Here is a 112,212-nt window from a genome sequence, read left to right as displayed (position 1 = left end):
CAACTATGTGAAGGATTGCTGGACGGCGATCGTCGACAGCGCCAAATGGGCGCAGAATGATCTGCCCCGCGTTCTCGCTGATATCAAGCCCGATGTGATCTGCGTCGACAACGTCATCCTGTTTCCGGCGATCAAGCAGTATGGCAAGCCATGGGTGCGCGTCATCTCATGCTCGGAGAACGAAATCGAGGACGAGGACATCCCGCCTCACCTCTCCGGCTGCGCCGAGGATGACTATGCCGGGCACAAGCGCTACCGCGATCATTTCAACGCGGTGATCAAGCCGATCCACGACGACTTCAACGCCTTCCTCGCCACCAACAACGAAGCGTCCTATCCAGTCGGTCAGTTCTTCGAAGCCTCGCCTTATCTCAACCTGCTGCTCTACCCAGAGGCGGCGAAGTTCAAGCGTCGCCATCCGCTCGACCCTGCGAGATTCCAATATCTCGAAGGCTGCGTCCGACAAGAGCAGCCCTATACCGTACCGGCCTTCACGAAGAACAATGACGGGCCGCTGCTCTACGTCTCTTTCGGCAGCCTGGGCGCCGGCGATGTCGATCTTCTGAAGCGCATCATCGCGATGCTCGGCAAGACGCGCTACCGGGCGCTGGTCAATGTCGGTGGCTACGAGGACCAGTACGCGGATGTACCGGGCAACGTCATCATCGAAAGCTGGTTTCCGCAGCCGTCTGTCATCCCGCAGGTTGACGCGGTGATCCACCACGGCGGCAACAACTCCTTCACCGAGTGCCTCTTTTTCGGCAAGCCGGCGATCATCATGCCCTATGTCTGGGACGGCCACGACAATGCCAGTCGAGTCGAAGAGACCGGCCACGGCTTCGGAATGCCGCGCTATGACTGGAGCGATGCCGAACTGATCGCGAAAATCGAGACCTGCCTAACCAATCCGGCCATCAAGGCGAAGCTCACGCAAACGTCGGCGCGGATGCGCTCGCAAAACGGCCCGGAAAAGGCGGCTGACCTGTTGGAGAAGCTGCTATGACTTCCTCCGCGCCACATCTTCACCAAGCCTCCACCCGCACCGATCTCGTCGACTGGGGCGCTCAGCCCGACGCGCTGGAGGGGGCGTCGCACTCCACCGGCCGGCTTGTGCACAAGGGGCCGAACAACCAACCCGAATCCGGCATTTGGGTCTGCACGCCCGGCCGCTGGCGGCTGGCGATCCCCCGGGACGAGCTGTGTCACTTCGTTGCGGGTCGTGCCACCTACAAATCGGACACTGGCGAAGTGATCGAGGTGGCAGCCGGAAGCGTGGTCATGTTCCCGGCCGGCTGGACAGGCGAATGCACCGTGCACGAGACCATGCGCAACGTCTACATGCTGGCATGACCGGGGAGTTTCGCAACATGCCGACAGCACATTGGCCGAAGGCCTCGACCGTGACACTTGACGACTGGGGTGCCGGTGCCAACGCGATATCAGGTTCGCCCCGCGCCTCGGGCAGGATCCTCTTCAAGCATGAGGACGGGTCGAGCGAATGCGGGCTCTGGTCCTGCACGCCGGGCACTCGCAGCGTCGCCTTCCAGGCCGATGAATTCTGCCATTTTCTCTCGGGCCGGGGAACTTATGTCCATGAGAATGGCGAACGGATTCCGATCGAAGCCGGCACGCTGGTGTTCTTTCCCGCCGGCTGGACCGGCACCTCCGAAATCACCGAGACGCTGACCAAGGTCTTCATGTGTCGGTGAGCTGCATAAGACATTTCCAAGGAACAGACCAATGACCACACCCGTTATGCAATCCCCGCTCGCCATCACCGACCTTGTGGACTGGGGCGTCATCCCCACCATGATCGAGGGCGAATCCCGCACATCCGGCAAGCTGCTGCACAAAGGCCCGGAAGGCCGTTCCGAATGCGGGCTGTGGGTCTGCACGCCCGGCAAGTGGCATTGCCATGTCACCCACGACGAGTTCTGTCACTTCCTCGAAGGGCGCTGTACCTATGTGCATGAATCCGGCGAGGTGATCGAAATCGAGCCAGACACGGCTGCGTTCTTTCCGCAAGACTGGAAGGGCGTGTGCACTGTCCATGAGACGATCAAGAAGGTCTACATGATCCGCTGAGCCGGTCGGAGCCATCCAATGCAGTTTTTACCTGACCAACCGGCTTTCTTCGTCAATCCGGAATATCGGCCGATGGCTGGTGGAAGGAGGCCGGTGATCGATCCGGCGACGCTGGAGAGCGTCGGCGCCATCGCTTCCGCCACCGATCACGAGATCGACGCCGTGCTTACTGCAGCCGCCAAGGCGCAGGCGACATGGAAAAAGCTCGACGCCAAGAGCCGCGCCAAACATCTGCATGCCGTCGCCAACGCGATCGAGGCGGCTGACTTCACTGGCTGCGCCGAACTGATGGTGCGCGAGATGGGCAAACCCTATCCGGAAGCGATCGGTGAGATCGCCAATTGCGCGCCGATCTTCCGCTATTATGCAGAGATCGCACGCGACGAGGCCGGCAAGGTGGCGGGCACGACGCAGACAGGCTCATTCCAGTACGCACGCTACGAGCCCTATGGCGTCTCCGTCCACATCATGCCCTTCAACTTCCCGATCCTCTTGATGTGCTGGACGGTGGCGGCCTCGCTTGCCGCCGGCAATGCTTGCGTGATCAAGCCGGCCGAGGCGACGACGCTGTCGACGCTCGACTACATGACGGTCTTCCGCTCGCTGCCCGAAGGTCTTGTCTCCTGCCTGCCCGGAGGCGCCGGTACGGCACAGGCGTTGATCGTCTCGGAGCGCACTCACGCGGTTGCTTTCACCGGGTCGGTCGCTGCCGGCAGGGCCGTCGCGGTTGCCTGCGCCGAGCGCATGAAACCCTGCGTGATCGAGGCCGGCGGTAGCGATCCTTTGATCATCAGCCAGCACGCGCCGCTGGATGTGGCTGCGGCCGGATCCGTCACCGCGGCCTTCCACCTCAGCGGCCAGGTCTGTACCTCGGCCGAGCGCTTCTTCGTCGTCGATGCCGTGCACGACAGGTTTGTCGACCTGTTCGCCGAAAAGACACGCGCGCTACGCATCGGCAATGGGCTGGACAGGAGCGAGATCGGCCCGCTGGTCAGCGAGGCAGCCCGGGCGAAGGTCATGCGGCTGGTCAACGACGCGATTTCACGTGGCGCCAGGGCGGTAACAGGCGGGCGCATTCCGCCGGCACACAACACCGGCTGGTTCTACGAGCCGACGATCCTGACCGGCGTCACGCCTGACATGGCGGTCGTCCGCGAGGAATGCTTCGGGCCGGTCGCCGCGATCTGCCGCGTCAGGGACTTCGATGAGGCGATCAGGCTCGCTAATGACAGCCCCTTCGGCCTCGGTGCTTCCATCTTCACCACCGATCTCGCCGAAGCACATGAGGCCGCCGAACGACTGGAGGCCGGCATGGTCTGGGTCAACAATCCGCTGATCGACAATGATGCCCTGCCCTTCGGCGGCTGGAAGGCCTCGGGCCTCGGCCGTGAACTCGGCCGTCAGGGGCTCGATGCCTTCCGGCGTTCGAAGATGGTGATTATAGACCACAAGCCCGAGATCCAGGGCTGGTGGTATCCCTATCCCGACAGCTGGTTTCGCGACACCGGCGGCCGCAAGCACGTCTGAGGATGCCGGTTGAATGACTTCAGTCGGAAGCCCTGACCTGTTGCGATGGAGAACGCTGCATCAAGGCGTCAAGTGCGTCCAGCACTTCAGCGGGAAAAGCAGCCAGTCGCTCGGGGTGAAAGGCAGAAATTTGCGCATCTCACCTTCCCGGCTCAGCCGTCTTCTCTGAGGGCTCTGGCCAGCGCCTCCACCCTGATGTAGCCGGCCTTGAAGAGGTCGAGCGCCTTAGAAGCAAGGCGCTCGGTCTGTGCGCCGGTTCGAGGTAGCCTACGCTGCAGACGGACACGTTCGATAGCGCGCCGCACGATGTTGAGATGTTCGGGGGTGAATACCTTGTGTTGGCTAGCCATGCGCTTCATCCACAGTCGGGCGAGAGCGTGATGGTCTCTTCCAACCGCCGGCGCCCATACAGTTGGCCGATAGTACTGCAGGCTACGCTCTTTTGGACCGGTGGCAACGCACGTTTTGACCTGGCTACGAAACGCAAGATCGTTGCGCAAAAAAGGGAAACCCGCCGGCTGCCTGGGAGGCGGCGCTGATGCTTGGCAGGGCAGCCGCCAAGCGAGCAAGATGGGAAGAAAATGATACGGCACGCTAAGGCTCAGGGGCTATTGGTGAGGTTTCCGAGGCACTTATGCGCGTGAATTTTCTGGACGCTACCGCAGGAGTTGGCGCAGAATGTGCGTATGGGCAACGGCCGCCCTCGGGGGGATGAAAAAGACCCGGGAGGTTAAAAATGCCGAGCAGCCACGAATACTTATCCCCTTCAGACCTTGGAAAGATCAAGCGGGTGCTCGCTGAGGCACGCTTCCCAATGAGTTCGTCACGAACCAGGGAGGAAGCAGCCCGCTTTTTGATGCGAAAGTTTCAGGAAGGTATGACCGAAGAAGCCCAGTTGGCCGACGCGCTTGAACACTACATCGAACAGCGCGCTGGCTGGCGGATCCTGCCAGGCGGCGATCTGGGAAAGCAGCGCGCGCCCGAGAGATAGGCAGATCGGCCCAAGTTCGGCGAGTGAACCAGGAGCGGCCAGAGGCTCGGTGGTTTCCTGGGAGGACCGTTCACCGAGCCTCGCTAGCCGACAGGTTCGACCGAAGAACTCACGGGCGGCGGCGGCATTTCAGCCTTGTTCCTGGTGGGTGCAGCCGGCATCGTGCTCGGCGTGCTTGCCCTTATCGGGCTCGCTTCGCAAACGCTCACGGCTGCAGCGGTGATCGCGTTTGGCGGCGCGTTGCTTCTGACCAGCAATTCCGTCTGGCATCTCTATAGGGCAAAGCAGGCCTCGTATCGAAACGGTGCCACCCAGACGGTCTCGGCAGCCGAATTCGTCGCTGGGGAAATGGCCGCAGGTTCGGCAGTCCTCCAGTGCCTCTCGGGGGCCGCGATCGTTCTCGGTATCCTCGCGGCAGCGGGAACCAACCCCAGCGTGCTCACACTCGTAGGGCTTCTGATCCTCGGCGCCACAATTCTTATGACCGGCAGCACGTTGAGCGGAACGGTCATGGGCTTCATGGAGCCAGCAGCGACCGGTAAGGGCACGTCTTCGGCACGGTCGCCGGGGGCGGCGAAGTAGTTGAATCCAGCTTTTGGCCGCGATCGGATTGTAGCGGCCCAATTTTTCTGGTTGGCATCATCGCGATTTTGACGGCGATCGAAGTCGGCCATTGGACTGGCGCGCGCGTTGGTGACTAGGGTGATGACCATGTCCTCACGCCGGAAGGCGCATCCACGCCGCCCTGTCGAGATCGAGACCTGCTGGTCTATAGCAAGACCACCTTCGGGAATTCGCCAACGAGATGATCAATGAAAACCCGCACCGATGGCAGTAACCCTTGCCGATAGGGCGTGAGAGCGGTGATGGTGGAGTCGCCCGCGATCCACTCCGGCAACACCCTCCGCAGTATTCCCATCTGGACTTCCTCGCGGCAGACGTAACCTGGGAGCGCGACGATGCCGAGCCCGGCGATTGCCGCTTGCTTGAGACCGATCATGTCGTCGCTGAGCAGGCGCGGGCTCAGGGACATGACCAATTCGGCTCGCGCCTGGCCGATATGGCGCAACCGCCAGACTAACGCGACGCCGGTTCGCATCATGAAAAGCGTTGCATGGTCTTTGAGATCCTGCGGTGCTTCGATCGGGCCATGACGGTCGAGATAAGCCGAGCCGGCAAAGAGGAACCAAGGCGCCGGAGCGAGCGCCCGTTGCACAAGTGTCGAATCCGGAAGCGGGTCCGTATGCGCGCGAATAGCGATGTCGTAATTGTCGCCCACGATATCGACTGTGCGGTCCGTGGCATGCGCAACGAGATTCACCTTTGGGTAGCGGATCAGGAAATCGGCGATGATGTCCTTCAGGCCGAACTGCATTGTCGCCACCGCGGCGGTGCAGCGAATTGTTCCGCTTGGCTCCTTGAGCCGCTGCCGAATGACCGTTTCTGCCTGCTCCGCCTCACGCAACATTGACACCGCGTGCCGATAGAACTCTTGGCCGGCGTCCGTCATGCTGAAGTGGCGCGACGTTCGGTTGAGAAGGTGGACGCCGAAATTGGCCTCGAGCTGCTGCATCCGATGACTCAGCGTCGATTTGGGAACGCGGAGCGCCCGGCCGGCTGCGGTGAAGCCACCGCGATCCACAACCTGCACGAAATAGAAGAAGTCATTCAGGTCAATCACGGGTCACCTCATCATCCAACTGATTGGACGCTGAGTTCGTATAGTGCCGGCTTTTCGGCCAACGGGCCAGACGATAGTTTTAAGGCGTTGGCGACAACTCAGACCTGAAAGCTCAATGTTAACTGCTTTGGCAATCCAGGGTGGTTTCATGGGACGTCCAAAGTTCGCGGCAGTCATGTTTGGCGCCGCTCGCTCGCCAGCCAGCGAAATCCAGAAGTCCGAATCCCAGGAGAAAGAAATGTCTGGTCAAAACCATCCATATGAGCCCCTTACCTCGGAAAACGCCGCGGTTGTCCTGGTCGATCATCAGGTTGGCCTCATGACGGGCGTACGCGACATCTCTACGGGCGAGCTCAAACACAACGTCGTTGCGCTGGCCAAAGCCGCCAAGGCGCTCAAGCTCCCGATCGTCGTGACGACCACGGCGCGGGACAGCATGTGGGGGCCGACCTTCCCTGAGTTGGTCGAGGCCTTGCCGGGTGTCACGATCATCGATCGGTCGTCGGTCAACGCATTCGACGATGCTCACGTGGCCCGCGCAATCGAAGCCACTGGTCGCAAGAAGCTGATTATCGCTGGCATATCGCTCGAAGTATGCGCCGCGCTGCCGGCGATCACCGCCGTCGGTAAGGGACTGGACGCCTATGTGGCTGTCGATGCTTCCGGCACCTTCAGCGAAACGAAGCGCCAGGCCGGTCTTCTTCGCATGGCCAATGCTGGTGTCGTTCTGTCGGATTACGCCACCCTCATGGTTGAGATACTCAAGGACAACGCGCGGCCGGAAGCCGTCGAAGTCTACGGCGCGATGGACATGCCGTGGGCCACGCTCGTCGGTCAGATCGCTCAAGCCTACGGCAAATGATAGCCACGCCGCCGCTTCGGCTGCCGGCATTGAGCGAGACCTTCGCTTGACCACCGATATGCTGGAGCTGTTCGCCCGCTTCAGGCTGAGGATCACGCTGCTTCTCGCCCAGAGGAACAGCCGACCGCCCAAGCCAAGGGTTTGGCTGCGGGGCTTTCCGGGCGGTGGCAGTCCGGCGCCACGGCGCTGGAATGAGAAGGAGACGCCTGGGTTCCGGATCGACGATGCGAATCACCGCCGGCACGCGTGGCAGTTCCTGCGCTACAGGATTTTTGCCAGGAAACTTTTCGTCCGGTTTCTCTGCGGGTTTGAGAAAAGCTCGCTGGGCGGTCCTTCCTCGAGGATGAGGCCATCATCCATGAAGACCACCCGATGGCCCACTTCGCGCGCGAAACCCATTTCATGGGTAACCACGACCATCGTCATTCCCTCGACGGCAAGCGCCTTCATGACCTGGAGCACCTCACCGACCATTTCTGGATCCAGCGCGGAGGTCGGCTCGTCGAAGAGCATGACGTTCGGACCCATCGCGAGTGCACGGGCGATCGCCACGCGCTGCTGCTGGCCGCCGGAAAGCTCGTCCGGGTAGTTCGCCTCCTTCCCCACGAGACCGACCTTGGCCAGAAGCTCGCGCGCGATCCTGTTGGCCTCCGCCGCCGGAATCTTCTTCACCTTGCGCGGCCCGATCGTGATGTTCTCCAGGATGGTCAGGTGCTTGAAGAGGTTGAACTGCTGGAAGACCATGCCGACATGCTGGCGCAGCTTGTGGATGTTGGTCTTGGGATCGGTCAGCGTCATTCCGGCTATTTCGATTTCGCCGCTTGTTGCCGTCTCCAGCCCGTTCAGGCAGCGCAGGAATGTGCTCTTGCCGCTTCCCGAAGGACCGATGACGACGACGACTTCCTTTTCCTCCACATGGGTGCTTATCCCTTTGAGGATTTCATTGTCGCCGAAGGACTTGTGCAGGTCTCTAACGTTTATCAACTTGAAGCCTCCTCTCCAGATAGGACGAGAACTTCGACAGCGAGAATATAAGGATAAAATAGAGCACCGCGATGAGGCCCCAGATCGCAAAGGACGCAAAAGTCTCCGCGATCACGATCTCGCCCTTGTAGACCAGTTCGGCGATGCCGACCGGAGCCAGGAGCGAAGTGTCCTTGATCGTCTGGGCGGCCTGGTTGACCAGCGGTGGGATCATCCGCTTGAACGCCTGCGGCAGGACGATATAGCGCATCGTCTGGAAGCCGTTCATGCCGATGCTCTGTGCTGCCTCCTTCTGGCCCCGGTCGACGCCGAGGATGCCCGCGCGGATGATCTCGGTGACGTAGGCGCCTTCGTTCAGGCTGAGTGTCAGCGCGGCCGCGAGGATCGGATACCACAACTGCCCGAACCATTCGTTGACCGGCAGGATGGCGGGCAGCCCCAGAACGATGAAAAAAAGCTGCACCAGAAGCGGAGTCGATCGGAAAATCTCGACATAGGCGGTGGCGATCCACCGCAGCGGCGCAAACTTTGAAAGGCGCATCAGCGCCGCGATCAAGCCGATGACCACCATCAGGATGATGGCCACGATCGAATACTGGATCGTCAAGCGCAGACCAACCAGGATTACAGGTAGGTTTTGCCAGATGACTTCCATGGACCGTCCCCCGAATTATCCTTCTCTCGCATCAATCGACGAGAAAGCACGCGGAGCCAATCTCGTGCCGCGCACTTTCCGGGCCCGATCCGGCACAGCCGTCGGTTCTCGATCGGGTGCCGGACTAATCCTCAGTCCTTGACCGCGACGGAGGCCGGCTTCTCCACGCCTTCGACCGCACCGCTCAAATCGCCGCCGAAATATTTGTCGAAGAGCTTCTTGTATTCTCCGTTCTCCTTGATCTTGGCCAGGCCGTCATTGAGCTTGGCGACGAGCTCGGGCCTTTTCTTGCTGACGGCGACGCCATAATATTCGCCCGTCAGAAGCGGACCCACAGTCTTCACGTTGGGGTGCTTGGTCTTGAAGTCGATGTTGACCGGATTGTCGAAGATGACCGCGTCGGCCCCGCCGGTCTCGAGTGCCTGATAGGCAGCGTCGATGCTCTGGAACTGCTTGATATAGTCGGACGAGAAATTGTGGTCGGTGAGATAGTCGACCGAGGAGGTGGCCTTCTTGGTGGCAACCACATGGCCCTTCAGATCGTCGAAACCTTTGATGTCGGAGTCCTTCTTGACCAGGATCGAAAGTCCGGACTTGTAGTAGGCGTCGCTGAAATCGACATTCTGCATGCGGCTGGACTTGATCGTGATCCCGGCGACGGCCGCGTCGATCGAGCCGGCCTGCAGGCTGGGGATGATCCCGTTGAACGGCAGCGTCTTCAGGGTGAGCGTCATGTTCTCGGCCTTGGCGATGGCCTTGATCATGTCGATGTCGAAGCCGGTGACCTCACCGTTCGTCTCGGTCTCGAAAGGTGGGAAGGTGGTGTCCGCGCCGACGACGATGTTAGTCGCGTCCTCTGCCGCAATTGCCGCGGACGGCGTACCGAACGTAAGCATGAGGCCGGAGGCAAGCGACGCGGCAAGCGCTATGAGCGATTTGTTCTTCACGGCTATCTCCTTTCAGCGGGCGTTGATCAGCTTTGAAACGCGCCGACAATCGAGAGTGGTATGTCGTTCAATCCACCCCTAGCCCGTGTGGGAATCTGGACCTGCAGGTATCCAGCGTCAAGTTTTGGCGTGAGAACGAACGGCATCAGTGGTGATGACGGTCTAGTCGTTGAATGCGCCTTGCGGACTGCTGTTTTCCGCATGGCTCAATTCCATGGTATATGGCCGCCATGAATTCGTTATCAGATGCATTTCCCGTCTATAATCCGCCGCTGGAGCCCTACGTCACGATCCTCCATCGCGACGCAGACCTTCTCGTGCTCGATAAGCCGAGCGGTCTTCTTTCCGTGCCCGGACGCCACCCTGCGCTCGCGGACAGCCTGGCGACGCGCGTTCAGGAAAAGTTTCCCCAAGCCCTGATCATTCATCGACTGGACAAGGACACGTCCGGCTTGGTGCTGATGTCGCTCAACCGCAAGGCTCATGCCGCTGTCGCGGCGCAGTTCGAGGCGCGCACCACCCAAAAGTCCTATGTGGCCGAGGTCTGGGGCCGCATCGAGGATGAGGAGGGGCTGGTCGACCTGCCTTTGGCTATCGACCCAAACAACAAACCCCGACATCGCGTCGACCACGAGCACGGCAAGCCCGCGCAGACGCGCTGGCGCGTTCTCGGATACGGCGAGAACACCACGCGCCTGCGCCTTTTCCCGTTGACCGGACGCACACATCAGCTACGCGTGCACATGAAGGCGTTGGGTCACGTAATCCTGGGCGACGAGTTCTATGCGGACGGCGCGGCCCTGACGGGCGCAGACCGCCTGCTTCTACACGCCGAAGAACTTAGCTTTCGTCATCCCCGCGGCGCGGTCGTCACCTTCAGCGCCCCCGTTCCCTTCTGAGAGCGACGATGACGCAGAACGTCGACACAACATCCCTGATCGTCGATTTCGTCGGCGGCGCGATCGGTCACCGTTTTCGCTCTGGCGAGGGGCGTGGGCAGGCTCTGGCGAAAGCCGCAGGGTTTTCGCCAGGCGTCATGCCGGAGATTGTGGACGCTACCGCCGGCCTCGGACGTGACGCGTTTTTCTTGGCATCGCTTGGCGCGCACGTCACCCTCGTCGAGCGCTCGATGACGATGCATGAACTCCTTGCCGAAGGGCTCGAACGCGCCCGGGCGCAGGGGGGGCGGTATGCCGAAACGGTTGCGCGGATGACGCTGATCCATGGCGACTCATGCGCCCTGCTGCCTCAATTGAACCCGCAGGTGGTATTGGTCGATCCGATGCACCCGCCACGTAACAACACGGCGCTGGTGAAGAAGGAGATGCGGCTGATCCGCGAAATCGTCGGCACCGATCCCGACGCGACGCAACTCATGCAGGTCGCCTTGGAGACCGCGCGCAACCGAGTGGTGCTCAAGTGGCCCCTGCGTGCGGAGCCGATGCCAGGGCTCCCCAAACCGTCCCATCAGATCTTGGGAAAGAGCACTCGTTACGACGTCTTCGTGAAAGCCAAGATCGTGAAAACAACCTGATCGGGTGAGAAAGCCAGCACTGCGATGCGCAATCGCCACGACCAGATCTCGCCCAGCTTGTCCGCTGAAAGAACAAGCAGGTGCCTCGGAGCTTATCTCAGTCCCTCGCAGCCCCCCTCAGCTAGTCGTTTCCGAGTCGTCCTAGGAACTCGGTGAGCATCGCGGATACCTCCGACGGCCGCTCCTGCGGCAGCCAGTGCCCCGCGCCGGGCAGGATGTGCGATCCGCGCAGGTCCGGAACAAGGCTGGGCATGGCCGCGATGATCTGGTCCATACCGGGAATGGTCAGCCCTGTGTCGCGCTCGCCGATCATGAACAGCGCCGGAATGGCGATCTTCGCCCCGGCCATGGCCTGTTGAAGTTCCCAATTGCGATCCAAGTTGCGGTAATAGTTCAGGCCGCCCTTGAAGCCCGACGTCCGGAAGGCCTCCACGACGCGATCGAAGTCCGCGGCGGGGAGCCACTCGGGAAGCGCCGCCGGATCGGGTAGGCTTACAAGCAATCCTGTGCTGCGGTTAACCATGCCGAAAGGATTGGGCGTTCCGTCTCCGGGCTTTCGCGATCCCGCCTCTCCGCTGGCGGCGAAGAGCAGCTTCCGGAGCGTGCGGCGCGGGTCGGCCTCGAACTCGGCCTCCGCGACGCCGGGTTCCTGGAAGTACAAGGTGTAGAACAGCGCCTCGTCGTTCTGGGGAAAGATTTGCGTCGGAGGTACCGGAGGCTGGCCCATCATCGGCACGCTTAGAGCCGCGACAGCCCGAAATCGGTCGGGGCGCAGAAGCGCCGCCTGCCAGGCGATCGTGGCACCCCAGTCATGCCCGACAATGACGGCCCTTTCCTCACCCAGGGCGTCCAGGAGCGCGACCATGTCGCCCACGCAGTGGTAGACAGTATATTGGTCGACATGTGCCGGGATATCCGTCTTCCCGTATCCTCTCATGTCCGGCGCCACGGCGCGGTAGCCCGCCTCCGCGAGAGCGGCGATCTGGTGTCGCCATGCATGTTTCGTCTCAGGGAAGCCATGGCAGAGCAACACGAGAGGACCAGACCCCTCGTCGAGAACGCTCATGTCGATCGTGCGCGTCTGGATGTTCTTTTCGTTCATGACGGTCTCCTGAGGGACTGCCCCGACCTGCGGGGCGGTAAGGGCCAACGCCGCCGAAGCGAATAGAAATTGGCGGCGATGCATGGATGTTCCTTTCAATCTGTAACATTTTAGGTTACAGAAAAAACGAAAGTCAAGATAGCGTAACTTGAATTGTTGCGGAAAGGCCTGCAGATGAAAAGCGACGGTCGGCTTGCCCGGATGCTGCATGTGCTCGTCCACATGGCCTTGCTCGGTGGCAAGGAAACATCAGAGCGGATCGCGCAGATGCTCAACACCAATCCGGTAGTCGTACGCCGGACGCTAGGCGCGTTGCGTGACAACGGGATCGTCGAATCCGAAGGCGGCCGCGGTGGCGGTTGGAAGATGTCCAAGACCTTGGACGACATCACCGTCCTGGATGTCCAGCGCGCCCTTCACAAGGGGACGATCCTGTCGGCGGGGGTTTCGCACGACCATCCCTCCTGCCCTGTCGAGCGGGCATCGAATGCGGTTCTCGAATCCGCCCATGCCGCCGCCGAAGCCAAGCTGCGCGAAATCTACGCCACCACGACGCTCGCGGAGATCGCCCGTATCGCAGTCGCCTCCGGAGGCGAGCAGGCGGCCAACTAGGAAAGACAGCGTCCGTGGTGAGACGAATTCACCACATCGGCTATTGGCGGTACACCGCCCCATAGCTCGGGGGCCGAAATCTGCCGATCTGTTTTCGAATCACATTTGGCAAACGATCCAAGTCGGCCGTAACAACGAAGTGCAGCCTTAGGATCGGGTCCGCTCTGGCGGTCAGGACTGCTTGAAGGATCATTGTCACCGTGCGACCTTCAGGCACCAAAAGGGAATCGGCGGCAGGGGCAATTCAGTGCGAAACGTAATCTCCCAGCTGCTGAGGGCGTTGGGCCTTGCCGCGGTGATTGCCGCTTCGGGATGCGTCGTCGTCGACACCTCTCCGATAAACTTTGTCAGCAACGAGCCGGGCGCCCCGTCGCCGGCCTACATCCCCGATGCCACCGATGACGGCTCGACGGTGTTGGCACTGTCGTTTTCAGGAGGCGGTACACGGGCGGCCGCTTTCGCCTACGGCGCGCTTTCGGAGCTCGACACGCTGACCATCGACGAATTTCCCATCAAGCGCACATTGGTCGACAATGTCCGAACCGTCGCCGGAACGTCTGGCGGCGCCGTCCTGGCCGCCTATCTCGGTTACAGGGGGAAAGATGACTACCGGGATTTCCGCGAACGGTTCCTGTATCAAAACGCCGAAGCCAGCATGGCCACCAGCGTCTTGCCCGGCACTCTGGTCAAGGTGGCACTCCGTGGCGGGGCCAATGATCGAAACAGCTTCGCCCGGTGGCTGGATGAAAACCTTTTCGATCGGGCAACCTACTCGGCATTTGGCAAGCCAGGCAGGCCGCTCGTCTGGGTAACCGCCTCGGACATATACAACAACACGCCGTTTCTCTTTACCGAAGACACGTTCGCCGCCCTGTGCAGCGACATCAGCCAGCTCAAGATAGCCGAGGCCGTTGGGGCGTCCGCCGCGATTCCAGTGGTCTTCGCGCCGATAATCCTCCAGGCGCCCAAGAACAATTGCGATTACCACCGCCCTCACTGGCTGGAGCGGGCTTTGAATACGGACAACCCATCGATCCGGCTACAGGCCTATGCCCGATCGTTGGACTCCTACCAAGCTGATCAAAATCTCAACTTCGTCCGGCTGCTCGACGGTGCACTGACAGACAACCTTGGCATTACCGGCCTCACGCTCGAACTGGCAAAAGCGGATAGGCCGTATGCGCCGCTGTCGCCGCAACAAGCTGTGAGGCTTCGCAATTTCGTCTTCATCGTTACCGACGCAGGCAGGTCTATCCCGTACAAGTGGGGTGAGACGCAGCAAGCACCTCATCTGGGAAATATCGCTCGGGCCGTATCGGACACCACGATTGCTTCGGCAAATAGGAGCGGGTTCGACGCGGTCGACCTTGCCCTGAACCAATGGCAGGAAGCACTGATCCACTACCGGTGTGGCCTTCCGCGCGGACAGGTGCTGAAGCTCCGCGGAACCCTCGTCGGATGGGACTGCCGAGACGTGTCAGTCACTACCGAGTACCTTTCGTTCCGCGACGTTGATCCGGACTCTTTCGCCCGCCTCAACAAGGTGCCCACGCGGCTCAATCTGGCCCGCGACGAAGTCGATCTCGCCATCGAGGCCGGCAGGCAGGCGGTCCGCAACAATCCCAACATCGGGAAAATAGCGCAGGAAACCCGGAAGGGCGCACTAATATTCGACGCTATCGAAGCAAGGCAGGTCCCAGGGCAGTGATTTGGTCACGATGCCGCCAACAACCCCCACGCTCAACGGGGCCATCCGTGGTTAGGCATCCCGCCGCCCCCTCGTCATGCGTGCTCGGCGATCACCGCGAGGAAGGCGGGGCCGTAGCGGTCGAGCTTGGCTTCGCCGACACCAGGCACGTTCGCCATCTCGGCGCGCGACCCGGGACGCGCCGCCGCCAGCTCGATCAGGGTCTTGTCGTGGAAAATCACATAGGGCGGCACGTTCTGCTGGCGCGCTATGTCCGTGCGCTTCCGCCGCAGTGCCTGGAACAGGTCATGATCCGCATCGGTGACGGCGGACTGTGCGGCACTGCGCGCGACCTTGCCACGCTTGGCGCGCGGTGGCGCCGGCACGCGCAGCATCAGCGTCGGCTTATCGCGCAAGAAGTCGCGGCCGCCGGGCGCAATCGACAGGCCGCCATGGCCGGTAAGATCGACGTCGACGAGGCGTAGCGCGATCAGCTGGCGCAGGATTGCCCGCCAAGTGCGGTTGTCGTGCTCGGTGCCGATGCCAAAGGTGGAGATGCGGTCATGGCCCAACTGGGCGATGCGCTCGTTTTCCACGCCAAGCAGCACATCGACAATATAGGCTTGCCCGAAACGCTCACCGGTGCGGTAGATGCACGACAGAGCCTTTTGCGCCGCAATGGCGCCTTCGAACAATTTTGGCGGCTCCGCGCAGGTGTCACAATTGCCGCACGGCTCGCAATGGTCGCCAAAATAGGACAGCAGAACCTGTCGGCGGCAGCCCGCCGTCTCAGCCAATCCCAGCAGCGCATCGAGTTTCTGCCGCTCCATGCGCTTGCGCTGGTCGGGCGCCTCCGACTCTTCGATGAAACGGCTGCGCAGCGCGATATCCTCGTAGCCGTAGAGCATCAGCGTATCGGACGGCAGGCCGTCGCGCCCGGCGCGACCGGTCTCCTGATAATAGGCCTCGATGCTGCCTGGCAGGTCGATATGGGCGACGAAGCGCACGTCGGGCTTGTCGATGCCCATGCCGAAGGCGACGGTAGCGACCATGATGACCGCCTCGCCATGCTGGAAGCGCATCTGGTTGGCCTCGCGCGCCGCCTTGTCCATGCCGGCGTGATAGGCAAGCGCATCGTAGCCAAGGCCCTGGAGCCAGGCGGCGGTTTCCTCGGTTCTGCGTTTCGACAGGCAGTAGACGATACCGCTCTCGCCCTCGTACCGCTTGAGGAATTCCCTGAGCTGCGCGCGCGGATTGTCCTTTACCTCGATGGCGTAGCGAATGTTGGGCCGGTCGAACCCGGCGATGAAGGCGTCCGTGTCGGCAATAGTGAGATGCGACAGGATTTCCACGCGCGTCGGCTCGTCCGCCGTGGCCGTCAGCGCCATGCGCGGGGTGCCGGCAAAGCGCGCCACGACCGCGTCGAGCTGACGATAGGAAGGACGGAAATCATGCCCCCATTGCGACAGGCAGTGCGCCTCGTCGATGGCGATCAGCGACAGTTTCACTCCATCCAGCAGTTCCAGCACGTCCGGCCGCAGCAGCGTTTCGGGTGCGACATATAGGAGGTCGAGCGCGCCGGCGCGGATGTCACGCCACAGGGTGCGGCGCTCGTCGGGCGAAAGGTCGGAGTTGAGCGCGGCCGCCCGCACCCCTGCCTGCCGCAACGCCGTCACCTGATCGGCCATCAGCGCCAGCAGGGGCGAAACGACGAGACCCATGCCGGGGCGAACGATCGCGGGAATCTGGTAGCAGAGCGACTTGCCGCCGCCCGTCGGCATCAGCACGAAAGCGTTATTGCCGGCGATGACATGCTCGACGATGTGCGCCTGCGGTCCCCTGAACGCATCATAGCCGTAAACGGTCTTGAGGATTTCGAGGGCGGTGGCGGTCATCGGCGGCAGCACGGAGAATCATGGAAATGTCCTTCATAGCAGCTTCGCCGCGATAGCGATCATCGATGCGCCTTTTTGTCCGTCGCCTTGCAATTGGCGCACTGCGGCTTGCTCCGTCGAGTTAACAAGACGCCTCGAGGCCGGGAATAAATCCCTGCCGAAACCAGTCTCCTCATGGCGATCCCTTTGAAATCGCAGGAGACGGTGTGCTCGCATATGTTTTCCTCTTTTGATCGCATAGGAGCGAACCGATGCAATCCCGGCTGACGAAACGCGGAAGTGGACGTGAACTGGCCATTGTGTTGCATGGTCCTCATGGCCGCCCTGAAGAAATGCAGGGAGTTTCTGCGGCGATCGGGGAGCGATCCGAGGATATCGACATCCTTGCACCTGTTTTGCCTTATGGCGGCTTTTTCGGCCTGTTCAGGACTACTCCAGTCGAGCAGATCGTTCGCGATGTCGTCGAAGAAATCGACAAGGCGCTCGCCGATCGCGAGAGGCGGGGCGACGGCGGCGTTTACGAGCGTCTCATTTTGGTCGGCTACAGTTGCGGGGCTGTGATCGCCCGCAAGATCGCCATAGTCGTGCACGGCGAGACCGCCTCGGCCCCTTTCGTAGAGGACTTGAAATGGCTCGAACGGACATGGGCCGGAAGCATTGAGCGGATCATTCTGCTGGCAGGAATGAGCCGCGGATGGGCGCCTGAAATCGCCCGCGATTGGTTGCAGTCGGCATTCTGGACGCTCGGCTCCTGGTATTGCGCGATCGTCGCGATGCTCCGGCTGCCCATCCCGACCTTGTATGCCATGCGGCAAGGCCAGCCGTTCATTGTCCAAACACGCCTTGAATGGCTGGCCCTGATGAGATCGAGCCGGCTGGTGGAAAAGCGTGCGGCCCGCGCTCGCGAACTGCGCTGTCGAGGGGGCCGATTTTCCACCTGCGAGGCTGTGCCTCCGATTTTCGTGGTTCAGTTGCTCGGCGCTATTGATGATCTGGTTTCGCCGGATGATGCGGTCGATATCGTTGTCCACAAGGGCGACAACGCGTCCTTTGTGCTGATCGAGACGCCGGACACCACGCACCATGGCGCCATAAATATGCGCAAGCCGGACAAGGACCAGCGCGAAATGCTTGAGGCCGCGCTCGGCAGTGATTTGGCGCCGGACGCCAAATCCCTCGCGGATATCTGTCGAGAATTCGCTCTGGGGGATCAGGCGCGTTTCCTGTTGCTGGCGAAAGCCGCCGGCGACAGTCATGACTGTCTCGGAAAAATCGCCGTCGCCCGCGCCCATATGGCCGATACGCTACCCGCTACGCCTGACGACATGGTCACCGACGTCGTTTTCGTGGTCCATGGCATCCGCGACAAGGGATTTTGGACCCACAAGATCGCCCGCGCCGTCAAACTGGAAGCCGAGCGCGAGCAGCGCGTGTTTCGCTCCTTCACGGGAACCTACGGCTATTTCGCGATATTTCCTTTCTTGGCGCCGTGGGTCCGCCATTGGAAGACGGGTTGGCTCATGGATCATTACGTGTTGATGCGCGCCCTCTATCCTGAAGCCAAGTTCTCCTATGTCGGACATTCGAACGGCACATATCTCCTTGGGCACGCCCTGCTGCACTATCCGGCGGCGAAATTCCATCGTGTCGTTTTTGCCGGCAGCGTCGTGCGTTGCGACTTTCCCTGGAATGCGCTCTTGCCCGACAAGTCAGCAAGCATGCCTGGGCAGGTCGACAAGGTTCTCAATTATGTCGCCACCCAGGATTGGGTCGTCGCCATTTTTGCCAAGGCGTTTCAGGCATTCCCGGCAATGTTCGACATCGGAAGCGCCGGATACGACGGTTTCGACGAATATCGGCGGGAGACGCGCCATCCGAACCTGCACGAAGCCAAATTCGTCGTCGGAACACATGAAGCCGGCATTCGCGAAACCCATTGGAACGACATTGCGCGATTCATCGTGAAGGGCGAACCGCCGACCAGCGACGCGCCTCGCGAGGCGCCGCCCGAATGGAAAGCCGTTCAGCCCAGGCTGCTGCGTTTGGCGAGTTCTGGAGCACCGGCGCTTTTGGTCGTTTGGGCGTTGCTGGGCGCTCTTTTCATATGGTCGCTCGCCACGATCGCATGGGCGGCTTGGCTCCCGGTGCTTTATTGTGCGGCCGTTTATCTCCTCATCACGCGATTCTGAAGAGCTGAAGCAACCAGGCGGACAAAAACGCGGAGGTCGGGTGCCTCGGCTGTTTTCAGAGGACGAACGACAGCATCGATCAGGCGAGCAACGACACCTTTCCGTTCGCGATGTCGTAGCGGGCAGCCACGACCTTCAGCTTCCCGTCCTTGACCGCTTCGGCAATGATCGGCGAGGCTTGACTGAGCAGCGCCGCCTGGATTTTGGCGTCGGCGTCGATGACGGCATTCAGGTCGGGACCGGCGGCGTCGACAGCCGGACGGATGGGTGCGTAAATGGCACTGATTTGGCCAGGCACGGCCTTGCCTTCGATGGCCGCCTTGACCGCACCGCAACTGCCATGCCCCAGCACCATGAGGACTTTCGTCCCCAGAACGGTGACGCCGTATTCGAGGCTTGCCGTGACCTCGGGCGTAGTGATGTTTCCGGCAATCCGTACAATGAAGAGATGCCTGATGCTCTGGTCGAAGACGAACTCCACCGGCACCCGGGAATCGGCACAGGACAGCACTGCGGCGAAGGGCTCCTGCTTCTCGGCCGTCTTGGCCTTGAGGATCGACAAATCCTCATTGGGGGACTGGAGCTGGCCGTCGAGATAGCGCTGGTTGCCGTCCATCATCGCCTTGAACGCCTCGTCGGGCGTCAAGGTGCCTGGGCCAGGGTCGGCCGGGTGGACGCGACAGTGGCGCCAGCCAAGACCGCTGCCGTGCCAGCCACTGCGCTGCACAGGAAGCCGCGCCGCGACAGATCGGTAGCCTTATCGCCACCCGTGGGCGTCGTTGAGCACCCCTCGCAACCGCAAACTGTACCGAAATGTTTGGTGGAAATGCCTTTGGTTTCCATGTCTCGCCTCCTCGCTCTGGACACTAACTAGGACAAACCACAAAGCCTTCGAGCCGCATGGGCCGAAACGCAAAAAACCCGCCGCCTCGAAAGAGACGGCGGGCCAGTGCTTGTCGGAAAAATGATCTGAACCGCAAGAGGCGGCCGACCTTACCCGACGCGCCTAATATCCAGCAGGATATCCAGGATACCAGGGGCCGTAATAGGAATTGCGGTAAGGATACCGATACTGGCCGAACCCAAAGAAGGTGTCGCCGCCACCAGCGTCAACGCCTCGGCCCCCGCCGCTACCACTCACTCCGCTGCCGCCCATACCGCCACTGCCGTGTCCTCCGCCGGTGCCACCGCCGTGTCCGCCGCCACCGCCCCCACCGCCGCCGCGGACGAGGTGCACACCGCCAGGATCATCGTTCTGCTTGTGGATGAGGACGGCTGGCTGCAGGCCACCTTGGTCGCAGCGCATGGCGGTGCTGCAGCTCAGGCGGTGTATGCCGCTGTCCGCCGGCTGTGCCGGATGAGTGCGAAAAGCCGCGCCTACTGCGTTGACCGTCGGGATGATGTCAGGAATGGAGCTCGGAATAGGCGCGGCAAACGCACCGCCGTAGAGCGCCCCAATGCCCAGCAATCCCGAACATGCGAGTGTTGAAAGATAACGTTTCATTGTCGTCTCCAAGGGTTGCTGTCCGTAGAGCCCAGTGTCTTCGATGATCGCAGGGGGATTGACCTCGATGCGATGATCATTGGCATTGGGCCTCTATCGGACCTACCGAGTAGACTCGCCGCGAACGAAAAAATTCCCTGGGACTTCACGTTCCCAAAGGACTTCATGAAAGCGCCGCTCATCCGAAGTCGCAGGCACGCGCCTGCGCAGCCCAAGCCGCAGGCTAAATCACACGACTATCGTGCTTCAAAGCAGGCTGAGTGTTGTCGCAATTGCTGCCAGTAATGCGACCACGATCCAGGGCGGTGCCTTCCAGACGGTGAGCAGCAGGAATCCGGCAAGAGCGAGCGCGAAGTCGCGTGGTAGGAGGATTGCACTGGTCCAAACTGGAGAATAGAGCGCGGCTCCGAGGATGCCGACAACCGCCGCGTTGGCCCCACGCATGGCTGCTTGCGCAGTCGGCCGTCTGCGGAAGGCATCCCAGAATGGCAATGCGCCGATCAGCAGCAGAAAGCCCGGAAGGAAGATCGAGACAAGCGCGACAGCGGCGCCGGCTATGCCGTTCGGCTGCGACTTCATCACTGCCCCAAGGTAGGCAGCGAAGGTGAAGAGCGGACCAGGAACAGCTTGTGCGGCTCCATACCCAGCCAGGAATGCGTCGTTGCTCACCCAGCCCGGCGGAACGACCTCGGCCTGCAACAGGGGCAAGACGACGTGACCACCGCCAAACACCAGCGATCCTGCCCGATAGAACGCATCGGCAAGCGCGGCCACAGGCGACTTCTCGGCAAGCAAAGGCAAGAGCAAGAGCAGAGCCAAGAACAGTGCCAGGGACGCCATGCCGACCATTTTGGGCACGCGGAAATGGAGGTGTCCGGTTGCCGTTTGCACCCCCTCGCGGCACAGCCACAGCCCAGCTAATCCTCCCGTTGCGATTGCCGCGATCTGGCCGATCGATCCCGCAGCAAAAATCACGATCAGCACGGCCGCAAGCGCAATTCCCGCGCGTTCGCGGTCTGGCGTAAGACTGCGCGCCATGCCCCAAACCGCCTGAGCAACAACTGCCACCGCGACCACTTTGAGACCGTGCAGCAGTCCGGCTCCAACGGCCCCCGAGAAGGCGGTCGCGCCAAATGCGAAGATGACAAGAAGGATAGCCGATGGCAGCGTGAAGGCCGACCAGGCCGCAAGCGCACCCAGAGCACCGCCGCGATACAATCCGAGCGCAAACCCGACCTGGCTGCTCGCGGGACCAGGAAGGAACTGACAGAGGGCGACGAGATCCGCGTATCCCTCCTCATCGATCCACTTACGCCGGATGACCAGCTCGTCGCGAAAATAGCCAAGATGAGCTATCGGTCCGCCAAAAGACGTCACCCCGAGCTTAAGGAACGCTCGAAACACCTCTGATGCCGTGCCGCGCTGCTTGGAACTCTCAGCAATCACCATCACCAGATACAACCTCGCGAACTGCCTCAGCACGCCGCCATTGACCCAATCGCAGGGCGCTGCTTCCAATCCGCCCATTGAATCGACGCTGACGCCCGAGTGTAGTGTTGTAAATGGCTGATCCATATGACAGCTCGCAGCCTTGGGCGAGACGACGAGTTTCGCCAGCCCTCCGATCTCGCCGCCGTATCCTGGCTCCGCCGCCGCGCCCGTTTCACCCGTACACGAACGGATTTATGAGTGGACTTGCCGGCGCCGAACCGCCGGTAGTCCGGATCATGTCAATGAGCGCGCGCAGGGCCGCAGGAATTTGCCGATGGCCGGGATAGTAAAGGAAGAACCCTTCGAAGGCAGGCGACCAGTCCTCCAATACGCGCACCATTTGCCCCGAGCGCAGGAATGGCGCGGCCATGGCTTCGAGTGTGATCGCGATCCCCACGCCGTCGATCGCCGCGCGAAGGGCCAAGGCGGGATCGTTGACCGTCAGATGCCCCGCTACTTTGATGTGCTGGGATTTGCCCTCATGCTCGAAAGGCCATTCGAGCACGCTTCCGTCGGACGGAATACGGAATTGAATACAGCTGTGCCGGGCGAGATCGTCAGGCGTCTGCGGTGGTGCCCGACGCGCAAAATACTTTGGTGCACCCACCACAGCCACCCGCATCGGCTCCATTACCCGGACGGCGATCATGTCGAGCGCGGCCATGTCTTGTGGGCCGATGCCCGCGTCGAAGCCCTTCGCCACGATATCGATCGGCCCCTCTTGAACGCTGATGTCGAGATAAACGTCCGGGTACATGGATAGATAGCGTTCCCAAACCGGCGCCATTACCGACATCGCCGCCATTGGATGGCTGGCACAGATCCTGAGAGTCCCGAACGGCCGCTGCCGTTCTAACTTCAGATCCTCGAGCGCCTCGGAGATCTGATCGATCGCTGGCCGCAGCCGTCCTAACAGACGCAGCCCGGCATCCGTAAGCGATACGCTGCGGGTGGTTCGGTTCAGCAGGCGCACCCCGAGGCGCTCCTCCATCTGCCGCATCGTATGGCTGAGCGCCGAGGGCGTGACGCCAAGTCGAGCCGCCGCCGCCCGGAAGTTGAGGTTGTCGGCGACAGCGATAAAGGCTGTCAAATCGGCCAGTTCGGCTCGGTGCATTCCTGAACTCTCCTCAACAGGGAATGCAAAGGGGACGGGATTATCCTTTGCGACCGGTGTCATTATCTATCTGCCAGACACAGCGAGCCTGAACAGGAGTTCGCAATGCTGGCAGACGATGAAGACAATGCAAAGGTAGGCGCACCGTTGCAGTCGGCGATGGCCGAGGCGACAACACTGGAGCGGGACGCCACCGAGATTCACTCTTTAGAGCCCGTTCCCCCTCGCGGGCCGATGCCGCAGGCGCGTACCGATGAAGAACGCCGCATCGTGGAATGGCCGCCGGTCGACGAGGATCGGCCTCTGGAGCAGGGTCGGGTCCACCCCAATAAGCCTCCAAAGGGGCTCATGCGGCGTCACCCGTTCACTTCCACGATGGCGCTGCTTTCTTTCATCGTGGCGGCGGCGGGTGGCTATCTCTACTGGGACTATGCCCGCCATTTCGAGACCACCGATGATGCCTTTATCGCGGCGCGGCAATTCTCCGTCGCCCCCAAGGTGTCGGGCTTCATCACCGCCGTGCCTGTGACCGACAATCAGCATGTGGAAGCCGGGGACGTAATCGCGCGTATCGACGCGCGCGATTACCAGGCCGCGCTTGAACAGACGGACGCCCAGGTGGGTGTCGCACAGGCCAATATCCAGAAAATCGATGCGCAGACCACAGTGCAGAAGGCGCAGGTCGCCGCCAACCAGGACCAGGTAGACCAGGCACAAGCGGCGTTGGTATTCGCGCAGCAGCAGGCAACCCGCTACCAGAAATTGGCGCAAACCGGCGCGGGCAGCGTCCAGAACGCCCAGCAGTATAGCTCGCAGTTGCATCAGCAGCAGGCAGCGCTTGCGAGCGCGCAAGCAAATCTCACCGTGGCGCAGCGACAGCTCACCTCACTGAGCGCGCAGCGCAAGAGCGCCGAGGCGAGCCTCGCGCAGGCCAAAGCCCAGCGCGATCAGGCGCAGCTCAACCTGTCCTACACTACAGTCACGGCGGCCCAGGCCGGCCGGGTCGTCAACCTTGGCGCGGCCGTCGGCCAATATGCCCAGTCTGGCACGGGCCTGGCCATGTTCGTGCCGGACAAGATCTGGATCACGGCAAATTTCAAGGAGACTCAGCTTGACGCCATGAGGCCGGAACAGCCGGTGTCGCTCGAGATCGACGCCTATCCAGAGCGCACAATCCACGGTCACATCGCCAGCGTGCAGCCTGGCTCCGGCACCGCCTTCTCGGTTCTGCCGGCCGAGAACGCTACCGGCAACTACGTCAAGATCGTCCAGCGCGTGCCGGTCAAGCTCGTGATGGACAACCCGCCGACTGACGTCGCACTCGGCCCCGGCATGTCGGTGGTGCCGACAGTGCGAGTAGACCCGACCCCGTCTCTGTACGAGCGGTTGAGGAATTGGTCATGAGTTCCCAAACAGCCCGAACGGGCGCCCCCGCTGCGCCTCATAACGCAGGCGTCAGCTCAGGTAGCAATCCCTGGCTTATCGCCGTGCTGGTGGCGCTCGCATCCTTCATGGAGGTGCTCGACACCACCATCGCCAACGTCGCCCTGCCCTACATTGCCGGCGGCGTAGGAGTGAGCGAGGACGAGGCCTCCTGGGTGGTGACCACCTATCTGGTCGCCAATGCCATCAGCCTGACGGCCAGCGGCTTTCTTGCCCGGCGACTCGGCCGCAAAGCCTTCTTCGTGGGCTGCCTGGCGCTGTTCACCATCAGCTCGGTGCTGAGCGGCCTGGCCTGGAATCTGCAGTCGCTGCTGCTCTTCCGCATCATGCAAGGGCTCGGCGGCGGTGGCATGGTGCCGGTCTCGCAGTCGATCCTGGCGGACGCCTTTCCCCCCGAGAAGCGCGGCCAGGGGTTTGCGCTGTTCGGAGTGGCCGTGGTTGTGGCGCCGGTTGTCGGACCGACGCTCGGGGGCTGGCTGAGCGACAACTGGTCCTGGCACTGGTGCTTCTTGATCAATGGCCCGGTCGGCCTGTTCGCGATGGCGATGATCGCGGCGATCCTGCGCGAACCTGCCACGGAGAAGCGCCGGCAGCTGCAGCAGAAGGGCAGGTTCGATCTTATCGGCTTCGTGTTGGCCGCGACCTTTCTCGGCGCTCTGGAACTCATGCTCGACCGCGGCCTCGAGGACGACTGGTTCTCCTCTTCCTTCATCATCATCGTCGCGACCATCTGCGCGGTGGCCTTCATGCTGATGATCCCGTGGGAGATCAGCCGCCCGAATCCGATGATCGACCTCAGGATGATTGCCACACGCCAGTTCGGCACCTCCCTTCTGGTGATGCTCGGGGCTGGCGCCATCATGTTCTCGACCACCCAGTTTCTGCCTCAGCTGGTGCAGCAGAACTTCGGTTATACTGCGACCTGGGCTGGCCTCGTGCTGTCGCCGGGCGGGGTCGTTACCATGGTGATGATGTTCATCGTTGGCCCCCTGTCGGGAAAGGTCCAGCCCAAATACCTGATCATGGCCGGGGCGTTGATCACCGCGCTTTCGATGTACGATCTGACAAACGTCTACGGCGACCTCGGTTTCTGGTTCTTCTCCCGCTCGCGGATACTGCTCGGGGTCGGTCTGCCGCTGATCTTCCTGCCGATTCTTGCCGCCGCCTATGATGGCATTCCACCCGACAAGACCGACCAGGCCTCAGCCTTGATCAACGTCGCGCGCAATACTGGCGGCTCGATCGGCGTTTCCCTCGCGTCCAACGTGCTGGCGCATCGCGAGCAGTTTCATCAGGGCCGCCTCGCCGAGCACACGATCCCGTCGAGCGTCCCATACAAGGATACGTTGCAGCAGGTGACAGACTATTTCGCCGCCCATGGCAGTTCGCTGGCCGAGGCGCATCAACAGGCCATCGCCTGGATCGGCCAGCAACTACAAGCCCAGGCCGCCTTCCTGGCCTACATGGATGTCTTCTGGGTCCTGACGCTGATCTCGCTGGCGGCGGTGCCGCTCGCATTGAGCCTGCGCAAGGTCAAGCTCGGAGGCGCCGCACCGATGGCCCATTGAGCGGGATGCATCGGTGCTTTGATTGGAAGGAGAGCATGCCATGGATGTTCGATTTCCGCCGCCGTCGCGGATAGCAGCCATACCGCTTCCGCCTTTGTGGACATTCCGCTTCTGCCGAAGCCAGCTGTCAAATTGTTGCAGCTTTATCGTCGGCTGTGGGCTATCCGGTCACTGACAGTGTTCAGCAGGGAGTTCCGACCAATTGAGCGTAGCATTTGCCAAGGAGGAAAGCGCCGAGGCAGCGTCGGAAACCATCCTCCCGGCTCGCCCTATTTCCGATCGAATCAACCTCGTCACGGAGGCGGGTCTCAGGATGCTGCAAGATGAATTGGCCCGCGCCCGGCAGGCTCTCGAGGCCGCCAACGTGCTGGAAGATGTCAACGAACGGCGGCGACAGTCGGCGGTTCCGCTTCGTGATGTGCGCTATTATGCCGAGCGGGTTCGTACGGCTCAGCTTATGCCGGTGTCCACGTCCAATGAAGTGATCGCCTTCGGTCACACCGTTACATTCGCGCGTGACGATGGCCGCACCCAGACCTTCCGCATTGTCGGTGAGGATGAGGCCAACCCGTCTCAAGCTTCCATATCGCATGGTTCACCGGTTGCCATCGCGCTGATTGGCAAAAGAGTTGGTGACGTCGTCCAGCTAGCGCAGCGCGAACTGGAGATCCTGTCCATTTCTTAGCTGGACGTCGGGGTACGACGCACGACCGAATTGCAGGCATGTTCTATGCCTCCGTCACGGCCAACCGCCACCGCATATTTGGTATACTGTTAGGTGAGGCGCAGCGGGTTACACCCATCGCCGCAACTGGAGGTTGACAGCTACCGCGAGCCCTTCATTCTGCGCCTAGTAGCGGTGGCTCAGGGCGAATAGTGACCGATCGCAGTGGGGCCGAAAGCTGCCGAACGTGAGGCGCATGCCGTTGTCCTTCATGGAAAAGAGTGCCGGGATACACTGTCACGGCAAGAAGCACGTTGACAGTTGCCGGAGTGTAAACAGGACGGTGCAAAGATCGGACTGGAGGCCCGCTTCTGACCCACCTGATTGGTTCGCTGTTTCGAGTGAAACTTGGAGCGACTTCGCATTAGACTGCAACCTGTAGCAAATGTCGGTATCGGTCGTTGCCCTCGCAACCGAGCCCTACGCCACCGCACGCTACGTTAGCCGGACCTTACCGGTATCGGGAAAGACCGGCCAAGATGACGGCGGCTATGCCGGCCTCAATGGGCGTGGCTTGAGATGGCTGAGCAGCGCATCGATGAAAACCCGTGTCTTGCGCGGCATAAGCTGCCTGCTTGGAAAGACGGCGCGCACCATCGCCGGAGGTAGGCGCCATTCAGGCAGGACGCGAACCAGTTCGCCGCTGGCGAGATAAGGCCGGGCGAACAGATCCGGCATGGCCGTTATGCCTGCGCCCGAACGCGCCAGGCGGAAGAGAAGTTCATAAGAATTCGCTGTAACCCGCCGCCCTGACATATCGACCGGAACCGAAAGAGCGTCTCTGCTGAGAAGCCAGGTCACCGGAATGCCATCGGCGAGCAGCACGAGGACGTCATGCCGTCCCAGCGCCTCCGGTGTATCGGGCTCGCCGGCGCGTTCCGTGTAGAGCGGCGACGCGTAGAGACTGATACCCAGGTCGACCAGATGCCGGGTGGTCAACTGAAGGTCCTGCGTTTCTCTGCCAATCCGTATGGCTAGGTCGAAGCCATCGGCGATCACGTCGACATAACGTGGCGAGAGGTCGAGCTCTAGCTGGATTTCACTGTACGCCTTGCTGAAATCCGCCAGCATAGGAGCGAGCGAGATCGCAGCAAGGTCGCCAGGCACGGATACGCGCAACCGCCCGGACGGCGTCACCTGGCGGTGCTCGGCGACCGCCATGACTGCATCGACCTCGTGGATAATTTGTTCGGCCGGGATGAGGATGCGTTGGCCCATCTCGGTCAGGACGTTGCGACGCGTGGTGCGCTGGAGCAGGCGCTCACCAAGCTGACTTTCAAGAACGGACACGCGTCGGGATACCGTCGACTTCGGCAGGCCAAGCCGTTCAGCCGCGGCGCTGAAGCTGCCTGTCTCGGCCACACGCGCGAAAATCATCAGGTCGAAAGGGTCGGGTGCGGTCGGCATTGCTGGACCTAAATTGTTTCAAACATGAAACAATCAAACCCATTCCCGACAATAGCGCAACAACGAGATTGCCGATTAGCTGACGCTATGAACTTCAATACTCATCGGGTGTGTACGCAGTGACAGTTTCAGCCAGGAACCTCATCGACAAGGCTGTCGTCTGGGAAAGTGCGGTAGGCTGGACTCCCGAATGTCTCGATGAGGGGCCGGATATGCTTGTCCGGTACCGCAACGCGGGTTTCTCTTTCCTTTCGCTGACCATCGGCGCCGATTGGGACCGACCGGAACCCACCCTTCGCCACCTCGCCCAGCAGAGGCGATGGTTCGAGCAGCGCGCCCACGACTACCAGCTCATCGAAACCGTGGCCGACATTCGCGCAGCCAAGCAGTCGGGCAAGACGGCGATCGGGTTCCACCTGCAGGGCGCCGGCCCGGCCGCCTATGAGCCGGCCATGATCGATAGCTGGTACCGGCTCGGCATCCGCTGGATGATTTTGGCCTACAATACCCGCAATCCACTTGGGGACGGCTGCCACGAGCCCTCGGACGCAGGTCTGTCGATGCTGGGACGGGCCTTCGTCGCCGAGGCGAACCGCGTCGGCATGATGCTCGACGCCAGCCACGCCGGCATCAACACGTCGCTCGACATTATCGAATTGTCGGAAAAGCCGGTGGTGTTTTCACATTCGAGCGTTCGTGCGCTGAAGAACCATGAGCGCAACATCGACGACGTCCAGATCAAGGCTCTTGCCCAGCGCGGTGGCGTGGTCGGCATCAACTCGATTGGCGCCTTCCTGACCGACGACAACCGCTCAGACGTTCCGGCCCTGATGCGTCACATCGATCATGTCGCCCAGCTCGTCGGACCCGAACATGTCGGCCTAGGCCTCGACACCGTCTTCTACCAGCCATTCATGACCAAGCTCTACGACTCTGGTCCGATGATGGCGTTGCGGGGGTATCCCCGCCCGCCCTGGGCCGACGTCAAACCGGAGGTCTTGCCCGAGTTGGTCGAAGCCCTGGAACGCCACGGCTATTCGGAAGCCGCCATCCTCGGCGTGCTGGGCGAGAATTTCCTGCGGGTCGCTGAACAGAACTGGCGCCCCTCTACCGTGTAAATCCAACTCAAGGAGCGTGTCGTGAAATTGATGAAGTGGCTGCTCGCTGCAGCCTTGCTCACCGCCGCAAATGGCGCAGCCTTGGCTGATCCGAAACTGGTCGAAATCGCCAGCTTCGGCGAGCACCCCGCGCTCAATCAGGTGGCCGAAGGCTTCAAGGCCCGGATGGCCGAGCTGGGCTATGTCGAAGGCAAGGACGTCACCTACGGCTTCCAGCACGCCAATTTCGACCGCAGCCTTGTTCCGCAGATCCTGCAGCAGGTTGAGGCGAAGCACCCGGCGCTGATCCTCGCCATCACAACCGGGCTCAACCAGGCGGCGGTGCGCGGCATCACCGACAAGTCGATCCCAGTCGTATTTGGCGCGGTGGTGGATCCGGTCGTGGCAGGCATCGTGCCGGATTGGCAACACGGTTCGGCATGGAGTTCGGGCGCCTCCATGCTACCCGATTTCGACGCCTCCTTCGACTATCTCAAGAAGGTGTTGCCGGGCGTGAAGAAAGTCGGAACCCTGTTCAATCCGGGCGAGGACAACGACACCTCCAATATGGAGCTGATCCACAAGGCGGCCGCCAAGGCCGGTATCGAGGTCGTCGGCGTGCCGGTCGACAATCCCAACGATCTGCCCCAGCGTGTCCAGACCTTCGCCGGGCAGGTGGACGCTATCTTCCTCATACAGTCCAACGTCGTGCAGACGTCAGTGCCGGTTGTTGCGCAGGTTGCACAGCGGATCAAGCTGCCGCTGTTCAACTCGGTCTATGCCCCCGACCTCAAGGACCAACTCGCTGGCTTCCACGCCATTTCCTATCGCAAGAACGGCGAGCACGCGGCCGATATCGCCGACCGGATCCTCAAGGGCGAGAAGCCGGCCGACATTGCGCCCTATGTGCCCAAGGCCGAGGACTTCGACGCCTATGTCAGCCCCAAGGGCCTCGCGGGCGTCGGCCTGACGGTTCCGGAAGCGCTCAAGGACAGCCCATGGCTCCTGAAGTGACATCGGTGGGCATGCCCCTGCTTGTCTGCGCAGGCTTACGCAAGACCTTCAACGCGGGTCTCGCCGGAGCGCGACCCGCACTCGACGGGGCGGACCTTGCGCTCAATCGCGGCGACTTCGTCGTCATCATCGGCTCGAACGGCGCCGGCAAGTCGACGCTGCTCAACACCATCGCAGGCGCGATCGAGCCGGACGGCGGCTCGATCACCCTTGACGGCCGCGAAATCACCCGTCTGCCCGCGCACAAAAGGGCAGGCCTGATCTCACGTGTGTTTCAAGACCCGATGGTCGGTACCGCAGCCGCGATGACCATCGAGGAAAACCTGGCTCTGGCCGAGCAGCGCGGGCAACGCAGAGGCTTTACGCCCCATCTCGACGGCGCCAAACGCGATCGCTACAGGGCGTTGCTCGCTGGCCTGTCACTCGGCATGGAAGGTCGCCTGTCGACCCCTGTGGCCCAACTCTCGGGTGGTCAACGCCAGGCGTTGTCGCTGATCATGGCGTCGCTGTCGCGCCCCTCGCTGCTTTTGCTCGACGAGCACACCGCTGCACTGGATCCCCGTACCGCCGATCTGGTTATGGAGATGACATTGCGGATCGTCGCCGAACAGTCGCTCACCACATTGATGGTCACCCACAACATGCGCCAGGCAATCGAGACCGGCAATCGGCTGGTAATGATGGACGCCGGCCGCGTCCGCGACGACATCGGCGGCATCGAAAAGGCAGCGCTCACGCCTGCCGATCTCGTCGAAAAGTTCCGAATAGACAACGACCGCATGCTGCTGGGAACCTGACAAAATGGACGTGATCCAGGCTTATCTCAATCTCGTGCCGGTGACGCTGTCGCAAAGCCTCATCTATTCGTTCCTAGTACTCGGTATCATGATCCCGTTCCGGCTGCTGAGCTTTCCTGACCTCACTAGCGAAGGTGCCTTCCCACTCGGGGGCTGCGTGTGTGCGACATTGCTGATGGCAGGGTATTCGCCACTGCTTGCAACGCTGGCGGCCATACTCGCTGGCGCTGGAGCAGGCGCGGCAACCGCACTGGTCCACCTGCGTTTTCGGATCAATTCGCTGCTGGCAGGCATCCTGGTTTTCACGGCGCTCTACAGCCTCAATATGCGCATCCTCGGCCGCTCCAACGTCGCATTGTTCGGCGCCGACAACATCTTCATGCAGATCAACCCGGCCATTCTGAGCGACGTCCGGTTGCAAGTCGTCACATTCGCCATATTGATCGTCGCGGTTCTGATCGCCTTGCGCTGGTATCTGGCCACGCAGGCTGGGGCGGCAATGCGCGTGATAGGCATCAATCCGGATCTGGCGCCGTCGCTCGGCATCAGTATCTGGACCTGCACGATCGCCGGGTTGGGCATCGCCTCGGGCCTAACGGCCCTCGGAGGCGCGTTGATTGTACAATTGCAGGGCTATGCCGATGTTGGCATGGGCACCGGCATCCTGATCAACGGTCTCGCATCCCTGGTCATCGGCGAAACAATCACCGGACGGCAGACGGTGACCCGGCAATTGCTGGCGCCAGTGGTCGGCGCGGCGATCTACTATCAACTGGTGTCGCTTGCGCTGTCGCTTGGGCTGCAACCAAGCGACTTAAAGGTCGTGACGGCCGCCTTCGTACTGGTGACGCTCGGACTTCCCATGCTGCGTGGCCGCAGCGCCTTGCGCGAAACAATGCGTGCTTAGCGACGTGCTGCAAAAGTTGAGCGGAAAATCGGAGCACTAAACGTAGCGCGACGGCGGGAGACAAGCTGCGGTTCCGATCGTGTTTTCCAACGGATGGTGTGCCGTTGGGCTGTCCTAACGATGTCGCCACCCAAGCTTCGTATTCTCTAACGCGCAATCGGTTCGCGGCGCGGGAACCAAAATCAGAGCGCCGTGACAAGCTCAGCGTGGCGAGTGAGTTCGCTTTTGCGTCAATCGACGGGGGTATCGGCGAACGAGGGCGGAAACGGATTCTTGGCTGATATCGACTTCAGTCGAGTCAGAATCGTGTCGATCGACGGTCCCAAATTCGAAGGGATCCGCTAGTTGAGCCAAGACGGACGCCCACTTTGAATTCTGTGTCTGGCCGGCCCCATGAGTTACCCGGCAAAAATGGAGAACCCCTCTTCAATGAGCAGACATTTAGCTATCGTGCTTTACGTGATAACGATGGCAGCGGTCATAGTCGGTGTGGATTTTCTGTTCTTCAGAGATCGATTCTGGGAGCGGCTGGCCGTGAATATTGGAATTGTCTTGGTGTTTGCAGCTTTTTACCTGCTATTCCTTCGGCGCAGCTGAACTAGGGCGCCCTGATCGCGGCCGGGGTCCCATCATTTTGAATGGGAGCTATCCGGAACTCCCCATGCCGATTTTCCTGTTTGCCGACATCAGCATCCGCCAACTCTTCACGCCGATGGCCGGGAACCAACTAGGCCTCACCGTTCGCTGAACACGCACTACCTTTGACGCGTCCGCCTCAACGTCTCCGATGGCGTTTCGCCGTAGCGTCTCCTGTAGGCGGCGGCTGCTCGTCCGAGATGCCCAAGCCCGGCCATATAGGCGATCTCGGTCACCGAACGACTAGTGCCAGGATCCTGAAGGGCCGCCCTGAAATGTTCCAGCCGAACGGTCTCGATCATTTGCGTAAGCGTGGTCCCCCGTTGGCGACGGACCCCTTCCTGCAGCGAACGCAAGCTCGTGCCGGCTGCCTCCGCAATATCGGCAACGGAGAACGACCGTTCGATGTTGGCCAATATCCACGCCTCGGCGCGGGCAACGACAGCGGACCCTGCAGGTGTTGCCGCAACTTCAAGAACCCGCCGCTGCGAGTGGGACAATGACATGAGCAGGAGCGTGGTCAAGCTTTCGCCAAGGCGCGCAAGATAGTCGCCGAAGATGCCGCTTTCGATCTCGGTTGCTTCCCGCATCAGCCTGACATGGCCGAGCAGCTGACGACCCGCATCGCTGGTCGTGTCGACGCCGGTGGCGAATTCGACCCTGTCGACGGGTCGCCCGACGATCTGCTCACACTGCTTCTGCATCGCCTCCCGCGCGATCAGCACGATCAGCTTTTCGCAATCGCCAGACCAGCGCATCCTGGTGGGAAGGGTCGGCGACAAGAACGAGGCCGAGCGCCCTGCCTCGACACACGCGGTGTCCTTGCCGCAGCGGACCATTGCGGAGCCGGCAACCGGAATCTGGAGCAGGAAGAAGTTGGAGAGCTCACCGGGATCGATATCCACCTCAGTGCCATAGCTCACCACATTCAGCGAATAGTCGCGTTGCCGCGAAGAACGATGGACGGCATGAAAGCCGTTTGCGTGCCGTGCGCTGGGCGCCAGGAAATGCGGACAGAATATCCGGCCAATCTCCTGCCGCGCCTCCTCAGGGGATCGCGTGTCCACCAGCGTTCGACGTATGATTGACTGTTCTGCCGTGACGGGGTCCATGCAAGCAACCCCTCCCGCGGTCGCAACTGGCCACTCGATCCTGCGCAATCTGGATAATCGCTGCGCGATCCGGATTGCCGCCTATGCTCCTCCACTCTCAACATAGTTGAAGTTTAAATGAAACGCGAGCCCCGCCGCACGTAGGGCATCGCGTTCACCCGGGAACGACATCGGAGGAGCAAGATGTCCTCAGACCTATTCCTTGCCGGCATGCGCAAGGTCGTCGGCGCCGTTAGCGTCATCACGACCACCAGCAATGATGGCGACCCTCGCGGCCTGACGGCGACATCGGTCTGCTCGCTATCGGCCGAGCCGCCCTCTCTCATCGCCTGCGTCAACCGCAAGACCTGGGTCGCCCAGTTTGTGCCGGATTCGGGCGTCTTCGCTGTCAACGTGCTGTCGCAGGGGCAGGAGGCGATCGCCCGCACCTTCGCCGGGCAGACCTCGCTTGCAGCCAGCGACCGGTTTTCGGTCGGCGAATGGGAAACAAGAACAACAGGCGTGCCCATTGCCAAGGGTGCGCTGGCATCCTTCGAGTGCAAGCTGGAGCAGATCATCGACCACACCACGCATGTCATCCTGATCGGCCAGGTCGTCGAGACCGTGCTGGGGAATGGCCACTCGCTTGTCTATCTCGACGGAAGCTTCGCTTCCTTCCCACGGCCATCTTCGGCCGCCTGACGCAACGCCTTTGCGCGCAACCATCGAAACGGGAGATTTTCATGAAGGGTTTGGACGGCAAGACCGCGATCATTTCGGGCGGCGCCACGCTGCTCGGCGAACGCTGTGCGGCGGTGCTCGCAGGCTACGGCGTCAACGTGGTGATCGCCGACATCAATGAAGCCGATGGCAAGGCGGCCGCGGGGAACATTGGCATGAAGGCGAGCTTCGTCAGAACCGATATCACCAGCGACGCCGATATCGCCGCTCTGGTCGCCGCGACGGTCGAACAGCATGGCCGCCTCGACTTCCTGGTTAACGTCGCCTGTACCTATCTCGACAATGGTGCCGACACCGCGCGCAGCGACTGGCTGAAGGCGCTCGACGTCAACATCGTCAGTTCGGTCATGCTGATGCAGGCGGCGCGTCCGCACCTCGCCAAAAACAAGGGGGCCATCGTCAATTTCGGCTCGATTTCGGCGCGCGTCGCCCAGGTCGGACGCTGGGTCTATCCGGTCTCGAAGGCAGCTATCCTGCAGCTCACCCGCAACCAGGCGCTCGACCTCGCCCCCGACGGCATCAGGGTGAACGCTGTCTCGCCCGGCTGGACCTGGAGCAACATCATGAAACAGCTGAGCGGTAACGATCGCAAGAAGACCGATGGGGTCGCCGCCCCCTTCCACCTTTTGCGCCGCACTGGCGATCCCGAGGAAATCGGCGAGACCATCGCCTTCCTGCTTTCCGACGCGGCAAGCTTCATCACCGGCACCGATGTCTGCGTCGATGGTGGCTACACCGCGATCGGTCCCGAGCGGGTCGATCCGGCGATCCCGCTGCTGATGGAATAGGCCCGGCCAGCCGCAACGGCGCAGCAAGCCAAGCGATAGAAACAAGAAGGGGAATGGAATGAGCAATCGCAAGATCACGATACTCGGCGGAGGCCAGGCCGGCCTCCAGCTCGCCTGCGGCCTCCTGCAGAAGGGTTTTGACGTAAAGGTCGTCCAGAACCGTACGGCGGACGACATCCGCACCGGCAAGGTGATGTCCAGCCAGTGCATGTTCCACACCGCCCTGCAGAACGAACGCGACATCGGTCTCGATTTCTGGGGCGAGGAGTGCCCGACCGTTGACTCGATCAACTTCGTCGTGCCCGGCTCCGGCGGCAAGGCGATCGACTGGAACGGCCTGCTCGACCGCCCGGCGCAGAGCGTCGACCAGCGCACCAAGATTCCGGTCTGGCTCAAGGAGTTCGAGCGCCGCGGCGGCAGTCTAGAAATCAAGGACGCCGGGATCGCCGATCTAGAAGCCTATGCGGCGGCATCCGACCTGACCATCGTCGCTGCCGGCAAGGGCGACATCGCCAAGATGTTCGAACGCGATACCGAAAAATCGCCGTTCGACAGGCCGCAACGCGCACTTGCCTTGACCTATGTCCACGGCATGACGCCGCGGCCCGACCACTCCGCCGTGAATTTCAACCTGATCCCGGGCGTGGGCGAATATTTCGTCTTCCCGGCACTGACCAACAGCGGCGCCTGCGAAATCATGGTGTTCGAGGGCGTCCCTGGCGGGCCGATGGATTGCTGGAAGGACGTGGCGAGCCCGCAGGAGCATCTCGCCCGTTCGAAAGAGATCCTGTCGACGTTTCTGCCGTGGGAAGCCGAGCGTTGCCGCAATGTCGAACTGACCGACGCCAACGGCATCCTCTCCGGTGCCTTTCCTCCGACTGTGCGCAAGCCCATCGGCCGGCTGCCGTCTGGAAAAGTCGTACTTGGCCTCGCCGATGCGGTCTGCCTCAACGACCCGATCACCGGGCAAGGTTCGAACAATGCTTCAAAGGCGGCTCGCGTCTACATGGATGCCATCGTCGATCATGGCGATCGGCCGTTCGATGAGGCTTTCATGCAGGCGACCTTCGACAAATATTGGGATTATGCCCAGTTCGTGGTCGGCTGGACAAACGCAATGCTGCAGCCGCCTCCCCCGCATGTCTTGAATATCATGGGCTCGGCCCAGGCTATGCCCGCATTGTCGCTCCGCATTGCCAATGCCTTCGACAATCCGCCCGATCTGTTCCCCTGGTTTGCGGTCCCCGAAGAGGCTGACCGATACCTTCAGCAGCTTGCTGCCTGACGGGCTTCACCACGCCGGCAAATGACATGTTCTTTGCCGGCATGGTTCGTGAACGTAGCCCGAGATTCCGGGCGACCAACAAGCCGGATACGGCTTCGACACGGTCGCCATGCCAAAAGATGCAGGCTGCCAGGGAAGACCATTAACGGACTTCCTGACGGACAAGAAGTGAGGGAGGTTTCCATGATATCAAGGGTTCATTGCCAAGGCGCTCGCGGTAGCAAGCCAGAAGTCGGCACCCTGCAGGAGCAAGCTCGATGAGCGCGCCCGATTACATCATCGTCGGCAGCGGCATCAATGCCCTGGTCTGCGCTGCCATCCTCGGTGGCAAAGGCGCAAAAGTGCTGGTGCTTGAGCGCAACGACCGCATCGGCGGTTGCATCCGGACAGAAGAGATCACCGAGCCGGGCTTCATCCACGATGTCATGGCCACGACCTTCGTCTTGTTCATCACTTCGCCGGCCTATGCGGCCTTGGCTGCCGATCTTGGCCGTCATGGGCTCGAATTCTGCCACACGTCCATGCCGACGGCCGTATTGAGGCCCGACGGAAGCCACGCGATCCTGCACAACGATCGCAAGGCCAATATCGAAGCCTTCAACGCCCTCGGCGTGGGCGACGGTTCGCAATACAGCGCGGATGTCATGAGCGTCGAAGCCAATGCGGGCACGCTCTTCAGCCTGCTCGGCAGCGAGCTCTGGAAATGGTCAACGCTGAAGCTGATGCTGGGCGAGGCCTGGCGCAAGGGTCCGCGCGGGCTCGCTGCCTTCCTTGGCGAAATGCTGACCCCAGCGCGGAGCTGGCTCGAGAGCAGCTATCGATCCGAGACCATGCGCGCCTTGTGGGCACCGTGGGTGCTGCATGCCGGGCTTGACCCGGAAGATGCCTTTTCGGCCCAGATCGGCAAGGTCATCGGCTTCGCTCTCGAAGCGGCCGGCGCGCCCATCGTCAAGGGCGGAGCGCGGAATGCGCTGTCCGCTTTCGAAGCCCTGATCAAGGAACGCGGGGGAACGATTCGAACAAGAGCTGATGTCGACCGGATCGTCCTGTCGTCGGGTCGGGCCACCGGTGTTCGCCTCACCTCGGGCGAAGAGATCTCGGCTGGCAAGAGCGTCATCTGCTCGGTCACCCCGACCCAGCTTCACGAGCGCCTGCTTGGCGGCGCGAAGCCTGAAGCCGATCCCGACGCGGTGAAGAAATATCGCTACGGCAAGGGCAATTTTCAGATGCACTATGCGCTCGACCGCCCGCCCGAATGGGCCAACGCCGAGCTCGGCAAGGTCGCACTGCTGCATCTGACGCCCGGCCTCGATGGCGTGTCCAAGGCCTGCAACGAGGCAGTCCGTGGCATGCTGCCGGAGGCTCCCACGATCTGCGTCGGCCAACCGCACGCGCTCGATCCGTCACGTTGTCCGCAAGGCAAAGCCATCCTGTGGCTTCAGTTGCCGGAGGCACCACGCACGCTAAAGGGCGACGCGGCAGGAAAGCTGGACGTCCCCGCGGAGGGGAACTGGACGCCGGAACTGCGGGAAGCCTATGCCGACCGCGTCGAGGCGATCCTTGCGGCGCATATCAAGGGGTTCCGCGAGACCGTCCTTGCGCGCAGGGCCTATTCGCCGGCCGATCTGGAAGCCATAAACATCAATCTTGTCGGAGGCGATCCTTATGGCGGCTCGTCGACCATCGACCAGGCGTTCCTCTGGCGTCCTTTCAAAACAAGTCGCAACCACAAAACAGACATCAAGGGGCTGTATCACATTGGAGCCTCGACCCATCCAGGCGCGGGGCTAGGCGGCGGATCGGGCTTCCTTCTTGCCAACAAGCTCTGACTGCCAGACTAACAACCGCCGACACGCGATGTCGGCATGTACGCCGTGTCGGCAATTCGTTCGATCGAGGCGCCCTTGAACCGGCGGCATAGTACCTCGGCATGATAGCGCGGCGCCTCGGAAATATCGGTGGGGGACCTAAACTGCTGCAGCGGCGAACTAGATCTCTCGTTCGCGGTTTGCGTCGTGAGAGAGTTAGCCAGAGCCTCGCCGCAATAGCATCCAGTGCTGTGATTGGCTGACCGTTGTGAAATGGCTTTTCAGGTAGTCGCCGTAGATCTCCAGCAAGACAGCGACCGTTTCCTCGCAACATCCTCCCCGCGAGAAGTTCACAGGGTATATCACGAAGTCTGCGTTGGCGAAGACAATATCTGGCTTGGGATAGACTGTACGACTGAAAGAAATCCCCACGTCCCACCAAAGCGGTGCTCCCTTCGATGGTTTGAGGTTCAGAGCAAATGAAAAGGGGTCGGTCAATGCCAGGACCAAGAGGTGGCTGTCAGGAGAGATGTACTGGCGCAATAGCCCAAGCCCCTCATCGATTCGCGCTGGTACGTCTCCGGCTCTTGAATAGGCTGTAGCCCAGTTAGAGCTGCGCGGAATTGTGAAGTCTCTCAAGCGAGTCGCTTCAAATGTATCGGCAAAGTCAGCCTCACGCCGCATCGAGCCGGCAACATAGGCATTGATGAGACTCAGGGCATCTCTTCCTGCCACATTGGCGATCAGCAGAAGGATTGTGCCAAAAGCAGCCACCGAGGAGACGGCGGTCATCCGACTTTTCCTGAACAGTGTGGGCGTCGACGAGGAACTGCGTTGAGATTGGATCAGTAAGATGATCGCGGCAATCGGTAGAAGGGGGACATTGCTTCCTTCCGAGGCATTTCCAACCGTCAAGACCATGGCGGATGCCACCAGACCCCAGAAGACTATACTGGATTGAACTGCCGCTCCAAACGGCATCTCGCCGCGCCGATATCGTACGACAACCAGAGCAAGCCAACAGCCAACCAGAAGAAGAGCAGACAGTATATTCGCCTCGAGCGAGTGCTTAAGCCACAAAAAACGCAGGGCGACCGACTGGGACTTTCCGGCGGCAGAGAGATCTCGCAAGTAGGCCATGGGATCGAGGCCGCTCACGGCCGAGGTGACCAGGCAAAAGGTAAGAAAGCTAGTGACGGTCATCCAGTGGCCACGGCGCAGGTCTTGCCTGCCTAGAGAGGCAAGAAGGACGGCAGCCCCTCCAATAACGAAGAAGCTGATCTTGCACAGGAAAAGGAGCCCTAAGAGAATTCCGGCGGAGATGGCGTCAAAAGTTGCGCGATTGGACTTGCCTGGCTGATCGTGCAGGAAGAGTTGCACCGCGAGGATGGAAATTAGAACCCATCCATAGCGGTTGTAGATCATCGCATATGTTGTGATTGATGACGAATATCCCAGCGGCCGGACTGCCAAGATGAGCAGCAGAATGAACAGTGTCGACAGGAAAGCCAAAGGAGCAGGCAGCTTGCGAAACAAGACAAGCATTGCCCAAGGCATGACAACGCCAAAGAAAAGCAAAATCCCGACTGATATGCCCTTCAGCGACGTGCCCGCGACATAAATACCTAGACCGCTGAGCCAGTAAACCAATGGCCCTATCGGCGTGTAGAAGTCACTATGCGGCACTTGGCCGTTGACTATCCGCCACCCACCATCGAGCTGGATGAAGACGTCCCAGGGTGCCATGATGACGGGCGGCGATATGGTGAACGAGACGACCCCAAGGGTAAGGACCAATAGTGCGGCAAGCGTCAGCCAAGCGATGTTGGAAAGACCGACGATCCGGTGATGTTCTCTGCCTGTTTCGGCTGCCACAAGACGATCATTTGTCATCGTTATCTTCCGCCTCAAGGAGCAGCACCCAGTCGTGGTCACCACCGGCATTGTTCCTGTTGGGGCGGAACCGCTCCGTGTCGCCGGCAATGAACGGCGACAGCTGGGCTTGGAAACTTCCGCCGCCGACCGGATCCCACCAGACGGCTCGCACTTGCCTTCCTGCAAGGGGGCCCATTTTCAGTGTGATCTGGCGATCGTCCGAAAGGTAGATCACTGCCATGGAGCCGTCGGCGCTTCGCGCAGCGACGTTGCGCAACTGACCGTCTGATTGGCCTTTTACGAGAAAGCGGTTGTTGACGTCTGGAACGAGATCTTGCCAGCGCAAACGCCGGAAGAGATCCGTTAACCGGGCCATGCTCCGGCTGCCTTCGCTGTCGAGTGCTTTTCTCCAGCCTGGCGGTGCATGGAAGAAATCCACGCCGTCGAAGTACCAGATGGGCGAATTCCCGAAGACTTGGCCGGAAGCGCCGGTGAGAAGCGCCTGGTAGGCCTGCCCCCGCAATCGTCGCGTGGTGATATCTGGCCCGTTTTCATATTGGCTCTCGATCAGGATGAACGGCATTGTCGGAGTGTGCAAATACTGGTTCCGAGCTTCGGTAGAGACCGGTCCCCAAGTATAGACGTTGTTCAGAGTCAACCAGGCTGCTTGCGGCCACAAATCCGCCCCTGCCGTTCCGGTGCTGTTGTGCGATGTTTGCAGGGCATTCGGTTCAGTCTCGTACAGTCCTTGTGCGACTGCCTGCACGAGATCGCGTTCCGGTGGATTGAGATCGCCGTTCTCGACCCAGAGGATGTTCTGGTAGTGACCGAAGCGCATTCCAAGGAAGCGGCCATATTCTCTGAGCTTTTCGACCCCGCTGGCCTGCATCTCACGATACCAGCCTTCAGCGCCATCGCCGGCGCCGGAGTAGCAGGGGGCCAGAAGGACGAGCATACCATGCTCGGCGGCTCGCTTGATGACCCATTCTGCATGCCTGAAATATGCTTCATTCGGGGTTCCGAAATTTCCCTTCCTCAGGAAGGGTTCATCCCCGTAGGCATTGGCCGGAGCGTTGCTGGCGAACTTGTTTTCGATGAGATTCATAAGGATAGCGTTGAAACCGCGCGCCTGGCGGTCTCCGAGATAGAAATCCACATCCTCGCGGGTCAACTGGGCTATCAATGACCAGGCGGCGTCGCCCGTAAGGAAAAAGGGGTTACCTGCCGAGTCAATCAAATACCTGTTGTTGGCTGACACTTTCAGAGGAAACGACACCGGTCTCGCCTGAGAGGCCTCCTGCAGAGATACCGGTCGGCTTTCAAGGACGGAATGCTCGCTGATCCCGAGGGCGGGCGGATTTCCGGCGGCCGTCAACAACGCGAAGCCCGCGACACAGAGGGCGTAGAGCGAGACGACCGCGCCTCTCGGAACCTTGCACTGCAGGAACGAGAATGCCATTTCAGCGACTGCGCCAAGTGAACAGCGCGGTAGCGCTATAGTTCCAGCCCAACCCGACGATGATTCCAGCGAGCGCAGACAGCCACCAGGAATAGTGAGACGTGAAGAAGGTGTTCGCAACGCCGACATTGGCGAGCGCGCCGACCGTGCAGACCGCGTAGAACGAGAGAAGCGCTCGCGTCATCGCCCCAAAGCCGCGCACACGTTTGTCCCTGTAAGTGAAAATGTTGTTGAGGAAGAAGTTCCAAGTCATCGCCGTCAAGGTTGCGACTGCCTGTGCCGACACGAACGAAAACTGGCCGATACGCAGAAGCATGCCGAGAGTGCCCATATGTACAACTACGCCCAGCGCGCCCACCGCAGCAAACATGAACAATCTCACGGGCACCCGGCGGCCGATGAGCTTGTCAAGAACCAGCGTGAGGAATTCCAGCGACACGAGCGTATCAAGCTTGCTTTCGCCATGCTCTCTCTGCCGAAAGACATAGGGCAACTCGACGACTTGGAGTTTCCCGGGGGACGAGGCGACGATATCGAGAAGGATCTTGTATCCTTGTGCCGTGAGATGGCGGACAGCCTCGTCAAACTTCGAGCGCCGAAGCATGAAAAAACCGCTCATCGGATCGGCGAGTTCCGTCTTCGTGACCAGCCGCGACAACACTGTCGCAAAGCGGCTGATTCTGTGCCGTGTCTTGTTCCAGGAACCGACGCCACCATCCGCGGTGTAGCGAGAGCCAACCACGAGATCGACGTTGTTGCGGCTCAGTATTGCGTACATCTTGGAGAGAAGACGCTCGTCGTGCTGCATGTCCGCGTCAATGACCGCGACGTATGGGGTCGATGTGCTCAATATTCCTTCGACGACTGCCGACGACAGTCCCCGCCGGCCAAGCCGCTGAAGAAAACGAACATGCGCATCAGTACGCGCCACCGCCGAAAGAACGTCGATCGTCCCGTCTGGAGAATCGTCATCGACGAAGATGACCTCCCAAGCAATTCCGTCGAGTGCCAGGCGAAGCTTCTCAATCAGCGGGACAACATTGTCCGCTTCCTTGAAGGTCGGAACGATAACCGCAACGTCCGCGACGCGGGTGTGCCATGGCTGCGAAGTTGGAATCGCGATGTTCAGAGCGTCCGACATTCCAGCTCTCCAAGTTTCCGCCTCGAACCGGCTTGGATAAGATGGATTTTGCGACGGAACCGTCTGCGAACAACTTGACCAATACGAGCACTTCTATCGTCCGAATTCGCGGTCCACAGTGCTTGGGTCGTCGAAAGGCTTAAGCTGGTGCACCTAAGGAGCGGCTGCCAAAGGCCGGGTTCTTGGTACTGGTCGAGGCCCAGAGCAGGCGTAGCGTCAGCGCCCCGACCGGAGCCAGGCGATGCCATCGCTCTCCGGCGAATATCGACTTGTAGCGGGCATAGGCGAGCTTCGCATTGGCGATCGCCGCCTTGCCGTGCAGGCGCTCTGCGGCCCCCTTGTCGGCCAGCCTGTCGAGCCGCTTGTCGACGGCGGTGTCGATACGGGTGACGAAGAAGCCGGCAACCGAATCGATCTTGAAAATGTCGCCGCCGACCTGCTGCAGATCCGCAAGCCCGGGAAAATAGGCCTCTGCTACCTACTCGTGGACCTTCACCGAGAACAGCAAGGTGATGTTGATGTGCAGGCGGCGGCTGACCAGGGTCCGGATGGCCGGTATGCCTGCCGGGGTTGCCGGCACCTTGATCATCAGATTGAGGCGTTCCACTGCCGCCCACAGCCGCATGGCTTCCTTTATCTCGAAAATCGTGGGGTTCGAGGTCGTGCCTCTTATCCCGTCCTTCTCAATGAACGATCGTAGCTTGCCCCTATCGATCAGACTGCGCTTCAGATAGTCCAGCCAAACCGCCTGCTTCGAGTTGCTTGAGCGGGCTATTCATGGCGTATGCCTCCTCCGCCCCACACCTGCTCTCTGGCGGCAAGCACCTCCTGGGGCGTGAAGCCGAATTTCTTGAGCAGTGCCGAGGAATTGGTGGGGGTTGTGATCCAGCGACGGTGGCCAACGGGATCGCGGTGATGCTTAGCTAAACTGGGGGACCTAGCTGGCTCGGAAAGATGCGCGATGTTCGATCACATCGTCGGGCAAAAGCGCTATAAGGCTCTGCCCAAACAAATCAGGAGAAAACATGGAAACCGTGGAAATCAGCAACCGTAGCGACTTCGCCGTGTGGGCGATTCAGCGGGCGCAGGAAATCGTGACGGCAGAAGGCGCCGCCTTTGCAATAGCCGCTCGCGATATGAACGAGGAAGCGCTGGCGGAGACCGCCGCAGCACTTGGCAAGGCGATCAGTGAGGCTATGCTCGAGGTCTTCGATGGGCTGGTCGGTGATTAGATTTCGCCTTTGGAACTTCAGACAGCGTTGGCGGCACGGTCGAGTGTTTCTTCAGCGAAAGACCGCGATCCTTTGACTGCCAAACGCTTCACTTGATCTTGGGCAAGCTGCCGATACGGAAATGCACCGACATCTTCGCCACGATGCCACCTGTCGCCGGCCGGCCACCACTCGACCACAGGCCGAGAGCCGACTGGTGGCGATGAGTTGTCTTGGCGGGCGTTGCGCGAGATAATTTCTCGATTGGCCGATTTTGGGGAATTCCATTCCTGTCAAATCCCCTCAACTTCGGGCAATGGTGCGCCTACCGGGACCCGGATTGTCGAGACCAAGGTCGATTGCATGCTACGATTAGTCACCCGTTATCGAATGTGCAGCGTCTTCGAATGACGCGGCGGCGATGCTATTTCGCCCAGATGACCTGACTGAAACGTGAGCTTGAAATGACATTCCCAACTGTAGCGGCCGGCGCCGACCGGCATGAGCGCGCACAAGCCGCGCCGCCCATGGTCACGTTTGAGGCCGTGACCAAACGCTACGGCAGCGCCGCGAAATCCTTCACCGCGCTCGACGGCGTGGACATGACCGTCGGCCGCGGCGAGATTACCGGCATCATCGGCCGCTCCGGCGCCGGCAAATCCACGCTGATCCGGCTCGTCAACGGCCTCGAGAAGGCGAGTTCGGGCAAGGTGATTGTCGACGGCACAGAAGTTGGCCGGCTGAACGACGCGGGCCTGCGCGGCCTGCGGCGCGAGGTTGGGATGATCTTCCAGCATTTCAACCTACTGTCGTCGCGCACTGCGTTCGACAATGTGGCACTGCCACTGGAGATTGCCGGCCTCAGCCGCGCCGAGATCAAGGGCAAGGTCGAGCCGCTTCTCGATCTCGTCGGCCTCGGCGACAAGGCGGCGAGCTATCCGTCGGAACTGTCAGGCGGGCAGAAGCAGCGGGTGGGCATCGCCCGAGCACTGGCCACATCGCCGAAGCTCTTGCTCTCCGACGAGGCAACCTCCGCGCTCGATCCGGAAACGACGCAGTCGATCCTGGCGCTCCTGAAGCAGATCAATGCCGAACTCGGCCTGACGGTCCTGCTGATCACGCACGAGATGGAGGTGGTCAAGACCATCGCCTCCCACGTCGCCGTCATCGACCAGGGGCGCATCGTCGAGCAAGGCTGCACCTTCGACGTCTTCACCGCCCCGAAGCACGAGACGACGCGAATTCTCTTGTCGTCCACGTTGGGCACGAGCTTGCCGGAATGGTTGCGCTCGGGCCTGAAGAACGAGCCTTCCGCGGGCGACCGCATTCTCGTGCGCCTCACTTTCTTCGGCGCGACGGCCTTCCAGCCGCTGACGGCGCGGCTGGTCACCGAGATCGGCGGCGACGTCAACATTCTTGCCGGCGCCATCGAGGAGATCGCGGGCGAGCCCTTCGGGACGCTCGTCGTCTCCTATCCGGCCGCGCCTGAAATCATCGACCGCGCCAACCGCTTCTTCGCCGCAACCGGCCTGTCCACGGAGGTGCTCGGCTATGTCGCCTGAGATGCTTTTCGGCCTGCTCTGGAAGTCGCTGCTACAGACACTGCACATGGTGGCCGTGTCGGGCCTGATCGGATCGTTGATCGGCCTGCCCATCGGGGTTTTCCTGGCCACCAGCGGGAAGGACGAGCTGTTCCCCGCGCCGAAGCTCAACTATGCGATCGGGCTTGTCGTCAATGCCGCGCGATCCACGCCGTTCATCATCATGGTCGTGGCAATCATCCCGTTCACGCGGCTTTTGACCGGCACCTCGATCGGCACCACGGCGGCCATCGTGCCCCTGACCATCGCCACCGTTCCCTTCTTCGCCCGCCTAGTCGAGGCGGCGATCCGGGAGATCGACAAGGGGCTGATCGAGGCCGCCCGCGCCATGGGCGCGACGCCGATGCAGATCGTCTTCAAGGTGCTTCTGGCCGAGGCCCGGCCGGCCATCCTACTGGCCTTCACCATGACCATCGTCAGCCTGATCGGCTATTCGGCGATGGTCGGCGCGGTCGGCGGCGGCGGCCTGGGCGACCTCGGCATCCGCTACGGCTACCAGCGCTTCATGCCGGACGTGATGCTGGCTGTGGTGATCGTGCTGATCGTTCTCGTGCAGTTGGTGCAGAGCGCGGGCGACGCGCTTGCCCGGCGCTTCGACAAGCGCAACCGCAAGAGCTGATTTCAATCCTCCCAAGTCTTGTCATCATCAAGGAGAGACACATGATGAAGTTCCTCGCCACGGCGGCGCTCGCCGCCCTCGTCAGCTTCCCGGCGCTGGCCGAAGACATCAAGGTCGGCGTCACGCCCGGCGAACACGCGCAGATCATGGAGAAGGTCAAGGAGATCGCCGCCAAGAAGGGCCTCAACATCGAGATCCTGGAATTCTCCGACTACGTGGTGCCGAACCAGGCGCTCGCCGACGGCGACCTCAACGCCAACTCCTTCCAGCACCAGCCCTATCTCGACAACCAGATCGCCGATCGTGGTTTCGATCTGGTCAGCATCGGCAAGACCATCACTACCCCGATGGGCGTCTATTCGAGGAAGGTGAAGAATCTTGGCGAACTCGCCGAAGGCGCAACCGTCGCGATCCCGAACGACCCGACCAATGGCGGCCGCGCGCTGCTGGTTCTTGCCAAGGAAGGCCTCATCAAGGTCAATCCGGAAGCTGGTCTGAAGGCTGGGCCGGCCGATGTCACCGAAAACCCGAAGAACATCAAGTTCTCCGAACTCGACGCCGCCCAGCTTCCCCGCTCGCTCGACGACGTCGATGCGGCCGTCATCAACACCAACTACGCGCTGGAAGCCGGCCTGCATCCGCAGACCGACGCTATTGCCATCGAAGGCCAGGAGTCGCCCTATGCCAACCTGATCGTCGTGCGCAGCGCCGACAAGGATGCGCCGTGGGCCAAGGCGCTTGTCGAAGCCTATCATGACGACAGCATCAAGGCGTTCATCAACGACGAGTTCAAGGGCGCGCTGATCCCGTCCTGGTAAGCCCACACGGGCAATAGCGCGTAGCAACAAAACTGCCCGAACTGCGACGCCCGGCTGAGCGCCCGCCGGGCGTCGTGCATTCGGCACGTTCCAGCGAACCGGCTGAAGAAGTTCAGCCCCCGAAGATTCCCCGTGTGATCGGCGCCGCCTGCATCACAGCGTTGCCGCAAGTGCTTCCATTTTCTTGCGTTGATCCGGATCAGGCAACGAACCGCGTAAGGCGCCCAGATTGTCAGTCATATGCGCGGGATCGGCGGTGCCGGGGATAACGGCCGTTACTCGCGGATCGCTGAGCAGAAACTTCAGAAAGAACTGGCTCCAGTCTTCGGCAAAGCCTTGCGCCCAATCCGGGATGGGCTTGCCGTGCACGGCGCGAAAGAGCCGGCCACGCCCGAGCGGCACGGCGGTCAGCACCGCGGCCTTGACGTCGGCCGCGACCGGCAGGACGCGCTTCTCCGCTTCGCGATCGTCGAGCGAGTAGTCGATCTGCACAAAGTCCGGCTTCTCACGCCGGAGCACCGCTTCGACCGCGGGAAAGTCCTCGTGGCTCGTCGACGTGATCCCGATATAGCGGCACAGGCCCTCCCCCTTCCAATCCTTGAACCGGGCAAGCGATTGTCTGGGATTGCTCACATTGTGCAATTGCAGCAGATCGAAGCGTTGCATCTGCAATCGCTTCTGCGAACGCTTGAGCTCGGCCGCGTCGGGCGCTTCGAGCTTGGTGGCCATGAATATCTTGTCCCGCAGCCCGGCTGACGCGATGGTCTCGCCGAGAACGGTCTCCGCATCGCCGTAAACCGACGAGGTGTCGACGAGGCGACCGCCCCCGGCTATCAACGCACGCAGAACCGCCGCCGCCTTTCCTCGGGTTTCCTCGTCGTCGGTGTCAAATACGCGCGCGGTACCAAGCCCAACTGCCGGCAGCTTTTCGCCGGTTCTTGGAATGGCGCGAGTGAGCAGCGTCGAAGTTTGTGCAAACGCTGGAAAAGCCACACACGCCATGGCGCTTGCGATGGTGAATTGGCGACGGGTCAGGTTGACGCTCATGCGCTTTCTCCTTTCGGCGCTTCCATCTCGATGAGTGCGGCACGGCGTTGCTGGGTTCGGCCCAGAGCGACCGAGAGAAGAAGCCATGCAGCCACCACGGGTATGGCCACCAGCGCGATGCCGCCGAACTTGAGCCCCAGCGCCTGCAGGCTGTCGAACACCCAGCCATATGCGGCATCCGAGCCACGATAGATGACGACGTCGATCAGGTTCTTCGCCTTGTATTTCTCGCCGCGCTCGAGGACGGTGAAGAAGACCTGCCGCGCCGGATTGGCAATCGCGAAATTCATCCAGCGCTGGACCACCTGGAGAGCGATCACTACCGCCAGCGTAGGCGCCAGAAACAACGCGGCAAATCCGGCGATATAGACGGCTGGCAAGGCTGCGGCCGCCGCACCGGTGCCCCAACGCCCCAGCACCTGCGCGGTGGCAAAGACCTGTGTTGCCAAGCTGAGGAGGCCGACAGCAAGATCGATGCCGGCAAAGATGCGCGTCTGCGCGTCGCGCTCATGCACCGCCGCGGCAATGATGTTGGCCTGTTCGAGGTAGACGATGGTAGCGCCAAACGACAACAGGCTAACCCACGCGGCGATGCCGAGCAGATAGGGCGAGCGGATCAGTTCCGGCAGGGCAGCGAAGGCATTGCCGCCGATGCGGGTGGGCTCGGCGCGAACGGCGGCGTGCCCGGCGGGCGGTGCGGTAGCCGCGCGCTCCAGGCGATAAGCGCAAAAAACCGCCACTTCCAAAAGCGCCGCAGCAGGAATGAGAAGGTTGACGGAGCCAAGCGGCTTCGAAAGCCCAATGGTGATGATCGGCCCCAACAGCCCACCGGCAGTGCCTCCGGCGCCGATAAAGCCGAACAGGCGCTTGCCCTGCTCGGCGGTGAACAAATCCGCCATGAAGGACCAGAACACCGCAACCGCAAACAGGCTGAACACGCTGACCCATACGAAGAAGACGCGAGCGACCTCTACAGGCGCGACATTAAGGGTCAGCAACAGCCAGAAGGCGGCAAGGTTGATGACAAAGAAGTGATAAACGATTGGAATGAAGCGCGCACGCGGCAGCCTCGCTACCAGCGCGCCATAAATCGGTTGCGTTGCAAGCAGCGCGACGAATGTCGCGGTGAGCAACCAAGGGAGATGCTGCACGCCGCCGGCGATGCCCATCTGGTCGCGCAGCGGCCTCAGCACGTAATAGCCGGCAAGCAGTGAGAAGAAATAGCCAAACGACCACAGCGCCGCGGTTCGTTCCTCCGGCGTTGCCGGGACAGCTGCCGCCAGGCCTCGTTGTCCGGCGGCGATGATGCTTCCCAGGGAACGGGTGTGGGGTCCGAAAACGTCGTTCCACTGCGTTCGCGTCATGGCAGCGACAGTTTCCGCTTCAATTCAGCTGCGCTCACCTGCTGGCCGTAGCCCGGACCGCCCTGCTGGAAGCTGCGCGCGTCGGCAAGCTTGCCGACCACAACCGGATCGAAGCCTGCATCGCGGACGAGCCCGGCCGCGGTCTGCACGGCTTCGTCGTCATCGCCGGCAATCGGTATGGCAAGCTTAGGAGGGGAACGATTGGCCTCGCTCGCAAGAACCTTGTAGTTGAGCGTATTGAACGCGCGCACGAGCCGCGTCCCGGCAAGGTATTTTTGGGAAACCAAACCGATGCCGTTGCGCTCAACCTCGGTGACGATCGCCACGCCATCGCGCCGCGCAATGGCGTTGCAGGCATCAAGAACGATCTTGCCCTTCATTGCAGCGCCATAGTCCCGACCGATCTCAGGCAGCGCACCGTAGGGGACAGCGACGAACAGCACATCGCCGAACGCGATCGCCTGTTCGACAGTGCCGGCTTTCGCCAATTCGCCGAGGCCCGCGACGAACTCTCTGAGCTCGTTGGGATGACGCGAGGAGAACAGAACCGGATGACCGGCCTTGACCCAGAGCGTACCGACTGTGCTGCCGATATGGCCCGACCCGATAACACCGATGCGAAGCTTGCCTTGAGCGCCAGCGCGCAACGGCCGTACGACCATCCCTAGGATCAGCGCGGCGCCGGCACTCAACACCGTACGACGTTTGATCCCATTCTCGCGCAGAATGCTGACGGTTTCAGTGGATTCTTGCCTGGGCATGCAAGCCTCCGTACGTCCTACTTCAGCTTCAATGCGATATCGGCCTCTCCGGCCCCAAGATCAAAGTCGCTGCCATCATTTCTCGGTGATCGACAAGGTTCGCCGTTTCGGCCGCTGGCATAAAGGATGATCCCGAAAAGCCGCTGACTTTTCGGATAAGACCATGCTCAGACACAAAAGCTTGGAGCGCGATGGCGATCAACGGAGCGGATCGTGCTAGAGCGGGTGCTGGAAGTCGGAAACGGAGAATCTCGAATGGCCCCTCATGACGCAATCGGCGCTATCGCTGAAGAAGCCATCTCCTGGCGGCGGCAGATACACCAGTTTCCGGAACTGCTGTTCGACCTGCCGAAGACATCGGCTCTGGTGGCGGAGAAGCTGAAGGAATTCGGCTGCGACGAGGTCGTGACGGGCATCGCCAAGTCCGGTGTGGTTGCCATCATCAAGGGCCGCCGCGTAGGCGGGCGCACGATTGGACTCAGGGCAGACATGGACGCCCTGCCGATGTCGGAGCAGACCAACCTGCCGCATGCGTCGAAGGTGGAAAACATGATGCATGCCTGCGGTCATGACGGCCACACGGCCATGCTGCTCGGCACCGCCAAACATCTTTCCGCCACGCGCGATTTTGCGGGCACCGTGGTGCTGATCTTCCAGCCCGCCGAAGAAGGCGGTGGCGGCGGCCGGGTGATGATCGAGGAAGGCGTTCTGGGAAGAGCGGGTGGACGGCAACTGGCCCTGCACCATGGGCTCGGAGGACTTTTCCTATATGCTGGAAAAGCGGCCGGGCGCGTTCATCTGGATCGGCAACGGCGACTCGGCCGACCTTCACCATCCCGCTTATGACTTCAACGATGGCGCGATCGTCCACGGCATCCGCTATTGGACCGAACTGGTGTCGCAGCGACTGAATGGCTGAAGGCGGTTGAGTATCCCTTCGCGGTGAATTGCGCCTAAATACCGGTAATCCATTTGCTGCCTGCAGCCGCGCACGGCGAGGATGCAGGCAATTCCGCAACGGAGGCATTACGCGCATGAAGCTGGGAAAAACCATCCTTGTCGTTTTGCTGCTGATCGGCGGTATCGGGGCAGCGCATGCCGAGACCGCTGAGCGACCGGCACCGTCGGGCGGAATCCTGTCACTGCTCCCGAAGGCGCGAACCTCCGATCATTCCATCGAAGTTGACAGGCGCACGCTCGATTACCAGGCAAAGGCCGGTACCGTGTCGCTGCTCTCGGGGAAGGGTGAGGTCACCGCCGAGGTCTTTTATGTCGCCTACGCGCTCCGCTCCGGGGCAAGCCACGAGCCTGACCCTCGCCGCCCGATAACCTTCGTGTTCAATGGGGGACCGGGCGCCGCTTCCGCCTATCTGCATCTTGGCGCCCTTGGTCCGCGTGTCATTGCAACGGCCGAGGACGGACATTTCCTGCCCTCTCCGCAGAGGCTTCTGGACAATCCGAACACCTGGCTCGACATGACCGATCTCGTCTTTGTGGACCCGGTCGGCACGGGCTACAGCCGCGAGGCACCGGGACAGGAGGCGCGGAGTTTTTGGGGCGTCAAACAGGACGCTGCATCCATGGGTGCGTTCATCCGGCTCTTTCTCCTGCAGGAGGGTCGCACGGCGTCGCCGGTCTATCTGGCGGGTGAAAGCTATGGCGGATTTCGAGTGGCGCTGCTTGCCAAGACCCTCCAGGAAGATGTCGGCATCAGCCCGAGCGGCATCGTGCTGATCTCGCCGGCGCTCGAATTCGCCCTCGCCCGTCCCGACGAGTTCCAGCCACTCCATTGGGCGCTCGAGCTGCCATCGCTGGCGGCCGTGCGGTTGAGCAGCCAAGGTGTCACCGGCCCGGCGCTTCGCGAGCGGCTCTCCGAGATCGAACGTTATGCGCTGGGCGACTATCTCACGGCGCTCACGAGCGGGCTGGAGCAAGGCGGGCGGATGGCAAGCGAACGCGTGGCCGACATCACCAGCCTGCCTCTCAATCTGGTCCAGCGGAATTTCGCGCGCATCCCCACGATGCTTTTTGCGAAGGAATTTGCACGGGCCAAGAACCACGTTCTCAGCCCCTATGACGGAACGATCGAAACGGCCGACGTCGCGCCGGAGAGTCTGGGGCTCGACGGCCCCGATCCCGTTCTGGACCGAAGCGTGCCTGTGCTCACCTCGGCCTTTGTCACCTATGCGCGTGAGGAACTGAATTTTCGCACGGAGCTGAGCTACCGACTGCTGAACCGCGAGATCAGCGGCAGTTGGGATTTCGGGATCGGCCCGACCCATCAGGGCTACGCAGGCGTGATGGGTGATCTCCAGCAGGCGCGGGGACTGAACCCAGGCATGGGCGTGCTGATCGTCAATGGCTACACAGACCTTGTGACGCCTTACATGACATCGGCCTACCTCGTCGACCAACTCGCTACTCTGCCGGGCGCGAAGCCCATTCGCACCGAGCTGCTGGAAGGCGGGCACATGATGTATCTCAGGCCCGACAGCCGCAGCGCGCTGAAGAAGGCCGCGTCGGAGCTGTATCAGACGACACAGTGAGGCCGGCATTGGGGCCTGTGACGGCGCTTCACGTGCCTGAGCCGGCCTCCCGGACGACGTGAAGTATGAGGCCGCGCGGTGCATCCCTTTGCCGCGTCGCCCACGATCAGCTTATCGAGCGCCAGATTGGCAATCTGCCATCTTTCAATTCGCGTAAGCGTCACGCGCCACCTGCAGAAAACCAATTCCAAAACGCCGAGCTAGCGAACGGCATTGGCCATCGCAGGCCCTGTTGACGCCTCGCGTCCCCCGATCGCGGCAAAGAAGCATCGCGCCGATCGCGCTCCGGCGCGGCAACAAATAGTATGAATAATATGAATATTGTCACTCACCTGTCACCCATCCCGCTTAATCCGGCCGCCATGGGAAACGGGGCAAAAAGGCAATGTCTGGGGCGGGTTTCGCGGTCGGGCCGAAAGGCGACGAAATCGACGAGCTAGCCTTCGGTGCAGCCCATTCAGCACCCGCCCACACCCTTTCGTCGCCAGCGTCCTCCGGGCGACGAGAGACAACGCGACACCAGAAAGCTAGCAGAAATGTCTTTTCAGTTCTTCGGCTTCGGCCGGCAATTCGCGGGTGAGGCCCGCCAGATGAACCGCATGGCCGTCGCCGGCCATCTTGGCACCATTCTTCCGAAAATCGCGAAGTCCGCCTTGCTTTGCTCCAGCATGCTGACCGCATTGTCCGCGCCCGCACTGGCGCAGGAGCCATGGATCATGGTCCAGCGCACGTTTTTTCCCGACGCGGACCCCGCGCGCGGGCAGGGCGTGACGACCGACGGCACCTATTGGTATTTCTCGGGCACGCATTCGCTCGAAATCGCCGATAACAACTTCAATACGGTCAAAATCGACAAGAATGCGATCGCCAATGAACTGATGATCCCGTCCGATCTGTCGTCTGTTGGGCTGAATCATATCGGCGACATCGATTACGCCAACGGTCTTCTCTACATATCGCTCGACACCAGCAATCGGGACCCGATTACCGGCAACAAATACAGCCACCCCGTTTTCGCTATCTACAATGCCAGCGATCTCAGCTACACCGGACAAGCCTACACGCTGAACCCTCCACACGGCGTTCGTGACATTGCAAGCTGGGTGGCAGTCGATGCGAAGAACGGCCTCGCCTACGGCATGGCCTATGACAACGCCACCGAACTCGCGGTCTACAACCTCTCGGATTTCAGCTTCAAGGAATACATCCCGCTGTCGGCGACCATTGACCAGGCGCAGGGCGGCAAGATTCTTGACGGCTGGATGTATTTTTCCACCGACAATGACGACAAACTGCTGATGCGGGCCAATCTCAAGACCGGACAGGTCGAGACGCTCGGCAATCTCAAGCTTGACGCCGAGCAGGAGGTGGAAGGTCTTACTTTCAGATGGACGAAAGACGGCTGGTCCCTGAACGTTCTTGACCGAGAAGAGAGCTTTCCCGGGAGCCTGGAGGAAGGCGTTGCCTTCTACAAATATCTCCGCCCCTACGGAAACGTGCTGTCAGGCGAAATCCACGCCGATATCAGCGGCGCTCTGATTGCAGACAGCCGTTTCATTCGCGAGGCGACGAACCGCCGGCTTCTCGCTGCCTTCGATGCCGCCGCCGTGCCCTCTGGTACGGTCACCGCATTTGATCAGAAAGGACCAAGCGCTGCCCCCGCCGACACTGATGGCGTGGTGCTCTGGAGCGAGGCCCTCGGCGCGAGCAGCAACGCCAGGGGCGCCGGCTATGCCGCGGATTTCGACCGCTCCTCGGCTGGCCTCATCGCCGGCATTGACGCGCCGATCGGCGATTGGCGCGTCGGTGTTGCAGGTGGCTACAGCCGCACGAGCTTCGATGTTTCGCAACGCGCCGCCTCCGCCTCGAGCAACGATTACGACATTGGTGTGTATGGCGGAACGCAACTTGGCGGCATTGGCCTCCGTATGGGCGCCTCCTATGGCTTGCACGACATTTCGACCGAGCGCAGCGTCGTCTTCCCCGCGTTCAATGAAAAATTGTCGGCTGACTACAGGGCCGCTACGACGCAGGCCTATGGCGAGATGGACTATAAGATCGAGACGGGCCGGGTCGTTCTGTCGCCCTTTGCCGGACTCGCCTATGTGCATCTGAAGACTGATGGCTTCTCGGAAAAGGGCGGCACCGTCGCCGCGCTGTCGAGCAGCGACACCACGTCGGAAAACACCTTCTCGACCATCGGCATGCGTGCATCGACGCCATTCAGCCTCGGCGCAATGAACGGCTGGCTGCATGGCCAGGTTGGTTGGCAGCACGCCTATCAGGACGTCACGACGATGACGAACCTGAGCTTGAACACCGGCGCTTCCTTCGACAGCGTCGGCGTGCCGATCGCCAAGGATGCGCTGGCCCTTGAAGCGGGCTTCGATATCGCACTTTCGAAGCAGGCAACTTTCAGGACGAGCTATTCCGGCCAGATCGCGCGCAAGGTCCAGGATCACGCCATCAAGGTGAGCTTCGATCTGAAGTTCTAAAGCCGGGGTTCCAGCACGCGGCTAAAGGGAGGGGGCAGAGCGGCCATGCTGTTGGCGCGGCCTAAACCCTCATGACCTGCCAGACCACGAGCGATTCCTTCCTCCCCCTGCGAAATCAGGGGGAGTATTTTTTGAGACGGGGCGTGAAAGGGAAGGCGCTCTGTAGCGGTTTGCATAAGCTGTACACACCAGAGACTGCCGAAGTCAGCTTAATGAGTGGCGTGGAAGTGCTGACCTTCATTTGCTTGTTACACGCCCGGAATACCTCTGCTCCCGACGCCGCATGTGCGGTCGCAAGCAGGGGATTGTTCAAATGTCAGATTTCAACCGCCGCATATTCATGAAGGGCGCAGCCGCCACCGCCGGCTTTGCTCTTGCCGCTCCATTCGTGTCGCGCGGAGCTTTTGCCCAGGGCTCCTCGGGCACCGTCAACATCTTCGCCTGGGCCGGCTACATCTCCGACGAGATGCTGGCCGCCTTCGAGAAGGACACCGGCATCAAGGCCGTCTACACGCCCTATGGCACCAATGACGAGTTGCTCAACCAGATGCGGGCCAGCAAGGGCACCGGCTATGACATCATCTGGCCGGCAGTCGACCGCGTGCCGAACTATGTCGAATTCGGCCTCGTGCAGCCGATCGACGAATCCAAGGTGAAGTGGGATCGCGTCCTGAAGAGCGCGCTGACCGGCTCCGAGACCCTCGGCGCAGTCGTCGGCGGCAAGCGCTACCAGGTTCCGACCGACTGGGGCACCGAAGCCCTCACTTTCGACAAGAGCGATTTCCCGCTCGTCTACGGCACCGCTTCCTATGGCGATCTTTGGAAGCCGGAAGCTGCCGGCAAGGCCACCGTGCGCGGACATTCGGGCCTCGTCGGCCTCGGCCTCTGGCTGGAAGCCCAGGGCAAGCTACCGCATCCGATGCGCGACAGCTTCAAGGACGAAGCCACGATGCGCGCCAACTACGACGTGATCATCGCCGAAGCCATTGCCCGCAAGGCCAATATCGCCCAGTTCTGGTCGAACGAGAACGAGGCGCAGGGCGCGTTCCGCACCAACGGCGCCAAGATCGGCCAGACCTGGGATTCCTCGGCTGCCGGCCTGATCAAGGAAGGCCTGCCGGTCGGATTCGTCGCCCCGTCCGAAGGCGCTCTTGCCTGGATGGAAGGCGTTTCGCTTCCCGTCGGTGCGGTCAATCTCGACCAGGCCTACGCGTTCCTCAACTGGATGCTGACGCCCGAGGCCGGCGCGCTTTACGCCAATCACACCTCGATCAACACCACCGCCATTGGGGCCGACCAGCACCTGTCGGAGGCCTCCAAGAACTTCTTCGCCGCCGCCTATCCGGGCGATGCGCTGGAAAAGCTCTGGTGGTGGCCGGTGCAAGACAACTGGTTCGTCGCGCTCCGCAACGAATACCAGGACAAGTTCCTCTCCGCCTGATCGGCGTCGATGAACAGGCGGCGGGGTCGCCCGGCCCCGCCGCTTTTCTTCCAGCATCAATCCGAACAGGCGCCGCATGTCGCATTCAGTCGACCTCATGGATGTCGAAATGGCCTTTGGCGGCGTGCATGCCGTGCGCAGGCTGTCCGCTCATGTCGAAGGCGGAGAGTTCTTCTCCATCCTGGGTCCGTCGGGCTGCGGCAAGACGACGATCCTCCGGTTGATTGCCGGCTTCATCAATCCGACTGCCGGCCGGGTGCTGATCGGTGGCAAGGACATGGCGGGCATCGGCGCCGATCGCCGCCCGACTTCCATGATATTCCAGTCGTTGGCTCTTTTTCCGCTCATGTCGGTCTGGGAAAACATCGCCTTCGGCCTTGAGGTGCGCAGGATGCCCAAGGCGGACCGCCGCCGTCGGGCCGAGGAGTTGCTCGAGCTGATCGCGCTGCCCGGCTATGGCGACCGGATGGTCCATGAGCTTTCAGGCGGCCAGAAACAACGCGTGGCAATTGCGCGAGCGCTGGCCGTAGAACCGCAGGTGCTTTTGCTCGACGAGCCATTGTCCGCGCTCGACCTCAAGCTACGTCAGCACATGCGCGCCGAATTGCGTGCGCTGCAGAAGCGCACGGGCGTCACCTTCATATACATCACCCACGACCAGTCCGAAGCGCTCGCCATGTCCGACCGCGTGGCGGTCATGAGCGCAGGGGTATTGCAGCAGATCGCAACCCCGCGCGAGCTCTACTCCAGCCCCGCTACGCCTTTCGTGGCCAAATTCGTCGGCGAGACCAATGAGTTCGCGGGCAAGGTGAGCAGGACGGTGGACGGCATCGCCGTCGTCGATGGTCCGCACGGGAGCTTTGCCGGCCGCGCCGGCGACGAGGTCGTCGTGGGCGGCACGGCTGCGGTTTATGTAAGGCCAGAGGCCGTGACAGTCAGCCGCGAGGCGCGCCCGGACAGCCTGGAGGCGCGCGCCGACCGGATTGAGTTCGAAGGCGCCGTCGCCATGCTCCATGCCACCTCGCGCGAGGGCCAACCGCTTCTTGCGGCCATTCCCAACCAGCTTCTGTCGCGGGCTCCCGCCGCGGGCGAAACGGTCTGGCTCAGCTTCGTGCCGGATGAAGCGCTGGTTCTTGCCCATGGGTAATCTGTTCGCTCGCTTCGGAACGGGCCTCGGCGCACTGATCGTCGGGCTGGTCGCCGCCTGGCTGGTCAGCATGGTGCTGGCGCCGAACCTGATGATGCTGGATTTCTCGCTGCGGCCCAATCTGATGCCGGCGCAGATCGGCGGTCTAGACGACCACTACACGCTCGCAAACTTCGCCGCGCTCGCCGGCGATCCGGTGCATCGCGTCATCTTCCTCAAGACCATCTGGGCCAGTGCTCTGGTCATGGTCACGACACTCGCCGTCACCTATCCGATCGCCTACTGGATGGCCAAGGTGGCCTCGCCGAGGGCTGCGGCACTGGCGGTCATGGCGCTGATCATCCCGTTTTGGATCAACGAGGTGCTGCGCACGCTGGCGTGGTACATCCTTCTCGCCTTCGGTGGGCCGCTCAATGCCGCTCTGCTCTGGCTCGGCATCATCGACCAGCCGGTGCGCTGGTTCGGCGATTTCGGCGTGCTTGCGGGCATGGTCTACGCCTACATCCTTTTCATGCTGTTCCCGATCTACAATTCGATCTCAACGCTGGACACGGTGCAGATCGAGGCGGCCCGCAACCTCGGCGCGTCGACGCCGCGCATTCACTGGCGCATCGTCATTCCGCACGCCAAGGCAGGCATCGCCACGGGCTGCGTCTTCACCTTCATGCTCGCGGCCGGCAGCTATGTGGCCCCTGCCCTGCTCGGCGCACCGGGCAGCCGCTGGTTCACCGAGATCATCTACAACTGGTTCTTCGAAGGCGGAAATTGGAACCGCGGCGCGGCCTATGCGCTGGTGCTGCTTACGCTGTACATGCTCGTGGTGCTGGCGACGCTGAAGCTGTTCCGCGTCAACCTCGCGGATGTGGCCAAATGACGGTGCGGATCGAGACCGAAGGCGTGGCGAGGTCCGCAGCCGGCCGAGACTGGACGGCCAAGGCCGCGGCGCTGCTGCCGCGCATCATTTTTGCCGGCTACATGATCCTGTTTTTCACCTATCTGTTCCTGCCGCTCGTCGTGATGGGTGCGGCAACCTTCAACACGAGCAAGTTCCCGACGGTCACGCCGTGGCTCGGCACCACGCTCGACTGGTTCTCAGCCCTTTGGTCCGATCAGGCGATGTGGCGCGCGCTTGGGCTGTCGTTCCTGATCGCGTTGGCGGTGATCGCCATCGCGTTGCCCGCCGGCACGGCCGCCGCGCTTTTTCTGACCAGCCTGCAGCCGCGCGCGCGCACCTTCCTTTATGCTTTCATGGTGTCGCCGCTATTGACCCCGGGCGTGGCCATCGGCATCGCTACGCTTGTGCTCTGGCACCAACTCGGCGTCGGCGGCGGCACATTCCTGATCGTGCTGGCGCAGGCAAGCTTTATCACTTCCTATGTGATGCTGATGGTGGTCGCCCGCTTGCAGCGCTTCGATCGCGTTCAGGAAGAGGCAGCCGCCGGTCTCGGCGCTTCGCGCTTCATGATTTTCCGTCGCATCCTGCTGCCATACCTGCGGCCGTCGTTGCTGGCTGCCGCCTTCATCGCCTTCCTGCAATCCTTTGAGAACTACAACACCACACTGTTCGTGCGCGGCACCGAGACCCCTCTGACGGTCTATATCGCCACCAAGGTGCGCACCGGCCTGACGCCGGCGGTGAACGCGCTAGGGCTCATCCTCATCGGCGTCACGATTCTCGCCGCCATCGCCATCGAGATTGTGCGCCGGCGCAGTGCAGGCCGCCCTGTAGCCTGAAACCGCGACAGCCTACGATTGCGCGGCCAGCGTCGGACGAGAGCGTCCAGGTGAATAAATCGATGCTCTTGCGAGAATGCGGGAGGACAGCATGCGGGGACTGCACTCCCGGATGCGTCAAGGCAAGGAAGGGGGATCTACCACCGCACCGAGTTTGAAACGCCTCAAGCATGCGATTTGAGAAAACTGCTGACGGCTCTAATCCAGCCCCAGCTTCTTCCTCAACTCGGCGTTCTCCTTGCGGAGACGTTCCGCAAGCAGGCTCTTCAGTCGTTTGTTTTCATCCTCGAGCGCCAGCAGGTCCTTGAGATCGTTACTCTCTGATACAGGGGCTGCGGCCTTCTTCCAGTGGTAGTAGGTCTGCTCCGATATGCCGGCCCGCTTGACTGCGCTCCTGATACTCTCGCCGCGACTGATCGACTGCTCAATTTCGCCAAGTAACTGCGCGCGTTCCTTTGCGGAATAGACCTTTCGACCGATCCGAACTGCCCCTGCCGGAGCTTCCGCCGCCTTGGCGCCGCTCGTGCGAACTGGCGCCTTGGGTTCCGCCTTTGCCTTCCGCGGTCGCCGGGTCTTCTTCTTCGTTTCAGGTGCCTCAGCTATCGTGGCGCTCTGTGCTGCTTCAACTTCCTGAGGGTCTGGCATGTGATGCTCCACTACAGGTTTGTGCCTGTCTTCAGCATCAATCGGTAGTACATTGGAGTCAATAAGCTGATGCTCTTGTCGCTCGGTAGCAGCGGCTTCTTTGTTGTCTCAGCGACAAGTGAAGCCACCAGCCCAATAAATTTCATCCCCGCGATCACTGCGCCCGCGCTCTGCAACCCTCACCAGCAACACTCCGTCCACTGGCGGTTCGATCTTCTATGCACTAACAATACCGAGCCCGATGAACTCGGGCCGTCGCTTTCGTACCGGCCGCCCTTTGCCAGAGACATCGCCGGACCGAAGATTCGTTGCCGCGAGATCGTGCTGGCCGATCGGTTGCTTGGATTACTCGCTGAAAACCGAAGGAGTTTGAATTGGACCTGATCGTGAAGCGCGTCGGCGACGGATGGCAAGCGAGCTATGGCGGCAAGGTCTGGCGCGCGGCGGTGGGCCGCAGTGGAATTCAGGCCGAAAAGACCGAGGGTGACGGCGTCAGCCCCATCGGCTGTTGGCCAATATTGCGGGTGCTCTATCGCGCCGACAAGCTGGCCGCACCACCCGTTTCGGTTTTCGAAACTGCCCGGATCGAGCCAAACGATGGTTGGTGCGACGCGCCTGACCATCCGGACTACAATCGCCCAGTGAGCCTCCCTTTCGAAGCCAGCCACGAAGAGATGTGGCGCGAGGACGACGTATACGACATTGTAGTCGTCCTCGGACACAACCACGATCCGATTGTTCCCGGCGCCGGCAGCGCGATTTTCCTGCATGTCGCCAGCGAAGGTTACGGCCCGACCGCTGGCTGCGCCGCGCTGACGCGCGAGGACTTGCTGGAGTTCCTCGCAATGGCGAGGCCTGGGACACGCTTATGCTTCCAGGGAGAGGACTGATCCTCGTTTGGGAAGGAGGAGCCAGAACAAGGGCGCCTGTCTCAAACCTTGTCAACCGTGCCAGTGCGAGCAGCGGATGACGCTGCAGAAGTTGCCGCGGTGGTAGTGCGGCTCCTTGTCGGCGATGACGTCGGCCTTCACGTTGCCGAAAGTGGTTTCCGGCTTATGCTTGATGCCGTCGTAGAAGGCCTGGATGATGTCTTCCTTGAACTTCGGCGTGCGCGGGAACGCGCTCACGACGGCTTCCCGCTCGGCATCGGAATATTGATCGTAGGTAAGCCCTAGCACGTCCATCTCGACACCAGCGGTGACGAGGGCGACGACGGGGTGCATGTGCTGCGGCACGCCCGGCGTGGTATGGAGCGCGATGGCGGTCCACACCGTGTAGGCATCTTCCTCCGAAATCCCGTGGGTCCTCAGGAAGTCGCGGGCAGCATGGGCACCGTCGACCTCGAAACGCTCGTTCCTGCTACTGTGGCTTGGCATCAGGCCGATATCGTGGAACATCGCACCGGCGTAGAGCAGTTCGCGATCGAATTTCAGGCCGCGTTGCACTCCGGCCAGCGCACCGAAATGATAGACGCGGCTCGAATGGTTGAAGAGCACTTCCGTCTCGGTGTCGCGGATATATTCGGTGATTGCTTTTGTCAGCTTGGTGTCGGGGATGGCGGCGTCTTTGGCGATGAGTGCCATGGCTTTCTCCTGCGCTTTTCACTCCACAGAAGGGTAAAAGCCGGCTAGTATGTCTGCAATCGACGTAGTACGTCATAAACGGACAGATTCAGATCGGTGCGGACTCAAATGCCTGCGAAAGCCAAAACAGTTGTGATGCTGGCACTGCCTGGGGTGCAGCTTCTCGATGTTTCAGGGCCGCTGGACGTTTTCGCCGAGGCGAATTCGCAGCTCGGCCATGAGGCCTACCGACTCGTCGTCGCGGCGAGCGAGCCAGGGCCGATCCGCAGTTCTTCGGGTGCGCGGCTGATGCCGGACCTGATCATTGGCGGCGACTTCGAGGAGGCCATCGACACGCTTCTCGTCGCCGGGTGCCCGAAAGCGGCCGAAATGCCGGTAGATCGAGTCGTCGTCGACTGGCTACAGCAGCGGGCGCCAAGGGCGCGGCGCTATGGTTCGGTGTGCAGCGGCGCCTTCTTCCTTGCGGCGGCGGGCCTACTCGATGGCCGGCGCGTGACCACGCATTGGGCTGTGGCCGAGCGGCTCGCCGAGCGGTTCCCCGAGGTGACAGTGGACGAGGACGCGATCCACGTCAGCGACGGGCCGCTGCGTACGGCAGCCGGTGTGACTGCGGGGCTTGATCTGGCGCTTGCGCTGGTCGAGGAGGATCTCGGCCACGACATCGCCATGCGCGTGGCGAGCCAGCTCGTCATGTTCTTCAAGAGGCCGGGCGGGCAGATGCAGTTCAGCCGCAAGGGCGAAGCCGTGCCCGCGGGGCGCGCCGCACTTCAGGAGCTTCAGCGTTGGGTGGCGGCTAATCCCGCACTCGATCACAGCGTGGCTAACCTCGCCAAGCGCATCGATTTGAGCCCCCGCCATTTCTCGCGCCTATTCCGCACCGAGGTCGGCATCACACCGGCGACATGGGTCGAAGAGGCGCGTGTCAACGCGGCGCGACGGCTTCTCGAGCAAGGAAATGAGGCGCCCAAACAGGTCGCGGCGCATTGCGGCTTTGCCGATGCCGACACGTTGCGCCGCGCCTTCGCGCGGCATGTCGGAATAACGCCTGCGGAATATCGAAGACGGTTTGCCGTCATCGTGATCTGACCACATTCTCCGGACTGCGTCGTAGCCAAATTCGCTATGCAGCGAGCCTCGCCTTGATCGCCCGGACGATCCCTTCGTCGGTCCGCTTTGGACGATGCGATACGAAGCCCAGTTCCAGCGCCTTTCCAGCAGTCGCATCAGCGGCGACCGAGCAGGACGAGTGGATTTCGCGGAAGGGCAGCCGCGTCCTGATGGCGTCCAGCGTTTCGAGATTGACCCCCGAGCCCGGCATGATGGTGATGCGGTCGCCCGCATGGACAAAACAGGCCGCAAGCGCGTCTAAACCCCTCAATGCCGTCGTCTCGCCACCCGAGGTCAGGATGCGCTCAAATCCAAGCTCGACGGCAAGGTCGATTGCAGCTGCAAAATCGGAACCGGCAAGGTCGAAGGCGCGGTGCAGCGTCTTGCCCAGTCCCTTTGCATGGTCAGCCAGGCGTGCAAGCACATCGCGGTCGAGGCTGCCATCGGCGCGATTGGCGCCGAGCACGACGCCTTCCAGGCCGGCGGAGCGCACCGCGTCGATGTCGGCAAGAAGTGCGGCCATATCCTCGTCGCCATAGATGAAGTCGCCGGGCCGCGAGCGGATCATCGCATAGACCGGAATCGGCGCCTTGGCTGCCAGCGCCATCAGCCCGGGCGACGGCGTCAGTCCGCCGGTCTCCAGCGCCGAGCAGAGCTCGATGCGGTCGGCGCCGCCTGAGATCGCCGCGTCAAGGCCCTCGGGGCTATCAACGCAGACTTCGAGCAGGATCTTCTCAGACATTGGTAATCTCCTGGAGGCCAAGCGCGGCGGCGCCGATCAGTCCGGGCTCGGTGGTGAGCGCTGCCTTGACCACCAACGGGTTGGCGGCGCGACGCAGCGTGCGGCCGCGTACCTCGCGGTCCAGTGCTTCGATCAGCTCAGGAACGTTAGATAGGCCGCCGCCGACCGGCACGATGGACGAACCGATGATGTTGAGCGTCAGCGCCAGCGGCACGCTGACCAGTTCGAGGTAGATACCGATGGTGCGGCTCGCCTTCACCTCGCCCACTCGCCAGCGGTCGATGACTTCGGTGCTCGACAACGCCTCGCTGCAGAGAAGCTTGTGCAGCTTTTCCATGCCGCGCGCGCCGCCGATGGTGTCGACGCAGCCGGACTGTCCGCAGCCGCAGGCAAAGTGTGGCACCTCGACGGGCGGTTGGCCGACCGTTGTCTGCAGCGCCTTGCCGTGCCCCCACTCGCCGGCATAGCCGCCGGCACCGGCGACGATGCGGCCGTCGATGACCAGTCCGCCGCCGACGCCGGTGCCGAGGATGACGCCGAAGACATTGCGGTGGCCTTTGCCGGCGCCGCTGGTGGCCTCGGCCAGCGCGAAGCAATCGGCATCGTTGGCGATCCACACCGGCAGGCCGATGAACCGCTCGAGATCGGCGGCGATAAGGCGGCCGTCGACGCAAGGGATGTTGGCGCATTTCAGGCTGCCGGAAGCGGGATCGACCACGCCGGCGATGGAAATGGACACGCCTTTGGAAGGCCGGTCGCCTGCGTTCGCGCGCGCGGCGATGACGGCTGCGAAGGCGTCGAAATCGTCGAGCGGCGTCGCCACCCGGTCGATGATCTCGATTTCACCGGCCGAGCGGGCGCGGGCGCTTTTTATCGTTGAACCGCCAATGTCGAAGCAGGTAATCATCAAATCAGTTCCCGAAAGAAATTCCGTGGCGGGACATCCTGCCGAACACGCGGGATTTCAAGACCGATACTTCGTAAAGGAAGCAATGGACAGTTCGCGCAAACGACGCACCTCGCCGACCATCGCCGATGTCGCCGAGCTTGCCGGCGTGTCGCGCGCCATCGCCTCGCGCGCGCTGTCGAGCGAAAGCCGTCCGGTTTCCGCCGACAAGCGGGCTCGCGTGCTCGAAGCAGCCGAAAAGCTCGGCTTCAAGCCCAATCTCCTGGCCCGCAGCCTGACCACCAAGACGGTCAACCTCATCGCTGTCATCGTCAACCACATCCACGACTTCTCCGACCTCGACCTGTTCGATCTGCTGATCGGCGAGATCCAGTCGATCGGCAAGCAGGTCATCTTCCTGCGCGTGGGCTCGGTCGAGCGCGTCGAAGAGTTTTTGCGCAACGGCGTTGCCTACCATGTCGATGCCGTGCTCGTGTTCTCCGACTTCGCCGACGCCGCAAAAGTGCGAAAGATGTTCCGTAACGACGACGTGCTGATGCTGAACGGCATGCATGACGGCTCCTCGCCCTCGGTCGTGCCCGACGAGGCCATCGGCATTGCCGAGGCGGTGGCGGATGCCGCCAGCAAAGGCGTCGCGACCGCCGCGCTCGTCACCGGCCGCGTGTCCTCGCCCGTGGAGCAGAGCCGTATCGCCGCCTACAAGGCCGAGATGCGGCGACATTGCATCAAGCTCGTCGCCGAACTGCGCGGCGACTATTCCTATGCCAGCGGACGGCAGGTGGCGCAGTCGGACGAATGGCCGAGCGTGGATGCGGTATTCTGCACCTCCGATGCCATGGCCATGGGCGTGATGGACGTTCATCGCGATGCGTTCCCGCAAAACCAGCCCGGGCGCTTCAAACTCTATGGCTTCGACAACCTGTCGCTGACGGATTTCGAGGCCTATCCGATCTCGTCCATCGGCTACGACAAGAAAGCCTATATCGGCGAGATCCTGCGCTTCCTTACCCGCCCCGAAGAATTCACCAACGCCGAGGCCTATGTGACGGTGCCGACCTTCTTCGTGCCGCGGACGACCTCTTGAATGCAAAACGGGCAGGCCGGATTGCTCCGCCTGCCCCCTGTTTGCTTGGCCACTTACCAGAGCGGGGTCAGGGCCGGCGGGTTGGCCTTCTCGCCCCACCACTTCTTGTAGTTCGCCTCATAGGCACCGCTCTGGATGTATTCCGACACGAACATGTCGATCCAGCGGACGAAGCCGTCATCGCCCTTGGCGACCGCGATGCCGATCGGGTCGTTGGAATAGAGGCCCGGAAGCGTCACGAGGTTGTCGTTCTTGGTGGCGAGATAGTCGAGCAGCGAGGAGTCTTCGATGGCCGCGTCGACACGCTTCTGCTGGAGCAGCAGCACGCCCTCGGGCGAGAAATTATCAGTGTAGACCAGCTCGGCCTGGGGCACTGCCTTCTGGATGAAGGTTTCGCCGGTCGAGCCGCGGCCGACGACGATCTTCTTGCCGGCGAGGTCCTCGATCTTGGAGATGCCGGCATCCTTCTGGACGATGATGCGCAGGCCGGCGCGGTTGTAGGGGATCGAGAAATCCACCGACTTGGCGCGTTCGAGCGTCGCCGATGTGTTGGCGACGGCGATGTCGATCTGGCCCGAGACCAGCATCGAAATGCGGGCGTCGCCCGACACGTCGACGAACTCGACCGGCACGCCGAGCTTCTCGGCGATCATGGTGGCGACATCGACGTCATAGCCAACCGGGTTGTTCTGGGCGTCGCGGAAGCCGATCGGCTCGCCGCCGAGCGACACGCCGATGCGGACGGTGCCGCGCTCGCGGATCTCGTCGATCTTGCCGGCTTGGGCTGCGCCCGTGGCGGCGAGGCCGATGGCAAGTGCCATGCCGGCCAGTTTCGTAATCAGGTTCTTCATGCTCCCTCTCCCTTGAGTGCTAGGATTTGAACGGTTCGGCGAAGCGGTGTTCCGGTTCTGGCAGACTTTCGTCCCAGTACCAGTAGCGGATCTGTTCTTCGCAATTGAGGCTGACGACTTTATGGTTGCCCTTTGCGTCGAGCGCGTGGATGACGACGCCGGCAAGGAAGCCCTGCTTCAGCTCGCGCAGCTCTTCGACGGCCAGGGCGACGGCCTGTTCCAGCGAATGGCCGAGGCGCATGGCGAGCACGATGGTGCGCGCAGTCCCGCAGCGCATGGTCATCTCGCCAGTGTGGGTGCAGGCGGCGGCGCCGAAGCGGCTGTCGGCATAGAAGCCGGCGCCGGGGATGGGCGAGTCACCCAGTCGGCCCGGATATTTCCAGGCCCAGCCCGACGTCGAGGTGACGACGTTGAGGCCGGCGGCACTGTCCTTGGACAGGAAGACGGTGGTGTCGCGCACGCGCTCGGGATCGGTGATGGTGCGGCTGAGCGGCGCCAGGGGGATGTCCGGAAACTTTGCCAGCTCCTCCGGCGTCAGCTCCTTCTCCAGCCGCTCCCACCAGACGCGTTTGCTATCCTCGTAGAGCGTCTCGTCGACGGCGAAGCCGATCTCGGTGGCGAAGCGGCGAGCGCCGTCGCCGGTCAGCATGACATGCGGCAGGCGCTTCATCACCTCATGCGCGAGCGCCGAAACCGGCAGCGTGTCGGGCACGGCGCCGACCGAGCCGACCTCGCGGGTAGTGCCGTCCATGACGCCGGCGTCGAACTCCATGCGGCCGAGCATGTTCGGCCAGCCGCCGAAGCCGACGGAGCGCACCTTCACCTCGCGCTCGACCTCCCCGATGCCGGCGACCATGGCGTCGAGGCCGTGGCGACCCGCCTTCAGCAGGTCGATGCTCTTGGAGAAGCCGGGCCAGGCCTCGGAATTGGCAAGCAGGATCATTTCGGTCTTTTCAGTCTTTGCGCATCTTGGAGAGGAACTGGGCCACGCGCGGCAGCGCCATGCCCTTGTCGGAGAAGAATTCTTCGGTCGGCAGGTCGGCGATCATCTGCCCCTTGTCGAGGAAGGCGATGCGCGAGGAGATGGAGCGAGCGAACTCGATCTCATGGGTGACGAACACCATGGTCGTACCGCCCTTGGCGAGGTTGGCGAGGATCGAAAGCACCTCTGCGGTCATCTCGGGGTCGAGCGCGCTGGTGACCTCGTCGAGCAGGAGGTAGCTCGGCTTCATGGCAAGCGCCCGGCAGATGCCGACACGCTGGCGCTGACCACCCGAGAGCTGGGCCGGATAGGCGTCGGCGCGCTCGGACAGGCCGACCTGCTGGAGCAGCCGGCGCGCCTCGGCCTCTGCCTCCTTGCGCGGCACCTTGAGCACCTCCACAGGGGCGAGCGCGATGTTCTGCACCGCCGTCATGTGCGGGTAGAGGTTGAAGAGCTGGAAGACGGTACCAGAGCGCTTGCGCGCCTCGGCCAGATCGCGCGGCTTGGACACGTCGAAGCCGTCGACCGTGATCCTGCCGGCGTCGATCTTCTCCAGCCCGTTGATGCATCGTATGAGCGTCGACTTGCCCGAGCCGGACGAACCCAGCACCGAGACGACCTCGCCCTGGCGGATCTCAAGGTCGATGCCGTTCAGGACAGTGGCGGCGCCGAAGGATTTGCGCAGGCCGGTGATGCCGATCATTTACAGACCCTTCCAGGCAGTATGGGCGCGAAGCCGCTTCTCGAAGCGGGCGCCGGCATGGGCGACCAGCTTGGCGGTGAGGTAGTAGAGCACCCCGACGGCAGTCCAGACGAGGAACGGCTTGAGCGTGCGCAGGTTGAGGATGTTGCCGACCTTCGTGAGGTCCATCACGCCAATCACCGAGATCAGCGAGGTGACCTGCAGCTGGTTGACCAGGAGGCCCGTCAATGGGCCGATGGCGAAGGCTGCCGCCTGCGGCGCGATCACCCGGCGCAGGATCTGCCAGCGGCTGAGGCCGAAGACGCGGGCCGCCTCGAGCTGGTCGCGGCCGACCGACTCGATCGCCGAGACGGCGATGACATAGATGAAGGCCGCGCTGTTGCCCGACAAAGTGATGACGGCGGCTGTCGTCGGCGTGACATTGATCTTGAGGAAGGCCGGCAGGCCGAAGAAGACCAGGAACAGCTGTACCAGCACCGGCGAATTCTTGAGCAGCTCGGCGACGAAGGCGACCACCTGAGAAAGCACCGGCACGCGGTAGAAGCGGATCACCGCCCAGAGCGTGCCGATGACCAGGCCGATCAGCGTGGTCGACACGAACAAGGCCACTGAAACGCCGAGCCCCTGCAGCAGGAGCACGAGGTCGTAGGGCGTGAAATCCCCGTAGCGCATCAGACCGCTCCCTCCGCCTGGTTGCGATTGAGGTAGCGATGCAGCATGCTGATCAGGATCGAGACGAACCAGGTCAGCGCCGCATAGGCGACGAGCAGGACGAAATAGACCTCGAAGGGCCTGAAGGTCTGCGACGCCACGATCTTGGCCGAACCAGTCAGCTCGTTGAGAGTGATCGTCGACAGGATCGACGAGGTCAGGATCAGGTTGATGAATACCGAGCCCAACGGCCGGACCGAAGCGCGGAGCGCAATGGGCATGACGATCTTGCGGAGGATCGTGCTCTTCCTAAGCCCGCTGACCTGCGCTGCCTCGATGATGCCCGGGTCGATTGCCAGGATGCCCGAGCGAATGACGTCGGAGGTGAAGGCGCCGCCGGCGACGGACATGGCGATGACGCCTGTCGTGAAGGCGTCGATGTAGATGCCGATTTCGGGCAGCCCGAAATAGAAGAAGAAGAGCTGCACGATGAAGGGGATGTTGCGGAAGATATCGACGTAAATCGCCGACAACCGATTGAGCAGAGGCGAGGCGGACGTCCGCGCCGCGGCCACCAACAGTCCGACCACCAGACTGCCGATGACGGCAAGCAGGCAGGCCTGAAAGGTCAGCCACGCCCCTTCCAACAGGAAGGGGATATGCTTGGCCAGGATCGACAGGTCGAACTTCAAGCAGCACGCATCCGAAAAGTGAAACCGGTTTCACTCTGGAGAACGGCAATTGGGATGTCAACGGCCACTGGGCCACACTTGAGCAGTTTTACACATAGCTATGGGCGATCCCGCCCGGCGCCACTATAGCTCCCGGGAGAGCCCCGTCCCCCGCGACTTTCTACAGCCGGGCAAGCCCCCGCTTTTGCATCGCGGAGCGAAATAGCCGTCTAAGCGGCTATTCGAAATTTGGAATGCGACCGTCAGAAGCTGTTGCGCTCGTGATACGTGCGGAGGAAGGCCTGGATGCGCGCGTCCTCGGGGTGATGCAGGATACGGTTTGGCGCATCCACGCCGACGAGCTCGCCCTTTTCCATGAAGGCCACCTGGTCTGCGACATGAGCGGCGAAGCCCATTTCGTGGGTGACGACGACCATGGTCATGCCCTCCGAAGCGAGGGTCTTCATGACGCTCAGCACCTCGCCCACCAGTTCGGGGTCGAGCGCCGAGGTCGGCTCGTCGAAAAGCATCAGGCGCGGTTCCATTGCGATGGCGCGTGCAATCGCGACGCGCTGCTGCTGGCCGCCCGACAGGCGCGATGGGTGGTTGGCCATCTTGTCGGCCAGACCGACCTTTTTCAGCGCCTCGGCGGCGCGGGCCTCGGCCTCAGGCTTCCGGAGACCGCGCACGCGGATCAGGCCCTCGGCCACGTTCTGCAGCGCAGTCATATGCGGCCAGAGATTGAACTGCTGGAACACCATGCCGATGGAGCGGCGCATTTCGCGCAGCTTGCGGCCCGACATCTTGCGGCCGCCGGGGCTGACATAGCCGATCAACTGTCCGTCGATCGAGATCTCGCCGGAATCGTATTCCTCCAGGAAGTTGATGCAGCGCAGAAGCGTGGACTTGCCGGAGCCCGAAGGTCCGATCAGGCAGGTCACCTTGCCCGGCAGGATCGTCAGATCCACATTCCTGAGCGCCTGGAAGGGGCCGTAATATTTGTTGACCTTGCGGATCTCGACGGATGACGCTGCAAGCATCTTACGTCCTTTCGATCAGATGTTTCGTGATGCGCGTTTCCAGCCGGCGACCGACGCGCGAGATGATTTCGACCAGCGCCCAGAAGAACAGCGCCAGCACCAGGTTCGCTTCCAGATAGCGGAAGGTTTCGGTGGACATGCGCTGCACCGAGTACATCAACTCGGGCACGGTGATGATCGACAGGATCACCGTCTCCTTGGTCAGGATGATGGAGAAGTTGACCAGCGCCGGAAGCGCCGAGACGAGGCTCAGAGGCAAAAGGATGCGCCGAACAATCGTCACCTCCGACATGCCGATGGCACGGGCCGCCTCCAGCTGGCCCCGCGGCACCGCAAGGAAGCCGGAGCGGAAAATCTCGGCGAAATACGGGCTGCCATAGATGGTGAGGCCGACGAGCCCGGCGGGCAGCGCATCCAGCCGAAGCCCGAGCAGCGGGCCGCCGTAATAGAGCACGAAGAGTTGCACGAGAAAGGGCGTGCCGCGGATGACTTCGATATAGGCCTGGATCAGCCAGCCGAGCGGGCGCGGCCCGTAGCGCTGCGCCAGTGCGATGACCAGCCCCAGCGCCATGCCGAAGATCGTGCCCAGCACCCAGCACAGGATTGTGAGGCTGAAGCCGCTCAGCAGGATCGGCCAATATTGCAGCAGGATGCTCAGGTCCATTACACGGTCATCCTGTGCTCAAGATAGCGCCCCAGCGCGGCGAGGCAGAGGTTGATGAGCAGGTAGATGCAGGCCGCCGCGAGATAGACCTCGAGCGGACGGAAGGTCGTCGCGGCCTGCGCCTGGCTGGCGCGCGTCACCTCGAGGATGCCGACTACGGACACCAGCGACGAGGCCTTGACCAGCAGGATCATCTCGTTGATCAGCGCCGGCAGCGAGATCTTGGCCGCCTGCGGCAGGATGATCCGGGTCCAGATGTCGCGCGGTCCCATCCCGATGGCGGTGGCCGCCTCGGCCTGTCCCGGGGGCAGCGCGTTGATGGCGCCGCGCCAGATTTCAGAAACATAGGCGCTGGAACAGATGCCGACCGTGACCACGGCCGCGACCAGCGCCGGCACGTTGATGCCGATGACGGGCAGAAGGTAATAGCAGAGCAGAAGCTGCACGAGCAGCGGAACGCCGCGCAGGAAGCTAACCCAGACCGCCGCGAAGCGACGCAGCCAGCCTATGCGCGACAGGGCGGCAGCGCAGATCAACGCGCCGATCACCAGTCCGAGCCCGATGCCCAGAACCGAGATCAGCAGCGTATAGCGTGCCGCCCAGAAAAGTGGTCCGAAGCTGTCTAGGAAGGTCGAGAATGAGAACATTGCGTTTCCGCTTGGGGAGGGCACGCGGGCGGAAGCACTCCCGCCCGCGCTGTGTCATTACTTGGTCGGAACCTCGCGGGGCAGTTCGGTGTATTTGCCCAGCCACTTCTCCTGAATGGCCTTGACGCGGCCATCATCCGTCATCTTCAGCAGCGCGTCGTTGACGGCCTTGATGAAGCTTTCGCTATCGGCGTCCTTGCGCGCCACCCAGGCGAAGTAGGTTGGCTTGCCGAAAGTGGCCGGCTCGAACATGGCGAAGGTCTCGGGGCGGTTCTTGACCAGATAGGTCAGGTTCGGCAGCGAGCCCGCAACCGCATCCAGACGGCCGGCGGCGAGGTCCGCATAGGCCTCGTCGGTGGTGCCGTATTCCTTGACGTTCACGCCACCCAGTTCCTTGCCGTAGGCCTCGAGCTGGCGGAACTGCGCGGTGCCCTGCTGGACGCCAACGGTCTTGCCCTTGATGTCCTCGGGCTTCTTCATGTCGGCATTATTGGCGGCATGCACGAGCGCGACGGTGGCGTCGGCGATCGGCAGGCTGAAGCCATAGCGCTCGAGACGCTCCGGCGTGATCGTCACCGGCGCGATCACGATGTCGAACTTCTTGACCTCGAGGCCGGGCAGTTCCGCAGTCCAGGGAATGTCCTGATAGACCGGCTCGACGCCGATTTCCTTAGCCACGCCGTCGAAGAGGTCCTTCGTCATGCCTTCATAGGTGCCGTTCACCAGCATGTCGAAGGGCGCGTAGTGCATGTCGGTGGCCGTTTCAATCTTGCCCTTGGCCTTGATGTCGGAAAGCTGGTCGGCCATGGCGGGCACGGTCAGGCCCAGTGCGGCAAGGCCGAACAGGGCGGATTTCAGCGTTCTGGAAAATTTCATGTCGTTCTCTCTCCCTACTGCACCGTCTAGCGACTATCGCTGGACAGATAGCTATTAAGCATTTTCTCGCGCGCCGCCAGTGACGACGACGCGCGAGGAACATCAAAGAATGGCGGGCAGGTTCAGCCCGTGTTCGCGAGCGCAGTCGATCGCGATCTGGTAGCCCGCATCTGCATGGCGCATGACGCCGGTCGCCGGGTCGTTCCACAACACGCGGGCAAGGCGTGCGTCGGCATCCTCGGTGCCGTCGCAGCAAATGACCATGCCCGAATGCTGGGAGAAGCCCATGCCAACGCCGCCGCCGTGGTGCAGCGACACCCAAGTGGCGCCGGAAGCGGTGTTGAGCAGCGCATTGAGCAGCGGCCAGTCGGAAACAGCGTCCGAACCGTCCTTCATCGCCTCGGTCTCGCGGTTGGGCGAGGCGACGGAGCCGGAATCGAGATGGTCGCGGCCGATCACGATCGGGGCCTTCAGCTCACCATTCCGCACCATCTCGTTGAAGGCGAGGCCCAACTTGTGGCGCTGGCCGAGGCCGACCCAGCAGATGCGCGCCGGCAGGCCCTGGAAGCTGATGCGCTCGCGCGCCATGTCCAGCCAGTTGTGCAGATGCGGATCGTCGATCAGCTCCTTCACCTTCTGATCGGTCTTGTAGATGTCCTCCGGATCGCCGGACAACGCGGCCCAGCGGAAGGGACCGACGCCGCGGCAGAACAGCGGGCGGATATAGGCCGGCACGAAACCCGGGAAGGCGAAGGCGTTTTCCAGCCCTTCCTCCAGCGCCATCTGGCGGATGTTGTTGCCGTAGTCGACGGTCGGAACGCCCTTCTCGTGGAAGGCGACCATGGCCTCGACCTGCACCTTCATCGAGGCGCGGGCTGCCTTTTCAACGGCCTTCGGATCGCTCTCCTGTTTCGCACGCCATTCGGCGACGGTCCAGCCGAGCGGCAGGTAGCCGTGCACCGGGTCGTGCGCCGAGGTCTGGTCGGTGACGATGTCAGGGCGGACGCCGCGCTTGACCAGTTCGGGGAAGACGTCGGCCGCGTTACCGATCAGCGCCACGGACTTTGCCTCACCGGCCCTCGTCCAACGGTCGATCATCTCCAGCGCCTCGTCGAGCGAGTGGGTCTTTTCGTCGACATAGCGGGTACGCAGGCGGAAATCGGCGCGGGTCTCGTCGCATTCCACTGCAAGGCAGGAGGCGCCGGCCATCACCGCGGCGAGCGGCTGGGCGCCGCCCATGCCGCCGAGGCCGCCGGTCAGGATCCATTTGCCCTTGAGATTGCCGCCATAGTGCTGGCGCCCGGCCTCGACGAAGGTCTCGTAGGTGCCCTGGACGATGCCCTGCGAGCCGATATAGATCCACGACCCGGCGGTCATCTGGCCGTACATGGCCAGGCCCTTCTTGTCGAGTTCGTTGAAATGATCCCAGGTTGCCCAATGCGGCACGAGGTTCGAGTTCGCGATCAGCACGCGCGGTGCGTCCTTGTGGGTCTTGAAGACACCGACCGGCTTGCCCGACTGCACCAGGAGCGTCTCGTCAGCTTCGAGCTTCTTCAAGCTGTCGACGATCAGGTCGAAGTCCCTCCAGGTGCGGGTCGCGCGGCCGATGCCGCCATACACCACCAGCTCGTGCGGGTTCTCGGCAACGTCAGGATGCAGATTGTTCATCAGCATCCGCATGGGCGCCTCGGTCAGCCAGCTCTTGGCAGTGATTTCGGCACCGGTGGGGGGGAAAATGTCACGTGCGTTGTGTCTTGGATTGTTCACGGTTCGGCTCCCATGTCAGGCCAGCATATTGCCGGAAATGATGATGCGTTGGATTTCGCTGGATCCCTCGTAGATGCGCATGATGCGCAGATCCCGGTTGATCCGCTCGATAGGAAAGTCGCGGGTGTAGCCATAGCCGCCATGCAGTTGCAGCGCGGTATCGGCGATCTTCCCTGCAGCCTCGGATGCGCCGAGCTTGGCCATGGAGGCGGCCAGCGAGAAGCGCCCACCACGATGATGAGCCAGATCGCGCTGGCGCGCGGCCTCCTGCGATAACAGCAGCGCCGAGCGGTAGGAGAGGCCCATGTCCGCGATCATCCAGCGGATGCCCTGACGCTCGGACAGCGGTATGCCGCCGATGATGCGCTCCTTGGCATAGGCGATCGCGGCATTCATTGCAGCGCCGGCAAGGCCAAGGCATTGCGCGGCGACCTCGATACGGCCATTGTCGAGCACCTGCATCGCGGTGCGGAAGCCTTTGCCTTCCTCGCCCAGCAGCGCGCTTTCGGGAACCTCGCAGTCCAGATTCAGCGTGAAGACATGGCCGCCCTTCAGACCCATGGTCTTTTCCGGCGGACCGGCTTCGAAGCCGGGCGTGCCCTTCGGCAGGATGAAGGCCGAAATGCCGCGATGCGCCTTTTCGGGGTCCGTCACCGCATAGACCACAATGAAGTCCGCGACGCCGCCATTGGAAATGAAGCACTTCGTCCCCTTGAGGTGCCAGCCGCCTTGCGTGCGTCGTGCCCGCGTCTTCATGTCGGCGGGATCGGAACCGGCGGTGGGCTCGGTGAGCGCGAAGGCGGCGAGCGCCTCGCCGGTGGCGGCCTTCGGCAGCCATTCGTGCTTCTGCGCCTCGGTGCCGCCGATCAGGATGGAATCGGTCGCCAGATAGTGCGCCGTCAGCGCGGAGGCGGTGGAGCCGCAGGCCCCGGCCACGATCGAGACCGCGCGCAGCAGCGCGGACGCGGAAATGCCGCTGCCGCCATAGGCTTCCGGCAGGTTGGCGCCCATCATGCCGGCTTCGCCCAGGGTCGCGAGCTGCGCATGCACGAAGCGCGAGGTCTCGTCAGCCTCGGCCGCCAGCGGGGCGATCTTATCTGCGCAGAGCCGCTCCAGCACCTCGCAGAACATGCGTTCCTCGTCGGAAAGCATGTGCCAGGGATCGTCAATCTGCGTCATGCGCGGTTCTCCAGTCCAAATTCCTTCAGCACCGCCTCGATGTCGCCGCCAAGGCGCGGTGCCGCCGTCGCCGCCACCGGCTTGGCGCCGTCGAAGCGCACGGGCTGGCCGACGACCGGCGCCAGGCCGAGAACGGGATGTGCAAGCATGCTGACCAAACCGCGCGCGGCGGCGTGCTCATTGTCGGCGGCCTGCGCGATGTTCCAGATCGGCGCGGTCGGAAGACCCTGCGCGGCCAGGCCGGCCACGGCCTCCTCGGTCGTCAGTCGACCGGACCAATCCTCGATCAGCGCCCGCAGCGCGGGCTCATGCTCGGTGCGGCTGCTGTCGGTGGCAAAACGCGGATCGTCTGCGATCTCCGGCTTGCCGACAAGGGCCGCCAGGCGCTGGAACTGTCCGCCGTTCAGCACGGCAATCACCACCTGTCCGTCGCTCGTTTTGAAACAGCCGAAGGGAGTGGAAAGGGGATGGCGGTTGCCCACACGTCCCGGCAACACACCGTCATAGAAGTGCTGGGCGTGGCTGGTGGTCAGCATTGAGAACAATGCGTCATACATGGAGATATCGAGCGTTGCACCCTGCCCTGTGGCGTTGCGCTGGACCAGCGCGGCCATGATCGACCAGCTTGCAAACAGGCCCGCGATCAGGTCGGCGATGCTCTCGCCGGTCTTGAGCGGCGCGCCGCCTTCCTCGCCGGTCGCAGCCATGAGTCCCGACATGGCCTGTACCACCAGATCATACGCCGGCAGGTCCTTGAACGGGCCTTCCTGCCCGAAGCCGGAGATGGAGCAGTAGATCAGCCGGGGGTTGGCCTTGCGCAGAGCCTCGGCGCCGAGGCCCAGTCGAGCGGCGACGCCCGGGCGGAAATTCTCCACAACCACGTCCACGCGGGCGGCGAGCGCCTGGGCCAGCTCAAGGTCCGCCGGCTTCTTCAGGTCCAGCGCTATGCTCTTCTTGCCGCGGTTGTTCAGCGTGAACAGCGCGCTCTCGCCATCCTTGAACGGGCCGACATGGCGATAGTCGTCCCCTGCCGGCGGCTCCAGCTTGATGATCTCGGCACCCAGATCGGCGAGCAGCGCAGTGCAATAGGGCCCCGCGAGAACACGCGACAGGTCGAGAACCTTGATGCCGGAAAGCGGTCCGTTCACGGCTTCAACTCCGGTGCGAGAGAGACAAGCCGCTCCAGGACCGCGGTAAGCGTGGTGCGGAGCGCCGCGGCCTTGGCCTCATCGTAGGCGAAGGGCGGGGTTTCGCTCGCCAGATGGGTGGATTGCGCCAGTTCCATCTGGATCGCATGGACGCCATCCTGCGGCCGGCCGTAGTGGCGCGTGGTCCAGCCGCCCTTGAAGCGGCCGTTCAGCACATGGGTGCGGCCGGTAGCGGCACAGGTGTCGAAGGTCGCCGCCTCGATGCGAGGATCGCAAGTCGTGCCGTTGTTCGTGCCTATGTTGAAGTCAGGCAGGACGCCCTCGAACAGAAACGGGATGACGGAACGGATCGAGTGGCAATCATAGAGGATCGCCACCCCGTGCTTGGCCTTCACCCGCTCGATTTCGGCGGCAAGCGCTTCGTGATAGGGCGCGTGGAAATTCGCCATGCGCTCTGCGATCTCGGCGGCCGTCGGCTCCTCGATCCAGATCGGCTCGCCGTCGAAATCGGTCACCGGAACGAGACCGGTGGTGTTCTGGCCAGGATAAAGGCTGGCGTCGTCCGGACCGCGATTGGCATCGATCACATAGCGGTGGAACGTCGCCCTCACCGTCGTCACATTCGGCAGCAGTCCGTCATAGAGGCGTTCGATGTGCCAGTCCGTGTCGGCAAGGATGCCGCCACGCGCATTGAGCTTCGCCCGGATCGCCTCGGGCAGATGTGTGCCGGTGTGCGGCAGACCCAGGATCAGCGGCCCGTCGCCGCGGACGACTTCAACCGACTTCACGGCCGGACCTCCTCGAGCATGTTGTCCGGCAGGACCTCGAGCAGCGCGCCGGAGCGCACGAGGGAAGCGACTTCTGCCAGGTCAGGCGCCATGTAGCGGTCCTGATCCAGCGCCGTGACCGACTTGCGCAACCGTGCGATCACCGCCTGAAGCGGGGTCGAAGTCTTCAGCGGCCCGCGGAACTCGACGCCGGCTGCGGCGCACAGCACTTCGATGCCGACGATGTGAGCGAGGTTGGCGTTCATCCGCTTCAGGCGGCGCGCGCCGTGGGCGGCCATGGAGACGTGGTCTTCCTGGTTCGCCGAAGTCGGGGTGGAATCGGTCGAGCAGGGCGTGGCGAGATGCTTGTTCTCGCTCATCAGCGCCGCCGAGGTGACCTCGGCGATCATCAGGCCGCTGTTGAGGCCGGGGTCGGGCGTCAGGAAGGGCGGCAGGTCGTGGCTCAGCGCCGGGTCGACCATCAGCGCGATGCGGCGCTGCGAGATGGCGCCGATCTCGGCGATCGCCAGCGCGATCTGGTCGGCGGCGAAGGCCACCGGCTCGGCATGGAAGTTGCCACCCGACACGATCTGGCCGCTCTCGATCAGCACCAGAGGATTGTCGGTCGCGGCGTTGGCCTCGATTTCCAGCGTGCGGCCCGCCTGCGTCAGAAGGTCGATGCAGGCGCCGGTGACCTGCGGCTGGCAGCGAATGCAGTACGGGTCCTGGACGCGGGGATCGCCCACGCGATGACTTTCGCGGATCTCCGAACCGTCCATCAGTTCGCGGATGACGCGGGCGGCGAGGATCTGGCCGCGATGACCGCGCAGCTGGTGGATTTCATCCAGGAAGGGCGCGGTCGAGCCCATGATGGCGTCGGTCGAAAGCGAAGACGACACCAGCGCATTGCGCGCGGCGCGGAAGGCCTCGAAGAGACCGGCCAGCGCGAAGGCGGTCGAGACCTGCGTGCCGTTGATAAGGGCAAGGCCTTCCTTGGCGGCCAGCACCACCGGCTTCAGGCCCGCCGCGGCAAGCGCCTCGGCGCTCGCCATCTCGCGGCCCTGATAGGTGGCGCGGCCCTCGCCCAGCATCGTCGCGGCCATATGCGCCAGCGGGGCGAGGTCGCCGGACGCACCGACGGAGCCCTGCGAGGGGATAACCGGTAGAACGCCCTTGGCCAGCATGTCCTCGATCAGCTTGACCACCTCGGGGCGGGTGCCGGAGGCGCCGCGGCCGAGCGACAAGAGCTTTAGCGCCATGATCAGGCGCACGGTCTCTTCCTCGACGTTCTCGCCCACGCCGCAGCAATGCGACAGGATCAGGTTACGCTGGAGGGTGGCCGTATCCTCGGACTTGATCTTGATCGAGGCGAGCTTGCCGAAACCGGTATTGACGCCATAGACCGGCTCGTTGCCATTGGCGGCTGCCTCGATCCTGGCGGCGGAATTGGCAATGCCCGCACGCGCGCTTTCGGCCAGCCGCACGGCAAGCCCCTCGCGCCACACGCGCTCCAGCTGTGCCAGGGTGACCTCGCCGGGTGTCAGGATCAGTTCAGTCATATTTGCCTCCGAAGATGCGGGCGTAGAGCGGATTGAAGCCAATGCGGTAGGAAAGCTCGGCCGGGTGTCGGATGTCCCAGATCGCCAGATCGGCGCGGGCGCCGGGCGCGATGATCCCGCGATCCGCCAGACCAAGCGCGCGCGCCGCGTTGCGGGTCACGCCCCGCAGGCATTCGGCCGGCGTCATGCGGAACAGCGTCGCGCCCATGTTCATGGTCAGCAGGATGGAGGTGAGCGGCGAGGTGCCGGGATTGGAATCAGTCGCCAGCGCGATCGCCACACCTGCGTCGCGCAGCGCCTGGATAGGCGGATATTTCGTTTCCCTCAGCGTATAGAAGGCGCCGGGCAGCAGCACGGCGACCGTGCCCGCCTTCGCCATGGCCGCAATACCGTCCGCGCCCAGATATTCGAGATGGTCGGCAGAAAGCGCGCCGTGCTCGGCCGCCATGGCGGCGCCATGCAGGTCCGAAAGCTGCTCGGCATGCAGCTTGACCGGCAGGCCAAGGCCCTTCGCATGGGCGAAGATGCGCGCCATTTCCTCGACCGAGAAGGCGATGCCCTCGCAGAAGCCGTCCACCGCGTCGATCAGCCCTTCGGCGTGACCTTGGTCCATGCCGGCGATCACGACCTGGTCGATATAGCCGGCGCGGTTATCCTTGAATTCAGGCGGCAGGGCATGGGCGGCGAGCCAGGTGGTGACGACATGCACCGGGCGAAGCTCGCCGATGCGGCGCGCGACGCGCAGCATCTTCAATTCGGAAGCAATATCGAGCCCGTAGCCTGACTTGATCTCCAGTGTGGTGACGCCTTCGTCAAGCAGGGTATCGACGCGCGGCAGCGCCAACTCCAGAAGCTCTTCCTCGCTCGCCTCGCGGGTGTTGCGGACGCTGGAAAGGATGCCGCCTCCGGCCCGGGCGATTTCCTCGTAGCTGGCGCCCTCCAGGCGCATCTCGAATTCGCGGGCGCGGTCGCCGCCATAGACGACGTGGGTGTGACAGTCGATCAGGCCCGGCGTGACCAGCAGACCCTCCAGGTCTTCCGCGTGGGCGCTGCGATAGGCCGTCGGCAGGTCCGCATCGGCGCCGACCCAGGCGATCCTGTCGCCTTCGATCACGATCGAGGCGCGTTCGACGAGGCGATAACCCGTCGATTCCTCATCCATGATCGCGACTGTGGCATTGCTGAGAATCTGCATTGGCGCGCACTCCGGAATGACCCGCTGGTTTCTAGGTCTAATCATAATTCCCGGTCTATGTCTAAACTTATTTTCGTGCTATGTCTAAACTTAAGTGGGCAAGGCAGCCCGGCGCCGAACCGGCAAGATGGAGAATGCGATGACTACACTTTGGGCGGAACATGCGCTGCTGCCGCACGGTTGGGCGGAAGACGTACGTGTCGAGCTGGGCGCGGACGGTCGAATCGCGAAAGTCGAGGCCGGTGCGGCGCCGACCGGCGAGAGGGTCGGCCTCCTGCTACCGGCCATGGCAAATCTCCACTCCCACGCCTTCCAGCGCGCCATGGCGGGCCTCTCGGAAGCGCGCGGGCCGCAGCCGCGCGACACGTTCTGGACCTGGCGCCAGATCATGTATCGTTTCCTCGATCACCTGACGCCCGAGGACGTCGAGGCCATAGCAGCGCTGGTGCAGATGGAGATGCTGGAGGCCGGCTACGCTACCAATGTCGAGTTCCACTATCTGCACCACCGGCCCGGCGGCACATTCTACGACAACATCGCCGAGATGTCCGAACGTATCGCGGCAGCCGCTGCGCGCACCGGCATTGGGCTGACGCTGCTGCCGGTGCATTACCAATTCGGCGGCGTAGACCGTCGCCCGCTGGGTCCGGGCCAGCAGCGCTTTGGCACGACCCCGGACGAGTTCGCCTCCCTGCTGGACGCCGCCGAGGCGGCGCTCACGCATCTGCCGGCCGATGCCGGCATCGGCGTCGCGCCGCATTCGCTGCGCGCAGTGAGCGCCGAGGCCCTGACGTTCTGCGCGCGCCTGCGCCCCGGCCGGCCGCTGCACATGCACCTGGCCGAGCAGATCCCGGAGATCGAGGAAGTGCAGGCCGCGCGCGGCCGCCGCCCCGTCGAATGGCTACTGGACAATCACCAGCCCGACCGGCGCTGGACGCTGATCCATCTCACCCACATGACCGAAGACGAGACCCGCCGCCTAGCGGCGACCGGCGCCGTCGCGGGTCTGTGCCCGATCACGGAATCGAGCCTTGGCGACGGCATCTTCAACGGCACGATCTGGAAGGAAGCGGGCGGGCGGCTCGGCTTCGGTTCCGACAGCAACGTCCGCATCTCGCTGGTGGAGGAACTGCGCACGCTGGAATACAGCCAGCGCCTGCGCGACACCGCGCGCGCCGTGCTGGCCGAACCGGGACGCTCCACCGGCCGGGTTCTCTACGAGGCCGGACTCGACGGCGGGGCTACGGCGGCAGGACGCGAAACCGGCGCCATCGCCGCAGGCCTGTGGGCCGATCTATGCGCGGTTTCGCTGAACAATCCGGTGCTGTTCGGCCGCAAGGGCGACGAGCTCCTCGACAGCCTGATCTTCGCCGGCAGCGACAAGTTGGTGCGCGACGTCTGGTCGGCAGGCCGCCATGTCGTGCGCGACGGCCGGCATCTGGACCACGAGCGGATCACGGCTGATTATCTGGCCTGCATCGGAAGACTGCAGGAGCGGATGTGACCGACAAGCAAGCCGGCCCGACCTCGCCCAAGGCGCAGAACATCGCCAACGAAGTGCGCCGCCGCATTGTCGAGCGCGAATGGCGCCAGGGCGACCGCATTCCGGACGAGGCCGACCTTGCGATCGAGTTCGACGTGGCGCGGGCGACCGTAAACAAGGCGCTGCAGCTTCTGGCCGACGAAGGGCTGCTGGACCGCCGCCGCCGGGCCGGCACACGTGTCGCTGTCGACCCGGTGCGCAAGGCGACCTTCACCATCTCCATCGTGCGCGAGCAGGTCGAGCAGGCCGGCATGGTCTACACCCATCGCGTGGTGGCGCAGCGCCGCAGCCCGATCCCGGCGGAGATCGCCGCGCGGCTCGAGCTTCCGGAAGGTGAGGTCCTGGTCCACATGCGGGCCGTGCATTACGGTGACGGCCAGCCCTTTCAGCTCGAGGACCGCTGGATCAATCCGCGTGCCGCACCGGGACTGGAAAAGGCGGATTTCTGGCAACTGAACGCCAATGAATGGCTGGTGCGCAATGCCCCCTATTTGCGCGCCGACCTGACCTTCTCGGCCGAGAATGCCAATCGGCGCGACGCGCGATTGCTGCAGACCCGCCAGGAGCAGGCGCTGCTGATCATGCATCGCACCACATGGAACGATCTTGGCCCGATCACCACGGTCAGGGTGGCGTTCCAGCCCGGCCATCTCGTCGGCACCGAAAGCAGCCAGAGCCGGGGCTACTGGCCCGTTCGGCGAGGCGTGGGTGCTTGAGGCCGGACTGACGCGCGCAGAAAAGCACCCGCTGCCACCTTTACAAGTATATACATAATATCTACGCTGCGAGCATATCATCCTGCCCGAGGAGGAGGCCCCGCAGCATGACCACATCGATCCTACGCCCGGAACTGGCGACCCTTGCACCGTACAATGCGGGCCTCACCGTCGAGGACGTCGCGCGGCGGCCGGGCGTGACGCGCGTGGCCAAGCTTGGCTCGAACGAAAATCCGCTGGGGCCTAGCCCTGCGGTGCAGCAGGCACTGGAAGCTGCCCTTCAGCGCGTTGCCATCTATCCCGATCCCTCGGGACGGGCGCTCCTGGCGAAACTGGCTTCGCGGCACGGCGTTTCGGCCAACCAGCTGGTGCTCGGCAACGGCTCGGAGGATCTTTTGGCCGTGCTCGCCCGCGCCGTGCTGCGGCCGGGCGACAGGGTGGTCACGCTCTATCCGTCCTTTCCGCTGCATGAGGACTATGCGCGACTGATGGGTGCCGAGGTCACGCGCATCGGCCTGACACCGGAAGGCCACATCGACGTCGAGGCACTGGTGCAGGCAGTGGCACAGCCGGTGCGGCTGGTGCTTTTCGCCAACCCCATGAACCCGGCCGGCGTGTGGCTGTCGCCTGAGGAACTTGGTCGGGTGCTGGACGCCGTCCACCCCGAGGCGGTGACCTGCCTCGACGAGGCCTATCACGAATATGCCGAAGGTGAGGGCTACGCCTCGGCCGAGCCACTGCTGGCGACGCATCGCGGGCCGCTGCTGATCCTGCGCACCTTCTCGAAGGCCTGGGGACTTGCCGGCCTACGCGTCGGCTACGGGCTGACCAACAATGCTGAACTGAAGCGCGGGCTCGACCTTGCCCGCACCCCCTTCAACGTGAACCTCATGGCGCAGGCCGCGGCCGAGGCAGCACTCGACCATCCGCAATCGGTGACCGACGCGGTCGCGCTGGTGCAGCGGGAGCGGCTACGCGTGCAGGCCGCGATCGGGGCGCTGGGCCTGCGCGTGCTTCCGTCGAAAGGGAATTTCCTGTTCTTCGATGCGGCCCGCCCGGCGACCGAACTTGCCGAGGCGCTTCTGGACAAGGGTGTGATCGTCAAGCCGTGGAAGCAGTCGGGCTACGAAACTTGGTTGCGCGTTTCGATCGGCACCGAAGCCGACAACGATCAGTTTCTCGCGGCCCTTTCCGGCGCGCTCTGAGCCTTGCATGCAGGCCTTTGCCTGCCGCAAGATGGCTGCGTCGGCACAAACGGGCGTGCCGGCCCAATTCCGAGGGATTTGAAGAGATGACTGAAACGGGAATCTTCCGGCTTTCGGACCGGGTGTTCCGCCCCTGGAAAAATGGCGGCGGCGAGACGGCCGAAATCGCGGTTTCCCCGACCGGTGCGGATTTCGAGAATTTCGACTGGCGCATCAGCACGGCCATCGTCGCCGCTTCCGGACCGTTTTCCGCCTTTCCCGGCGTGGATCGGGTGCTGACTGTGCTGGAGGGTGGCGCGATGGTCCTGACTGTCGGGGGGCATGAGCGCCGGCTCGACGCGAGCTGCGAGCCCTTCTCCTTCCCCGGCGATGTCCCCGCCGGCGCGCAGTTGGAGGGCAAGGCCTTGCTCGATTTCAACGTGATGGTGCGTCGCCCGCTGCGGGCGCAAGTGACGCGCGGTCCGCTCATTCCCGGCAGCCGGGATGCGAGCGAGCGGGCGCGGCTTGTCTTGCTGCTGGAGGATCGGGCCGGGCTCGCGCGGCTCGACCTCGTCGATCTCGAATCCGCGGCCCCTTCGCTCGTCGCCGCCCTTGCCGGTGCCCAAGTGCTCGACGTGCGCATATCCGCCTAAGCTTCGGGGTGGATCAGACGGCTTCGGGGCGTGGCTCGAACCGAGCCAACAGCTCGTGGCGATCGCCGGGATAAGTCTGGTGCGCCAGCGTGACCCATCTGCCGGAAATCTCCGTCCGGCGGGTGACCTCCAGGCAGGGCTCCCCAGGTTGCAGGCCCAGATCGCGCGCCACAGCGGCGTCGGCGCCGACCGCGCGGATGCGGTGCTCGGCCGAACTCCAGGGGATCTCCTGCAACAGCCATTGGCCCGGCGCGACGGCCGAAAAATCCTGTTCGAGCGCCCCGGGAGCTGCCTCGGGATTGATGATGCGCTCCTCACGGCAAAAGGGTTGTGCATCGGCGAAATGCACGCCCAGAAGATGGAGGACCGGCTGCTGGCAGTCCTGAACGATGCGCGCTTCCGCAATCTCCCCGGGTTCCGGCAGGCGCAGCCTGCGCTCGAGGAGGTCGAAGCGATACGCCTGCCCCAGCGCCTGCACCTCAGCCGCGATATCGGCGATCTCCATCACCGCCGCCTGCGCATGCGGGCGGGCAACAAAAGTGCCCAGCTTGCGGCGGCGCAGGAGGAACCCCTCCCGCGTCAACTGTGACAGCGCCTTGTTCATCGTCATGCGTGAAACGCCATGGGCGTCGGCAAGGTCGGTCTCGAACGGGAGTTGATATCCCGGCGGCCATTGTTGCGAGATAATGAAATTGCGGAATTTGCTCACAAGCTGATCGTGCAGCGAGCGATTTGCGCCAGGTTTCGTTTCCGCCATCCGGTCCCCCCATTCCCGCGTCCGACATGGGCAAAGACGCCAGCGCCCGACAAGCATATGAAGTCAGGCTCATCGGCATTGCCGGTTTCTGACGATCCAGACCGGTATAGGCATTCACTGCGGGCATGTCCAAGCCGTTCGGGATGGACATACTTCTACGATCGGTTCCGTTGGAGGTGAGGCTACGCCCAAAGCCCAACCCAAGGGCTTCCGGATCAGGCCGAAAATCGCCACCTTTCACCATGAATATTGGAGCACATCCGGGGAAAATCCCGGCTTCGGGATGACATCCGGCAGCAGCGGAGCATCACGGCCATGCGCACCATCACGCTTGAAGAGCATTTCGCCACGCCGGGCTTTCTCGATGGCCCGGGCCGAGACCTCAAGGAACAGGCGAGCCAGATCGGTAGCCGCGCCGAGCAGCTGATGCGCGACTTGTGCGACATCGGCGAAGGGCGGATCGCCCAGATGGACGCCGCCGGCATCGACATGCAGGTTCTTTCACTGACCGCGCCGGGTGTCGAGCAATTGGAAGCCGCCGAGGCGTTCGCGCTTGCGCGCGACACCAATGACGTGCTGGCCGAAGCGATTGCCAAGCAACCGGCAAGACTGTCCGGTTTCGCCGCACTGCCGATTGCGGCACCGGACCAGGCGGCCAAAGAACTCGAACGCCGCTTCAGCGATCAAGCCTTCGTCGGTGCGGTGATCAACGGCCACCAACGTGGTCGCTATCTCGACGACAGATTTTTCTGGCCGGTGCTGGAAGCCGCCGAATCCCTCGGCGCGCCGATCTACCTGCATCCGACCAAGCCGCCCAAACCGGTGATCGAAGCTTCGTTCGGCGGCTTTGCGCCGCTCGTCACCGAGATGTTGGCCGGGCCGGGTTTCGGTTGGCATGTCGAGACCGCGGTGCATGTGCTGCGCATGGTGCTGGGCGGGGTATTCGACCGCTTCCCCAAGCTACAGGTCGTGATCGGTCACATGGGAGAAGGCCTGCCTTTCTTCATGCAACGGGTCGATGTGATGCCCGTCGAGCTGACAAAGCTCAAGCGGTCGATCAGCGCCTATCTGCGCGATAATCTGCACTACACGTTCGCCGGTTTTAATTTTCCGCCGACATTTCTCGATCTGCTGCTTGAGATCGGGGTCAGCCGGATCATGTTCTCGGCCGACTATCCTTATGCCTCGATGGCCAAGGCGCGCGCGTTTCTGGAACAGATTCCGGTTTCCGCAGCCGACCGCGCCAGGATCGCGCACGGCAACGCGGAGAAGTTGTTCGGACTTTGAGTGTGCGCCGGTTGCCGGCGTGCATTCTGCCTTGACCGTTACGTCGGGAAACGGTCGCCGAACATCGGCAGCCCGCTGAGGGAATCCGCCTTTGTTGCCTCGTCCTGAAGAACATCCCAGTGCTCAGCGAGCTTGCCGTCTTCGAAGCGCACGATGTCGGCGGCGACCCAGGCCGCGGGGCGACCGTGGCCTGAGAAGCGCCCGTGGACGATGACGTAGTCTCCTTCGGCAAGTAATACGTGATGTTCGTAGCGGAGCGTGTCGGGAAGGCCGCGAACAAGATTGAACAAGCCATCGCGGCCAGGCGGAATATGGGCGCTGTGCTGGATGTAGCGGTCCGACCAGTAGCGCTCGGCGGCGGCATAGTCGCGTTTGTTGAACAGCGTGTCGAAGGCTTCGAGTACGAGCGCCTTGTTCTCTTCCGGCGAGGTGGCTGTCATGTCGTTTTCCTCCATCACAACCGAGTTGAGGTTTCGCGTTGGTTCGACGCCAAGGCGGCATGCAGGGCCGCCACGACCTGCGCGCCTTCGCCAACTGCCGCGGCGACGCGCTTGACGGAAGTCGATCGTACATCACCGATCGCATAGACGCGGTGACGACTTGTCTCCAAGGAGTGCCGTCCCGCACCAGACTCGGCGCCGGTCAGGATAAAGCCCTTGGCATCCAGTTCTATTCCGGCGCCCGACAGCCAATCCGTGTTCGGGTCTGCTCCGATAAACAGAAACAGGTGGCGAAGAGGTCGGCGAACCTCCTCCGCCAGCCCTCGCTGACGCCATCGGACCGCCTCCAGCATGCCGTCGTGGCCTTCGAGGCCCGAAACAGTGGTACTGGTCAAAACCTCGATATTTGGAAGACCGCCAATTCGGTCCACGAGATAGCTGGACATGCTCTCTGACAGGCCTGTCCCACGCACCAAAAGCCACACTTTGGAGGCGTGACTTGCCAGATATACCGCCGCCTGTCCCGCCGAATTGCCCGCGCCCACCAAGGCGACTTCCTCGCCGGCACACAACCTCGCCTCGATCGGTGAGGCCCAATAATGCACACTCGTCCCCTCGAATGTTTCCAGACGGTCGAGATTAAGACGCCGGTAGCGGGCTCCGGTCGCAATCACGATCGAGCGGGCACTGACATATTCGCTGCTTGACAGTCTGATACTCAAGGCTTCGTCACCGGCATGCGCGGCCGCCTCGAGGCTGATCACCTCGTCCGGGATCGCCATCTCGACGCCGAACTTCTGGGCTTGGTTGTATGCGCGGGCCATAAGCGCCATGCCGCTGATGCCAGTCGGGAAACCCAGATAGTTCTCGATCCTTGCGGACGCCCCTGCCTGGCCACCGAATGCACGGCAGTCGAGCACGAGGACGGACAGCCCCTCCGAACCCGCGTAGACGGCGGCGGCAAGACCAGCTGGCCCGGCACCAACGATGGCAACGTCATAGAGGCGGCTCGGATCGATAGGCCCGACCAGACCGATGCAACGGGCAAGCTCCACTTCGCTCGGATTGCGCAGCAGTTGCCCAGTCGGGCAAAGCACGATCGGCAGTTCCCCCACATCGACATGGAAGCGTTCAATCAGGGCCTTGGCCCCCGGATCGGTCTCGGGGTCGATCCGTTGGCTTGGGTGTCCATTGCGGCGGAGAAAGCCCTCCAGCCGCAGCACATCGCCATTTTCGGCCCTGCCGACGAGTATGGGCCCACCGGCGCCTGTCTCCAGCAGACCAACACGACGCAGAATGAGTGCGCGCATGATGCGCTCGCCCAATTCCGCTTCCGCAATCAGCAGAGCACGAAGCCTGTCTGGCCCAATAACCAGGGCCTCGAGCAGATCTTGCGCATGGGCGTCCACGAGCGCGGGTCGACCCGCCAGCTGCGCCAATTCGCCCAAGAAAGCGCCTGGCCCATGCGTGACGATTGCCGCGCGATTGCCGGATTGGTCGTTCCGAGTGACCTCGACATGCCCGGAAAGGACAATAATGACGCCTGGACTAACCCGGCCAACCGTCGCAACCGCTTCTCCCGCTGCATAGCTGCGAATTTCGCCGAAGCGCCGGACCCGCTCGATCTCGCTTGGCTCCAGAACAGGGAACATCTGGTACCGTCGGGTTTCGATGATCGGTTCGGTCGGAGCAGCCATGATTTCATGATCTCCACTTAGGCTTTAGGGGCACTAGACCAGCACCAGCCCCTGCCGCATCGCCGTGGCGATGGCATCGGTGCGATTGGCCGCGCCGAGCTTCGTAAGGATCGCCGCAACGTGAAATTTGGCGGTGTGTACGGAAATGTCGAGATGCCGCGCGATCACCTTGTTCGACGCACCCTCGGCAAGCAGCGCCAGGACCTCTGCCTCGCGCGGCGACAACCGGATCGCGGATGCCTCGTGATCTGCCTCGCCACCGGTCAACAAACCGCCACCCAGGCGGTCGTCGGCCGTGCCGAAACTCGCGCCGCGCCCATCCATTTCCGCTGATGCTTGAGTGATACGATAGCCCGCAGCGGCAAGGCGTGCGGCAGCCGCGATCAGCGCCGTGTCGGCGTCACGCGGCAGCACCGCCGCAACGGCTGCCGGCCGGCGCGTTGCTCGCGAGGAGAGGACCAGCAATGGTGCACCCTGAATCCGCGCGCCGCCTGCCGTTTCGTCACCGACGATCGCCACGTCGGCGTGGTCGCCATCGGCCAGGTCCTCGGCCGTCACCAGCAAAAGTCCGTCGTGCTCCGAGAGGCGAAGAGCAAGCTGCTCGCTCGATGCTGCGTCATCGAGCGCCACCAGAACGAACAGCCTGCGTTGCGTCTCCGGCATAACAGCACTTGCTCTCAGTTCAGGGGTTTCTCGCCAATCGTGATCGCCACGTCACGCGCCTCTCCGCCGCGCAGGATCCTCAGCGTCACCGCGGCACCCGCGCTGTCCGGCCCCAGCCGAAGGATCAGTTCGCGCGGCCCGCGCACGGGTTCCCCGTTCCAGGCAGTGACGATATCGCCCAGCGCGATGCCGACGGCTTTCGCCGGCCCGTCGTCGTCAAGCCCCATGACCATGGCGCCCTGTACCTGGCCGTGGCGGATGGGATGCAGGCTGGCGCCGAGATAGCCGCGCAGGACGTGGCCTTTCTCGCGCAGCGTCGCAACGGTCCGCTCGATCGTCTCGTAAGGGATGACCAGCGCCCGGCGGCGCGGCCCGAAGAGCAGCATCCCGACCAGCCCGCCACTGGCGTCGAGCACCGGTCCTCCTTCGAAACGACCGCCTGCCATGACCGCAAGGTTGATGCGGCGATCGATGGAGCCGCCACGCCGTGAGCGCCACATCGGTCCGACCTCGCCCACAGTGCCGAGCACCGCAAGAGGCGAAGCGCCGTCACGCCCGGCCGCGACGACGACGTCGCCGAGGCGCACCGGCCCGGCCTTTTTGAAGCTTGTACCGCGGGTGGCTGTCGAAGGCTTCAGCAGGGCTATGCCGGTAGAAGGATCGCGACCGATCAGCTCGGTCTTCACAGTCTCGCCGCTGGGCAGGGCAAGCTGCAATTCCTCGTCCGGCTCGACAGACTCCTCGGCGGCGACGTAAAGGCCCTCGCCCCAGTGGAAGGCCGTCGCGGTCCGGCCATGATGGGTTAAAAAGCTCGCGGTCACCGGGGCCGCCTGCCCGGCGATGTCGGCGACTGCATTGGAAAAGGCGGCAAGGTCGAACCTGGTCATCACGCACTCCTGGGTTAGGCCGTTCATGGCTTCCTGAACCCAGATATTGCCGCGCCGCATGGCGCTTCCAACTCGCCGAACGGCTAGGAACCGCAGTTACTAGCCATCAGGTCAGGTCGCGGCGCGCCGGCGCGCACAGCACATATAGGCATCGATTGTTCGACTGACATGGAGGCCCCTAATGGCCCTGCCCGCGACTGACTTGCAAACCCATGACGCCGGCCTGCTCGACGCCTACTCTTCGACCGTGGCCGATGCGGTCGACCGCATCGGTCCGGCCGTGTGCCGTATCGAACCTGTTGTCGAAGGCCGCCGCGCGGCCGGGCAGGGTTCGGGCTTCGTCATCGCGCCGGACGGGCTGATCGTCACGAATTTCCACGTCGTCGGCGAGGAACGTACCGTACGTGTCGCCATGCCCGACGGTACGTCTGCTGAAGGGCGCGTGCTTGGCGGCGACGCCGATACCGACATTGCTCTGGTGCGTGCCGACGGACATTATCCCGACATCGCCCCGCTCGGTGACTCGAAGCGCCTGCGCCGCGGCCAAATCGCCATCGCCATCGGCAATCCGCTCGGCTTCGAATGGACAGTGACGACCGGCGTCATCTCGGCCCTGGGCCGGTCGATGCGCGCCTCGAGCGGCCGGCTCATCGATGACGTGATCCAGACCGACGCCGCGCTCAACCCGGGCAATTCCGGCGGACCGCTGGTGTCGTCGGCCGGCGAGGTGATCGGCATCAACACCGCCATGATCCGAGGCGCCCAAGGCATCGCCTTCGCCGTCGCCTCGAATACGGCCAGTTTCGTCATTGCGGAAATCATCCGCTTTGGTCGCGTGCGCCGCGCCTTTATCGGCGTCTCGGCCGACACGGTCGCCCTGCCACGGCGCGCGGCGCTGCTTTCCCAGGTGACCAGCCGCACGGCCGTGCGGTTGCGCTCGATCGAGGCGGGCGGACCGGCGGCGAAAGCCGGCTTGAAGGAAGGCGACATTATCGTCGCCATCGACGGTCACGCCGTCGGCGGCGTGGACGATCTGGTGCGGATGCTGGACGCCGAAAGGATCGACAGGGAAACGGTGTTTGCGGTGATCAACCGCTCCGGAGTCAGCCAGGTAACTGTCACGCCGGCTGCACGCCCCTGAGCCAGCGGAAAGCCCGCCGAACGGAGTCGCCGGCGAGACAAGTCCCTATGCGCGCCGCCCTGGCCTCATGCCGCGTGCTGGGGCGGCTTGGCTGCGGCGATAGCAACGTTGATCTTAGCAATCAGGGCCCGACAAAAGCGACAAAACCCCGTCTGTCGAGCCCAATCGCCCCAATTTTAAGGCTAAGGGCGCTTCCGAATCTTGCCGTAAACGATGTTGCGGTTGGCCCCGTAATACACTTCCGCATCGACGTGATTCATGTCGACGGAGGATTTGATGATGTCCCACATATCGTCAGCCGAACGCAGGATCAGCGGCCAATCCATGAAGGTCTCCATGTAGCCGTCGGTTGTTATCTCGTCGCTGAAATTGGCAAAGAGAAACTCGCCGCCGGGCTTAACCAGTTCCATGACCCTTTGCAGAAGGCGCACACCAACTGCGCGTGGCAAATAGTCGTAAAGTCCCGATGCATAGACGAGATCGAACGTGCCAAGATCATATGCGCGGCGAAGGAGACCGCGTACGGAACCCTCCACGGCCTCTACGCAGCCGGCGCTCACGTCGCGGTTCACGATGGCGACGCTGACAGGGTCCTGGTCCAAGCCGATCCAGCGCTTCAACCCACCTGTGGCGAGAGCATCCGACAGCTCGGCTTCGCGAAGATGGCCGCAAGCAATCGCAAGCACTTCCGCTTCCGGCTTCCGGCGCGCGGTCTCGTCTACTGTCTTGGCAAGGATGGTCCGCCGCTCCCGCCCTGCCTCGGAACTCGCGGCGTCGCTTGTATAGGCGTAAATCTCGCGCCCAAGCGGCGTCGATGAACTGACGATCTCGTCGGCACTCGAATGCTTGTAATAGATATCCAGCAAGCTTGCGTCGCCCGAATAGCCGCGCGGCTTTTCGAAGGACCACCGCGTGAACGGATCTTGCATCAAATGTTCCGAGACACGGTGCTGTTGCGCGAGGGGAATGAGCTGTTGCCAGACCTCCGGGCGGGCCTGCTTTCGAAGCTCGTGAAGTCGCAGTGCCAAACGATCGACTATCGTTGCCGCGGGCTGGCGCTTCTCGAAAGCTTGGTACGCAAGGTCCAGAATAAGCGCGAGTTTTGCAGCGTGCTCTGTTAGTTCCTCGGCACCAACCGTGCTGCCGACTTCCGCATTATGCTGACTAATCAGCTGCGACGTTATCAGGCTATGCCCATCAAGTTCCAATATCGCATTTTGCAATTGCACGTCCCCTTAGCTTCCACGTCAACGACTATAGGGACTTCGACACATATCCGAAAGAATTGAATAGAGTCTTATTCATTTTGTTTTCTACGGCTTAATCCCTTCACGGCCAGCCGTGTTGATCGGCGCGTTATAATCACATTCTGCTTATAAACTGGCTTTTCATCGCCAAGAATTAACAGAATATCCTCTTCTGCAGGGTAGAAGAATGGGGCTGGCAAAGGAGAGCTGTAATGCAGCTGACCGAATCTATCGCTCAAAGGGTGGGTGAAGCGATTGCACGCTCAACCTGGAAATCGGTTGATCCATTTCTTCTGAAGATGATGCAAGAAGCCAATGGGAACGAGAGGCGCATGACTGTGCGATGGGGCATGTGGGCCGCCGTGGCGTGTTATGTTCTATATGGCGCATTCGATGTGTTGCTCCTGCCAGACGTCGCCCATCGACTTGTTGCCGTACGCATTTCTGTCGGCGTGGTCTCTATTGCCCTGATAGAGTTCGGGGTCCGGAGGAATTTTTCGCTGGCCACGTTAAACGTTCTGGCCGCATTGGCTCTCGTGACAGGCGCAACCGCATGGCTGCTATTTGCCCTGGAGACAAATCACCAGGCCGCCTTATCGGATTTCATGGTGTTCGGGACCGTATTCGTCCTGGGAGCAAATTTGTTCTTCAATTTTCGCTTCATGGTTTCAGCGATTTCGTCCGCAACGGTGACGATGACGTTTGTCGCGGCCGCTCTTTTTTCACTGCAAACCGAACTCACCAATCGCCTGGTACTGGCGGCTTATTTCATCAATAGCCTGGTGTTTTCCCTCTATCTGTCGTGGCGGCTCGGTTCGGAGCGATACAAAACCTTCCTTCACGCCCTTCAAGCGCGAATTCAGGAGCAGGCCGCTGTTGAGAGAGGCCAAATGTTGGATGAGATCGCCAATACCGATGCGCTGACGGGACTTCGAAATCGCCGGGCGATCACGCGAGATTTCGTGGACCTCTGCGAAGAATGGGCCAGTGACGATAGCGAAATCGGCGTCGTTCTTATCGACGTCGACTATTTCAAGAGGTTCAACGACCGGCTTGGCCATCAGGCAGGCGACGATTGCCTCGTCGCCCTCGCGAACGCGCTGTCTGCAACGGCGGTGGCTAACAACGCCATCGCCGGACGCTATGGTGGCGAGGAATTCGTCGTGCTGTGCAAGGTCGCAACTTCGGACGACCTGCGTGAACTGTCGGGAAAGCTCTGCCAGGCTATCGAGGATCTGCGTATTCCGCATCCCAACACAGGCATCGCGTCAGGCATCGTAACAATCAGTGCCGGCGCATCGCTCACTCGTGCTGACAAGAGTGTCGATTTCTATTCTCTGCTTCAGGAAGCTGATCGCGCTCTTTACAGGTCGAAATTCGCCGGTCGCGCTACATTCCATATATACGACCGCGAAACGATGGACGAGGACGAGTCCCGTCAGGACATTCCAGAGCTTCTGCGCCTGGCTCTTGAGAAGCAACTCGTGTCGGTTGTCTATCAGCCCATATACGACGTGGAATCTGGGTCCGTGCTCGGTTACGAGACCCTGATGCGCCTTCGGAATCTCCGCGGAGAGCTTATCAGTCCGGCCGTCTTCATCCCCGTTGCGGAACATACAGGGGCGATCGTCGAACTCGGCATCTGGGTCATCGACCAGGCCTGTCGCGACATGGTCGAGTACGGCTTGGGTGCGGTCGTCTCGGCCAATGTGTCGCCCATCCAACTCAAGGCCCCGAGCTTTCCGTTGCGAATTGCCGAGATCCTCCAACGCCACGGTCTTGCACCGCACAAGCTTGCGCTCGAAGTCACCGAAGGCATCGACATCGTTCCGGAGGCGCAAGCAGAGTGGAACATCCAGCAGCTTCGTAGCTTAGGAGTCCAAATATGGCTGGATGATTTCGGAACCGGGTTTGCGGGGCTCGCATCGATCCGACGTTTTGAGTTCGACGTCGTCAAGATCGATCGCAGTTTCCTGCACGACTGCCAGACAGCCGAGGGCCGGAGGATGCTGAACGACATGGTGAGACTGTTGCGCAATCTCGGCCATAGGGTGCTGGTCGAGGGTGTTGAGACAGCCGATCAGCAAGCATTGCTGCGGCGCCTGGGCGTTCATGCGATGCAAGGCTTCCTGGTGGGGCGTCCATTGCCCATCGAAACAATGGATCGACCAAAGGTAGATCGCGTCGCTTAGATTGGGTCATCTGAACCTCATCGCGCAATTATAACGAGACACTTTGGGGTATTTCGCAAAAGATGCTCACGCAGCATCTGTGAAAGCTGGCTTCTACCCGTCACAGGCATGTCACCTTAAGGCAGGATGGTCAGGTGTATTCACCCTTTGACAGGATGTACTCCCATGAAAAAACTGTCCCTATTTGCGGGGCTCCTGCTCCTTCTCGTCGTAGGCACTGCGGCGCACGCTGAGGATGCCAGGCCATTCCTGACCGCCAAGGACGTCGATTTGACGATGATACTGCCGCCTCCGCCTGCCGATGATTCGGCCCAGACCAAAGCCGAGATCGGCGAAGTGTTGACGCTTCAGGTAACGCGCACGCCCGAGATGGAGGCGCGGGCCAAAGCGGACGCCGAAGAGAATGTCTGGCGCTTCGCCGACGTAATGGGGCCGAAGTTCACCAAGGAGGCTCTGCCGAAGCTCAACGCATTCTTCGAGCGCGTCGTGGCGACTGAGGGCGCGGTAGTTGATCCGGCCAAGGATTTCTGGAAGCGGCCACGTCCCCACATGCTCAGCGATCTGGTCAAGCCCATCGTCAAGCCATCCACTTCGGGTGCCTGGCCTTCCGGCCACACGACCGTGGGCACGATGATGGGCATAATCTTGGCGGACATGGTGCCGGAGAAGCGTGCCGAGATCATGACGCGCGCTTGGGAGTATGGCCACAACCGGGTTGTTGCAGGCATTCATTATCCTTCGGATATCGAAATGGGGCGGATCGCCGGGGCGGTGATCGCGAGCAATCTGCAGCACGATTCCGATTTCGAGAAGGAGTACGAGGAAGCAAAGGCTGAACTCAGGTCTGTCCTCGGCCTCTGATGTTCCCCGCTTTGTTTCCAGCCGGCATCGGGAGCGCCTTCCCGCCGGTGGGCGCGCTCGAGAGGTCGTCAGCAGCAAAGCGAGCCCGGAACCCTAATACTCCCAACGTGGCCGTACGGCCCCCTGTCGATACGCTGCCGGTAATCACCGGCAGCAATCGCGGGATCGGCAGACCCGATTTGGCTCAGCCCCACTGAAAGCACGCGGGGCTGGGCAGTTCCTGGTGGAAATACCGCGCCACGCCAGGTTAGTTCTCAGTGAAAATCGCCACGCAACGTTTCACGCGTTCCCGCAACGCCAGAATATTGCCCGAAGCAATACTGTCGGCATACTGCATGCCCGTTCGCGACGAGACCAAACCCTTAAGTATTTGATTACGCATATGTATGTCCTTTCGGCATGCGTAAATGCAGAAATCGCATTTGCAATAATGCATGCGGTCGGAAAACTGCGCGCGGTCGGAAATATAAGCCAACCAACAAACATATCGTCATGGGGACCCGAAACATGAAGAAACTGGTGTGCGCCAAGAGCTTTCTTGGCGTGACGACTGCACTGCTGCTCGGCGCGAGCGCTTTCAGCCCGACTTGCGTCCTGGCGGACGATACGCCTCAGGCGGGTGGCGATCTCGTGATGGTGCGCTCGGCGCCGATCCAGTCCTTCATGCCGACGCTGGTGGCGGAAAATGGCTCGATCTGGGCTCTTGAAGAAGTTTTTGACACGCTGCTGCTTCCGACCGAAGACGGCAAAGGTGTTCAGCCTGGCCTCGCGACCGAATGGAAACAGTCCGATGACGGCCTCGAATGGACCTTCAAGCTGCGCTCAGATGTGAAGTTCTCGGACGGCACGCCGATGACGTCGAAGGACGTAAAGTTCTCGCTCGACCAGGCGTCAAACGAAGCTAACCCCTTCGGCTTCATCAATGCGGCAATCGCGGAAGTGAAGACGCCCGATGCCGAGACCGTTGTGGTGCGCACCAAGGCACCTTTCGCGCCTCTGCCTTCGGTCATGGCGATCTTCTCGAACTCGATCGTTCCCGACAACTACGGCGGCAAGAGCGCTGAGGAATTCGCTAAGGCCCCGGTTGGTACGGGCCCGTTCAAGCTCGCGGAGCGGACAATAGGTGTCGGCGCCCGCCTGGTGCGCAACACGGAATATTGGCAGAAGGGCAAGCCCTATCTGGATTCTATCAGCATCAACGAGGTCGCGGACGGCAATACGCGCGCCAATCAGCTGATGGGCGGACAGGCGCAGATCAACGAATTCCCCGCATATTCGAGCACCCAGGCGCTAAGGGCGGCGGGCGGCGATGTGACCTTGGGCGTTTTCCCGTCGAGCCGTGTGGACTTCCTGGCATTCAACACGACGAAAGCTCCATTCGACGATGCCCATGTGCGCCGGGCCATCGCTTCGCTGATCGACAGGCAGGCCCTTATCAAGGTGATCCTGTTCGGCAATGGCGAACCTGCGGGCGCATATATGTCGCCGAGCTCATGGTCCCACAATGCCGATATCAAGGGGCTGCCTTTCGACCTCGATGCGGCGAAAAAGGAACTCGCGCAGTCGAATGTGCCGGACGGCTTCAGCGCGACGATCTCGGTCGAGAGCGGCGACTCCGACCAGGCGACGATGGCGCAGATCATCCTTGCCCAGGCCGCGAAGATCGGGATCAAGCTTGCGATCCAAGTGCTCGACCCTGCGGCATTGGACGAGGCACGTCAGGCTGCGAATTTTGACATGGCCTTCACGTACAACACGACTGACATCGTGGATCCGGACGAAATCATCCGCTTTGCCGGGGTCTATGACGGCGGCTCGCACGTCCAGTATTCGTTCTACAACAACAAGGAAATCGCCGAGAAGGCAGAGCAGGCTGCCACGCTCGGCGAACAGGACGCGCGCAAGAAGCTCTACGACGAGATCCAGGCCCTGTGGGACAAGGACCAGCCGATGGTGCCTTTGTATTATTCGCCTGAGATCTATTCCTTCTCGACGAACGTCCATGGCTTCCATCCTTATGTGACGGGCAACTACAACCTCTCCAATGTCTGGCTTTCGCATTGACGCTTTGACCTGACGGTCATTCGCGGTGGGTCGCTCGCTTTCCGGTTTCCCCGGAAAAACGGGCGACCCTTTTCTGCCCCTTTCAGACTGATTTTCCATGTTGAGATTCTTGTTGCGAAGGCTTGTGTTGCTGGTGCCTGTGGTGCTGGGGACGGCAACCCTTACCTTCTTGTTGATGCACCTCTCGCCCGGCGATCCAGCCCGGACCTATCTGGGCGAGCATGCGACGCCGGAGGCGATCGCCGCATTGCGACAGCAATGGGGGCTCGATCAGCCTTTGCTGATCCAGTATCTGCATTTTCTGCGCGACCTTGTTACCGGCGAGCTTGGTCAGTCGATGTTCTTCCATGAACCGATCGCGGATCTACTGGCGACGCGCCTGCCGCCGACGCTGCTGTTGATGCTGATGAGCGCGCTCTTGAGCCTCATCATTGCCGTTCCACTTGCCGCCTGGAGTGCGGTAAGGAACAGCGGGCTGTCCGATACGCTGGTCCGGACCTTTACGGCCGTGTTTCAGGGCACGCCGATCTTCTTCGTCGCTACTGTTTTCATTGTGCTGTTCGGCATAAGGCTGAAGATCTTCCCCGTCGCCGGATATGGCAACACGCCGTGGGAGCATGTCGTCTCACTGTTCCTGCCCTCCCTGGCCCTTGCGCTCGGAATCGTGCCCGTACTGATGCGCAGCCTGCGCACTGCGCTGATTGACGCATTGAACAGTGAGTATGTCAGCTTCGCGCGCGCGAAGGGGCTGCTTCACCGTACGGTCTGGCTGCACTATGCGCTGCGCAACGCCAGCATCTCCGGGCTGAGCGTCCTCAGCATCCAGGTCAGCTACCTTGCCGGCGGCACGCTGGTGGTTGAGAACGTCTTTGCCATCCCCGGCATGGGCACCTTCCTGATGAAGGGCATTCTCAATCGCGATTTCCCCATCGTGCAGGCCAGCGCGCTGGTCTTCGCTCTTCTGGTGATCCTCGTCTATCTGCTGACGGACGTCGCCTATAAGCTGCTCGATCCGAGAGTGAGGCTGAAATGACTGCACTTAGCCCCTTTGAGAGCCGCACCTCGTCATCCGGCGTTCTTAGGAAAATGCTGCGCAACAATCCGCAGCTGCTGTTCGGCTTATTGATCGTCGGGGTAATCTTGTTGATGGCGATCTGCGCGCCGCTGCTGACCAGTTATGATCCGACCGAGCAGGATTTCCTTTCGACCCTGCAGGGACCGAGCGCCGACCATCTGCTCGGCACCGACAATCTGGGGCGTGATCTCTGGGCTCGACTGCTTTACGGCGCGCGAGTCGATCTGTTCCTCGCTTCGGTGGCCGTCGTGCTTCCCTTTATCATTGGCTCGACGATCGGCGCGCTCTGCGGCTATTTCGGCGGATGGTTCGACACGATCGTGATGCGGATCGCCGATATCGTCGTGGCCTTCCCGTTCTACGTCCTCGTCATCAGCCTGGTGTTCATTCTCGGCAACGGCGTATCGAGCATCATCGTTGCGATCTCCATCATCAGCTGGGTCGCCTATGCCCGGATCATCCGCGCCGAGGCCATGGTGCTGAGCGCTACGAATTTCATGGATGCGCTGCATGTCGGCGGACTTGGGGTTCCTCGCATCATTTTTCGTCATCTGATGCCGAACGTTCTGAGCCAGGCAATCGTGTACGCCATGAGCGACATCGTGGCGAATATCGGGGTGATCGTCACTCTCAGCTATTTCGGTCTGGGTATCGTGCCGCCAACGCCGGACTGGGGCAACATGATGTCGGAGGGGCAGCCCTTCTTTGCGGGAGGCATCTACACCCTGATGCTGATCCCCGCAGTGGCTGTGATTGTGACGAGCTATGGGTTGTCGCTGATTGGCGACGGACTGGCGACCGCGCTGAGGGTCAAAAGATGATGGAACAGACGGCGACCGCTGCCGCCCTCCAGATTGACGGGCTCTGTGTCTCAGCTCGCATCGGCGACCGCTCCTACAAGGCGCTTGATTCAGTGGCGCTTTCCGTCGAACGGGGCGAAGCTCGCGGATTGGTAGGCGAATCGGGTTCGGGCAAGAGCTTGACCTTGCGGGCGGTGATGGGGCTTCTGCCACCGAACCTGGAGGTGACGGGTGGGGCAATCCGTTTCCGCGGGCAGGATCTTCTGGCGGATGGTGGCAAGCTGCTTCATTCGATCAGGGGCACCGGTATCTCAATGGTGTTCCAGGAACCAGCCGTCGCGCTCAATCCGGTGATGAAGGTGGGCCAGCAAATCGTCGACGGCGTGGCCTGGCGGCGCGGGCTTGGGCGCCGGCAGGCAAAGGAGTTGGCTGCCGAGCTCCTGACCCAGGTCGGCATCAAGGATCCTGAACACTGGGCCAATGCCTATCCACACCAGCTTTCGGGAGGGATGCGGCAGCGTGTGATGATCGCTTCGGCGATCGCCAGCCAACCCGAGATCATCCTGTGCGACGAGCCGACAACCGCGCTCGACGTCACGATCCAGGCTCAGATCCTGAAGCTTTTCAAGGCGCTCAAGACCGATCTGGGCGCGGGGCTTCTCTACGTGACTCACGACCTTAGCGTGGTCGCGGAATTCTGCGATTCACTCACGGTGATGTATGCCGGCCGGACGGTCGAGCAATCGGACGACCTCGCGGCGCTGATCGCGGCACCTGCGCATCCCTATACGCGGGCGCTGTTGGCGGCGGTGCCGCGGATCCGGGGCCCGGTGCGGCGGCTGCGCGGGTTGGCGAGCTCCGCGCCGCCCTTGACGGAGCGCGAGCAGACGGTGGCGCCACCGATGGTACCCATCGGGCCGGGACGGCAAGTCGCGCCCTTCACACATGAGGATGAACGCTTCTTTTCAAGGGATGACGAGGCATGACCCGTAGTGAGCTCGTCGCAGAGGGCCTTTCGGTCACCTTTCCCGGCGGGATGCGAGCCCTGCGTGATGTGAACCTGCGAGTCGGCGAACGCGAGATCGTCGGCCTCGTCGGCGAGTCTGGATCGGGAAAATCGACGCTTGGGCGGGTGATCGTCGGGCTGCAGCACAGCTATTCCGGCACATTGACGTTTGCCGGTGAAGCGCTCGACCCGCGTCGCACAACGAAACAGCGGGGCGCGATCCAGATGGTGTTCCAGGACCCCTATGCCTCGCTCGACCCCCGTATGACGGTATGGCAGCTTCTCGATGAACTTCTGTCCGTGCATCGGATCGGCTCAGGTCGCGAAGACCGCCGCCACCGCTGCGAGGACCTGATGCGCCGCGTCCATCTGCCGGTGGCGATGCTGGACAGCCGGCCCGTGGGCATGTCGGGCGGCCAACGGCAGCGCGTTGCCATCGCCCGTGCCCTCGCCGTCGAGCCGCGGTTCCTTGTTGCAGACGAGCCGACGGCAGCGCTTGACGTCTCGGTGCAGGCCCGGATCATCAACCTCTTTGCCGACTTGCGCGAAGAGATGGGTCTTTCGCAGCTGTTCATCTCACACAACCTTGCAGTGGTGCGGTCGTTATGCGATCGGGTCGCGGTGATCTACCGCGGCGAGATCGTGGAAATGGCAGCGACCGATGCGATCTTTGAAGCGCCCCAACACGACTATACCCGCCAGCTTCTGGCCGCCGCGCCGGATTTACCCTGAGAAAAAAGTAACCCCATGCCATTTCTGAACGATCTCTCGGAACGCGAGGCGCTTGCGTCAAAAGTCGCCGCGGTCTTTTCGGAACGGGTTGTGCAAGAGGCGACCCCAGGTGCCCGGTTCGTGGTGTTCGACGCCTCGGGCGCGGTGTTCGACTCGGGCTTCGGCAGCGCGGCGGCGGCGGGCAGCCCGCCCGGACCTCGCGCCCGGTTTCGCGTCGCCTCCTGCACCAAGAGCTTTACGGCCGCCGCCGTGCTGCTGCTGCGCGATCGCGGCCTGCTGTCGCTCGACGCTCCGGTGACTCGCTATGTGCCCGCGCTCCAGCCCACCCTGCCCGCCGGCCAACCCGAAGCGCCGACGGTGCGGATGCTCTTGTCCATGGCAGGCGGCTTGCCAACCGACGACCCCTGGGCCGACCGGCAGGAGTCACTTTCCAACGCGGCCTTCCATGCGGTGCTGCGGGCCGGCATCCGCTTCGTCACCGCGCCGGGAACGCGGTATGAGTATTCCAACCTGGGCTATGCCTTGCTGGGTCAAGTGATCGAGGTGGTGAGCGGCCAATCCTATCCCGACTTCGTGACCGACAATTTGCTCAAGCCGCTCGGCCTCGACGAGACGGTTTTCGATCCCGCAACAGTGCCTCCGGGGATGCTGGCGACGGGATTTCGCAAAGTCGATTCAGACTGGCAGCCACTGCCCTTCACCGGTCCAGGGGCGTTTTCGGCGATCGGCGGTGTTGTCACCACGACGGGAGACCTCGCTCGTTGGGCAGGCTGGCTATGCGCCGCGTTCCATCCGAACGGCAGTGACAGTGGCCCGCTTTCCGCCGCCAGCCGGCGCGAAATGCAGCGCATTCAGTGCCCGATTGCCCTCGAGCCGACGGATGCAGTGCGTCTCAAAGGCTACGGCTTCGGTCTGGTCGTCGAGCACAGCCCGCAGTTCGGTCCGATCATCAGCCATTCCGGTGGGTATCCCGGCTTCAGTTCGCACATGCGCTGGAACCCACAGACCGGGTTCGGCGTGGTGGCGTTCGAGAATGCGACTTATTCCGGTGCCTGGGAGCCGGCCACCAAAGCGCTCGACATGCTGCTCAATGCAACGACCGAAGCTTCCACGTCTGAACCCACTCCGCCCGCCGCAATCGGCGAACTGGCTGCAGGCCTTCTCCGTCTGCTGCTTGAAGACTGGGACGACGAGACGGCGGACGATGTCTTTCTCGAAAACGTCGCGATGGATCGCCCCTATCCAGAGCGCGCACAGGAACTGGCTTCGCTGCGCGAAAGGGCTGGAACGGTAAATCCGGATGAAGCGAGTGTCGTTCCCACCGATCCGGGCGGGGCTGATAGCGGCTTCGGTCGTTTTGAGCTGCGTGTGCCGTGCACTGCTGGCGAGATCGTCGCAAGCGTGCTGTGCGGCCCTCCAGAGCCGATGCGCATACAGTCCATCACCTGGCGCCTGTAACGCAAGGAGCTGGCTGTTCAGACGGCGGGGCGACGGTAGACGACCAATTTGGCGGTCAAGATCTGCAGAACGTCGCCTCGCTGATTGAGCGTTTTGCTGACGATCGTAACGATGCCTTGATTGGGGCGCGACCGCGATGGAGTAACATCCGTCACTTCGCTCTCAACGTGAAGAATATCGCCCGGGCGCGTTGGATTCGGCCACTTGATCTCGCCTCCGGCACCGATGATGCCATTTGCGAGCGGCAGGCCCGACTCCACGTTCAGTCGCATCGTGATTGCGGCAGTGTGCCAGCCACTTGCCGCAAGACCGCCGAACAGCGTCTTTTCCGCCGCCTTCCCATCAAGATGGAAAGGCTGGGGATCAAATGCCCTCGCGAAAGCCTTGATCTGCTCCTCGTCGAGCTCGTGCGAAGCGCTGACGAAGGTCTGACCGGGCTGGAGATCGTCCAGATACAATTGGGTCATATCGCGTCCTTCCGTCGTTCGATGAATTCAAGGCGGCATTTCCACCCGTTCGCACTCAATCGAGAAATCCGGAAACGCCGTCCCGCAGCAATTTCAGGGCCGTGAACACAGGCGTCCCCGAGTCGGGTTGCGCGCGCATCGAGCGCGGAAACCTTCGCCCCCTCCGGTTCAGCGGGTTGATGCAAACAAAGTGATCCGACAAATTTCTCGGAGCAATCGAAACATTGCTCTCGGTTCAACAATGACGAGAGTATCTGGCCTGGCCGACGCGGTCGCCGCGGAGATTGCCAAAGGCGCGCCCAGTCCAAGCCGGTTGAACAAGATCGAGCGGCCCATGTCAGCACGGGACTTCTTCAGGCAAACGTGACATCGTCGATGTCGATCGAGACCATGAGCAGATCGGTCACGGCTCGGGCGTCAGGTCCCCGAGCATAGGCACGCCGCCATGTCGGGACGCGAATGCCTTGAACTTCGACAGAGTTGCCGATCAACTGGGCTGCGGGGATGCTGCCGGCAATATCGACCCAATAGTCATGCCGCACCAGGTTCAGCGCCTTGTCGAAATAGAACTCCTGCTGCCGACTGTGCGTGACCATGTTGCCGGGGAAATATGCCCTCAGCACGCGCCACTGTTCCTCGCCTTCCTGCCAGGGGTCGATCTCGTGAACCTCGACGCCATCCATCGCAAGGACAAAGGGGGAGTTGAGGTAGAGCCACATCGCATAGCCGTTGAAATAGGCGCGGTGGAGCGGTCCCCAGGGCGTGCTCAACCCGTGCCCGACAAACAGCGACGGGAGATCCCGGCTTTCGGCAACAACGGTTCCATCGATCTTCTCGACAGCGATCCGATCGGCGGTGAAGCTGGTCCGCTGATCGGGCGCGCCGAACGGCGACACCGACGCCCGTTGCTCGTGCAGCCACACCGTCATGCGCCGCCGCGTCGTGTCCGTCGGCAGGCCCTTGAGCGGAAACAGCCCACCGGTGGTCACGGCCCCGACCTCGATGCGCTCGAATGCCTTGCGCCGGGCGAGACCGCCATGCGCTTCGATCACGTCGTCCAACAGTGCCATCGTTAAGCTCCTCTTCCTACTCCGCAGCGGATCAAGCCGCATCGACTGGTTCGGTTGCCCTCTCGGTGATTGAAACGGGCTAAGCGGCGTTCCGATAACGGGGCGCGGGGGTGGAGGTGGAAAGCTTGCCGATCATCGCCTGCCGGGCGGCCTCATAGGCAGCAAAGAGTTCGCCATCCTGGAGCGACGGGATGGTGGCAAACTCGCCCCTATCAAGCCCGACGAGCGCCGCATCGACGAGATCCTCGCTGCGCATGACGATCGCGCTCGGCAACTGCTCGACCGGGCGGCCGGCGATCGCCCAGAAGTCGGTGGCGGTCGCGCCCGGAAGGACGACCTGAACGGTGACCCCGGTCCCTGCGAGTTCGTGCCGGAGGTTCTGGCTGAAGGCAAGAACGAACGCCTTGCTGCCACCATAAACGCCGTTCAGGCTCTCCGGATTGATCGCGACGACAGAGGCTATGTTGATGATTGTCCCGGTGCCACGTGCGACGAATTGCGGGACGATGGCATAGGTCAGGCGGGTGAGCGCGGTGACATTGAGCGCAATCAGCGACGTCATCTGGTCGACGTCGGAGTCAAGCAGCTTCAACGCGCCGCCAAGGCCCGCATTGTTGACCAGCAGCGTGACGTCCGGAGTCTCCTTCAGGAAAGCCTCGACCTGGGCGAGATCCTGGGCATCCGCAAGGTCGGCGGGCATGACGTCCACCTGGCGGCCGGTCTTCGCGCGAATCCGGCCGGCGACCTGTGCCAACTTGCCGGCGCTGCGTGCGACCAGGACGAGGTCGTATCCCCGTTCGGCGAGGCGGTCGGCATAGATCGCGCCGATTCCGCTCGATGCTCCGGTGACGACAGCCGTTCCCATTGTGTCTGACATCTTCGTGACTCCTCATGTTTCCGCAAGGCGTAACGCTCTTGCGACGCCTGGCGATCCCGAGGAAGGTAATGGTGCTGGATTTTGCGCGGCAGCTGTCGAGAATGAGAACAAGCCTCTCGGAAAAGCTAAATACTCCGCATGTCCCACTGATTTGCCACGACACGGCCGTCATCTGTGGGCGAGAACATCTTGCCATCTGGATGATCGCCTGCGGCACGCCCATGATGCGTGATGCCGAAGACGCAATGCGTTTGCTGAAACGAAGGATGTCGCCTTATGGACCGTCTGGATGCGATGCAGGTTTTATTGGCCGTAGTCGACGCCGGCAGCCTGTCGGCGGCAAGTCGTAAGCTGAACGCGCCGCTGCCCAGCGTCAGCCGGAAAGTCGCGGAGCTCGAGCGCCATCTCGGCACTCGCCTGCTCGTTCGGACCAGCCGAAACGTCCAGCTCACCGATGCGGGCCGCGACTATGTCGACGCGGCACGCCAGATCATCGCGCAAATCGAGGATGCCGAACTGCGGGCGTCGGGCGAATACCACACGCCGAGAGGCGTGCTGACGATCACCGTGCCGATCACGTTCGGCCAAGACTATGTGTTGCCATTCGCCTACGACTTCCTGCGCGAGCATCCCGAGATCACGCTGAACGTGATCTCCCTGGATCGCGTTGTGAACCTCGTCGACGAACATGTCGACGTCGGCGTCCGGTTGGGCGAACTTGCCGATAGTTCGTTTTACGCGGTCAAGGTCGGCGATTTCGACTTTGTGACCTGCGCCAGTCCGGAATACCTGGCACGCAAGGGGCGCCCGTCGAGCCCGGAGGAGCTCGTCAACCACGACGGTGCTGTTTTCGGCCAAATCACCGAGCCGGGTTGGATCTATCAGCAAGACAGCCTCAGGCTGGAAGCAAAGCCGAACATCCGCGTACGTGCGAATACCGCCACGGCTACCGTCACCGCCGCCACGCGTGGGGTCGGCATCATCCGCATCCCCCGATACCAAGTCGCAAAGGAACTGCGATCGGGCGCTTTGGTTGCCATACTCGACGATTATGGAAGCCCATCTTTTCCTGCACATTTGGTTTATGTCCGGCAGGGTCTGTTGCCGCTGAAAGTGCGCGTGTTCATCGACTGGATGGCACCGCGGCTGAAACGGGCCTTGAACGATCTTGCGGCGTTCAAGCCAGAGCGAGATCAACCGAACGGGTAGATAATCGCCACCGTCGTGGAAGCCGGCGCAAGATCTTCCATATCAGCACTTGGGAGGCTGCTTATCGATTTGACTGCCTGCTGGCAGGCTCAAGCCTCCTCTACGTATCGGTGGCCCCGAATACAGAAACAGGAGATCCAAACATGACTGCCAAAACGCTCTTCACTGCTCATGTCCACACAGTCGGAGGCCGCGAGGGCTGGGCGAAAAGTTCCGATGACCAGCTCGACGTCAAGCTGTCCGTGCCCGGCTCGAACCGTCCCGGCACGAATCCGGAGCAGCTCTTCGCGGCCGGCTGGTCCGCCTGCTTCGAGGGCGCGCTCGCGAACGCAGCCAGGGAACAGGGCATCAGGCTCCCGCCCGAAACCGCGGTCGATGCCGAGGTGAACCTGTCGCTCGGCGACGTGGAAGGCTATTTTCTGACCGCCCGCCTGGACGTCAGCATTCCGGGCATTGCCGTCGACATAGCGCAGCAGCTAATCGATCGCGCGCACGCCACCTGCCCCTATTCGAAGATGACCCGCAACGGGATCGACGCCAGCGTCGTGCTCGCCGGCGCCGCGTGACGAAATCCCGAGGATCGCATCGCCCATCTTGCTTGCGCAGAAATGTTCGCTATAAGCGAATAAAGTTCATTTATGCGAGAGGCGATGTTGTCCCACGCTGCGCGGCTCCAAAACATACCAAGCGATCCATACTGGTGGCAGGCCCGCGATCAAGGTCGGCCGGGAGACACCGAGAATGTTCCGGCCACGTGCGACGTCGCGATCATCGGTTCCGGCTACACCGGTCTTTCGGCGGCGTACAGGCTGGCGTCGGGTGGACTGAAGGTTGTGGTCATCGATGCGGCGGATCTGGGCTTCGGCGCGAGCACCCGCAACGGAGGCATGGTTTCCGGCACGCTGAAGCTGTCGCACAAGGAACTCTGCGCCGCCTATGACCGCGACACGGCCAATGCGCTTTTCCAGGAAGGGCAGGACTCCGTGCTGTTTCTTGAGCAGTCGATCGCCGAGAAAGGCATCGATTGCGATTACCAGCGCATGGGCATGTATTTTGCCGCCTATGCGCCGAAGCACTATGAGGCTCTTGCGCGCGAGGCGGAGGAACTGGCTGCCCTCGGCGTCGAGACGCGGATGGTGCCGCAGGCCGAGCAGCGTAGCGAGCTTGCCTCCGACATCTATTACGGCGGCCGCACGACGGTGATGGCCGGCGGCCTGCATCCGGCGAAATATCACGCCGGCCTTGTAGCGGCCTGCCGTGCAGCAGGGGTCGTGTTCCGCAGCCGCTGTCGGGTGCGGCGAACGGTTCGCCAAGGCCAGGGCTATGTTCTTTCCACCGATCGCGGCAGCTTGCGCGCCGATCAGGTGATCGTGGCGACGAACGCTTACAGCGATCCCGGCATGCCGTGGTTCCTCCGCCGCCGGGTCATTCCGATCGGCAGCTACATCATCGCTACCGAACAGATGGATTCGGCAAAGTTGCGCGCGCTGATCCCGGCCGCGCGCATGATCCAGGACACCAAGCGCAACCTTTTCTACTATCGCCTGTCGCCGGACGGCACGCGCATGATCTTCGGCGGGCGCACGAGCTTCCGGCCGATCAGTTCGGATGAAAGCGCAACGCGCCTGCATGCCGCTATGTCGACGGTCTTCCCTTCGCTCGCCAAGGCGCGCGTGGAGCACAGCTGGACCGGCAACGTCGCCTTCACCTTCCAGAAGCTGCCGCATGTCGGCCAGCACGAGGGCATCCATTTCGCGCTCGGCTGTTGCGGCCAGGGCGTGGCGCTGATGAGCTATTTCGGCGACCGCATCGGCCGCCGCATCCTTGGCCAGGGCGGCGACACCGCCTTTGCCCGCACTCGCTTCACCACCATGCCGGGATATTCCGGCCACCCCTGGTTTCTGCCGGCGGTGGGCGAATTCTATCGCCTGCTCGACTGGCTGGAGCGTCCCAAATCCTGAACATTTAAGAGGAGGAGCCGTTTTCATGGCAGATTATCGCAATCCGGCCGGTGTTCCCGTGCCGCCGAGCCGCTATTCCCAATCGGTCCGCGTCGAGCGCAATGCCGAATATCTGTATCTGTCCGGCCAGGTCGGGATCGAGCCCGACGGCAGCATTCCGGCCGATTTCGACCGCCAGGCGGAACTGACCTGGGACTATATCGAGCGGCTGCTGGCCGACCACGGCATGACCATGGCCAATCTGGTCAAGGTGCAGGGTTTTCTCACCAGCGCCGAGCACGTCGCCGGCTACAAGAAATGGCGCGACCTGCGCATGCCCGAAGCCCCGCCCGCTTCCACGGTCGTCATCGTATCGGGCTTCGTCGCGCCTGGTCTGCTGATCGAAATCGACGCGGTGGCCGCTCGCGAACTGTGATTGCCTCGACATGAGGCCGCAATCCGCGGCCTCATGCCCTCCCCCGCCGTCAACGCGGTCGCGGCGTCATGACGAAGATTGCCGTCGTGGGTTGGCTGTCGGAGGGGTTGTAGAAGGTGTGCAGGCGGCGTGGGTCGAAAGTCATGGCGTCGCCTTCGCGCAGGATGAAGGTTTCGTTCTCGAGTTGCAGGCCCAGTTCGCCCGACAGCACGATGATGAACTCTTCCTCCGCCCTCAGCGAATAAAGCTGCTCGCCGCCGGTGCCCTTGGGCTCGATCTCCGTCCAGATGGCCTGAAAGCGCAGGCTGCCGCTGGGAGTCAGGAGGTGATCGGAAACGCCCGTGCCGCCGAATTTGATCGGCGCGCGCTCGTCCGCTCTCACCACGGCCGATTCGGAGGAGGTGAAGAGGTCGCCCACCGGCATGTTGAGCACTTCGCACAGCTTCACCAATGAAGCGACGGAAGGCGAGGTCTTGTCGCGCTCGATGTCGCTCAAGAAGCCCTTGGTAAGCGATGTGGCCTCGGCCACCGCGTCGAGCGTGAGATCCAGTTGCCGGCGTCGTTCGCGCAGGAGGTGGCCAATGCGGGGCGACTGCTTGCCGCCGTTTCGTGGGGTTGGGGTGTCTGCCATGCGCCTACCTTACTTGAGTCTCTCGCGACACCGAAGATGTCAGCCGCAAACAGATTAGCGCAACCAAAGTTCGCTATCATAGAACTTTGTTGACTTATAACGAAAATAATGGGAACCGTGAGCCAGCCCGAGACGGTCGGGCCGAAGGTTTTTGCCAGGGGAGGAAACCAGTGGCTTCCGGAATCAGAATTTCTTCTATCGCGCTCGCCGCATTCGCTGCCGCCGCAGCAGCTGTCACGCCGGCAGCCGCCGGCGATGCCAAGCCGAGCTTCGCCGACAAGGGTGAGTTCGTCGTCTGCACGGACGCGACATTCCCGCCGATGGAATTCTTCGAGGTCGCGGGCGACGAGAAGCCTGCCGGCTACGACATCGATCTGGCCGAGGCGCTGTCTTTGCATTGGGGTATCAAGTCGCGGTTCGTCGTGTCGGACTTCACCGGCCTTCTGCCGGGCCTCGAATCGCAGCGCTGCGATGCCGTCATCAGCGGCATCCTGGTGACGCCGGAGCGCACCAAGACCTATGACGCTACGCCCTATCTCAGCACGTCGCTGGTCGTCTTCACCTTGGCCAAGAGCGATCTTGCGGTCAGCGATCCGGCCGATCTGAGCGGCAAGGTGGTGGCTGTCCAGGCCGGCACCCACTACGTCGAAGAACTGGAGAAGATCAACGAGAAGCTGAAGTCGGAAGGCAAGGCCGAGATCAGCATTCAGACCTATCCCAAGCAGACCGACGTCATCCAGCAGGTACTGGTCGGCCGCGCGGCCGCAGCCGTCTCGCAGGATACCGAGCTTGCCTATCGCGATCTTCAGTATCCGGGCCAGCTCAAGACCGTCTATGCGTTCCCGGGACAGGACACGTTCGGCGTCTATCTGCGCCGCAATGGCGATGACAAGACTGCTGTCGCCGATGCCCTCTCCGCGCTTGTGCAAGACGGCACGCTGAAATCCATCACCGAAAATTGGCGTCTGTCGCCAGAGGCGATCACCGCCGGCAAATGACCTCGAAGCGCGGGGTGCCGTGCGGCTGTGGCCGCCGGCGCTCCCGTATGGCGATCTTTGGCGTGACCAGGGTCGCCGCGCATTTCGGTATCGATTCTGAGAGAGTCCGGGCCTGTTGACATGACTTTCGACTTTTCCGCCTTCTGGAGTGCCCTCACCTCCGAGGCATTCTTCCGGGGTGCCTGCATCACCATCGTCCTGTCGCTGCTGTCGCACGGCGTGGGCATTCTGATCTCGATCCCGGTTGCGGTGATCGTCGACCGCGGCAGCGGTTTCGTGCCGGGCGTGCTGAAGAGCCTCGTGGGCATCCTTCGCGGCGCGCCGACGCTCCTGCAGCTGCTGTTCGTGTGGAACGCACTGCCGCAGTTCTTCCCGATCTTCCGCGAGCCCTGGTTCACGCCTTTCCTGGCAGCCTGGATCGCGCTCAGCCTCAACGAGGCGGCCTATCAGGTGGAGATCAACCGCGCGGCGCTGAAGGCCGTCGATCCTGGACAGGAAGCCGCCGGCAAGGCGCTCGGCCTCGGCCGCTTCCAGATCTTCTGGTACATCACGCTGCCGCAAGCCATGCGCGTCGCCATTCCGCCGACAGTGAACGAGTTCATCACGCTGCTCAAGATCACGTCTCTGGCGTCGGTGATCTCGCTTCAGGAGCTGATGAGCACGGCCTCGCGTGGGGTTTCGACCACCTTCCAGTTCTCGGAATATTACGCTGCCGCGCTGATCTACTACCTCATCATGGTCTACGCACTGGTGTTCCTGCAGGGCAAGCTCGAGCGCAAATACAGCTGGGATCGCTCCAAGGCCGAGACCTCGAACGATCCGGGCGTCGTCCAGAAGGCCATGGCGCTTATGCGCCGCGCCTGATGCCGTTCCAGAATAGGGATACCGCCATGAGCGAGATCATTCGGCTTGCCAATGTCGGCAAGAACTATGGGGATTTCCGGGTCCTCCAGAACATCAACCTGTCGATCGCCAAGGGCGAGAAGATCGTCATCTGCGGGCCCTCGGGCTCGGGCAAGTCGACGCTCATCCGCTGCATCAACCACCTCTCGCCGCATGACGTGGGAACCATCCACGTCAACAATGTCGAACTCGACGGCAAGAACAAGAATGTCGGCGCGATCCGCTGCGAGGTCGGCATGGTGTTTCAGAACTTCAACCTGTTTCCGCATCTCACCGTACTGGAAAACTGCCTGCTTGCGCCGATGAAGGTCCGCGGCAAGTCGCGGGCGCAGGCAGAGGAGACGGCGATGCGCTTGCTCGGTCGCGTCCACATTGCCGAGCAGGCGCACAAGATGCCGAGCCAGCTTTCGGGCGGGCAGCAGCAGCGCGTGGCAATCGCCCGCGCCCTGTGCATGGAGCCCGAGGTGATGCTGTTCGACGAGCCGACCTCGGCACTCGACCCTGAAATGGTGGGTGAGGTGCTGGACGTGATGGTCGAGTTGGCGCGCGGCGGCATGACGATGCTGTGCGTGACCCACGAGATGGGCTTCGCCCGCAAGGTCGCCGACCGCATCATCTTCATGGATGCCGGCCAGGTTGTGGAGATCGCAACACCCGACGAGTTCTTTGATGCCCCGAAGACCGACCGGGCGCGCAATTTCCTCTCACAGCTCATGCACTGACGACCGTTCAGCCGCATCACCCCGAAATCTGAAGGACGAGGCCATGCCGACTTGTGCAGGGATGACGATACGTTTGCTCGAAACCTACGGCATCGAGGTGATCTTCGGCATTCCCGGGGTGCACAATGTCGAGCTCTACAGAGGGCTTGAGGGCTCGTCAGTTCGCCACGTCACGCCGCGCCATGAGCAGGGCGCGGGGTTCATGGCCGATGGTTATGCGCGTGCCACCGGCAAGGTCGGTGTCTGTTTCACCGTCAGCGGGCCGGGCCTGACCAATATCCTCACCGCGATGGGACAGGCCTACGCGGACTCGGTTCCTATGCTGGTGATTTCGACGGTCAACCCGCTCGACCAGCTCGGCGC

The 112,212-nt window shown here is 62.3% G+C and carries 107 protein-coding genes and 3 pseudogenes (2 of these 110 running past the window's edge); 61 read left to right on the top strand and 49 right to left on the bottom strand.

The genetic code is table 11. The features are described from left to right. The 5 genes and pseudogenes from C7I85_RS04680 to C7I85_RS04660 form a co-directional block, all read left to right on the top strand. A protein-coding gene (locus C7I85_RS04680; protein ID WP_106722779.1) for a glycosyltransferase crosses the window boundary here: on the top strand, window positions 1-1,003 show its 3' portion. 272 nt of this gene lie to the left of the window's left edge; 1,003 of the gene's 1,275 nt are visible here — the last part of the coding sequence; its start codon lies beyond the left edge, outside the window; the stop codon is at window positions 1,001-1,003. Further along, window positions 1,000-1,350: a cupin domain-containing protein gene (locus C7I85_RS04675; RefSeq protein WP_106722778.1), complete on the top strand. Its 351-nt coding sequence runs from the start codon at window positions 1,000-1,002 to the stop codon at window positions 1,348-1,350. Before C7I85_RS04680 ends, C7I85_RS04675 begins: the two co-directional genes overlap by 4 nt. 191 nt (window positions 1,351-1,541) lie before the next feature. Further along, window positions 1,542-1,709 (top strand): annotated as a pseudogene (locus tag C7I85_RS32235) (cupin domain-containing protein); the annotation flags it as partial. A gap of 31 nt (window positions 1,710-1,740) precedes the next feature. Further along, complete coding sequence (locus C7I85_RS04665; RefSeq protein WP_106722777.1) at window positions 1,741-2,085, top strand: cupin domain-containing protein; 345 nt, start codon at window positions 1,741-1,743, stop codon at window positions 2,083-2,085. An 18-nt stretch (window positions 2,086-2,103) separates the two neighbouring features. After that, window positions 2,104-3,612 carry an aldehyde dehydrogenase family protein gene (locus tag C7I85_RS04660; RefSeq protein WP_106722776.1) on the top strand — a complete coding sequence of 503 codons (1,509 nt, stop codon included), beginning with the start codon at window positions 2,104-2,106 and terminating at the stop codon, window positions 3,610-3,612. A 152-nt stretch (window positions 3,613-3,764) separates the two neighbouring features. Here the strand turns inward: C7I85_RS04660 and C7I85_RS04655 are convergent, their stop codons facing one another. Beyond that, on the bottom strand, window positions 3,765-3,962 hold the full coding sequence (locus tag C7I85_RS04655) for a hypothetical protein (RefSeq protein WP_146148835.1): 198 nt from the start codon (window positions 3,960-3,962) through the stop codon (window positions 3,765-3,767). Window positions 3,963-4,348: 386 nt separating this feature from the next. Here C7I85_RS04655 and C7I85_RS04650 point away from each other — a divergent pair, with 386 nt between their 5' ends. Both C7I85_RS04650 and C7I85_RS04645 read left to right on the top strand, forming a co-directional pair. Then, a complete protein-coding gene (locus tag C7I85_RS04650) occupies window positions 4,349-4,603 on the top strand; it encodes a hypothetical protein (protein ID WP_106722774.1) in 255 nt (84 codons plus the stop codon). 135 nt (window positions 4,604-4,738) lie between these two features. Beyond that, window positions 4,739-5,185 carry a hypothetical protein gene (locus C7I85_RS04645; RefSeq protein ID WP_106722773.1) on the top strand — a complete coding sequence of 149 codons (447 nt, stop codon included), beginning with the start codon at window positions 4,739-4,741 and terminating at the stop codon, window positions 5,183-5,185. A 187-nt stretch (window positions 5,186-5,372) separates the two neighbouring features. Here the strand turns inward: C7I85_RS04645 and C7I85_RS04640 are convergent, their stop codons facing one another. Further along, window positions 5,373-6,284 (bottom strand): LysR substrate-binding domain-containing protein, encoded by a 912-nt coding sequence (locus tag C7I85_RS04640; protein WP_106722772.1) that lies wholly within the window; start codon window positions 6,282-6,284, stop codon window positions 5,373-5,375. 115 nt (window positions 6,285-6,399) lie between these two features. Here C7I85_RS04640 and C7I85_RS04635 point away from each other — a divergent pair, with 115 nt between their 5' ends. Then, entirely contained in the window at window positions 6,400-7,146 is a 747-nt protein-coding gene (locus C7I85_RS04635; protein WP_245444808.1) for an isochorismatase family protein, read from the top strand. A 261-nt stretch (window positions 7,147-7,407) separates the two neighbouring features. On the opposite strand, the gene C7I85_RS04630 is transcribed toward C7I85_RS04635, so the two are convergent. The 3 genes from C7I85_RS04630 to C7I85_RS04620 form a co-directional block, all read right to left on the bottom strand. Beyond that, window positions 7,408-8,130, bottom strand: coding sequence for an amino acid ABC transporter ATP-binding protein (locus tag C7I85_RS04630; protein WP_106722771.1), 723 nt, complete (start codon window positions 8,128-8,130; stop codon window positions 7,408-7,410). After that, window positions 8,117-8,785 carry an amino acid ABC transporter permease gene (locus C7I85_RS04625; RefSeq protein WP_106722770.1) on the bottom strand — a complete coding sequence of 223 codons (669 nt, stop codon included), beginning with the start codon at window positions 8,783-8,785 and terminating at the stop codon, window positions 8,117-8,119. The genes C7I85_RS04630 and C7I85_RS04625 overlap by 14 nt, the downstream gene beginning before the upstream one ends. Window positions 8,786-8,916: 131 nt before the next feature. Continuing rightward, window positions 8,917-9,732, bottom strand: a complete 816-nt coding sequence (locus C7I85_RS04620; RefSeq protein ID WP_106722769.1) for a transporter substrate-binding domain-containing protein — start codon at window positions 9,730-9,732, stop codon at window positions 8,917-8,919. A 221-nt stretch (window positions 9,733-9,953) separates the two neighbouring features. On the opposite strand from C7I85_RS04620, the gene C7I85_RS04615 reads away from it, so the two are divergent. Together C7I85_RS04615 and C7I85_RS04610 are read left to right on the top strand one after the other, a co-directional pair. Further along, on the top strand, window positions 9,954-10,631 hold the full coding sequence (locus C7I85_RS04615; protein ID WP_428832818.1) for a pseudouridine synthase: 678 nt from the start codon (window positions 9,954-9,956) through the stop codon (window positions 10,629-10,631). An 8-nt stretch (window positions 10,632-10,639) separates the two neighbouring features. After that, on the top strand, window positions 10,640-11,266 hold the full coding sequence (locus tag C7I85_RS04610; RefSeq protein ID WP_106722768.1) for a class I SAM-dependent methyltransferase: 627 nt from the start codon (window positions 10,640-10,642) through the stop codon (window positions 11,264-11,266). 121 nt (window positions 11,267-11,387) lie between these two features. Here C7I85_RS04610 and C7I85_RS04605 read toward each other — a convergent pair whose 3' ends face one another. Then, on the bottom strand, window positions 11,388-12,368 hold the full coding sequence (locus C7I85_RS04605) for an alpha/beta fold hydrolase (RefSeq protein WP_106723075.1): 981 nt from the start codon (window positions 12,366-12,368) through the stop codon (window positions 11,388-11,390). 174 nt (window positions 12,369-12,542) lie between these two features. On the opposite strand from C7I85_RS04605, the gene C7I85_RS04600 reads away from it, so the two are divergent. Together C7I85_RS04600 and C7I85_RS04595 are read left to right on the top strand one after the other, a co-directional pair. Next, entirely contained in the window at window positions 12,543-12,980 is a 438-nt protein-coding gene (locus C7I85_RS04600) for an Rrf2 family transcriptional regulator (RefSeq protein ID WP_106722767.1), read from the top strand. Between the two features lie 247 nt (window positions 12,981-13,227). Then, window positions 13,228-14,688 carry a patatin-like phospholipase family protein gene (locus C7I85_RS04595; protein ID WP_245444807.1) on the top strand — a complete coding sequence of 487 codons (1,461 nt, stop codon included), beginning with the start codon at window positions 13,228-13,230 and terminating at the stop codon, window positions 14,686-14,688. 74 nt (window positions 14,689-14,762) lie between these two features. Here C7I85_RS04595 and recQ read toward each other — a convergent pair whose 3' ends face one another. After that, window positions 14,763-16,562 carry a DNA helicase RecQ gene (gene recQ / locus C7I85_RS04590; RefSeq protein ID WP_106722766.1) on the bottom strand — a complete coding sequence of 600 codons (1,800 nt, stop codon included), beginning with the start codon at window positions 16,560-16,562 and terminating at the stop codon, window positions 14,763-14,765. 251 nt (window positions 16,563-16,813) lie between these two features. Between recQ and C7I85_RS04580 the strand changes: the two genes are divergently transcribed. After that, window positions 16,814-18,751 carry a hypothetical protein gene (locus tag C7I85_RS04580; RefSeq protein ID WP_146148834.1) on the top strand — a complete coding sequence of 646 codons (1,938 nt, stop codon included), beginning with the start codon at window positions 16,814-16,816 and terminating at the stop codon, window positions 18,749-18,751. A 79-nt stretch (window positions 18,752-18,830) separates the two neighbouring features. Here the strand turns inward: C7I85_RS04580 and C7I85_RS04575 are convergent, their stop codons facing one another. The 4 genes from C7I85_RS04575 to C7I85_RS04560 form a co-directional block, all read right to left on the bottom strand. After that, window positions 18,831-19,478: a carbonic anhydrase gene (locus tag C7I85_RS04575; RefSeq protein WP_245444806.1), complete on the bottom strand. Its 648-nt coding sequence runs from the start codon at window positions 19,476-19,478 to the stop codon at window positions 18,831-18,833. 279 nt (window positions 19,479-19,757) lie between these two features. Next, window positions 19,758-20,255: a hypothetical protein gene (locus C7I85_RS30885; protein ID WP_181257084.1), complete on the bottom strand. Its 498-nt coding sequence runs from the start codon at window positions 20,253-20,255 to the stop codon at window positions 19,758-19,760. Between the two features lie 246 nt (window positions 20,256-20,501). Further along, the gene (gene chrA / locus C7I85_RS04565; protein WP_106723073.1) at window positions 20,502-21,704 is read right to left on the bottom strand and encodes a chromate efflux transporter; all 1,203 of its coding nucleotides are present in this window, start codon (window positions 21,702-21,704) and stop codon (window positions 20,502-20,504) included. 214 nt (window positions 21,705-21,918) lie between these two features. Further along, a complete protein-coding gene (locus C7I85_RS04560) occupies window positions 21,919-22,860 on the bottom strand; it encodes a LysR family transcriptional regulator (protein ID WP_106722763.1) in 942 nt (313 codons plus the stop codon). 105 nt (window positions 22,861-22,965) lie between these two features. On the opposite strand from C7I85_RS04560, the gene C7I85_RS04555 reads away from it, so the two are divergent. The 3 genes from C7I85_RS04555 to greA all read left to right on the top strand — a co-directional run bounded on the left by C7I85_RS04555 (window position 22,966) and on the right by greA (window position 26,556). Beyond that, complete coding sequence (locus C7I85_RS04555; RefSeq protein WP_245444805.1) at window positions 22,966-24,264, top strand: HlyD family secretion protein; 1,299 nt, start codon at window positions 22,966-22,968, stop codon at window positions 24,262-24,264. Then, a complete protein-coding gene (locus tag C7I85_RS04550; protein ID WP_106722762.1) occupies window positions 24,261-25,871 on the top strand; it encodes a DHA2 family efflux MFS transporter permease subunit in 1,611 nt (536 codons plus the stop codon). The genes C7I85_RS04555 and C7I85_RS04550 overlap by 4 nt, the downstream gene beginning before the upstream one ends. A 202-nt stretch (window positions 25,872-26,073) precedes the next feature. Continuing rightward, entirely contained in the window at window positions 26,074-26,556 is a 483-nt protein-coding gene (greA, locus tag C7I85_RS04545; protein ID WP_106722761.1) for a transcription elongation factor GreA, read from the top strand. A gap of 528 nt (window positions 26,557-27,084) precedes the next feature. Here the strand turns inward: greA and C7I85_RS04540 are convergent. Continuing rightward, window positions 27,085-28,002 (bottom strand): LysR family transcriptional regulator, encoded by a 918-nt coding sequence (locus C7I85_RS04540; protein WP_106722760.1) that lies wholly within the window; start codon window positions 28,000-28,002, stop codon window positions 27,085-27,087. Window positions 28,003-28,121: 119 nt separating this feature from the next. Between C7I85_RS04540 and C7I85_RS04535 the strand changes: the two genes are divergently transcribed. The 4 genes from C7I85_RS04535 to C7I85_RS04520 are packed head-to-tail and all read left to right on the top strand — an operon-like array spanning window position 28,122 to window position 31,817. Then, window positions 28,122-29,120 carry a dipeptidase gene (locus C7I85_RS04535; protein ID WP_146148833.1) on the top strand — a complete coding sequence of 333 codons (999 nt, stop codon included), beginning with the start codon at window positions 28,122-28,124 and terminating at the stop codon, window positions 29,118-29,120. Window positions 29,121-29,150: 30 nt separating this feature from the next. Next, the gene (locus tag C7I85_RS04530) at window positions 29,151-30,113 is read left to right on the top strand and encodes an ABC transporter substrate-binding protein (protein ID WP_106722758.1); all 963 of its coding nucleotides are present in this window, start codon (window positions 29,151-29,153) and stop codon (window positions 30,111-30,113) included. After that, the gene (locus C7I85_RS04525) at window positions 30,098-30,910 is read left to right on the top strand and encodes an ABC transporter ATP-binding protein (protein WP_428832816.1); all 813 of its coding nucleotides are present in this window, start codon (window positions 30,098-30,100) and stop codon (window positions 30,908-30,910) included. The genes C7I85_RS04530 and C7I85_RS04525 overlap by 16 nt, the downstream gene beginning before the upstream one ends. 4 nt (window positions 30,911-30,914) lie before the next feature. Beyond that, window positions 30,915-31,817, top strand: coding sequence for an ABC transporter permease (locus C7I85_RS04520; protein WP_106722757.1), 903 nt, complete (start codon window positions 30,915-30,917; stop codon window positions 31,815-31,817). Window positions 31,818-32,572: 755 nt separating this feature from the next. On the opposite strand, the gene C7I85_RS04515 is transcribed toward C7I85_RS04520, so the two are convergent. Continuing rightward, window positions 32,573-33,565 carry an AraC family transcriptional regulator gene (locus tag C7I85_RS04515; RefSeq protein WP_106722756.1) on the bottom strand — a complete coding sequence of 331 codons (993 nt, stop codon included), beginning with the start codon at window positions 33,563-33,565 and terminating at the stop codon, window positions 32,573-32,575. A gap of 183 nt (window positions 33,566-33,748) precedes the next feature. Here C7I85_RS04515 and C7I85_RS04510 point away from each other — a divergent pair, with 183 nt between their 5' ends. From C7I85_RS04510 to C7I85_RS04495, 4 genes are all read left to right on the top strand, one after another. Next, window positions 33,749-34,246 (top strand): flavin reductase family protein, encoded by a 498-nt coding sequence (locus C7I85_RS04510; RefSeq protein ID WP_106722755.1) that lies wholly within the window; start codon window positions 33,749-33,751, stop codon window positions 34,244-34,246. A gap of 41 nt (window positions 34,247-34,287) precedes the next feature. Beyond that, a complete protein-coding gene (locus tag C7I85_RS04505; RefSeq protein ID WP_106722754.1) occupies window positions 34,288-35,073 on the top strand; it encodes an SDR family oxidoreductase in 786 nt (261 codons plus the stop codon). A 58-nt stretch (window positions 35,074-35,131) separates the two neighbouring features. Next, window positions 35,132-36,358 carry a styrene monooxygenase/indole monooxygenase family protein gene (locus tag C7I85_RS04500; protein ID WP_106722753.1) on the top strand — a complete coding sequence of 409 codons (1,227 nt, stop codon included), beginning with the start codon at window positions 35,132-35,134 and terminating at the stop codon, window positions 36,356-36,358. Between the two features lie 257 nt (window positions 36,359-36,615). Next, window positions 36,616-38,187 (top strand): phytoene desaturase family protein, encoded by a 1,572-nt coding sequence (locus tag C7I85_RS04495; protein ID WP_106722752.1) that lies wholly within the window; start codon window positions 36,616-36,618, stop codon window positions 38,185-38,187. Between the two features lie 195 nt (window positions 38,188-38,382). Here C7I85_RS04495 and C7I85_RS04490 read toward each other — a convergent pair whose 3' ends face one another. The 4 genes and pseudogenes from C7I85_RS04490 to C7I85_RS04475 all read right to left on the bottom strand — a co-directional run bounded on the left by C7I85_RS04490 (window position 38,383) and on the right by C7I85_RS04475 (window position 43,230). Further along, window positions 38,383-40,059: a hypothetical protein gene (locus tag C7I85_RS04490; protein ID WP_106722751.1), complete on the bottom strand. Its 1,677-nt coding sequence runs from the start codon at window positions 40,057-40,059 to the stop codon at window positions 38,383-38,385. Further along, entirely contained in the window at window positions 40,049-41,500 is a 1,452-nt protein-coding gene (locus C7I85_RS04485) for a DUF4038 domain-containing protein (protein ID WP_106722750.1), read from the bottom strand. The genes C7I85_RS04490 and C7I85_RS04485 overlap by 11 nt, the downstream gene beginning before the upstream one ends. A 1-nt stretch (window position 41,501) precedes the next feature. Beyond that, window positions 41,502-42,641 (bottom strand): glycosyltransferase, encoded by a 1,140-nt coding sequence (locus tag C7I85_RS04480; RefSeq protein WP_106722749.1) that lies wholly within the window; start codon window positions 42,639-42,641, stop codon window positions 41,502-41,504. A gap of 139 nt (window positions 42,642-42,780) precedes the next feature. Continuing rightward, window positions 42,781-43,230, bottom strand: a pseudogene (locus C7I85_RS04475) (transaldolase family protein). 436 nt (window positions 43,231-43,666) lie between these two features. On the opposite strand from C7I85_RS04475, the gene C7I85_RS04470 reads away from it, so the two are divergent. The 4 genes from C7I85_RS04470 to C7I85_RS04455 all read left to right on the top strand — a co-directional run bounded on the left by C7I85_RS04470 (window position 43,667) and on the right by C7I85_RS04455 (window position 46,890). Beyond that, the gene (locus tag C7I85_RS04470; protein ID WP_106722748.1) at window positions 43,667-43,873 is read left to right on the top strand and encodes a hypothetical protein; all 207 of its coding nucleotides are present in this window, start codon (window positions 43,667-43,669) and stop codon (window positions 43,871-43,873) included. A 443-nt stretch (window positions 43,874-44,316) separates the two neighbouring features. Further along, window positions 44,317-45,414: a methionine ABC transporter ATP-binding protein gene (locus C7I85_RS04465; RefSeq protein ID WP_428832815.1), complete on the top strand. Its 1,098-nt coding sequence runs from the start codon at window positions 44,317-44,319 to the stop codon at window positions 45,412-45,414. After that, window positions 45,404-46,072, top strand: coding sequence for a methionine ABC transporter permease (locus C7I85_RS04460; protein WP_106722747.1), 669 nt, complete (start codon window positions 45,404-45,406; stop codon window positions 46,070-46,072). The genes C7I85_RS04465 and C7I85_RS04460 overlap by 11 nt, the downstream gene beginning before the upstream one ends. A 41-nt stretch (window positions 46,073-46,113) precedes the next feature. Continuing rightward, window positions 46,114-46,890, top strand: coding sequence for a MetQ/NlpA family ABC transporter substrate-binding protein (locus tag C7I85_RS04455; protein WP_106722746.1), 777 nt, complete (start codon window positions 46,114-46,116; stop codon window positions 46,888-46,890). Window positions 46,891-47,043: 153 nt separating this feature from the next. Here the strand turns inward: C7I85_RS04455 and C7I85_RS04450 are convergent, their stop codons facing one another. From C7I85_RS04450 to C7I85_RS04440, 3 genes are read right to left on the bottom strand one after another with little or no spacing between them, the layout of a single operon-like run. Then, on the bottom strand, window positions 47,044-47,937 hold the full coding sequence (locus tag C7I85_RS04450) for an aldo/keto reductase (protein WP_181257083.1): 894 nt from the start codon (window positions 47,935-47,937) through the stop codon (window positions 47,044-47,046). Beyond that, window positions 47,934-49,301 (bottom strand): NTP/NDP exchange transporter, encoded by a 1,368-nt coding sequence (locus C7I85_RS04445; RefSeq protein WP_181257082.1) that lies wholly within the window; start codon window positions 49,299-49,301, stop codon window positions 47,934-47,936. The genes C7I85_RS04450 and C7I85_RS04445 overlap by 4 nt, the downstream gene beginning before the upstream one ends. Continuing rightward, entirely contained in the window at window positions 49,298-50,062 is a 765-nt protein-coding gene (locus tag C7I85_RS04440; RefSeq protein ID WP_106722744.1) for an NADPH-dependent F420 reductase, read from the bottom strand. The genes C7I85_RS04445 and C7I85_RS04440 overlap by 4 nt, the downstream gene beginning before the upstream one ends. Before the next feature lie 255 nt (window positions 50,063-50,317). On the opposite strand from C7I85_RS04440, the pseudogene C7I85_RS04435 reads away from it, so the two are divergent. The 7 genes and pseudogenes from C7I85_RS04435 to C7I85_RS04405 all read left to right on the top strand — a co-directional run bounded on the left by C7I85_RS04435 (window position 50,318) and on the right by C7I85_RS04405 (window position 59,425). After that, a pseudogene (locus tag C7I85_RS04435) lies at window positions 50,318-50,981 on the top strand (amidohydrolase). Window positions 50,982-51,096: 115 nt separating this feature from the next. Then, the gene (locus C7I85_RS04430) at window positions 51,097-52,608 is read left to right on the top strand and encodes a S10 family peptidase (protein WP_106722743.1); all 1,512 of its coding nucleotides are present in this window, start codon (window positions 51,097-51,099) and stop codon (window positions 52,606-52,608) included. A 536-nt stretch (window positions 52,609-53,144) separates the two neighbouring features. After that, a complete protein-coding gene (locus tag C7I85_RS04425; RefSeq protein WP_106722742.1) occupies window positions 53,145-55,103 on the top strand; it encodes an autotransporter outer membrane beta-barrel domain-containing protein in 1,959 nt (652 codons plus the stop codon). Between the two features lie 313 nt (window positions 55,104-55,416). Beyond that, window positions 55,417-56,544 carry an extracellular solute-binding protein gene (locus C7I85_RS04420; RefSeq protein ID WP_106722741.1) on the top strand — a complete coding sequence of 376 codons (1,128 nt, stop codon included), beginning with the start codon at window positions 55,417-55,419 and terminating at the stop codon, window positions 56,542-56,544. Window positions 56,545-56,620: 76 nt separating this feature from the next. Then, window positions 56,621-57,691 (top strand): ABC transporter ATP-binding protein, encoded by a 1,071-nt coding sequence (locus C7I85_RS04415; protein ID WP_106722740.1) that lies wholly within the window; start codon window positions 56,621-56,623, stop codon window positions 57,689-57,691. Further along, the gene (locus C7I85_RS04410; RefSeq protein ID WP_106723069.1) at window positions 57,684-58,565 is read left to right on the top strand and encodes an ABC transporter permease; all 882 of its coding nucleotides are present in this window, start codon (window positions 57,684-57,686) and stop codon (window positions 58,563-58,565) included. The genes C7I85_RS04415 and C7I85_RS04410 overlap by 8 nt, the downstream gene beginning before the upstream one ends. Further along, on the top strand, window positions 58,562-59,425 hold the full coding sequence (locus C7I85_RS04405; protein WP_106722739.1) for an ABC transporter permease: 864 nt from the start codon (window positions 58,562-58,564) through the stop codon (window positions 59,423-59,425). The genes C7I85_RS04410 and C7I85_RS04405 overlap by 4 nt, the downstream gene beginning before the upstream one ends. Window positions 59,426-59,623: 198 nt before the next feature. Here C7I85_RS04405 and C7I85_RS04400 read toward each other — a convergent pair whose 3' ends face one another. Further along, window positions 59,624-60,070, bottom strand: a complete 447-nt coding sequence (locus C7I85_RS04400; RefSeq protein WP_106722738.1) for a transposase — start codon at window positions 60,068-60,070, stop codon at window positions 59,624-59,626. Window positions 60,071-60,139: 69 nt separating this feature from the next. Between C7I85_RS04400 and C7I85_RS30510 the strand changes: the two genes are divergently transcribed. Further along, window positions 60,140-60,454, top strand: coding sequence for a hypothetical protein (locus C7I85_RS30510; RefSeq protein WP_146148830.1), 315 nt, complete (start codon window positions 60,140-60,142; stop codon window positions 60,452-60,454). Beyond that, window positions 60,445-60,960, top strand: coding sequence for a L,D-transpeptidase family protein (locus tag C7I85_RS04395; RefSeq protein ID WP_106722737.1), 516 nt, complete (start codon window positions 60,445-60,447; stop codon window positions 60,958-60,960). The genes C7I85_RS30510 and C7I85_RS04395 overlap by 10 nt, the downstream gene beginning before the upstream one ends. Before the next feature lie 51 nt (window positions 60,961-61,011). Here C7I85_RS04395 and C7I85_RS04390 read toward each other — a convergent pair whose 3' ends face one another. After that, complete coding sequence (locus tag C7I85_RS04390) at window positions 61,012-61,653, bottom strand: HD domain-containing protein (protein WP_106722736.1); 642 nt, start codon at window positions 61,651-61,653, stop codon at window positions 61,012-61,014. A 135-nt stretch (window positions 61,654-61,788) separates the two neighbouring features. Between C7I85_RS04390 and C7I85_RS04385 the strand changes: the two genes are divergently transcribed. Next, window positions 61,789-62,739 (top strand): GlxA family transcriptional regulator, encoded by a 951-nt coding sequence (locus C7I85_RS04385; RefSeq protein WP_245444804.1) that lies wholly within the window; start codon window positions 61,789-61,791, stop codon window positions 62,737-62,739. 34 nt (window positions 62,740-62,773) lie between these two features. On the opposite strand, the gene C7I85_RS04380 is transcribed toward C7I85_RS04385, so the two are convergent. Both C7I85_RS04380 and C7I85_RS04375 read right to left on the bottom strand, forming a co-directional pair. Next, entirely contained in the window at window positions 62,774-63,502 is a 729-nt protein-coding gene (locus tag C7I85_RS04380; RefSeq protein ID WP_106722734.1) for a copper homeostasis protein CutC, read from the bottom strand. Beyond that, entirely contained in the window at window positions 63,495-64,409 is a 915-nt protein-coding gene (locus tag C7I85_RS04375; protein WP_106722733.1) for an ROK family protein, read from the bottom strand. Before C7I85_RS04375 ends, C7I85_RS04380 begins: the two co-directional genes overlap by 8 nt. Before the next feature lie 85 nt (window positions 64,410-64,494). On the opposite strand from C7I85_RS04375, the gene C7I85_RS04370 reads away from it, so the two are divergent. Then, window positions 64,495-65,493: a LacI family DNA-binding transcriptional regulator gene (locus tag C7I85_RS04370; RefSeq protein ID WP_106722732.1), complete on the top strand. Its 999-nt coding sequence runs from the start codon at window positions 64,495-64,497 to the stop codon at window positions 65,491-65,493. A 53-nt stretch (window positions 65,494-65,546) separates the two neighbouring features. Here the strand turns inward: C7I85_RS04370 and C7I85_RS04365 are convergent, their stop codons facing one another. The 15 genes from C7I85_RS04365 to hutI form a co-directional block, all read right to left on the bottom strand. Continuing rightward, window positions 65,547-66,344: a transporter substrate-binding domain-containing protein gene (locus tag C7I85_RS04365; protein WP_106722731.1), complete on the bottom strand. Its 798-nt coding sequence runs from the start codon at window positions 66,342-66,344 to the stop codon at window positions 65,547-65,549. Between the two features lie 19 nt (window positions 66,345-66,363). Then, window positions 66,364-67,287, bottom strand: a complete 924-nt coding sequence (locus C7I85_RS04360) for an isoaspartyl peptidase/L-asparaginase (protein ID WP_106722730.1) — start codon at window positions 67,285-67,287, stop codon at window positions 66,364-66,366. Window positions 67,288-67,297: 10 nt separating this feature from the next. Next, window positions 67,298-68,029 (bottom strand): amino acid ABC transporter ATP-binding protein, encoded by a 732-nt coding sequence (locus tag C7I85_RS04355; RefSeq protein ID WP_106722729.1) that lies wholly within the window; start codon window positions 68,027-68,029, stop codon window positions 67,298-67,300. After that, window positions 68,030-68,701 carry an amino acid ABC transporter permease gene (locus tag C7I85_RS04350; protein WP_106722728.1) on the bottom strand — a complete coding sequence of 224 codons (672 nt, stop codon included), beginning with the start codon at window positions 68,699-68,701 and terminating at the stop codon, window positions 68,030-68,032. Further along, on the bottom strand, window positions 68,701-69,372 hold the full coding sequence (locus C7I85_RS04345; RefSeq protein ID WP_106722727.1) for an amino acid ABC transporter permease: 672 nt from the start codon (window positions 69,370-69,372) through the stop codon (window positions 68,701-68,703). The genes C7I85_RS04350 and C7I85_RS04345 overlap by 1 nt, the downstream gene beginning before the upstream one ends. Window positions 69,373-69,614: 242 nt before the next feature. Continuing rightward, window positions 69,615-70,391, bottom strand: coding sequence for an amino acid ABC transporter ATP-binding protein (locus tag C7I85_RS04340; protein WP_106722726.1), 777 nt, complete (start codon window positions 70,389-70,391; stop codon window positions 69,615-69,617). A 1-nt stretch (window position 70,392) separates the two neighbouring features. After that, on the bottom strand, window positions 70,393-71,055 hold the full coding sequence (locus C7I85_RS04335; RefSeq protein ID WP_106722725.1) for an amino acid ABC transporter permease: 663 nt from the start codon (window positions 71,053-71,055) through the stop codon (window positions 70,393-70,395). Next, window positions 71,055-71,702: an amino acid ABC transporter permease gene (locus C7I85_RS04330; protein WP_106722724.1), complete on the bottom strand. Its 648-nt coding sequence runs from the start codon at window positions 71,700-71,702 to the stop codon at window positions 71,055-71,057. The genes C7I85_RS04335 and C7I85_RS04330 overlap by 1 nt, the downstream gene beginning before the upstream one ends. Window positions 71,703-71,759: 57 nt before the next feature. After that, complete coding sequence (locus C7I85_RS04325) at window positions 71,760-72,578, bottom strand: transporter substrate-binding domain-containing protein (RefSeq protein ID WP_106722723.1); 819 nt, start codon at window positions 72,576-72,578, stop codon at window positions 71,760-71,762. Window positions 72,579-72,680: 102 nt separating this feature from the next. After that, entirely contained in the window at window positions 72,681-74,345 is a 1,665-nt protein-coding gene (gene hutU, locus C7I85_RS04320; RefSeq protein ID WP_106722722.1) for a urocanate hydratase, read from the bottom strand. Window positions 74,346-74,360: 15 nt separating this feature from the next. Beyond that, a complete protein-coding gene (locus C7I85_RS04315) occupies window positions 74,361-75,524 on the bottom strand; it encodes an acyl-CoA dehydrogenase family protein (protein ID WP_181257081.1) in 1,164 nt (387 codons plus the stop codon). Next, window positions 75,521-76,672: a CaiB/BaiF CoA transferase family protein gene (locus C7I85_RS04310; RefSeq protein WP_106722721.1), complete on the bottom strand. Its 1,152-nt coding sequence runs from the start codon at window positions 76,670-76,672 to the stop codon at window positions 75,521-75,523. Before C7I85_RS04310 ends, C7I85_RS04315 begins: the two co-directional genes overlap by 4 nt. Further along, window positions 76,669-77,460, bottom strand: coding sequence for an N-formylglutamate deformylase (gene hutG, locus C7I85_RS04305; protein WP_106722720.1), 792 nt, complete (start codon window positions 77,458-77,460; stop codon window positions 76,669-76,671). Before hutG ends, C7I85_RS04310 begins: the two co-directional genes overlap by 4 nt. Further along, a complete protein-coding gene (gene hutH / locus C7I85_RS04300) occupies window positions 77,457-78,998 on the bottom strand; it encodes a histidine ammonia-lyase (protein ID WP_106722719.1) in 1,542 nt (513 codons plus the stop codon). Before hutH ends, hutG begins: the two co-directional genes overlap by 4 nt. Beyond that, complete coding sequence (hutI, locus tag C7I85_RS04295; protein WP_106722718.1) at window positions 78,991-80,193, bottom strand: imidazolonepropionase; 1,203 nt, start codon at window positions 80,191-80,193, stop codon at window positions 78,991-78,993. The genes hutH and hutI overlap by 8 nt, the downstream gene beginning before the upstream one ends. Window positions 80,194-80,332: 139 nt before the next feature. On the opposite strand from hutI, the gene C7I85_RS04290 reads away from it, so the two are divergent. The 4 genes from C7I85_RS04290 to C7I85_RS04275 all read left to right on the top strand — a co-directional run bounded on the left by C7I85_RS04290 (window position 80,333) and on the right by C7I85_RS04275 (window position 84,289). Continuing rightward, window positions 80,333-81,697 (top strand): formimidoylglutamate deiminase, encoded by a 1,365-nt coding sequence (locus C7I85_RS04290; protein WP_106722717.1) that lies wholly within the window; start codon window positions 80,333-80,335, stop codon window positions 81,695-81,697. Next, complete coding sequence (locus C7I85_RS04285; protein WP_106722716.1) at window positions 81,694-82,452, top strand: GntR family transcriptional regulator; 759 nt, start codon at window positions 81,694-81,696, stop codon at window positions 82,450-82,452. The genes C7I85_RS04290 and C7I85_RS04285 overlap by 4 nt, the downstream gene beginning before the upstream one ends. A gap of 107 nt (window positions 82,453-82,559) precedes the next feature. After that, on the top strand, window positions 82,560-83,657 hold the full coding sequence (gene hisC, locus C7I85_RS04280) for a histidinol-phosphate transaminase (protein WP_106722715.1): 1,098 nt from the start codon (window positions 82,560-82,562) through the stop codon (window positions 83,655-83,657). Between the two features lie 86 nt (window positions 83,658-83,743). Beyond that, window positions 83,744-84,289: a HutD/Ves family protein gene (locus C7I85_RS04275; protein ID WP_106722714.1), complete on the top strand. Its 546-nt coding sequence runs from the start codon at window positions 83,744-83,746 to the stop codon at window positions 84,287-84,289. Window positions 84,290-84,302: 13 nt separating this feature from the next. Here C7I85_RS04275 and C7I85_RS04270 read toward each other — a convergent pair whose 3' ends face one another. Then, entirely contained in the window at window positions 84,303-85,046 is a 744-nt protein-coding gene (locus C7I85_RS04270; RefSeq protein ID WP_106722713.1) for a UTRA domain-containing protein, read from the bottom strand. A 315-nt stretch (window positions 85,047-85,361) separates the two neighbouring features. Between C7I85_RS04270 and C7I85_RS04265 the strand changes: the two genes are divergently transcribed. Next, complete coding sequence (locus C7I85_RS04265) at window positions 85,362-86,333, top strand: amidohydrolase family protein (protein ID WP_106722712.1); 972 nt, start codon at window positions 85,362-85,364, stop codon at window positions 86,331-86,333. A gap of 38 nt (window positions 86,334-86,371) precedes the next feature. On the opposite strand, the gene C7I85_RS04260 is transcribed toward C7I85_RS04265, so the two are convergent. The 4 genes from C7I85_RS04260 to C7I85_RS04245 are packed head-to-tail and all read right to left on the bottom strand — an operon-like array spanning window position 86,372 to window position 90,020. Then, window positions 86,372-86,773, bottom strand: a complete 402-nt coding sequence (locus C7I85_RS04260; protein ID WP_106723067.1) for a nuclear transport factor 2 family protein — start codon at window positions 86,771-86,773, stop codon at window positions 86,372-86,374. A gap of 14 nt (window positions 86,774-86,787) precedes the next feature. Further along, window positions 86,788-88,470 carry an FAD-dependent oxidoreductase gene (locus C7I85_RS04255; RefSeq protein WP_106722711.1) on the bottom strand — a complete coding sequence of 561 codons (1,683 nt, stop codon included), beginning with the start codon at window positions 88,468-88,470 and terminating at the stop codon, window positions 86,788-86,790. A 33-nt stretch (window positions 88,471-88,503) separates the two neighbouring features. Next, window positions 88,504-89,133, bottom strand: a complete 630-nt coding sequence (locus tag C7I85_RS04250; protein WP_106722710.1) for a helix-turn-helix transcriptional regulator — start codon at window positions 89,131-89,133, stop codon at window positions 88,504-88,506. A gap of 14 nt (window positions 89,134-89,147) precedes the next feature. Next, the gene (locus C7I85_RS04245; protein ID WP_106723066.1) at window positions 89,148-90,020 is read right to left on the bottom strand and encodes a S1C family serine protease; all 873 of its coding nucleotides are present in this window, start codon (window positions 90,018-90,020) and stop codon (window positions 89,148-89,150) included. Window positions 90,021-90,201: 181 nt separating this feature from the next. Here C7I85_RS04245 and C7I85_RS04240 point away from each other — a divergent pair, with 181 nt between their 5' ends. Continuing rightward, window positions 90,202-91,161: a S1C family serine protease gene (locus tag C7I85_RS04240; protein ID WP_106722709.1), complete on the top strand. Its 960-nt coding sequence runs from the start codon at window positions 90,202-90,204 to the stop codon at window positions 91,159-91,161. A gap of 182 nt (window positions 91,162-91,343) precedes the next feature. On the opposite strand, the gene C7I85_RS04235 is transcribed toward C7I85_RS04240, so the two are convergent. Beyond that, complete coding sequence (locus C7I85_RS04235) at window positions 91,344-92,390, bottom strand: class I SAM-dependent methyltransferase (RefSeq protein WP_428832814.1); 1,047 nt, start codon at window positions 92,388-92,390, stop codon at window positions 91,344-91,346. Window positions 92,391-92,620: 230 nt separating this feature from the next. Between C7I85_RS04235 and C7I85_RS04230 the strand changes: the two genes are divergently transcribed. The 8 genes from C7I85_RS04230 to C7I85_RS04195 all read left to right on the top strand — a co-directional run bounded on the left by C7I85_RS04230 (window position 92,621) and on the right by C7I85_RS04195 (window position 102,596). Further along, the gene (locus C7I85_RS04230) at window positions 92,621-94,600 is read left to right on the top strand and encodes a putative bifunctional diguanylate cyclase/phosphodiesterase (RefSeq protein WP_106722707.1); all 1,980 of its coding nucleotides are present in this window, start codon (window positions 92,621-92,623) and stop codon (window positions 94,598-94,600) included. Window positions 94,601-94,765: 165 nt separating this feature from the next. Then, complete coding sequence (locus tag C7I85_RS04225) at window positions 94,766-95,461, top strand: acid phosphatase (RefSeq protein ID WP_106722706.1); 696 nt, start codon at window positions 94,766-94,768, stop codon at window positions 95,459-95,461. A 507-nt stretch (window positions 95,462-95,968) separates the two neighbouring features. Beyond that, window positions 95,969-97,525, top strand: a complete 1,557-nt coding sequence (locus C7I85_RS04220) for an ABC transporter substrate-binding protein (protein ID WP_181257080.1) — start codon at window positions 95,969-95,971, stop codon at window positions 97,523-97,525. Window positions 97,526-97,622: 97 nt separating this feature from the next. Continuing rightward, window positions 97,623-98,558 carry an ABC transporter permease gene (locus C7I85_RS04215; RefSeq protein ID WP_106722704.1) on the top strand — a complete coding sequence of 312 codons (936 nt, stop codon included), beginning with the start codon at window positions 97,623-97,625 and terminating at the stop codon, window positions 98,556-98,558. After that, the gene (locus tag C7I85_RS04210; RefSeq protein ID WP_106722703.1) at window positions 98,555-99,421 is read left to right on the top strand and encodes an ABC transporter permease; all 867 of its coding nucleotides are present in this window, start codon (window positions 98,555-98,557) and stop codon (window positions 99,419-99,421) included. Before C7I85_RS04215 ends, C7I85_RS04210 begins: the two co-directional genes overlap by 4 nt. Next, on the top strand, window positions 99,418-100,386 hold the full coding sequence (locus C7I85_RS04205) for an ABC transporter ATP-binding protein (RefSeq protein ID WP_245444802.1): 969 nt from the start codon (window positions 99,418-99,420) through the stop codon (window positions 100,384-100,386). Before C7I85_RS04210 ends, C7I85_RS04205 begins: the two co-directional genes overlap by 4 nt. After that, window positions 100,383-101,138 carry an ABC transporter ATP-binding protein gene (locus C7I85_RS04200; RefSeq protein ID WP_106722702.1) on the top strand — a complete coding sequence of 252 codons (756 nt, stop codon included), beginning with the start codon at window positions 100,383-100,385 and terminating at the stop codon, window positions 101,136-101,138. Before C7I85_RS04205 ends, C7I85_RS04200 begins: the two co-directional genes overlap by 4 nt. A gap of 15 nt (window positions 101,139-101,153) precedes the next feature. Further along, window positions 101,154-102,596 carry a serine hydrolase domain-containing protein gene (locus tag C7I85_RS04195; protein WP_106722701.1) on the top strand — a complete coding sequence of 481 codons (1,443 nt, stop codon included), beginning with the start codon at window positions 101,154-101,156 and terminating at the stop codon, window positions 102,594-102,596. A gap of 17 nt (window positions 102,597-102,613) precedes the next feature. Here C7I85_RS04195 and C7I85_RS04190 read toward each other — a convergent pair whose 3' ends face one another. From C7I85_RS04190 to C7I85_RS04180, 3 genes are all read right to left on the bottom strand, one after another. Further along, window positions 102,614-103,063, bottom strand: coding sequence for a MaoC family dehydratase (locus C7I85_RS04190; protein ID WP_106722700.1), 450 nt, complete (start codon window positions 103,061-103,063; stop codon window positions 102,614-102,616). 353 nt (window positions 103,064-103,416) lie between these two features. Continuing rightward, window positions 103,417-104,133 carry a hypothetical protein gene (locus tag C7I85_RS04185; protein WP_106722699.1) on the bottom strand — a complete coding sequence of 239 codons (717 nt, stop codon included), beginning with the start codon at window positions 104,131-104,133 and terminating at the stop codon, window positions 103,417-103,419. A gap of 79 nt (window positions 104,134-104,212) precedes the next feature. Further along, complete coding sequence (locus C7I85_RS04180) at window positions 104,213-105,010, bottom strand: SDR family NAD(P)-dependent oxidoreductase (protein ID WP_106722698.1); 798 nt, start codon at window positions 105,008-105,010, stop codon at window positions 104,213-104,215. Between the two features lie 276 nt (window positions 105,011-105,286). Here C7I85_RS04180 and C7I85_RS04175 point away from each other — a divergent pair, with 276 nt between their 5' ends. From C7I85_RS04175 to C7I85_RS04160, 4 genes are all read left to right on the top strand, one after another. Further along, a complete protein-coding gene (locus C7I85_RS04175; RefSeq protein ID WP_106722697.1) occupies window positions 105,287-106,219 on the top strand; it encodes a LysR family transcriptional regulator in 933 nt (310 codons plus the stop codon). 143 nt (window positions 106,220-106,362) lie between these two features. After that, window positions 106,363-106,785, top strand: coding sequence for an Ohr family peroxiredoxin (locus tag C7I85_RS04170; protein WP_106722696.1), 423 nt, complete (start codon window positions 106,363-106,365; stop codon window positions 106,783-106,785). A gap of 84 nt (window positions 106,786-106,869) precedes the next feature. Further along, entirely contained in the window at window positions 106,870-108,180 is a 1,311-nt protein-coding gene (locus tag C7I85_RS04165) for an NAD(P)/FAD-dependent oxidoreductase (protein WP_245444800.1), read from the top strand. A 25-nt stretch (window positions 108,181-108,205) separates the two neighbouring features. Then, window positions 108,206-108,595, top strand: coding sequence for a RidA family protein (locus C7I85_RS04160; RefSeq protein WP_106722695.1), 390 nt, complete (start codon window positions 108,206-108,208; stop codon window positions 108,593-108,595). Between the two features lie 49 nt (window positions 108,596-108,644). Here C7I85_RS04160 and C7I85_RS04155 read toward each other — a convergent pair whose 3' ends face one another. Beyond that, window positions 108,645-109,226, bottom strand: coding sequence for a helix-turn-helix domain-containing protein (locus C7I85_RS04155; protein WP_106722694.1), 582 nt, complete (start codon window positions 109,224-109,226; stop codon window positions 108,645-108,647). Between the two features lie 170 nt (window positions 109,227-109,396). On the opposite strand from C7I85_RS04155, the gene C7I85_RS04150 reads away from it, so the two are divergent. The 4 genes from C7I85_RS04150 to C7I85_RS04135 all read left to right on the top strand — a co-directional run. Next, the gene (locus tag C7I85_RS04150; RefSeq protein ID WP_210203019.1) at window positions 109,397-110,224 is read left to right on the top strand and encodes an ABC transporter substrate-binding protein; all 828 of its coding nucleotides are present in this window, start codon (window positions 109,397-109,399) and stop codon (window positions 110,222-110,224) included. 120 nt (window positions 110,225-110,344) lie between these two features. After that, window positions 110,345-111,088: an amino acid ABC transporter permease gene (locus C7I85_RS04145; RefSeq protein ID WP_106722693.1), complete on the top strand. Its 744-nt coding sequence runs from the start codon at window positions 110,345-110,347 to the stop codon at window positions 111,086-111,088. 26 nt (window positions 111,089-111,114) lie between these two features. Further along, window positions 111,115-111,849, top strand: coding sequence for an amino acid ABC transporter ATP-binding protein (locus C7I85_RS04140; protein ID WP_106722692.1), 735 nt, complete (start codon window positions 111,115-111,117; stop codon window positions 111,847-111,849). A gap of 43 nt (window positions 111,850-111,892) precedes the next feature. Then, window positions 111,893-112,212, top strand: partial view of a 5-guanidino-2-oxopentanoate decarboxylase gene (locus C7I85_RS04135; RefSeq protein ID WP_106722691.1) — the 5' end (the start) only. 1,285 nt of this gene lie beyond the right edge of the window; only the first 320 of its 1,605 coding nucleotides appear in the window; its start codon is at window positions 111,893-111,895; its stop codon lies off the right edge, out of view.

This window comes from Pseudaminobacter soli (ex Li et al. 2025) (assembly GCF_003012705.1).
GTDB classification, from domain to species: domain Bacteria; phylum Pseudomonadota; class Alphaproteobacteria; order Rhizobiales; family Rhizobiaceae; genus Pseudaminobacter; species Pseudaminobacter soli.
The sequence above is the reverse complement of the archived record's forward strand: the minus strand, read 5'-3'. Positions and strand labels throughout refer to the sequence as shown.

Excerpts from the sequence above, each read along its gene's own strand:
- C7I85_RS04400 (WP_106722738.1), bottom strand. The coding sequence starts at position 60,070 with ATGCCAGACCCTCAGGAAGTTGAAGCAGCACAGAGCGCCACGATAGCT.
- C7I85_RS04350 (WP_106722728.1), bottom strand. The coding sequence starts at position 68,701 with ATGCGCTACGGGGATTTCACGCCCTACGACCTCGTGCTCCTGCTGCAG.
- C7I85_RS04655 (WP_146148835.1), bottom strand. The coding sequence starts at position 3,962 with ATGGCTAGCCAACACAAGGTATTCACCCCCGAACATCTCAACATCGTG.
- C7I85_RS04430 (WP_106722743.1), top strand. The coding sequence starts at position 51,097 with ATGAAGCTGGGAAAAACCATCCTTGTCGTTTTGCTGCTGATCGGCGGT.
- C7I85_RS04555 (WP_245444805.1), top strand. The coding sequence starts at position 22,966 with ATGCTGGCAGACGATGAAGACAATGCAAAGGTAGGCGCACCGTTGCAG.
- C7I85_RS04610 (WP_106722768.1), top strand. The coding sequence starts at position 10,640 with ATGACGCAGAACGTCGACACAACATCCCTGATCGTCGATTTCGTCGGC.
- C7I85_RS04170 (WP_106722696.1), top strand. The coding sequence starts at position 106,363 with ATGACTGCCAAAACGCTCTTCACTGCTCATGTCCACACAGTCGGAGGC.
- C7I85_RS04200 (WP_106722702.1), top strand. The coding sequence starts at position 100,383 with ATGACCCGTAGTGAGCTCGTCGCAGAGGGCCTTTCGGTCACCTTTCCC.
- C7I85_RS04405 (WP_106722739.1), top strand. The coding sequence starts at position 58,562 with ATGACGGTGCGGATCGAGACCGAAGGCGTGGCGAGGTCCGCAGCCGGC.
- C7I85_RS04675 (WP_106722778.1), top strand. The coding sequence starts at position 1,000 with ATGACTTCCTCCGCGCCACATCTTCACCAAGCCTCCACCCGCACCGAT.
- C7I85_RS04155 (WP_106722694.1), bottom strand. The coding sequence starts at position 109,226 with ATGGCAGACACCCCAACCCCACGAAACGGCGGCAAGCAGTCGCCCCGC.
- C7I85_RS04465 (WP_428832815.1), top strand. The coding sequence starts at position 44,317 with ATGACATTCCCAACTGTAGCGGCCGGCGCCGACCGGCATGAGCGCGCA.
- C7I85_RS04190 (WP_106722700.1), bottom strand. The coding sequence starts at position 103,063 with ATGACCCAATTGTATCTGGACGATCTCCAGCCCGGTCAGACCTTCGTC.
- C7I85_RS04230 (WP_106722707.1), top strand. The coding sequence starts at position 92,621 with ATGCAGCTGACCGAATCTATCGCTCAAAGGGTGGGTGAAGCGATTGCA.
- C7I85_RS04425 (WP_106722742.1), top strand. The coding sequence starts at position 53,145 with ATGTCTTTTCAGTTCTTCGGCTTCGGCCGGCAATTCGCGGGTGAGGCC.
- C7I85_RS04600 (WP_106722767.1), top strand. The coding sequence starts at position 12,543 with ATGAAAAGCGACGGTCGGCTTGCCCGGATGCTGCATGTGCTCGTCCAC.
- C7I85_RS04450 (WP_181257083.1), bottom strand. The coding sequence starts at position 47,937 with ATGAGCGTCAACCTGACCCGTCGCCAATTCACCATCGCAAGCGCCATG.
- C7I85_RS04220 (WP_181257080.1), top strand. The coding sequence starts at position 95,969 with ATGAAGAAACTGGTGTGCGCCAAGAGCTTTCTTGGCGTGACGACTGCA.
- C7I85_RS30885 (WP_181257084.1), bottom strand. The coding sequence starts at position 20,255 with ATGAAACGTTATCTTTCAACACTCGCATGTTCGGGATTGCTGGGCATT.
- C7I85_RS04380 (WP_106722734.1), bottom strand. The coding sequence starts at position 63,502 with ATGTCTGAGAAGATCCTGCTCGAAGTCTGCGTTGATAGCCCCGAGGGC.
- C7I85_RS04265 (WP_106722712.1), top strand. The coding sequence starts at position 85,362 with ATGCGCACCATCACGCTTGAAGAGCATTTCGCCACGCCGGGCTTTCTC.
- C7I85_RS04205 (WP_245444802.1), top strand. The coding sequence starts at position 99,418 with ATGATGGAACAGACGGCGACCGCTGCCGCCCTCCAGATTGACGGGCTC.
- C7I85_RS04240 (WP_106722709.1), top strand. The coding sequence starts at position 90,202 with ATGGCCCTGCCCGCGACTGACTTGCAAACCCATGACGCCGGCCTGCTC.
- C7I85_RS04480 (WP_106722749.1), bottom strand. The coding sequence starts at position 42,641 with ATGTCGGACGCTCTGAACATCGCGATTCCAACTTCGCAGCCATGGCAC.
- C7I85_RS04515 (WP_106722756.1), bottom strand. The coding sequence starts at position 33,565 with ATGGACCCCGTCACGGCAGAACAGTCAATCATACGTCGAACGCTGGTG.
- C7I85_RS04505 (WP_106722754.1), top strand. The coding sequence starts at position 34,288 with ATGAAGGGTTTGGACGGCAAGACCGCGATCATTTCGGGCGGCGCCACG.
- C7I85_RS04140 (WP_106722692.1), top strand. The coding sequence starts at position 111,115 with ATGAGCGAGATCATTCGGCTTGCCAATGTCGGCAAGAACTATGGGGAT.
- C7I85_RS04530 (WP_106722758.1), top strand. The coding sequence starts at position 29,151 with ATGAAGTGGCTGCTCGCTGCAGCCTTGCTCACCGCCGCAAATGGCGCA.
- C7I85_RS04420 (WP_106722741.1), top strand. The coding sequence starts at position 55,417 with ATGTCAGATTTCAACCGCCGCATATTCATGAAGGGCGCAGCCGCCACC.
- C7I85_RS04335 (WP_106722725.1), bottom strand. The coding sequence starts at position 71,055 with ATGGACCTGAGCATCCTGCTGCAATATTGGCCGATCCTGCTGAGCGGC.
- C7I85_RS04385 (WP_245444804.1), top strand. The coding sequence starts at position 61,789 with ATGCTGGCACTGCCTGGGGTGCAGCTTCTCGATGTTTCAGGGCCGCTG.
- C7I85_RS04520 (WP_106722757.1), top strand. The coding sequence starts at position 30,915 with ATGGACGTGATCCAGGCTTATCTCAATCTCGTGCCGGTGACGCTGTCG.
- C7I85_RS04580 (WP_146148834.1), top strand. The coding sequence starts at position 16,814 with ATGCAATCCCGGCTGACGAAACGCGGAAGTGGACGTGAACTGGCCATT.
- hutI (WP_106722718.1), bottom strand. The coding sequence starts at position 80,193 with ATGCAGATTCTCAGCAATGCCACAGTCGCGATCATGGATGAGGAATCG.
- C7I85_RS04390 (WP_106722736.1), bottom strand. The coding sequence starts at position 61,653 with ATGGCACTCATCGCCAAAGACGCCGCCATCCCCGACACCAAGCTGACA.
- C7I85_RS04415 (WP_106722740.1), top strand. The coding sequence starts at position 56,621 with ATGTCGCATTCAGTCGACCTCATGGATGTCGAAATGGCCTTTGGCGGC.
- C7I85_RS04660 (WP_106722776.1), top strand. The coding sequence starts at position 2,104 with ATGCAGTTTTTACCTGACCAACCGGCTTTCTTCGTCAATCCGGAATAT.
- chrA (WP_106723073.1), bottom strand. The coding sequence starts at position 21,704 with ATGGTGATTGCTGAGAGTTCCAAGCAGCGCGGCACGGCATCAGAGGTG.
- C7I85_RS04615 (WP_428832818.1), top strand. The coding sequence starts at position 9,954 with ATGGCCGCCATGAATTCGTTATCAGATGCATTTCCCGTCTATAATCCG.
- C7I85_RS04470 (WP_106722748.1), top strand. The coding sequence starts at position 43,667 with ATGGAAACCGTGGAAATCAGCAACCGTAGCGACTTCGCCGTGTGGGCG.
- C7I85_RS04160 (WP_106722695.1), top strand. The coding sequence starts at position 108,206 with ATGGCAGATTATCGCAATCCGGCCGGTGTTCCCGTGCCGCCGAGCCGC.
- hutH (WP_106722719.1), bottom strand. The coding sequence starts at position 78,998 with ATGACTGAACTGATCCTGACACCCGGCGAGGTCACCCTGGCACAGCTG.
- C7I85_RS04635 (WP_245444808.1), top strand. The coding sequence starts at position 6,400 with ATGTTAACTGCTTTGGCAATCCAGGGTGGTTTCATGGGACGTCCAAAG.
- C7I85_RS04315 (WP_181257081.1), bottom strand. The coding sequence starts at position 75,524 with ATGACGCAGATTGACGATCCCTGGCACATGCTTTCCGACGAGGAACGC.
- C7I85_RS04560 (WP_106722763.1), bottom strand. The coding sequence starts at position 22,860 with ATGCACCGAGCCGAACTGGCCGATTTGACAGCCTTTATCGCTGTCGCC.
- C7I85_RS04175 (WP_106722697.1), top strand. The coding sequence starts at position 105,287 with ATGGACCGTCTGGATGCGATGCAGGTTTTATTGGCCGTAGTCGACGCC.
- C7I85_RS04525 (WP_428832816.1), top strand. The coding sequence starts at position 30,098 with ATGGCTCCTGAAGTGACATCGGTGGGCATGCCCCTGCTTGTCTGCGCA.
- C7I85_RS04625 (WP_106722770.1), bottom strand. The coding sequence starts at position 8,785 with ATGGAAGTCATCTGGCAAAACCTACCTGTAATCCTGGTTGGTCTGCGC.
- C7I85_RS04410 (WP_106723069.1), top strand. The coding sequence starts at position 57,684 with ATGGGTAATCTGTTCGCTCGCTTCGGAACGGGCCTCGGCGCACTGATC.
- C7I85_RS04360 (WP_106722730.1), bottom strand. The coding sequence starts at position 67,287 with ATGATCCTGCTTGCCAATTCCGAGGCCTGGCCCGGCTTCTCCAAGAGC.
- C7I85_RS04490 (WP_106722751.1), bottom strand. The coding sequence starts at position 40,059 with ATGACAAATGATCGTCTTGTGGCAGCCGAAACAGGCAGAGAACATCAC.
- C7I85_RS04440 (WP_106722744.1), bottom strand. The coding sequence starts at position 50,062 with ATGCCCAGGCAAGAATCCACTGAAACCGTCAGCATTCTGCGCGAGAAT.
- C7I85_RS04460 (WP_106722747.1), top strand. The coding sequence starts at position 45,404 with ATGTCGCCTGAGATGCTTTTCGGCCTGCTCTGGAAGTCGCTGCTACAG.
- C7I85_RS04495 (WP_106722752.1), top strand. The coding sequence starts at position 36,616 with ATGAGCGCGCCCGATTACATCATCGTCGGCAGCGGCATCAATGCCCTG.
- C7I85_RS04250 (WP_106722710.1), bottom strand. The coding sequence starts at position 89,133 with ATGCCGGAGACGCAACGCAGGCTGTTCGTTCTGGTGGCGCTCGATGAC.
- C7I85_RS04225 (WP_106722706.1), top strand. The coding sequence starts at position 94,766 with ATGAAAAAACTGTCCCTATTTGCGGGGCTCCTGCTCCTTCTCGTCGTA.
- C7I85_RS04270 (WP_106722713.1), bottom strand. The coding sequence starts at position 85,046 with ATGGCGGAAACGAAACCTGGCGCAAATCGCTCGCTGCACGATCAGCTT.
- C7I85_RS04540 (WP_106722760.1), bottom strand. The coding sequence starts at position 28,002 with ATGCCGACCGCACCCGACCCTTTCGACCTGATGATTTTCGCGCGTGTG.
- C7I85_RS04165 (WP_245444800.1), top strand. The coding sequence starts at position 106,870 with ATGTTGTCCCACGCTGCGCGGCTCCAAAACATACCAAGCGATCCATAC.
- C7I85_RS04445 (WP_181257082.1), bottom strand. The coding sequence starts at position 49,301 with ATGACGCGAACGCAGTGGAACGACGTTTTCGGACCCCACACCCGTTCC.
- C7I85_RS04330 (WP_106722724.1), bottom strand. The coding sequence starts at position 71,702 with ATGTTCTCATTCTCGACCTTCCTAGACAGCTTCGGACCACTTTTCTGG.
- C7I85_RS04455 (WP_106722746.1), top strand. The coding sequence starts at position 46,114 with ATGATGAAGTTCCTCGCCACGGCGGCGCTCGCCGCCCTCGTCAGCTTC.
- C7I85_RS04355 (WP_106722729.1), bottom strand. The coding sequence starts at position 68,029 with ATGATCGGCATCACCGGCCTGCGCAAATCCTTCGGCGCCGCCACTGTC.
- C7I85_RS04145 (WP_106722693.1), top strand. The coding sequence starts at position 110,345 with ATGACTTTCGACTTTTCCGCCTTCTGGAGTGCCCTCACCTCCGAGGCA.
- C7I85_RS04325 (WP_106722723.1), bottom strand. The coding sequence starts at position 72,578 with ATGAAATTTTCCAGAACGCTGAAATCCGCCCTGTTCGGCCTTGCCGCA.
- C7I85_RS04550 (WP_106722762.1), top strand. The coding sequence starts at position 24,261 with ATGAGTTCCCAAACAGCCCGAACGGGCGCCCCCGCTGCGCCTCATAAC.
- C7I85_RS04245 (WP_106723066.1), bottom strand. The coding sequence starts at position 90,020 with ATGACCAGGTTCGACCTTGCCGCCTTTTCCAATGCAGTCGCCGACATC.
- C7I85_RS04210 (WP_106722703.1), top strand. The coding sequence starts at position 98,555 with ATGACTGCACTTAGCCCCTTTGAGAGCCGCACCTCGTCATCCGGCGTT.
- C7I85_RS04275 (WP_106722714.1), top strand. The coding sequence starts at position 83,744 with ATGACTGAAACGGGAATCTTCCGGCTTTCGGACCGGGTGTTCCGCCCC.
- C7I85_RS04340 (WP_106722726.1), bottom strand. The coding sequence starts at position 70,391 with ATGCTTGCAGCGTCATCCGTCGAGATCCGCAAGGTCAACAAATATTAC.
- C7I85_RS30510 (WP_146148830.1), top strand. The coding sequence starts at position 60,140 with ATGCTCTTGTCGCTCGGTAGCAGCGGCTTCTTTGTTGTCTCAGCGACA.
- C7I85_RS04260 (WP_106723067.1), bottom strand. The coding sequence starts at position 86,773 with ATGACAGCCACCTCGCCGGAAGAGAACAAGGCGCTCGTACTCGAAGCC.
- C7I85_RS04485 (WP_106722750.1), bottom strand. The coding sequence starts at position 41,500 with ATGGCATTCTCGTTCCTGCAGTGCAAGGTTCCGAGAGGCGCGGTCGTC.
- C7I85_RS04255 (WP_106722711.1), bottom strand. The coding sequence starts at position 88,470 with ATGGCTGCTCCGACCGAACCGATCATCGAAACCCGACGGTACCAGATG.
- C7I85_RS04180 (WP_106722698.1), bottom strand. The coding sequence starts at position 105,010 with ATGTCAGACACAATGGGAACGGCTGTCGTCACCGGAGCATCGAGCGGA.
- hisC (WP_106722715.1), top strand. The coding sequence starts at position 82,560 with ATGACCACATCGATCCTACGCCCGGAACTGGCGACCCTTGCACCGTAC.
- C7I85_RS04185 (WP_106722699.1), bottom strand. The coding sequence starts at position 104,133 with ATGGCACTGTTGGACGACGTGATCGAAGCGCATGGCGGTCTCGCCCGG.
- C7I85_RS04605 (WP_106723075.1), bottom strand. The coding sequence starts at position 12,368 with ATGAACGAAAAGAACATCCAGACGCGCACGATCGACATGAGCGTTCTC.
- C7I85_RS04510 (WP_106722755.1), top strand. The coding sequence starts at position 33,749 with ATGTCCTCAGACCTATTCCTTGCCGGCATGCGCAAGGTCGTCGGCGCC.
- C7I85_RS04500 (WP_106722753.1), top strand. The coding sequence starts at position 35,132 with ATGAGCAATCGCAAGATCACGATACTCGGCGGAGGCCAGGCCGGCCTC.
- C7I85_RS04365 (WP_106722731.1), bottom strand. The coding sequence starts at position 66,344 with ATGAAGAACCTGATTACGAAACTGGCCGGCATGGCACTTGCCATCGGC.
- C7I85_RS04195 (WP_106722701.1), top strand. The coding sequence starts at position 101,154 with ATGCCATTTCTGAACGATCTCTCGGAACGCGAGGCGCTTGCGTCAAAA.
- C7I85_RS04665 (WP_106722777.1), top strand. The coding sequence starts at position 1,741 with ATGACCACACCCGTTATGCAATCCCCGCTCGCCATCACCGACCTTGTG.
- C7I85_RS04215 (WP_106722704.1), top strand. The coding sequence starts at position 97,623 with ATGTTGAGATTCTTGTTGCGAAGGCTTGTGTTGCTGGTGCCTGTGGTG.
- C7I85_RS04375 (WP_106722733.1), bottom strand. The coding sequence starts at position 64,409 with ATGATTACCTGCTTCGACATTGGCGGTTCAACGATAAAAAGCGCCCGC.
- recQ (WP_106722766.1), bottom strand. The coding sequence starts at position 16,562 with ATGACCGCCACCGCCCTCGAAATCCTCAAGACCGTTTACGGCTATGAT.
- C7I85_RS04290 (WP_106722717.1), top strand. The coding sequence starts at position 80,333 with ATGACTACACTTTGGGCGGAACATGCGCTGCTGCCGCACGGTTGGGCG.
- C7I85_RS04650 (WP_106722774.1), top strand. The coding sequence starts at position 4,349 with ATGCCGAGCAGCCACGAATACTTATCCCCTTCAGACCTTGGAAAGATC.
- C7I85_RS04370 (WP_106722732.1), top strand. The coding sequence starts at position 64,495 with ATGGACAGTTCGCGCAAACGACGCACCTCGCCGACCATCGCCGATGTC.